Source organism: Phyllobacterium sp. 01N428 (assembly GCF_056399405.1).
Genome location: NZ_JBFTRH010000004.1, coordinates 115,344 through 227,230, shown reverse-complemented (window position 1 = coordinate 227,230; position 111,887 = coordinate 115,344). Strand labels below are relative to the sequence as shown.

General features: G+C 59.5%; 109 protein-coding genes, 1 tRNA gene and 1 riboswitch (2 of these 111 cut by a window edge). Of the genes, 40 read left to right on the top strand and 70 right to left on the bottom strand.

What is annotated here, in order from left to right; translation table 11 throughout:
- Together AC1DNI_RS12915 and AC1DNI_RS12910 are read right to left on the bottom strand one after the other, a co-directional pair.
- Positions 1-377, bottom strand: the 5' portion of a protein-coding gene (locus tag AC1DNI_RS12915) for a CoA pyrophosphatase (RefSeq protein ID WP_113280808.1). Its footprint begins 265 nt before the window's first position; the window shows 377 of its 642 coding nt (coding positions 1-377); it begins with the start codon at positions 375-377; its stop codon lies beyond the left edge, outside the window.
- Positions 374-982: a DUF1285 domain-containing protein gene (locus AC1DNI_RS12910; protein ID WP_477692120.1), complete on the bottom strand. Its 609-nt coding sequence runs from the start codon at positions 980-982 to the stop codon at positions 374-376. The genes AC1DNI_RS12915 and AC1DNI_RS12910 overlap by 4 nt, the downstream gene beginning before the upstream one ends.
- A 152-nt stretch (positions 983-1,134) precedes the next feature.
- Between AC1DNI_RS12910 and AC1DNI_RS12905 the strand changes: the two genes are divergently transcribed.
- The 4 genes from AC1DNI_RS12905 to AC1DNI_RS12890 are packed head-to-tail and all read left to right on the top strand — an operon-like array spanning position 1,135 to position 7,965.
- Complete coding sequence (locus AC1DNI_RS12905; protein ID WP_091944242.1) at positions 1,135-2,142, top strand: AAA family ATPase; 1,008 nt, start codon at positions 1,135-1,137, stop codon at positions 2,140-2,142.
- Positions 2,142-3,059: a DUF58 domain-containing protein gene (locus tag AC1DNI_RS12900; protein WP_027233452.1), complete on the top strand. Its 918-nt coding sequence runs from the start codon at positions 2,142-2,144 to the stop codon at positions 3,057-3,059. The genes AC1DNI_RS12905 and AC1DNI_RS12900 overlap by 1 nt, the downstream gene beginning before the upstream one ends.
- Positions 3,056-5,881, top strand: a complete 2,826-nt coding sequence (locus AC1DNI_RS12895; protein ID WP_477692119.1) for a DUF4159 domain-containing protein — start codon at positions 3,056-3,058, stop codon at positions 5,879-5,881. Before AC1DNI_RS12900 ends, AC1DNI_RS12895 begins: the two co-directional genes overlap by 4 nt.
- Before the next feature lie 8 nt (positions 5,882-5,889).
- The gene (locus tag AC1DNI_RS12890) at positions 5,890-7,965 is read left to right on the top strand and encodes a hypothetical protein (protein ID WP_477692202.1); all 2,076 of its coding nucleotides are present in this window, start codon (positions 5,890-5,892) and stop codon (positions 7,963-7,965) included.
- Positions 7,966-7,967: 2 nt separating this feature from the next.
- On the opposite strand, the gene AC1DNI_RS12885 is transcribed toward AC1DNI_RS12890, so the two are convergent.
- On the bottom strand, positions 7,968-8,480 hold the full coding sequence (locus AC1DNI_RS12885) for a GNAT family N-acetyltransferase (RefSeq protein ID WP_091923855.1): 513 nt from the start codon (positions 8,478-8,480) through the stop codon (positions 7,968-7,970).
- A gap of 287 nt (positions 8,481-8,767) precedes the next feature.
- Here AC1DNI_RS12885 and AC1DNI_RS12880 point away from each other — a divergent pair, with 287 nt between their 5' ends.
- On the top strand, positions 8,768-9,763 hold the full coding sequence (locus tag AC1DNI_RS12880) for a glutathione S-transferase family protein (protein ID WP_477692118.1): 996 nt from the start codon (positions 8,768-8,770) through the stop codon (positions 9,761-9,763).
- 5 nt (positions 9,764-9,768) lie between these two features.
- On the opposite strand, the gene AC1DNI_RS12875 is transcribed toward AC1DNI_RS12880, so the two are convergent.
- Positions 9,769-10,239: an NUDIX domain-containing protein gene (locus AC1DNI_RS12875; RefSeq protein ID WP_477692117.1), complete on the bottom strand. Its 471-nt coding sequence runs from the start codon at positions 10,237-10,239 to the stop codon at positions 9,769-9,771.
- A 117-nt stretch (positions 10,240-10,356) separates the two neighbouring features.
- Between AC1DNI_RS12875 and AC1DNI_RS12870 the strand changes: the two genes are divergently transcribed.
- Complete coding sequence (locus AC1DNI_RS12870) at positions 10,357-11,286, top strand: metallophosphoesterase family protein (RefSeq protein ID WP_477692116.1); 930 nt, start codon at positions 10,357-10,359, stop codon at positions 11,284-11,286.
- 3 nt (positions 11,287-11,289) lie between these two features.
- On the opposite strand, the gene AC1DNI_RS12865 is transcribed toward AC1DNI_RS12870, so the two are convergent.
- The 8 genes from AC1DNI_RS12865 to putA form a co-directional block, all read right to left on the bottom strand.
- Entirely contained in the window at positions 11,290-11,904 is a 615-nt protein-coding gene (locus AC1DNI_RS12865; protein ID WP_477692115.1) for a hypothetical protein, read from the bottom strand.
- A gap of 126 nt (positions 11,905-12,030) precedes the next feature.
- A complete protein-coding gene (leuA, locus tag AC1DNI_RS12860; RefSeq protein ID WP_477692114.1) occupies positions 12,031-13,737 on the bottom strand; it encodes a 2-isopropylmalate synthase in 1,707 nt (568 codons plus the stop codon).
- Positions 13,738-14,039: 302 nt separating this feature from the next.
- On the bottom strand, positions 14,040-14,987 hold the full coding sequence (locus AC1DNI_RS12855) for an alpha/beta hydrolase (RefSeq protein ID WP_477692113.1): 948 nt from the start codon (positions 14,985-14,987) through the stop codon (positions 14,040-14,042).
- Positions 14,988-15,273: 286 nt separating this feature from the next.
- Positions 15,274-15,855, bottom strand: coding sequence for an NUDIX domain-containing protein (locus AC1DNI_RS12850; protein ID WP_477692112.1), 582 nt, complete (start codon positions 15,853-15,855; stop codon positions 15,274-15,276).
- A gap of 29 nt (positions 15,856-15,884) precedes the next feature.
- Positions 15,885-16,793 (bottom strand): cation diffusion facilitator family transporter, encoded by a 909-nt coding sequence (locus AC1DNI_RS12845; RefSeq protein WP_027233464.1) that lies wholly within the window; start codon positions 16,791-16,793, stop codon positions 15,885-15,887.
- Positions 16,794-16,824: 31 nt separating this feature from the next.
- On the bottom strand, positions 16,825-19,008 hold the full coding sequence (locus tag AC1DNI_RS12840; protein ID WP_477692111.1) for an anthranilate synthase: 2,184 nt from the start codon (positions 19,006-19,008) through the stop codon (positions 16,825-16,827).
- A 231-nt stretch (positions 19,009-19,239) separates the two neighbouring features.
- The gene (locus tag AC1DNI_RS12835; protein WP_477692110.1) at positions 19,240-20,919 is read right to left on the bottom strand and encodes a formate--tetrahydrofolate ligase; all 1,680 of its coding nucleotides are present in this window, start codon (positions 20,917-20,919) and stop codon (positions 19,240-19,242) included.
- 98 nt (positions 20,920-21,017) lie between these two features.
- Positions 21,018-24,110 carry a bifunctional proline dehydrogenase/L-glutamate gamma-semialdehyde dehydrogenase PutA gene (gene putA, locus AC1DNI_RS12830; protein WP_477692109.1) on the bottom strand — a complete coding sequence of 1,031 codons (3,093 nt, stop codon included), beginning with the start codon at positions 24,108-24,110 and terminating at the stop codon, positions 21,018-21,020.
- A gap of 109 nt (positions 24,111-24,219) precedes the next feature.
- Here putA and AC1DNI_RS12825 point away from each other — a divergent pair, with 109 nt between their 5' ends.
- Entirely contained in the window at positions 24,220-24,681 is a 462-nt protein-coding gene (locus tag AC1DNI_RS12825) for an Lrp/AsnC ligand binding domain-containing protein (protein ID WP_027233468.1), read from the top strand.
- A 338-nt stretch (positions 24,682-25,019) separates the two neighbouring features.
- Here the strand turns inward: AC1DNI_RS12825 and AC1DNI_RS12820 are convergent, their stop codons facing one another.
- From AC1DNI_RS12820 to AC1DNI_RS12800, 5 genes are all read right to left on the bottom strand, one after another.
- Positions 25,020-26,141: a DUF2333 family protein gene (locus AC1DNI_RS12820; RefSeq protein ID WP_027233469.1), complete on the bottom strand. Its 1,122-nt coding sequence runs from the start codon at positions 26,139-26,141 to the stop codon at positions 25,020-25,022.
- Between the two features lie 146 nt (positions 26,142-26,287).
- Positions 26,288-27,571, bottom strand: coding sequence for a DUF6638 family protein (locus AC1DNI_RS12815; protein WP_477692108.1), 1,284 nt, complete (start codon positions 27,569-27,571; stop codon positions 26,288-26,290).
- A 76-nt stretch (positions 27,572-27,647) separates the two neighbouring features.
- Positions 27,648-29,558 carry an AAA family ATPase gene (locus AC1DNI_RS12810; RefSeq protein WP_477692107.1) on the bottom strand — a complete coding sequence of 637 codons (1,911 nt, stop codon included), beginning with the start codon at positions 29,556-29,558 and terminating at the stop codon, positions 27,648-27,650.
- 47 nt (positions 29,559-29,605) lie between these two features.
- Positions 29,606-30,757: a hypothetical protein gene (locus AC1DNI_RS12805; RefSeq protein ID WP_477692106.1), complete on the bottom strand. Its 1,152-nt coding sequence runs from the start codon at positions 30,755-30,757 to the stop codon at positions 29,606-29,608.
- A 3-nt stretch (positions 30,758-30,760) separates the two neighbouring features.
- Complete coding sequence (locus AC1DNI_RS12800) at positions 30,761-31,849, bottom strand: coiled-coil domain-containing protein (RefSeq protein WP_027233473.1); 1,089 nt, start codon at positions 31,847-31,849, stop codon at positions 30,761-30,763.
- A gap of 184 nt (positions 31,850-32,033) precedes the next feature.
- Between AC1DNI_RS12800 and AC1DNI_RS12795 the strand changes: the two genes are divergently transcribed.
- Positions 32,034-32,417, top strand: a complete 384-nt coding sequence (locus AC1DNI_RS12795) for a winged helix-turn-helix domain-containing protein (RefSeq protein ID WP_153668413.1) — start codon at positions 32,034-32,036, stop codon at positions 32,415-32,417.
- On the opposite strand, the gene modC is transcribed toward AC1DNI_RS12795, so the two are convergent.
- From modC to modA, 3 genes are all read right to left on the bottom strand, one after another.
- Positions 32,411-33,487 (bottom strand): molybdenum ABC transporter ATP-binding protein, encoded by a 1,077-nt coding sequence (gene modC / locus AC1DNI_RS12790; protein ID WP_477692105.1) that lies wholly within the window; start codon positions 33,485-33,487, stop codon positions 32,411-32,413. The two genes, AC1DNI_RS12795 and modC, sit on opposite strands and share 7 nt — an antisense overlap.
- On the bottom strand, positions 33,484-34,185 hold the full coding sequence (gene modB / locus AC1DNI_RS12785; protein WP_091923883.1) for a molybdate ABC transporter permease subunit: 702 nt from the start codon (positions 34,183-34,185) through the stop codon (positions 33,484-33,486). Before modB ends, modC begins: the two co-directional genes overlap by 4 nt.
- A gap of 66 nt (positions 34,186-34,251) precedes the next feature.
- Complete coding sequence (gene modA, locus AC1DNI_RS12780; RefSeq protein WP_477692104.1) at positions 34,252-35,046, bottom strand: molybdate ABC transporter substrate-binding protein; 795 nt, start codon at positions 35,044-35,046, stop codon at positions 34,252-34,254.
- Positions 35,047-35,158: 112 nt separating this feature from the next.
- Here modA and AC1DNI_RS12775 point away from each other — a divergent pair, with 112 nt between their 5' ends.
- Complete coding sequence (locus tag AC1DNI_RS12775) at positions 35,159-36,178, top strand: iron ABC transporter substrate-binding protein (RefSeq protein WP_477692103.1); 1,020 nt, start codon at positions 35,159-35,161, stop codon at positions 36,176-36,178.
- A gap of 9 nt (positions 36,179-36,187) precedes the next feature.
- Positions 36,188-36,712 (top strand): tRNA (N6-threonylcarbamoyladenosine(37)-N6)-methyltransferase TrmO, encoded by a 525-nt coding sequence (gene tsaA, locus AC1DNI_RS12770; protein ID WP_477692102.1) that lies wholly within the window; start codon positions 36,188-36,190, stop codon positions 36,710-36,712.
- Between the two features lie 6 nt (positions 36,713-36,718).
- Here tsaA and AC1DNI_RS12765 read toward each other — a convergent pair whose 3' ends face one another.
- Both AC1DNI_RS12765 and AC1DNI_RS12760 read right to left on the bottom strand, forming a co-directional pair.
- Positions 36,719-36,925, bottom strand: a complete 207-nt coding sequence (locus tag AC1DNI_RS12765; protein WP_477692101.1) for a TOBE domain-containing protein — start codon at positions 36,923-36,925, stop codon at positions 36,719-36,721.
- An 81-nt stretch (positions 36,926-37,006) separates the two neighbouring features.
- Positions 37,007-37,609: a thymidine kinase gene (locus AC1DNI_RS12760; protein WP_153668408.1), complete on the bottom strand. Its 603-nt coding sequence runs from the start codon at positions 37,607-37,609 to the stop codon at positions 37,007-37,009.
- A 189-nt stretch (positions 37,610-37,798) separates the two neighbouring features.
- On the opposite strand from AC1DNI_RS12760, the gene AC1DNI_RS12755 reads away from it, so the two are divergent.
- The 3 genes from AC1DNI_RS12755 to choV all read left to right on the top strand — a co-directional run bounded on the left by AC1DNI_RS12755 (position 37,799) and on the right by choV (position 40,737).
- Entirely contained in the window at positions 37,799-38,740 is a 942-nt protein-coding gene (locus AC1DNI_RS12755) for a choline ABC transporter substrate-binding protein (RefSeq protein ID WP_027233482.1), read from the top strand.
- A gap of 114 nt (positions 38,741-38,854) precedes the next feature.
- Positions 38,855-39,697, top strand: coding sequence for a choline ABC transporter permease subunit (gene choW / locus AC1DNI_RS12750; protein WP_027233483.1), 843 nt, complete (start codon positions 38,855-38,857; stop codon positions 39,695-39,697).
- On the top strand, positions 39,694-40,737 hold the full coding sequence (gene choV / locus AC1DNI_RS12745; RefSeq protein ID WP_091944185.1) for a choline ABC transporter ATP-binding protein: 1,044 nt from the start codon (positions 39,694-39,696) through the stop codon (positions 40,735-40,737). Before choW ends, choV begins: the two co-directional genes overlap by 4 nt.
- Before the next feature lie 3 nt (positions 40,738-40,740).
- Here choV and AC1DNI_RS12740 read toward each other — a convergent pair whose 3' ends face one another.
- The 6 genes from AC1DNI_RS12740 to AC1DNI_RS12715 form a co-directional block, all read right to left on the bottom strand.
- Positions 40,741-41,007, bottom strand: a complete 267-nt coding sequence (locus tag AC1DNI_RS12740; protein ID WP_477692100.1) for a hypothetical protein — start codon at positions 41,005-41,007, stop codon at positions 40,741-40,743.
- A 103-nt stretch (positions 41,008-41,110) separates the two neighbouring features.
- Positions 41,111-41,944: a dipeptide ABC transporter ATP-binding protein gene (locus tag AC1DNI_RS12735; RefSeq protein WP_027233486.1), complete on the bottom strand. Its 834-nt coding sequence runs from the start codon at positions 41,942-41,944 to the stop codon at positions 41,111-41,113.
- Positions 41,941-42,795, bottom strand: a complete 855-nt coding sequence (locus tag AC1DNI_RS12730) for an ABC transporter ATP-binding protein (protein ID WP_051615418.1) — start codon at positions 42,793-42,795, stop codon at positions 41,941-41,943. The genes AC1DNI_RS12735 and AC1DNI_RS12730 overlap by 4 nt, the downstream gene beginning before the upstream one ends.
- Before the next feature lie 2 nt (positions 42,796-42,797).
- A complete protein-coding gene (locus tag AC1DNI_RS12725; RefSeq protein ID WP_477692201.1) occupies positions 42,798-43,658 on the bottom strand; it encodes an ABC transporter permease subunit in 861 nt (286 codons plus the stop codon).
- Between the two features lie 64 nt (positions 43,659-43,722).
- Positions 43,723-44,730, bottom strand: a complete 1,008-nt coding sequence (locus AC1DNI_RS12720) for an ABC transporter permease subunit (RefSeq protein ID WP_027233488.1) — start codon at positions 44,728-44,730, stop codon at positions 43,723-43,725.
- Between the two features lie 53 nt (positions 44,731-44,783).
- Positions 44,784-46,388, bottom strand: coding sequence for an ABC transporter substrate-binding protein (locus AC1DNI_RS12715; protein WP_477692099.1), 1,605 nt, complete (start codon positions 46,386-46,388; stop codon positions 44,784-44,786).
- A 334-nt stretch (positions 46,389-46,722) separates the two neighbouring features.
- On the opposite strand from AC1DNI_RS12715, the gene AC1DNI_RS12710 reads away from it, so the two are divergent.
- Entirely contained in the window at positions 46,723-47,484 is a 762-nt protein-coding gene (locus AC1DNI_RS12710; protein WP_113280829.1) for a 3-hydroxyacyl-CoA dehydrogenase, read from the top strand.
- 170 nt (positions 47,485-47,654) lie between these two features.
- Positions 47,655-48,044, top strand: a complete 390-nt coding sequence (locus AC1DNI_RS12705; RefSeq protein ID WP_091946402.1) for a DUF930 domain-containing protein — start codon at positions 47,655-47,657, stop codon at positions 48,042-48,044.
- A gap of 52 nt (positions 48,045-48,096) precedes the next feature.
- Here the strand turns inward: AC1DNI_RS12705 and AC1DNI_RS12700 are convergent, their stop codons facing one another.
- On the bottom strand, positions 48,097-49,119 hold the full coding sequence (locus tag AC1DNI_RS12700) for a cell wall hydrolase (protein WP_477692098.1): 1,023 nt from the start codon (positions 49,117-49,119) through the stop codon (positions 48,097-48,099).
- Positions 49,120-49,355: 236 nt separating this feature from the next.
- On the opposite strand from AC1DNI_RS12700, the gene AC1DNI_RS12695 reads away from it, so the two are divergent.
- From AC1DNI_RS12695 to AC1DNI_RS12685, 3 genes are all read left to right on the top strand, one after another.
- Complete coding sequence (locus tag AC1DNI_RS12695) at positions 49,356-49,505, top strand: hypothetical protein (protein WP_175499063.1); 150 nt, start codon at positions 49,356-49,358, stop codon at positions 49,503-49,505.
- A 74-nt stretch (positions 49,506-49,579) separates the two neighbouring features.
- Positions 49,580-50,359, top strand: a complete 780-nt coding sequence (locus AC1DNI_RS12690; RefSeq protein ID WP_477692097.1) for a HugZ family pyridoxamine 5'-phosphate oxidase — start codon at positions 49,580-49,582, stop codon at positions 50,357-50,359.
- Positions 50,356-51,180 carry a TrmH family RNA methyltransferase gene (locus AC1DNI_RS12685; RefSeq protein ID WP_477692096.1) on the top strand — a complete coding sequence of 275 codons (825 nt, stop codon included), beginning with the start codon at positions 50,356-50,358 and terminating at the stop codon, positions 51,178-51,180. Before AC1DNI_RS12690 ends, AC1DNI_RS12685 begins: the two co-directional genes overlap by 4 nt.
- On the opposite strand, the gene AC1DNI_RS12680 is transcribed toward AC1DNI_RS12685, so the two are convergent.
- Positions 51,136-52,197 carry a hypothetical protein gene (locus AC1DNI_RS12680; protein ID WP_477692095.1) on the bottom strand — a complete coding sequence of 354 codons (1,062 nt, stop codon included), beginning with the start codon at positions 52,195-52,197 and terminating at the stop codon, positions 51,136-51,138. The genes AC1DNI_RS12685 and AC1DNI_RS12680 overlap by 45 nt on opposite strands.
- A gap of 110 nt (positions 52,198-52,307) precedes the next feature.
- On the bottom strand, positions 52,308-52,865 hold the full coding sequence (locus AC1DNI_RS12675) for a DUF1134 domain-containing protein (protein WP_228019372.1): 558 nt from the start codon (positions 52,863-52,865) through the stop codon (positions 52,308-52,310).
- A 335-nt stretch (positions 52,866-53,200) separates the two neighbouring features.
- On the opposite strand from AC1DNI_RS12675, the gene chpT reads away from it, so the two are divergent.
- From chpT to AC1DNI_RS12660, 3 genes are all read left to right on the top strand, one after another.
- Positions 53,201-53,830, top strand: coding sequence for a histidine phosphotransferase ChpT (gene chpT, locus AC1DNI_RS12670; protein ID WP_477692094.1), 630 nt, complete (start codon positions 53,201-53,203; stop codon positions 53,828-53,830).
- Positions 53,831-53,956: 126 nt separating this feature from the next.
- On the top strand, positions 53,957-54,313 hold the full coding sequence (locus tag AC1DNI_RS12665; RefSeq protein WP_228017854.1) for a response regulator: 357 nt from the start codon (positions 53,957-53,959) through the stop codon (positions 54,311-54,313).
- Positions 54,313-54,906: a YdeI/OmpD-associated family protein gene (locus AC1DNI_RS12660; RefSeq protein ID WP_477692093.1), complete on the top strand. Its 594-nt coding sequence runs from the start codon at positions 54,313-54,315 to the stop codon at positions 54,904-54,906. Before AC1DNI_RS12665 ends, AC1DNI_RS12660 begins: the two co-directional genes overlap by 1 nt.
- A gap of 58 nt (positions 54,907-54,964) precedes the next feature.
- Here AC1DNI_RS12660 and ctrA read toward each other — a convergent pair whose 3' ends face one another.
- Positions 54,965-55,666 carry a response regulator transcription factor CtrA gene (gene ctrA, locus AC1DNI_RS12655; RefSeq protein ID WP_027233501.1) on the bottom strand — a complete coding sequence of 234 codons (702 nt, stop codon included), beginning with the start codon at positions 55,664-55,666 and terminating at the stop codon, positions 54,965-54,967.
- Positions 55,667-56,142: 476 nt separating this feature from the next.
- Between ctrA and AC1DNI_RS12650 the strand changes: the two genes are divergently transcribed.
- Positions 56,143-56,526, top strand: a complete 384-nt coding sequence (locus tag AC1DNI_RS12650) for a flagellar export protein FliJ (RefSeq protein ID WP_477692092.1) — start codon at positions 56,143-56,145, stop codon at positions 56,524-56,526.
- Between the two features lie 12 nt (positions 56,527-56,538).
- Here the strand turns inward: AC1DNI_RS12650 and AC1DNI_RS12645 are convergent, their stop codons facing one another.
- Both AC1DNI_RS12645 and AC1DNI_RS12640 read right to left on the bottom strand, forming a co-directional pair.
- Positions 56,539-56,835 (bottom strand): GNAT family N-acetyltransferase, encoded by a 297-nt coding sequence (locus AC1DNI_RS12645; protein ID WP_477692091.1) that lies wholly within the window; start codon positions 56,833-56,835, stop codon positions 56,539-56,541.
- A gap of 63 nt (positions 56,836-56,898) precedes the next feature.
- On the bottom strand, positions 56,899-59,010 hold the full coding sequence (locus AC1DNI_RS12640; RefSeq protein ID WP_477692090.1) for a carboxy terminal-processing peptidase: 2,112 nt from the start codon (positions 59,008-59,010) through the stop codon (positions 56,899-56,901).
- Positions 59,011-59,295: 285 nt separating this feature from the next.
- On the opposite strand from AC1DNI_RS12640, the gene AC1DNI_RS12635 reads away from it, so the two are divergent.
- Positions 59,296-59,757: a paraquat-inducible protein A gene (locus tag AC1DNI_RS12635; RefSeq protein WP_477692089.1), complete on the top strand. Its 462-nt coding sequence runs from the start codon at positions 59,296-59,298 to the stop codon at positions 59,755-59,757.
- A 69-nt stretch (positions 59,758-59,826) separates the two neighbouring features.
- On the opposite strand, the gene sciP is transcribed toward AC1DNI_RS12635, so the two are convergent.
- On the bottom strand, positions 59,827-60,102 hold the full coding sequence (sciP, locus tag AC1DNI_RS12630; RefSeq protein WP_081816000.1) for a CtrA inhibitor SciP: 276 nt from the start codon (positions 60,100-60,102) through the stop codon (positions 59,827-59,829).
- A gap of 301 nt (positions 60,103-60,403) precedes the next feature.
- Here sciP and mnmA point away from each other — a divergent pair, with 301 nt between their 5' ends.
- Positions 60,404-61,594: a tRNA 2-thiouridine(34) synthase MnmA gene (gene mnmA / locus AC1DNI_RS12625; RefSeq protein ID WP_477692088.1), complete on the top strand. Its 1,191-nt coding sequence runs from the start codon at positions 60,404-60,406 to the stop codon at positions 61,592-61,594.
- Between the two features lie 73 nt (positions 61,595-61,667).
- On the opposite strand, the gene AC1DNI_RS12620 is transcribed toward mnmA, so the two are convergent.
- Positions 61,668-62,789 carry a DegT/DnrJ/EryC1/StrS family aminotransferase gene (locus AC1DNI_RS12620; RefSeq protein ID WP_477692200.1) on the bottom strand — a complete coding sequence of 374 codons (1,122 nt, stop codon included), beginning with the start codon at positions 62,787-62,789 and terminating at the stop codon, positions 61,668-61,670.
- 154 nt (positions 62,790-62,943) lie between these two features.
- Positions 62,944-63,927, bottom strand: coding sequence for a Gfo/Idh/MocA family protein (locus tag AC1DNI_RS12615; RefSeq protein WP_027233509.1), 984 nt, complete (start codon positions 63,925-63,927; stop codon positions 62,944-62,946).
- Positions 63,928-64,489: 562 nt separating this feature from the next.
- On the opposite strand from AC1DNI_RS12615, the gene AC1DNI_RS12610 reads away from it, so the two are divergent.
- Positions 64,490-64,566, top strand: a tRNA-Met gene (locus AC1DNI_RS12610).
- Between the two features lie 143 nt (positions 64,567-64,709).
- Here AC1DNI_RS12610 and AC1DNI_RS12605 read toward each other — a convergent pair.
- Positions 64,710-65,039, bottom strand: coding sequence for a DUF1294 domain-containing protein (locus AC1DNI_RS12605; protein WP_477692087.1), 330 nt, complete (start codon positions 65,037-65,039; stop codon positions 64,710-64,712).
- A gap of 173 nt (positions 65,040-65,212) precedes the next feature.
- Positions 65,213-65,488, bottom strand: coding sequence for a hypothetical protein (locus tag AC1DNI_RS12600; protein ID WP_477692086.1), 276 nt, complete (start codon positions 65,486-65,488; stop codon positions 65,213-65,215).
- Positions 65,489-65,654: 166 nt separating this feature from the next.
- On the opposite strand from AC1DNI_RS12600, the gene AC1DNI_RS12595 reads away from it, so the two are divergent.
- Positions 65,655-66,284: a LysE family translocator gene (locus AC1DNI_RS12595; RefSeq protein WP_477692085.1), complete on the top strand. Its 630-nt coding sequence runs from the start codon at positions 65,655-65,657 to the stop codon at positions 66,282-66,284.
- On the opposite strand, the gene AC1DNI_RS12590 is transcribed toward AC1DNI_RS12595, so the two are convergent.
- Entirely contained in the window at positions 66,281-66,859 is a 579-nt protein-coding gene (locus tag AC1DNI_RS12590; protein ID WP_477692084.1) for an alpha/beta hydrolase, read from the bottom strand. The genes AC1DNI_RS12595 and AC1DNI_RS12590 overlap by 4 nt on opposite strands.
- A 58-nt stretch (positions 66,860-66,917) precedes the next feature.
- Entirely contained in the window at positions 66,918-67,829 is a 912-nt protein-coding gene (locus AC1DNI_RS12585) for a LysR family transcriptional regulator (protein WP_477692083.1), read from the bottom strand.
- Between the two features lie 104 nt (positions 67,830-67,933).
- Between AC1DNI_RS12585 and AC1DNI_RS12580 the strand changes: the two genes are divergently transcribed.
- Together AC1DNI_RS12580 and AC1DNI_RS12575 are read left to right on the top strand one after the other, a co-directional pair.
- Positions 67,934-68,557 (top strand): pyridoxamine 5'-phosphate oxidase family protein, encoded by a 624-nt coding sequence (locus tag AC1DNI_RS12580; protein ID WP_477692082.1) that lies wholly within the window; start codon positions 67,934-67,936, stop codon positions 68,555-68,557.
- 346 nt (positions 68,558-68,903) lie between these two features.
- The gene (locus AC1DNI_RS12575) at positions 68,904-71,291 is read left to right on the top strand and encodes a DNA translocase FtsK (RefSeq protein ID WP_477692199.1); all 2,388 of its coding nucleotides are present in this window, start codon (positions 68,904-68,906) and stop codon (positions 71,289-71,291) included.
- Between the two features lie 64 nt (positions 71,292-71,355).
- Here the strand turns inward: AC1DNI_RS12575 and AC1DNI_RS12570 are convergent, their stop codons facing one another.
- From AC1DNI_RS12570 to AC1DNI_RS12555, 4 genes are all read right to left on the bottom strand, one after another.
- The gene (locus tag AC1DNI_RS12570; RefSeq protein ID WP_477692081.1) at positions 71,356-72,378 is read right to left on the bottom strand and encodes a Tim44 domain-containing protein; all 1,023 of its coding nucleotides are present in this window, start codon (positions 72,376-72,378) and stop codon (positions 71,356-71,358) included.
- A gap of 484 nt (positions 72,379-72,862) precedes the next feature.
- Complete coding sequence (locus AC1DNI_RS12565) at positions 72,863-73,636, bottom strand: molybdopterin-binding protein (protein ID WP_477692080.1); 774 nt, start codon at positions 73,634-73,636, stop codon at positions 72,863-72,865.
- Positions 73,633-74,499 carry a cytochrome b/b6 domain-containing protein gene (locus AC1DNI_RS12560; protein ID WP_477692079.1) on the bottom strand — a complete coding sequence of 289 codons (867 nt, stop codon included), beginning with the start codon at positions 74,497-74,499 and terminating at the stop codon, positions 73,633-73,635. The genes AC1DNI_RS12565 and AC1DNI_RS12560 overlap by 4 nt, the downstream gene beginning before the upstream one ends.
- 70 nt (positions 74,500-74,569) lie before the next feature.
- Complete coding sequence (locus AC1DNI_RS12555) at positions 74,570-74,848, bottom strand: pentapeptide MXKDX repeat protein (RefSeq protein ID WP_153668389.1); 279 nt, start codon at positions 74,846-74,848, stop codon at positions 74,570-74,572.
- Between the two features lie 288 nt (positions 74,849-75,136).
- Here AC1DNI_RS12555 and AC1DNI_RS12550 point away from each other — a divergent pair, with 288 nt between their 5' ends.
- The gene (locus AC1DNI_RS12550; RefSeq protein ID WP_027229583.1) at positions 75,137-75,694 is read left to right on the top strand and encodes a sigma-70 family RNA polymerase sigma factor; all 558 of its coding nucleotides are present in this window, start codon (positions 75,137-75,139) and stop codon (positions 75,692-75,694) included.
- Positions 75,681-76,322 (top strand): NrsF family protein, encoded by a 642-nt coding sequence (locus AC1DNI_RS12545; protein ID WP_477692078.1) that lies wholly within the window; start codon positions 75,681-75,683, stop codon positions 76,320-76,322. Before AC1DNI_RS12550 ends, AC1DNI_RS12545 begins: the two co-directional genes overlap by 14 nt.
- A 24-nt stretch (positions 76,323-76,346) precedes the next feature.
- On the opposite strand, the gene iolB is transcribed toward AC1DNI_RS12545, so the two are convergent.
- The 5 genes from iolB to AC1DNI_RS12520 all read right to left on the bottom strand — a co-directional run bounded on the left by iolB (position 76,347) and on the right by AC1DNI_RS12520 (position 82,179).
- The gene (iolB, locus tag AC1DNI_RS12540; protein WP_477692077.1) at positions 76,347-77,144 is read right to left on the bottom strand and encodes a 5-deoxy-glucuronate isomerase; all 798 of its coding nucleotides are present in this window, start codon (positions 77,142-77,144) and stop codon (positions 76,347-76,349) included.
- A 3-nt stretch (positions 77,145-77,147) separates the two neighbouring features.
- Positions 77,148-77,360: a DUF3329 domain-containing protein gene (locus AC1DNI_RS12535; RefSeq protein ID WP_477692198.1), complete on the bottom strand. Its 213-nt coding sequence runs from the start codon at positions 77,358-77,360 to the stop codon at positions 77,148-77,150.
- Positions 77,360-78,244, bottom strand: coding sequence for a myo-inosose-2 dehydratase (gene iolE / locus AC1DNI_RS12530; RefSeq protein ID WP_153668384.1), 885 nt, complete (start codon positions 78,242-78,244; stop codon positions 77,360-77,362). Before iolE ends, AC1DNI_RS12535 begins: the two co-directional genes overlap by 1 nt.
- Before the next feature lie 105 nt (positions 78,245-78,349).
- Positions 78,350-80,200 (bottom strand): 3D-(3,5/4)-trihydroxycyclohexane-1,2-dione acylhydrolase (decyclizing), encoded by a 1,851-nt coding sequence (iolD, locus tag AC1DNI_RS12525; RefSeq protein WP_477692076.1) that lies wholly within the window; start codon positions 80,198-80,200, stop codon positions 78,350-78,352.
- 50 nt (positions 80,201-80,250) lie between these two features.
- Entirely contained in the window at positions 80,251-82,179 is a 1,929-nt protein-coding gene (locus AC1DNI_RS12520; RefSeq protein WP_477692075.1) for a bifunctional 5-dehydro-2-deoxygluconokinase/5-dehydro-2-deoxyphosphogluconate aldolase, read from the bottom strand.
- Positions 82,180-82,352: 173 nt separating this feature from the next.
- On the opposite strand from AC1DNI_RS12520, the gene AC1DNI_RS12515 reads away from it, so the two are divergent.
- Together AC1DNI_RS12515 and vapC are read left to right on the top strand one after the other, a co-directional pair.
- A complete protein-coding gene (locus AC1DNI_RS12515; RefSeq protein ID WP_228017841.1) occupies positions 82,353-82,565 on the top strand; it encodes a type II toxin-antitoxin system VapB family antitoxin in 213 nt (70 codons plus the stop codon).
- Positions 82,562-82,951: a type II toxin-antitoxin system VapC family toxin gene (vapC, locus tag AC1DNI_RS12510; RefSeq protein ID WP_477692074.1), complete on the top strand. Its 390-nt coding sequence runs from the start codon at positions 82,562-82,564 to the stop codon at positions 82,949-82,951. Before AC1DNI_RS12515 ends, vapC begins: the two co-directional genes overlap by 4 nt.
- 2 nt (positions 82,952-82,953) lie before the next feature.
- Here the strand turns inward: vapC and AC1DNI_RS12505 are convergent, their stop codons facing one another.
- Positions 82,954-83,787, bottom strand: a complete 834-nt coding sequence (locus AC1DNI_RS12505) for a MurR/RpiR family transcriptional regulator (protein WP_477692073.1) — start codon at positions 83,785-83,787, stop codon at positions 82,954-82,956.
- A 133-nt stretch (positions 83,788-83,920) separates the two neighbouring features.
- Between AC1DNI_RS12505 and AC1DNI_RS12500 the strand changes: the two genes are divergently transcribed.
- Complete coding sequence (locus tag AC1DNI_RS12500; RefSeq protein ID WP_477692072.1) at positions 83,921-85,030, top strand: Gfo/Idh/MocA family protein; 1,110 nt, start codon at positions 83,921-83,923, stop codon at positions 85,028-85,030.
- A gap of 68 nt (positions 85,031-85,098) precedes the next feature.
- On the opposite strand, the gene iolG is transcribed toward AC1DNI_RS12500, so the two are convergent.
- From iolG to AC1DNI_RS12470, 6 genes are all read right to left on the bottom strand, one after another.
- Positions 85,099-86,088, bottom strand: a complete 990-nt coding sequence (gene iolG, locus AC1DNI_RS12495) for an inositol 2-dehydrogenase (RefSeq protein WP_477692071.1) — start codon at positions 86,086-86,088, stop codon at positions 85,099-85,101.
- Between the two features lie 183 nt (positions 86,089-86,271).
- On the bottom strand, positions 86,272-87,300 hold the full coding sequence (locus tag AC1DNI_RS12490; RefSeq protein ID WP_027229571.1) for an ABC transporter permease: 1,029 nt from the start codon (positions 87,298-87,300) through the stop codon (positions 86,272-86,274).
- A gap of 22 nt (positions 87,301-87,322) precedes the next feature.
- Positions 87,323-88,864 carry a sugar ABC transporter ATP-binding protein gene (locus AC1DNI_RS12485; RefSeq protein ID WP_477692070.1) on the bottom strand — a complete coding sequence of 514 codons (1,542 nt, stop codon included), beginning with the start codon at positions 88,862-88,864 and terminating at the stop codon, positions 87,323-87,325.
- 86 nt (positions 88,865-88,950) lie between these two features.
- Complete coding sequence (locus tag AC1DNI_RS12480) at positions 88,951-89,880, bottom strand: sugar ABC transporter substrate-binding protein (RefSeq protein ID WP_027229569.1); 930 nt, start codon at positions 89,878-89,880, stop codon at positions 88,951-88,953.
- Positions 89,881-90,408: 528 nt separating this feature from the next.
- Positions 90,409-91,236 carry a TIM barrel protein gene (locus AC1DNI_RS12475; protein WP_477692069.1) on the bottom strand — a complete coding sequence of 276 codons (828 nt, stop codon included), beginning with the start codon at positions 91,234-91,236 and terminating at the stop codon, positions 90,409-90,411.
- A gap of 137 nt (positions 91,237-91,373) precedes the next feature.
- A complete protein-coding gene (locus AC1DNI_RS12470) occupies positions 91,374-92,405 on the bottom strand; it encodes a LacI family DNA-binding transcriptional regulator (RefSeq protein ID WP_477692068.1) in 1,032 nt (343 codons plus the stop codon).
- Positions 92,406-92,557: 152 nt separating this feature from the next.
- Between AC1DNI_RS12470 and AC1DNI_RS12465 the strand changes: the two genes are divergently transcribed.
- From AC1DNI_RS12465 to AC1DNI_RS12450, 4 genes are read left to right on the top strand one after another with little or no spacing between them, the layout of a single operon-like run.
- A complete protein-coding gene (locus AC1DNI_RS12465; RefSeq protein WP_477692067.1) occupies positions 92,558-93,661 on the top strand; it encodes a fatty acid desaturase family protein in 1,104 nt (367 codons plus the stop codon).
- 39 nt (positions 93,662-93,700) lie between these two features.
- Positions 93,701-94,015 (top strand): MocE family 2Fe-2S type ferredoxin, encoded by a 315-nt coding sequence (locus AC1DNI_RS12460; protein WP_091944092.1) that lies wholly within the window; start codon positions 93,701-93,703, stop codon positions 94,013-94,015.
- Between the two features lie 5 nt (positions 94,016-94,020).
- A complete protein-coding gene (locus AC1DNI_RS12455; protein ID WP_477692066.1) occupies positions 94,021-95,253 on the top strand; it encodes an NAD(P)/FAD-dependent oxidoreductase in 1,233 nt (410 codons plus the stop codon).
- 12 nt (positions 95,254-95,265) lie between these two features.
- Positions 95,266-96,063, top strand: a complete 798-nt coding sequence (locus tag AC1DNI_RS12450) for a 3-methyl-2-oxobutanoate hydroxymethyltransferase (protein ID WP_477692065.1) — start codon at positions 95,266-95,268, stop codon at positions 96,061-96,063.
- A 19-nt stretch (positions 96,064-96,082) separates the two neighbouring features.
- Here the strand turns inward: AC1DNI_RS12450 and AC1DNI_RS12445 are convergent, their stop codons facing one another.
- The 13 genes from AC1DNI_RS12445 to AC1DNI_RS12385 form a co-directional block, all read right to left on the bottom strand.
- Positions 96,083-97,174 carry an FAD-binding oxidoreductase gene (locus tag AC1DNI_RS12445; RefSeq protein ID WP_477692064.1) on the bottom strand — a complete coding sequence of 364 codons (1,092 nt, stop codon included), beginning with the start codon at positions 97,172-97,174 and terminating at the stop codon, positions 96,083-96,085.
- Complete coding sequence (locus tag AC1DNI_RS12440) at positions 97,175-98,416, bottom strand: aromatic ring-hydroxylating oxygenase subunit alpha (protein WP_477692063.1); 1,242 nt, start codon at positions 98,414-98,416, stop codon at positions 97,175-97,177.
- 117 nt (positions 98,417-98,533) lie between these two features.
- Positions 98,534-98,732, bottom strand: a riboswitch (cobalamin riboswitch).
- Between the two features lie 132 nt (positions 98,733-98,864).
- Entirely contained in the window at positions 98,865-100,148 is a 1,284-nt protein-coding gene (locus AC1DNI_RS12435) for an L-fuconate dehydratase (protein ID WP_477692062.1), read from the bottom strand.
- Positions 100,149-100,205: 57 nt separating this feature from the next.
- On the bottom strand, positions 100,206-101,051 hold the full coding sequence (locus tag AC1DNI_RS12430; RefSeq protein ID WP_477692061.1) for a fumarylacetoacetate hydrolase family protein: 846 nt from the start codon (positions 101,049-101,051) through the stop codon (positions 100,206-100,208).
- 15 nt (positions 101,052-101,066) lie between these two features.
- Positions 101,067-101,801: an SDR family oxidoreductase gene (locus tag AC1DNI_RS12425; protein ID WP_477692060.1), complete on the bottom strand. Its 735-nt coding sequence runs from the start codon at positions 101,799-101,801 to the stop codon at positions 101,067-101,069.
- Positions 101,802-101,834: 33 nt separating this feature from the next.
- Complete coding sequence (locus AC1DNI_RS12420; RefSeq protein WP_228017826.1) at positions 101,835-102,290, bottom strand: MaoC/PaaZ C-terminal domain-containing protein; 456 nt, start codon at positions 102,288-102,290, stop codon at positions 101,835-101,837.
- Positions 102,291-103,373 (bottom strand): Gfo/Idh/MocA family protein, encoded by a 1,083-nt coding sequence (locus AC1DNI_RS12415; protein WP_477692197.1) that lies wholly within the window; start codon positions 103,371-103,373, stop codon positions 102,291-102,293.
- Between the two features lie 6 nt (positions 103,374-103,379).
- Positions 103,380-103,709 carry an L-rhamnose mutarotase gene (locus AC1DNI_RS12410; protein ID WP_091923977.1) on the bottom strand — a complete coding sequence of 110 codons (330 nt, stop codon included), beginning with the start codon at positions 103,707-103,709 and terminating at the stop codon, positions 103,380-103,382.
- A gap of 2 nt (positions 103,710-103,711) precedes the next feature.
- Entirely contained in the window at positions 103,712-104,824 is a 1,113-nt protein-coding gene (locus tag AC1DNI_RS12405) for a mandelate racemase/muconate lactonizing enzyme family protein (RefSeq protein ID WP_477692059.1), read from the bottom strand.
- Between the two features lie 4 nt (positions 104,825-104,828).
- Complete coding sequence (locus tag AC1DNI_RS12400; RefSeq protein ID WP_027229553.1) at positions 104,829-105,926, bottom strand: ABC transporter ATP-binding protein; 1,098 nt, start codon at positions 105,924-105,926, stop codon at positions 104,829-104,831.
- 5 nt (positions 105,927-105,931) lie between these two features.
- A complete protein-coding gene (locus AC1DNI_RS12395; protein WP_091923981.1) occupies positions 105,932-106,798 on the bottom strand; it encodes a carbohydrate ABC transporter permease in 867 nt (288 codons plus the stop codon).
- A 1-nt stretch (position 106,799) separates the two neighbouring features.
- Positions 106,800-107,696: a carbohydrate ABC transporter permease gene (locus AC1DNI_RS12390; RefSeq protein ID WP_027229551.1), complete on the bottom strand. Its 897-nt coding sequence runs from the start codon at positions 107,694-107,696 to the stop codon at positions 106,800-106,802.
- A 162-nt stretch (positions 107,697-107,858) separates the two neighbouring features.
- Positions 107,859-109,175 carry a type 2 periplasmic-binding domain-containing protein gene (locus tag AC1DNI_RS12385; protein ID WP_091923983.1) on the bottom strand — a complete coding sequence of 439 codons (1,317 nt, stop codon included), beginning with the start codon at positions 109,173-109,175 and terminating at the stop codon, positions 107,859-107,861.
- 171 nt (positions 109,176-109,346) lie between these two features.
- Here AC1DNI_RS12385 and AC1DNI_RS12380 point away from each other — a divergent pair, with 171 nt between their 5' ends.
- From AC1DNI_RS12380 to AC1DNI_RS12370, 3 genes are all read left to right on the top strand, one after another.
- A complete protein-coding gene (locus AC1DNI_RS12380; RefSeq protein ID WP_153668358.1) occupies positions 109,347-110,150 on the top strand; it encodes an IclR family transcriptional regulator in 804 nt (267 codons plus the stop codon).
- An 18-nt stretch (positions 110,151-110,168) separates the two neighbouring features.
- The gene (locus AC1DNI_RS12375; protein WP_477692058.1) at positions 110,169-111,020 is read left to right on the top strand and encodes an amidohydrolase family protein; all 852 of its coding nucleotides are present in this window, start codon (positions 110,169-110,171) and stop codon (positions 111,018-111,020) included.
- Between the two features lie 87 nt (positions 111,021-111,107).
- On the top strand, positions 111,108-111,887 hold the beginning of the coding sequence (locus AC1DNI_RS12370) for a monovalent cation:proton antiporter-2 (CPA2) family protein (protein WP_228017822.1). Its footprint extends 1,053 nt past the window's final position; only the first 780 of its 1,833 coding nucleotides appear in the window; its start codon is at positions 111,108-111,110; its stop codon lies off the right edge, out of view.

The window sequence follows — 111,887 nt, the reverse complement described above, 5'->3', positions numbered from 1 at the left end:
CGCGGCAGGCGGCCGAGCAGTTCGACATGCCGCCCTTCGAGCCCGATTTCCTCATGCGCCTCGCGCAGCGCCGCCTTTTCCGGCTCGTAATCATCTTCGGGATCGATGGCGCCTCCCGGAAACGCCACCTGGCCCGAGTGCTTGCGCAGGCTGGTCGTGCGCAACGTGAGAATGACGCTTGCCTCGTCACCGCGGTCAACGATAGGGACGAGCACCGCCGCATCGCGCAGCGGTTTTGCGGCAATCAGCGCATCGAGGCCCGGATTGAGCCGGTGATCGCCATGGTCGTCGTCGAGCCGCTCATTGCCCTTGAGCGCGACGCGACGTGCGAACGCGCGGGCCGAAAACCCCTCATCGAGCGGGTCGGCTGAGGTCATCGACTTTGCATCTCAAGTTTGCCCGACGGCATGATCGGAAACACAACGCCCCTGGAGCGAACCGCGAACATCGATTTGCCGTCGACAACGATATCTTCGCCATGGTTGACGAGATCGTACATCACGGCACGGGCTAGCAAGGCTTCGAGCCGCCCGCGGACCAGCAAGTATGGCTTCAGCCCGCCATTCTCGGCATCGACCACAAAGCGAAGCGGGTTTTCGGCTCCCGCCTCGGCCACATCGCCGACATTGGTGCGGAAGGTCATGACCTGATCGTCGCCGGAGCCGGAAACATTGAGCTCGACCGCAAGGAAGGGCGCATCCTCGACGCGGATCCCGACCTTTTCCACCGGGGTGACGAGATAGGTCTTTCCGTCGGCATCCTTGCGCAGGACTGTCGAAAACAGGCGCACGAGAGGCTGTCTGCCGATCGGCGTTCCCATGTAGAACCAAGTGCCGTCGGCCTTGATCTCCATATCGAGATCGCCGCAGAACTCAGGATTCCAGCGGTCGACCGGTGGCAGACCCTTGCCCTGCGCTGCGGCCCGCGAGATCAGCGCCTCAAGTCCCGCCGTATCGCGCACACTGGTTTCACGCACTGCCATAGCCCTGACCTTTTTTCTCCACCCGTCACGAAATAGTCACCGTTGGACCGCTTGTCAGCATGTCATAGTGATTTAGAGTCTTTTCACATGTCATAGTGACTTGGAGTGATTTAAGAAAGACTCTGCACATATACCAGCGGCGAGGTAAATCGATGACGATGATTAAACCAGAGGTGGCGTCCGATCCAAAGGCGATGGTCGCCGAGGCCGAGAAAGCGCTGGCCGATATCGCCAAGATCAGGAACGGCATCGGAACGGTCATCTTCGGCCAGGAGAGCGTCGTCGAGCGCACCCTCGTCGCCCTTCTTGCCGGTGGACACGCCCTGCTCGTCGGTGTTCCCGGCCTTGCCAAGACCAAGCTGGTCGAGACACTCGGAACCGTGCTTGGACTGGACGACCGCCGCATCCAGTTCACGCCGGACCTGATGCCGTCCGACATTCTCGGCTCCGAGATCATGGAGCAGGACGACAATGGCAAGCGCTACTTCCGTTATGTCAAAGGTCCGATCTTCGCCCAGCTTCTCATGGCCGACGAAATCAACCGCGCCTCGCCGCGCACCCAGTCGGCGCTGCTCCAAGCCATGCAGGAATATCACGTGACTGTCGCCGGCGAACGGCACGACCTGCCGCGCCCCTTCCACGTGCTCGCGACCCAGAACCCGCTGGAGCAGGAAGGCACCTATCCGCTTCCCGAGGCTCAGCTCGACCGCTTCCTGATGCAGATCGACATTCTTTACCCCGAACTCGACGCGGAGCGCCGCGTGCTGCTTGAGACAACGGGGACCTCCGAAGCTTCCGCGGCTCGGGTGATCGACGCCGAACGTCTTCTCGAGATGCAGCAATTGATCCGCCGCATGCCGGTTCCCGAAGGCGTGGTCGACGCCATTTTGACCCTCGTCCGCTCGGCGCGGCCCGGCGCCGACAACGACATTGCGAGAAAGTTCATCTCCTGGGGACCTGGTCCCCGCGCCAGCCAGGCGCTGATGCTCTGCGCCCGCGCCCGCGCCCTTTATGACGGTCGTCTCGCCCCATCGGTCGATGATATCAAGGCACTCGCCGAACCTGTCCTCCAGCACCGCATGGCCTTGACGTTTGCGGCCCGCGCCGACGGCATGAACGTGCGCGATGTGATCGCGAATGTGACCAAGGTTGCCCTCTGATGGCAGCAATCGGCACGCAAGTCCGGCGAACCGAGACAGGCGACGCGCTTGCGCGCGCCCGCCAACGTGCCGCCTTGCTGCCGGACCTCCTCGTCGAGGTCCATCGCATTTTGAATACGGTGAATACCGGCTGGCACGGTCGTCGCAAGAGCGGCGTTGGTGAGAGCTTCTGGCAATTTCGCCCCTACACCGATGGCGAGGCCGTCTCGCGCATCGATTGGCGCAGGTCCGCCCGCGATGATCGCACCTACATCCGCGACCAGGAGTGGGAGGCGGCCCACACCGTCTGGCTTTGGGCCGATCCTTCGCCATCGATGCTGTTCAAATCCGAACAGGCGCAGGTCTCGAAGGAGTCGCGCGCGCTCGTAATGGTGCTCGCATTGGCGGAATTGCTCTCGCGCAGTGGCGAACGCATTGCCTATCCCGATATTTCCGACCCATCCTCGGCACGCAATGGCGCCGAGCGCCTGGCAACCCTCCTCTCCCACGCCGCCAACTTGCCGGCCAAGCCTGATCTCGACAGGGTGCGCCGTTTCTCGGATGTGGTGCTGGTCAGCGATTTCCTGGAGCCGGTCGAAGAAACGCTCGAAACCCTGCAAAAACTCGCCCATGTCGGCGCGCGTGCGCATCTCATTGAAATCTACGATCCGGCCGAGGAAGACTTTCCCTACAGGCGGCGCACCGAATTTGTCGACCCCGAGACCGGCGCTTCACTCACTTTCGGACGGGCCGAGGATTATGCCAGCGATTATCGCAACCTGTTTTATGCCCGCCGCGAGACCTTGAGCGCCTATTGCAAGCGCATCGGCTGGAGCTACACGGTTAATCGCACTGATCGCCTCGCTTCAGAAGCGCTTGTGACGGTGCATATGAACATGACCGCCAAGATCGGCTATCAGGGTGGAGGCGTCGCATGAATGCGCTTCCCCTCGCCTTTGGCGCTCCGGCGATTCTTGCAGGATTGATCGCCCTTCCGGTCATCTGGTGGCTGCTTCGGGTGACGCCGCCCCGTCCAGTACGCGAAATCTTTCCGCCCTTGCGGATCCTGGCACAGCTTCTCAAAAAGGAAGAGACGCCGAACAAGAGCCCGTGGTGGCTGACCCTGCTGCGGCTACTGCTTGCAACCCTTGTCATCCTCGCCTTGTCGGAGCCGGTGTGGAACCCACGCCCGGAAACGCTGACCGGCAAGGAACCGGTCGCGATCGTCCTCGATAATGGCTGGTCCTCGAATGAGGAATGGCCGGCGCGCAAGGAGACGGCGGAGCGCCTTATCGGCGATGCGGCGAATTCGGGCGCACTGATCTACATTCTCGGAACGGCCGAACGAGCGAACACGGATATCGGACCATTCGACGCGACAACCGCGCTCGAGCGCGTACGCGCCTTGAACGTGCGGCCGATCCCGGTCGATCGTGCGGCCGCTTTCGCCCGGTTGAAAACCGCGCTTGCCGACATTTCGGGAACCCGCATCGCCTATCTCAATGACGGTATCGATACGCCAGCGGCCAATGCTGCGTTGAAATCGCTGCAGGACGCAAAAATCGCATCGATGATCTGGTATCAGCCATCAATCAGCGCCATCTCCGCTATCCGCCAGGCCGAAAACAGTGCCAATGGACTGACGGTTCATGCGGTGCGACCGAGCAATGACCGTGGACAGGGCGCAGTCACCATCGGCGCCTTCGATGAAAAGGGCCGGCGCATCGCCGAGACCGGTCTGGTTTTCTCCGCAGGAGAAGCGACAGGGCAAGCGGTCATCAATGCGCCGTACGAGCTGCGCAACGACTTTCACACGCTGCGCATCGACGGGACGGCGCAAGCCGGCGCGACTTTCCTCATAGACGACAATAACAAGCGCCGCCGCGTTGCGTTGCTTTCCGGATCGGATGCCGATCTGTCGCAGCCCCTGCTTTCTCCGCTCTACTACATTTCAAGGGCGCTTGAGCCCTTTGCCGATCTCCTGCGGCCGCGCAATGCCGAACTCGTGCGCGCCGTTCCGGAATTGCTCGAGCAAAAGCCGTCGGTCGTGATCATGGCGGATATCGGCAAGTTGCCTCCCGAGACCGAGCGCCTGCTTTCCGACTGGGTCAATAACGGCGGCACGCTGATCCGCTTCGCCGGCCCCCGCCTTGCCGGCAGCGACGAAGATCCCCTGCTTCCGGTCACACTGCGCAAGGGCGAGCGCTCGCTTGGCGGCGCCCTCTCCTGGAAAGAGTCACAGCCGGTCGCGGCGTTCCCGGACAACGGTCCCTTTGCCGGTCTTCCGACCCCGCAGGACGTGACGGTAACGCGGCAGGTCCTCGCAGAGCCGTCCTCGGACCTCTATGACAAGAGCTGGGCCAACCTCGCCGACGGAACCCCGCTTGTTACCGGTGAAACGCGCCAGCGTGGCCAACTGGTGCTGTTTCATGTCACGCCCGAGGCGACCTGGTCGAATTTGCCCATCAGCGGCAGCTTCGTCGATATGCTGCACCGCCTCGTTGCCCTTTCGCGCAATGCGGGTCCGGCAGCCAATGGCAACGGCGCCAGCGCGTCCCGTGCCTTGCCGCCTTACCTCATCCTCAATGCCGAGGGCGGGCTCATGCCGCCCACAGGTGACGCAAAGCCATTGATCACCAAGCCAGGTGAAACACCGCAGGTGAGTTTCGACAATCCTCCCGGCTTCTACGGAGTGGAAGACGCGATGTCGGCACTCAACCTTTTCCGGCCCGATGGGGAGATCAAGCCGCTGGCCCGACCCGATATGTCATTCCCGGTAACGACGGCGCGCTATGCGGTCGACGAATCGCTGCCGCTGCGCGGCCCGCTCTTCGCGCTGGCAGCATTGCTGCTGATCGCCGATGCCGTGGCCATCCTCTGGCTCGGAGGCCATCTGCGCCGCCGCTATCGCACGGTGGCTGCCTCGCTCGCGATTCTGCTCTTACCCGTTCTTTTCGCGATCGCACCTTCGCCCGCCCATGCGCAGCAAAACGACAGCAAGCCCGGCGACGAGGCCATCATCGAGGCGGTAAACGCCACCCATCTTGCCTATGTGATCACCGGTGACAGTGCGGTCGACGATATCAGCAGGGCCGGCCTTGCCGGGCTCTCGCGGGCGCTCGCCGACAGCACGGCGCTGGAGCCGGGCGAGCCGGTCGGCGTCAATCCGGCAACTGACGAGCTTGCCTTCTATCCGCTTATCTACTGGCCTGTCGATGCGGCTGCGCGCATGCCATCGCCTGAAGCCATCGCCAAGATCGACGCCTATATGCAGCAGGGTGGAACCGTGCTCTTCGACACGCGCGACCAGGATGCGGCGGCCGTGAGCTTCGAGAATGCGACCACGCCCTCGAACCAGCGATTGCGCGATATCCTTGCCGGCCTCAACATTCCGCCGCTCGAGCCGGTGCCCAGCGATCACGTTTTGACCAAGTCTTTCTATATTCTGCAGGATTTCCCCGGCCGCTACCGCGGCAGCCCGCTTTGGGTGCAGGCGTCTCTTTCCACCGAGGCAAGGTCGGACCGGCCCGTGCGCGCAGGCGACGGCGTGACGCCAATCATGATTACCGGCAATGATCTTGCCGGCGCATGGGCTATCGATGCCAGCGGCTCGCCCATGTTTCCGACCATTCCCAACGATCCGATGCAGCGCACCTATGCCTTCCGCACCGGGATCAACATCGTCATGTACATGCTTACCGGCAACTACAAGTCCGATCAGGTGCATGTGCCGGACCTGCTTGAGCGTCTGGGAAATTAGCCATGTACCTGTCGCTCGATTTCCAGCCGCTGCTTTCGACCACCCTGCTTGCCATTCTGCTTGTGCCATTGCTCGCCTTGACGCTGGCGGGCATCTATTTTCGCCAACGCGGGAGCCTCCTTCGCTTTGTCGCACTGGCCGCCTTCGCCATGGCGCTGCTCAATCCGATCGTCGTCAACGAGCAGCGCGATCCCTTGAAAAGCGTCGTTGCGGTGATCGCCGACCGCAGCCAGAGCCAGGATCTCGGCAACCGCAGCGCGGATACGGACGCCGCGCTCAAGGAGGTGCAGACCGAGCTTGCACGCCTGCCGCAATTCGAGGTTCGCACGGTCGAGACCGGCCGTGCCAGCGAGAATGATGATGCCACCTCCACCCGTTTGTTCGGGGCCTTGAATGGAGCGCTGCGCGATGTGCCGCCTTCGCGCGTTGGCGGAGCGATTATGATCACCGACGGGCAGATCCACGATATTCCGGCCAACCAGGCGGGACTTGGCTTCAATGCTCCCATTCATGGGCTGATCACCGGCGTCCCCAATGAAATCGATCGGCGCATCCAGTTCGTGCGTGCGCCGCGCTTCGGCCTGACTGGAAAGCCGCAGCAGATGACCTACAAGGTCACCGCTTCGGGCGAAGCGCCGGGCGGCAGCGCGCGCGTTCATGTGCGCGTCAATGGCAACGAGTCCGGCAGCGAAGATGCCATCATCGGCGAGGAAATGCCGCTTGAGGTGACGTTGTCGCGCGCCGGGGTCAATATCGTCGAGATTACCGTCGATCCGATTCCAGGCGAGCTTACTGGCGTCAATAACCGTGCCGTCGCCATGGTCGACGGTATTCGCGAAAATCTGCGGGTGCTGTTGATTTCAGGCGAGCCGCACAACGGCGAGCGGACCTGGCGCAACCTCCTGAAGTCGGACGCGTCCGTCGATCTCGTGCACTTCACCATTCTGCGCCCGCCCGAAAAGCAGGATTCGACCCCCCTTCCGGAACTCGCGCTGATCGCCTTTCCGACGCGCGAACTCTTCGTCGACAAAATCGATCAGTTCGATCTGATCATCTTCGATCGCTATCAGCATCGCGATGTGATGTCGCTGCTCTATTACGACTACATAAACGACTATGTGCAAAAGGGCGGAGCCCTGCTTATCGCAGCCGGTCCGGAATTTGCGGGCCAGATGTCGATTGCGAACACGCCGCTTCTTTCGGTGCTTCCGGCCACGCCAACCGGCAATATTGAGGAAAAGGCCTTTTATCCGCGCCTCAGCGACCAGGGTAAACGCCATCCGGTGACGCGCGGGCTTGAAGGCAGTACGCAGGAACCGCCGGCATGGAGCCGATGGTTCCGTGTGATCGATGTCAATCCACCTGAAGGCTCGGTCATCATGAACGCCGGGGACCGGCCGCTGCTTGTTCTCAACCGCATTGGCGATGGCCGGGTCGGCATGTTCCTGTCCGACCAGGGTTGGCTCTGGGCGCGCGGTTTCGAGGGCGGCGGTCCGCATGCCGCGCTCTATCGCCGGATCGCCCATTGGCTGATGAAGGAGCCAGACCTCGAGGAAGAGGCGCTGACGGCAACAGGCAATGGCCGCAATCTCGAAATTCATCGCCAGACGATGCAAAAAACGGCTGAGCCCGCCAATATCATCACGCCGTCGGGCAAGACGCGGTCGGTTCCGCTGACGGAGACCGAGCCCGGCGTCTTTACCGCCTCCGTGCCGACCGATGAGATCGGGCTCTACCAGGTTGCCAATGGCGATCTGACGACGCTCGCCCATGTCGGACCCGTCGATGCGCCGGAGTTCACCGACAATGTTTCGACGCAGGCAAAACTCGATCCGCTTGCCCGCGAAACCGGCGGCGGGACGCGCCGCCTGCGCGCGGCCGCCAATCAGAGCGACATCGAGGTACCGAACATCGTTGCCTCGCGCGGCACGGCAAGCGCCAGCGGCGACAATTGGATCGGCCTGCGCCAGACCAATGAGACGGTGCTGAAGAGCGTCACCCGCCTGCCGCTTTTCTCGGGCTTCCTTGGCCTTGCCGCCATGATGCTTGTGCTTGGCGGCATGTGGTACCGCGAAGGCAGGTAAAGCTACTGGCCTGCCATCGCGGCGTGGATGACCTTGCCTTCCACATCCTGCAAAGCCCTTGGTGCGAGCTCACAAGCGAGGAACCGCGCCGGATCAACCGGCGCCGGCAATACGATCCGGTGGCCTGGTATCTGGCGGAAGCCGAACGGCGCGTAATAGGGCTCGTCACCAACGAGGATGACGAGCTTGTGTCCGGCAACGCGCGCGGCTTCCATGCTGGTGCGCATAAGCGCTGCGCCAATGCCCTGTTTCTTCCATGCCGGCCGCACGGCGAGCGGGCCGAGAAGCATCGCCGGGGTAGTGCCGATACGGATGGGCGTCAGCCGGACCGACGCGACGACGTGTTCGCCGTTGAGCGCTACGAAGGAGAGGTTGCGATCATGCGGTCCGCCCTCGCGAATGCGATAGGCCGCCCGGGCAAACCGCCCCGGCCCGAAAGCTTCCCGGTTGATGTCTTCGATTGCAGCATCGTGCACCGGTTCTTCCGGCGCGTAGGTCACGACATGGTTCAGCATGTTGGATTTCTTTGAAGAGAGTGGTCGTTCGCCTCGGCAAATATCGCCATTGGCCAGCACAGGAGCGTCCGTCGCACGAGGCGCCGGTCCAGGTTTCATCGTCGGATGATCAGAAGTCCTGCCACAAATCTCTCCTTTTTCGTTCGCCTAACATCAATCTGTCGCGACGTAAACCAAAATCTAAACAGACACTGTCGAAGAGTTACGCTCTGTTCACCACCCGGGGGCTGAATTAAAAATCCTGCAGCGCCAGCTATAGGCTCAGTAACCAATGGAGATTCGAAACGATGGGTTTGTTGATCGACGGCGTATGGCAGGACAAGTGGTACGACACCAAGCAGAGCGGCGGGCGCTTTATTCGCACTGAATCGCAATTTCGCAACTGGGTGACAGCCGATGGAAGCGCCGGACCATCCGGCCGCGACGGCTTCAAGGCGGAGCCGGGACGCTACCATCTATATGTATCCTATGCCTGTCCCTGGGCGCATCGCACGCTGATCTTCCGCGCGCTGAAGCAGCTCGAGGATGTCATTTCCGTATCGGTGGTCGACCACTTCATGGGTGCTGAAGGCTGGACATTCCTTGAACGGGATGGCGCGACCGGTGACGAGCTTTTCGGCTACGACTATCTGCATCAGGTCTACACGCGGGCCGATCCCAAATGTTCAGGCCGGGTAACCGTACCGGTGCTTTGGGACAAGAAGCAGAACACGATTGTGTCGAACGAATCCTCGGAGATCATCCGCATGCTGAATTCGGCATTCGATGCCTTCGGTGATCACGCCCTGGATTTCTACCCGGAGGCGTTGCGACAGGAAATCGATGCCGTAAACGCCCTCGTCTATCCCAACATCAACAACGGCGTCTATCGCGCCGGTTTCGCCACCACGCAGGAGGCCTATGAAGAAGCCTTCACCCAGCTTTTCGGCGCGCTCGATCAAATCGAGGCGAAGCTCGCAAAACAGCGCTACCTCACCGGCGACCGCCTGACTGAAGCTGACTGGCGCCTGTTCACGACGCTGCTACGCTTCGATCCGGTCTATGTCGGGCATTTCAAATGCAATCGGCAACGCATCGCGGACTATCCGAACCTGTCGAACTATACGCGCGAGCTTTATCAGGTGCCGGGCGTCGCGCCGACGGTCAATCTCCTGCATATCAAGGCGCATTATTATGGCAGCCACCGGACAATCAATCCAACCGGTATCATCCCTGTCGGCCCGGCGCTCGATTATGGCGCGCCGCACGATCGCGACCGGTTGAAGGCGTCGGCGTCTGACTGAGGCCGCTACCAGGCGGTCGGAATCTCCGCGCCTTCGAATATTTCGGCAAGGCGCTGCCGGGTTGCAGGCGTCGTGTCCTTGGGCAGGTCGTCGAGGCCGAAGAATCGAGCCTCGGCGATCTCGCGGTTGGGCTTGAAGGGCGCTGTCTGACGAAACGACCGGCATATATAAAGCGCAACATGATCGCGTTTCGACGCATGAGCATTGTGATAGATCGCAAAGAGCTCTGGCCTGCCGGTCAGTTCGATGTTGCCTTCTTCCATGAGTTCCTTCGAGAGCGTCTCTTCCATTGTGTGGCCAGTCTCGACCCCGCCGCCCGGAAACTGCCAGCCATGCACATAGGTGTGGCGGATGAGGAAGACCGTACGCGCTTTTTCATCGATGACGACCCCGCGGGCGCCGAGGGTCATCGGGCGCCGCAGCAGGAAATAGGCATGGAGCACACGGTGGCGCCAGGTGGAACGCTTGTCGGTCATTCTTTCCTTCTTCAGGTGGAACAGTCTAACCTCGCGACTGTTTTGTTATCGGGTGCGCCGTTCGCGCGAAACGTTCTACCACTGGATTTAGCCGTCATACTCTCCTAAAGCTGAAAAATGTTCCGTCTTGCCCACATCTCAGACATACATTTATCGCCGCTTCCCGCACCGAACTTGCGGGAACTGATCTCCAAGCGCATCACCGGCTATATTAACTGGCGTTCCAACCGCAAGGAAACGATGACCGGCAGCACGCTCGATACGCTCGTTGCCGATATCAAGGCGCACACGCCCGATCACATTGCGGTGACCGGCGACCTCGTCAATCTGGCGCTCGATGAGGAACTGGAGACGGCAGAACGCTGGCTGCGGACGCTGGGCGACCCGGCCAATGTGTCGGTCGTTCCCGGCAATCACGATGCCTATGTGCCCGGCGCGCTGAAGAAGGCACGGCGCCTTTGGCAGCCGTGGATGCGCGGCGATATCGAAGCCGCCGAAAACAAGCCTGTCGAATTTCCGTATCTTCGCGTACGCGGCGACGTGGCGCTCATTGGCGTCTCCTCAGCCCGCGCGACCGCCCCCTTCATGGCGACGGGCGACATTCGCGAACGCCAGGCGCGCAAGCTCGGCGAGGTTCTCGATGAGACCGGCAAGCGCGGGCTCTTCCGCGTGATCATGATTCATCACCCGCCGGTTCGCGGTGCGGCTCCCTCGCACAAGCGCCTTCTCGGGATCGGTCTCTTTCAGCGAACGGTTGCTGAATACGGCGCTGAACTCGTCCTCCACGGCCATACGCATCTTGCGACGCGCTACACGATCAACGGACCGGACTGGGAAATCCCCGTGGTCTGTGTGCCGGCCGCAAGCCAGGGTTTCGAGCTTGGACAGCACAAACCACCAGCGGGCTTCAATCTTTTCACGATCTCGAAGACCAATGCCGGATGGGAGTGCACCATGGTGGAGCGTGGCATCGTCGACGCGCAAACGACGATCCGTACGATCCGCGAGCACAATCTTAAGGTAGGCAAGGTGCTCGCCGGGATCTGAGGCTCAGTAAGTTGGCTTGATGATGCTCCAGAGGTGGGCAAGCATGCCACTTGCGCCGATTGTCGCGCCGATAGCAAGGCAGACGATCGCGATCAAGAAAACGGTCAACCCGGCAGTCCTCGGCGCGGCGGCAGCCGTTATCTCAACTGGTCGCGGGGTTGCAATTCCGGGGTCGATACCCGATTCCGGCCGCAAAGAAACCCGCTCGCCTTCCATCAGGCGCTGCCGCTCGACGATACGCTCGGCGATATAGGTCGTGACCGCTTCGGAGACGGGCTTCACTTCGGGTGATTCCGCAAGAACGATCCGGCCAAGGCGCGTATCGCGCACGAAACGATAGGTGCGCCGATCGCGCGCCATCATCACATGGGCGGTAGCATCGATCCAGAGCCGCGGCTGCACTCCCCTGGAAATGGCGAAGTCCCACTGCGGATCGTCGGCAGCCACATCAGCGAAGACCGGCTTTAGATCCTCAGCAAGGATTTCGATGCGCGCCAGATCGGCTTCCTTCATGTCGATGACTACATCGCCGCGATCCGCGGCCGCAATCTGAACGCCCCGAATTGCTTCGGCGAGCCGGCGGTCGTCGGGTGTTCTCTTCTCGCGCATTTCATTCATCGGCGTTTTCCGGCAAGGAGGCGATTTTACCAATCCTTAACGACAAGTCGCGGCAATTGCATCAAAAACGTACCCTCGCCGCATCGCGTGCCCAGAAATGGGTGAAGGGCCCGAGGGCCCTTCCATTCATTTGCCGATGATGCGGTTGGCGGCGGAAATGATCCCTTCGAGGGATGCCGTCACGATGTTCTTGTTGATCCCCGCGCCGAAGAGCTTGCCGCCCGGATATTCGATTTCCATGTAGCTGATGGCCGCTGCGTCGGACCCGTGCTGCAGCGAGTGCTCGGAATAATTCACCACCGACAGCTTGATTCCAAGATAGTGGGACAGTGCATCGATAAAGCCATCCACCGGCCCCGTTCCACGCCCCTCGATCCGTTTCGTTTCGCCGCGATCCGTGATTTCGGCGGAAAGAATCCGCATGCCCTTGCGCTCCGTATCGGGATAGGTGTGGTGGTCGACAAACTTCAAACGCGCGGCCGGCTGCTCGACGTAGAGTTCCTGGAAGCGGTCGTAGATCCGCTTCGAGGGCATCTCCTTGCCTTCCTCGTCGGTGATGTGCTGGATGTCCTCGCGGAACTCCACCTGCATGCCGCGCGGCAGATTGAGGCCGTAATCGGCCTGAAGGATATAGGCGATGCCACCCTTGCCCGACTGGGAATTGATGCGGATGATCGCCTCATAGCTGCGACCCACATCCTGCGGATCGATCGGCAGGTAGGGCACCTCCCACAGGGTCTTGTTCGCCTGCTTGATCGCCTTCATGCCCTTGTTGATCGCGTCCTGATGCGATCCCGAGAAAGCCGTGTAGACCAGTTCGCCGACATAGGGGTGACGCTCGGGAATGACGAGCTGGTTGGAATATTCGTAGACTTCCTTCATGCGGTTGATGTCCGAGCAGTCGATCTCCGGGTCGACGCCTTGCGTGAACATGTTCAAGGCCAGCGTGACGATGTCGACATTGCCCGTGCGCTCGCCATTGCCGAAGAGCGTACCTTCGACGCGGTCGGCGCCAGCCATCAGGCCGAGTTCCGTAGCAGCAATGCCCGTGCCGCGGTCATTGTGCGGATGCAGCGAAATGATCAGGTTCTCGCGATTGTCGAGCTGGCGGCACATCCATTCGATCCGGTCGGCATAGATGTTCGGCGTCGACATTTCGACCGTCGAAGGCAGGTTGATGATCAGCTTGTTGTCCGGCGTCGGCCTGACGATCTCGGTCACCGCATTGCATATTTCCAGTGCGACATCGAGTTCGGTCCCGGTGAAGCTCTCCGGCGAATACTCGAAACGGTAGCCGCCACCGGCTTTGGCAGCCATGTCGGTGATCATCTTGGCAGCATCGGTCGCGATCGACTTGATGCCGTGAACATCCTTGTTGAAAACGACCCGGCGCTGCAATTCGCTGGTCGAATTGTAGAAATGGACGATTGGCTTGTGCGCGCCTTCCAGGGATTCAAACGTGCGCGTTATGAGTTCGGGGCGGCACTGGACAAGCACCTGCAGCGATACATCGTCGGAAGCGTTTCCCTCCTCGACACACCAGCGGGCAAAATCAAAGTCGGTCTGGGATGCGGAGGGGAACCCGATTTCGATTTCCTTGAAGCCCATGTCGAGCAAAAGCGCGAACATACGCACCTTGCGATCATGGCCCATGGGATCGACCAGCGCCTGGTTGCCGTCGCGCAGATCGACAGAGCACCAGATCGGCGCCTTTTCGATACGTTTTGACGGCCATTGCCTGTTGGTGAGTTCAACGAACGGATAGGGTTCGTACTTATTGCCGGCATTGGGCATGCCGGCGGTCGGTTTCCTCGGAGCGATCATATCGGTCATTGTGCTTCTCGTTTCCGGCCGGATACGCGATAGTTTCAAGCGATCTCGGCACTTTTTTAAGCGTTACATCGGACTTGTAAAGGGTAAGGAGCAGAAGCCTGGCGGCACTTTCGACCGCCGGACGCTCCTCTCAACGAGCCCGGCGGTCGCCGATAAGGTCGAGGAGAAGCGGAAGGAGGAAGGCGCGATTCGTCAAGCCCGCAAAAGCGGACAAGGCGAAGGACTTGTGGGTCGGGCGCGTTCTCATGGGCCAGACAAATAAACGACTGTCTGGCCAGATGCAAGGATGAGTTTCGGGCAGATCAGTTCTTTTTGAGCTGGGCCGTCATGCCGGACAGCCATTCGCTGACGACCTTGACGTCTTCCTTGCCAAGGCCATGATCCGACTTGATCGAACGGGCTTCGACGCGGGCGCCGTGCGAGCGCAGCATGTCTTCGAGCGCCGGCGCATAAGGCGCATAAAGCTGGTCCGTGGCGCCCGAAACCGTCAGGACGCGGGCATTGGCAAGGTTCGCCTCGGTCGATCCAGTCAGAACCGGCATCGAGCGTAACAGCACGGCCTGCTTGACGAGGTCGGGGTAAAGCATCATCACCGCGTTGACGAGGTTCGCGCCGTTGGAATAGCCGAGGAAGGTCGTGCGCTTCGGATCGATCTTGTATTGCAGCGCCGCCTGCTTGAAGAAATCGGCAAAGGCCTTCGCCTCGGAACGGATATCCTTCTGGTCGAAGCTGATCGGGGTTAGACGGCGATACCATCGGTTGGAACCGTCCTGCACCACACGCCCGCGCACGGCGAGGAGCAAAGCATTTGGGGCGATCTTGGCGCCGAAGGAAACGAGGCTCGTTTCATCCTGTCCAGAACCATGGAGAAGCACAAGCGTATCGCCGTTCGGCGCGTCGGGGCGATAGATGCGGTATTTGAATGGAAGATCGGCGTGAAGCATGCCGTCGCTTTGCGGAATGATTTCACCCTTGATCGCCTTGTTCAAGATCGTGGCCCCACCTGTTGTGAGCGTATTGATCGGCGTCGCCTTGATCTGCATCGCTGGCATAGCCTTGCTTTTTTGCGAGCAGGCATCGGCAGCGGTATTCTTATCGATGTCAGGCGTCGGATCAACCGCGTTCGAACGCACCTCGGCCTTGCCGGATTGCGGTTTCTCACAATCCGCTATCCCGATTGCGTGCGCCGATTGGGCCGCAGCAACAAGTGAAAGGCCTGCGATAAGTGCGTAGAGATACGGTTTACCCATAAGTTAATCCTAAAAGTTAAAGGTTAACCAAGATTGTAAACAGCCGCGGTCGTCCGCTCGGCGCTGCCATGCCTATTGGCGCTCGATTCTCAGAAACTGGAATGATGCGTCCCGCCAATTTATGTCCCCTGATGTACGCCCCCTGCGTCGCATCAAGATGAATTCGCATTGCTGGGCAATCACTCGCCCAAGCACCTGCTCTATGTCAACATAATTGTAACGAAATCATGACGAACTGAAACAGTCCGTTACATTTTGTTGCGGTCGTGCATCGGTTTCCGGCAATTTAGCCGATCAAACCCCTAAGCTTGACATGCTGGAGCAGCATGACGGTCTTGGCATCGACGATCTCATGACGCTCCACCCGAACGAGCGCATCATCGAGCGTCATCTCGAGAACTTCAATGTCCTCCCCTTCGCCCTCGTGCCCGCCGCCATCGGAGATGCGGTCCGAAGCGTCATAGACGGCGACAAAGAAGACCAGCCGCTCGGTAACGCTGCCAGGGCTCATGAACACGTCGAAGACACGCTCGATGTCGCGCAGGCGATAGCCGAGTTCCTCTTCGGTTTCCTTGCGCGCGGTCGTTTCAGCATCATTGTCGTCGAGAAGTCCGGCGCAGGCTTCGATCAGCATCGGATCGGGTCCCGTCACATAGGCTGGCAGGCGAAACTGCCGGGTGAGCAGCACCGTCCCACGCGATGGATCATAGGGCAACACCACCGCGCCATTGCCGCGATCATAGACTTCGCGCTTGTGCTCTTCCACGCGCGCGTCGCGCCGCTCCATGTCGTAGGTATATTTTTTCAGCGTGCCCCAATTATCGGAAAGGAGTTCGACCGACTTCATGCGCACGGGACTGTCGTTCATCGAAACGCTCCTGCAAAGGGATGGAAATATCAGGCAAAGGGAACGGCGGCCGTTCCAATTGGCAGCTTGGCTTCGTCCTCGGGTTCAACATGAATGACGACGCTGGCCTCGGGGATCTGTTCCATAAGGGCATTCTCGATCCGGTCGCAGATCACGTGGGCGTCGCCGACGCTCATCTTGGCATCGACCACGAGATGAAACTCGATGAACGTTACCCGGCCGGCAACGCGGGTCTTCAGGTCGTGTACTTCGAGTGCGCCGCCGGCATTGGCAGAAATGACGTCGCGGATCTGGATCGTCTCTTCGGTCGCAACACCCATATCCATGAGCCCCTGGACCGAATTGCCGATGACATTCCAGCCCTGAAACAAAATATTGACCGCAACGATCACGGCAAGGAGCGGGTCGAGGATCGTCCAGCCGGTGAGAACTGCACCCACCAGGCCAGCGAATACACCGACCGAGGTCACAACGTCGGTCATCAGATGCTTGCCATCGGCAAGGAGCGCCGGCGACTTCGCGATACGTCCGCGATTGATGAGAACGGTCGCCCAGATGGCGTTGATGGCCGACGCACCGCCGTTGATGGCGAGACCGAGCCAGGGCTGGTCGAGCGTCTTCGGCGTCTGCCATGCGAACCAGACCTCGCGCAGGATCAAGAGTGCTGCCACGATGATCAGCGCGCCTTCGAGCACAGCCGAGAAATACTCCGCCTTGTGATGACCGTAAGGGTGATTCCGGTCGGCAGGGATATGGCTGACGCGGATCGCCCACCAGGCAGCCAGGGCCGCAACGACGTTGACGATCGATTCGAGCGCATCGGAGTAAAGCGCAACGGAGCCGGTCACGTGGTAAGCGACATACTTCAACGCCAGCACTGTGCAACCGATGATGATCGACCAGAACGCCAGCCGCTGAACTGTAGTTTCTTGGCTCATGCTCAAGCTGCTCGTTGCTTCGCTGCCCGCATCAGGCAGCGCGTTCCTTGGCGCGTCGCGGCAGATGCGCCACGACATTCTCGATCATGCGCATACCAGCATTGTGGCCGAGTGTCATGATGGATTCGGGATGGAATTGCACCGCTGCAATGGGTTCGCTCTTGTGCTCGAACGCCATGATGACACCATCCTCCGTTTCCGCCGTGACGACGAATTCGTCAGGAAGCCGGACCGGATCGGCAAAGATCGAATGGTAACGGCCGACCGTCACTTCCTTCGGAAGGCCCGAGAACACCTTGCCCGGCTTGGTAATGCGAATGCGCGAGGGCTTGCCATGCATCGGCACGTGCAACTGTCGCAACGTACCGCCATAGGCTTCTGCCAACGCCTGAAGGCCTAGGCAGACGCCGAAAATCGGCAGCTCACGTTTGCGCGCCTTCTTGATCGTCGCCTTGCAGTCGAAATCCTCCGGCGTGCCCGGCCCGGGCGAGAGTACGACGAGATCAGGCTTGATCCGGTCAAAAATCTCATCCGGAACCGGGGTTCGCACCGTGGTCACGGTTGCCCCGGTCTGGCGGAAATAATTCGCCAATGTGTGCACGAAGGAATCCTCGTGATCGACGAGCAGGATCTGCAGGCCCTCGCCCACGCGCGCCACGGCGCGCTCTTCGGCAAGAATGTTGGTCTTGTGCGCATCCCGCACCGCGGCGATCATTGCCGAGGCCTTGAGTTCGGTCTCGGCCTCCTCTTCCTCGGGAATGGAGTCGAAAAGCAGGGTTGCGCCGGCGCGAACCTGCGCAATGCCATCCTTGATGCGAATGGTGCGCAGCGTCAGCCCCGTATTCATATCGCCGTTGAAGCTGACCATGCCGATGGCCCCGCCATACCACGCGCGCGGGCTGCGCTCGTTTTCTTCGATAAAGCGCATTGCCCAGAGTTTCGGCGCTCCGGTAACGGTTACCGCCCAGGCATGCGAGAGGAACCCGTCGAACGCATCCATATCCTCGCGCAGACGACCCTCGATGTGGTCGACCGTGTGAATGAGGCGGGAATACATCTCGATCTGGCGCCGGCCGATGACGCGGACCGACCCCGGCTCGCACACGCGGCTCTTGTCGTTACGGTCGACGTCCGAACACATGGTCAGCTCGGACTCGTCCTTCTTCGAGTTGAGCAACTTGATGATCTGTTCGGAATCGGCAATCGCATCCTCGCCGCGTTTGATTGTGCCCGATATCGGGCATGTCTCGATGCGGCGACCGACGACGCGCACGAACATTTCGGGCGAGGCACCGACCAGGTACTCATTGTCGCCGAGATTAATGTAGAACGAGTAAGGCGACGGGTTGATGGCCTTCAGACGCCGCGAAATGACCGACGGCGAGGTTTCGCAGCGCTCATAGAATGTCTGGCCCGGCACCACCTCGAAAAGGTCGCCGCGCTTGAAGCTCTCCTTGGCCTTTTTTACGAGTTCGGCATAGTCGCCCGGATTGTGATCGCCCCGGCCCGGTATCGTGGCGGTCGGCTTGAACGGCTTTGACTCGGTTTCGCGGGACAAGCCTTCGGTCGAAAGGCCGTCAAAGGCGTAGTCGTAACGGTCGAGCCATGCCTTTGCTGCATGGTGATCGACAACCAGAATCTCGTCCGGAAGATAAAGCACGATGTCGCGCTGGTCGTCAGGCCGTTTCAGCTTGTACTGGACCGGATCGAACTGGAAGGCGAGATCATAGCCGAAAGCGCCGTAAAGCCCGAGGCTTGCGTCGTCCTCGGTGAAGAAGAGGCCGACGATGGCACGCAGCACCGTAAAGACTGACGGAATGCGCGAGCGCTCTTCCTCCGTGAAGTGACGGGTCGGCAGCGCTATCTCAAGCTCTATCTTTGTGGCACTCGTGGCAGCGACCGATACTTCGTCCAGTGCCGCGACGGTCTTGCCGATGGAAACGAGAAGGACCTCGCCGCGTTTGTTCAGCGCCTCGATAGTCATATGCCGGCCATTCGAGGTGATGACAACGGGCGGATCGACGATCGCCGTATCCCAACGTGTATAGCGCCCGGGATACTCGTAATTGGACGAAAAGACCGCGCCGCGGCGCTCGTCCAGAGCATCCACGTAGCTGTCGATGGCGCTGGCGTAGGCCGTGCCGATGCGCTGGCGCGAAATTGTTATGCCGCCTTTGGTGTCGAAGATTTCGACGTCGCCCTCAATTCTATGCATCTTGTTCTCCGTCTCGTTGCATTTGGCCTTGGGGGCTTCTGGCGATAAACAAAAAGGCCGCCCGGAAAACCCGTTGCGGCCCTGTTCCCTTTACGCATGCAAAAGGCTGTGCGGCCGCTAAGAGCGGAGCCACCACCAACCAGTGTTGTTAACGTGCGTATTCATGCGCTGATTGTTAGCGGCAGCCGAGGCTGCTTGCAACTGCAAAAACGCGAGGGCTTTCGCGGATTATCAGAAGAGCCCCTCGATCAATCCGTCTTCATTGAGATGGATACGTTCGGCGGAGGGCGATTTCGGCAATCCCGGCATGGTCATGATCTCACCGCAGATGGCGACGACGAAGCCGGCGCCGGCAGCAAGGCGGACCTCGCGTACATGCACCACGTGATTGACCGGCGCGCCCCTGAGATGGGGATTGGTCGAAAAGGAGTATTGAGTCTTGGCCATGCACACCGGCAGATTGCCATAGCCCGCGTCTTCCCATTGCCGGAGTTGTTCGCGCACGCTCGAATCGGCATCGGCCTCGGCACCCCGGTAAATGCGTTTGACGATGGTTTCGATCTTGTCGAAAAGCGGGAGTTCATCCTCGTAGAGCGGCGAGAACTGCGCCGATCCGCTTTCTGCAAGTGCGACGACCTTGTGCGCGAGTTCCTCGATGCCGGCCGAGCCTTCGGCCCAGTGGCGGCAAAGAACGGCTTCAGCGCCGTGGGCGGCGACGAAGGCCTTCAGCGCATCGATCTCGCCTTGCGTATCGGCGGTGAAATGATTGATGGCGACAACGACGGGCACACCGAATTGCCTGACATTCTCCATATGACGGCCGAGATTGGCACAGCCCGCCTTGACGGCTGAAATGTTTTCCCGGCCGAGATCCTCGCGGGCAATGCCGCCATGCATTTTCATCGCCCGGACGGTTGCGACAATGACGGCGGCAGCAGGTTTCAAGCCGGCCTTGCGGCATTTGATATCGAAGAATTTCTCGGCCCCGAGATCGGCACCAAAACCCGCTTCGGTCACCACATAATCGGCAAGCTTCAAAGCCGTTGTCGTCGCGACCACCGAATTGCAGCCATGAGCGATATTGGCAAAGGGACCGCCATGCACGAAAGCGGGGTTGTTCTCCAGCGTTTGCACGAGGTTCGGCTGCATGGCGTCTTTCAGAAGCACGGCCATGGCCTTGTCCGCCTGGAGATCGCGCGCATAGACCGGCGTCTTGTTGAAGCGATAGCCGATGATGATCTCGCCGAGGCGCTGTTCGAGGTCAGCAAGGTCGGTGGCGAGGCAGAGAATGGCCATGACCTCCGAGGCAACCGTGATATCGAAGCCGGACTCGCGCGGAAACCCGTTGGCGACACCGCCGAGCGACGTCGCAATGTCGCGCAAGGCGCGGTCGTTCATGTCCATCACCCGACGCCAGGTGATGCGGCGAGTATCAAGATTAAGCTCGTTGCCCCAATAAACATGATTATCGATCATCGCCGCGAGGAGGTTATGCGCAGCGGTGATCGCATGGAAATCGCCGGTAAAGTGCAGGTTTATGTCTTCCATCGGAATGACCTGCGCATAGCCGCCGCCAGCCGCACCTCCCTTCGTGCCAAAACAAGGGCCCAGCGACGCTTCGCGGATACAGACGATCGCCTTCTTGCCGACGCGGTTCAAACCGTCGCCGAGCCCGACTGTCGTCGTGGTCTTGCCCTCGCCTGCTGGTGTCGGGCTGACGGCCGTTACAAGAATGAGCTTGCCATTCTTGTCCCCCCGCTTGGAGCGAATGAATTCTGCTGAAAGCTTGGCCTTGTCATAGCCGTAAGGAGCCAGGTGCTCGGGTGGAATGCCGATCTTCGCACCGATCTCCACGACCGGCTTTTTTGCCGCGTGACGGGCAATCTCAATATCGGATTTGACGACAGTCATCGCATTCCCCCCATATTGCTATTCATCAAATAGCATTCCGGGAAGAAAATGGGGATAGGCAGATCGGACTATCCCCATTGGCATCGGCTTTGCGCTGCCTATTCGCCCATGGCGATCAGGCTGGCATTGCCGCCGGCTGCGGCAGTATTGACGGAAACGACCTGCTCAAGCGCAAAACGTGCAAGATAGGCGGGCCCGCCAGCCTTTGGCCCGGTACCGGAGAGACCAGACCCGCCGAAGGGCTGCGTACCGACGACGGCGCCGATCGTGTTGCGATTCACGTAGACGTTGCCGACGTCGAGCCGATCGACGACCTTGTTCACGGTGGACTCGATGCGGGTGTGCAGGCCGAAGGTCAGGCCATAGCCCGTCGATGCAATCTGGTCGAGCACCTTGTCGAGGTCCTTGGCCTTCCAGCGCACGACGTGAAGCACAGGTCCGAAAACCTCGCGCTCCAGCACTTCCGGCCGATCAAGCTCGACAATATGCGGCGCAAAGAACAGCCCGTCATTCGGGGCGTCGCCGGCATAATGCACCTTCTGGCTCTTGCGCATGGCCGCTATGTGATCGCGCAGCATCTTGCGCTGGTCGTCATCGATAATCGGCCCGATATCCGTCGAAGGCAAAGACGGATCGCCAACCGTAAGCTCCTTGGCTGCGCCCTCGATCATCTCAAGCATATTGTCGGCGATGTCCTCCTGGAGATAGAGGATGCGCAGCGCCGAACAACGCTGGCCGGCCGACCGGAAAGCCGACATCACCACATCATCGGTGACCTGCTCCGACAGGGCCGTGGCGTCAACGATCATGGCATTGAGCCCGCCGGTCTCGGCGATGAGCGGAACGATCGGCCCCTTCTTGGCGGCAAGGGCGCGGTTGATAGCCCAGGCCGTATCGGTCGAACCCGTAAACGCAACGCCGGCAATCTCGGCGTGCGAGGTCAAGGCCGCGCCGACCGAGCCATCGCCCGGCATATAGAGCACGGCGTCCTTCGGCACACCGGCTTCGTGCAGGATGCGAACTGCCTCATACGCGATCAGCGGCGTCTGCTCGGCTGGCTTGGCAATGACACAATTGCCCGCGGCCAGCGCTGCGGTTACCTGGCCGAGGAAGATCGCCAGCGGGAAATTCCACGGGCTGATGCAGACGAACGCCCCCCGGCCGCGATGACGAAGCTTGTTGTCTTCGCCGGTCGGTCCCGGCATGACCTTGTCGGCGCCGAATTGCCGGCGCGCTTCGGCGGCATAGTAGCGGCAGAAATCCACTGCCTCGCGAATTTCGGCAATGCCGTCATCGATCGTCTTGCCTGCCTCGCGCGAAAGCAGATCGAGCAGGTGATCCCGGTTGTCCTCAAGCAGGTCGCCGGCCCGCTCCAGCATCTTCGCGCGTGCATCGACACCAACTCGCGACCATGCGGAAAAACCCTTGCGCGCAATCGTAACAGCTTTTCCAGCCTCTTCTGCGGTGGTAAACACGACCGAGCCGACCTTCGCGCCGTTGACCGGCGAGATCACATCCTGCGGCTTGCCCGAAGGCTTCAACCCAGCAATCAGCGGAACGGCGTTTACCGGGCGCGATGCCTTGGCGATCCCGCCGAGAAGCGCCGCAAGTTCCGTGCGCACGCCGAGTTCGACGCCGGCCGAATTGGCGCGCTTGCCATAGATTTTCGGCGGCAACGGAATGTTGGGATGCCGGTAGCCCTTGCCGTCATTGAGCTTTTCGGCGGGACGGACGAGGAGATCGGCAATCGGAATGTCATTGTCGCCCACGACCGAAACGAAGGAAGAGTTGGCACCATTCTCGAGGAGCCGGCGCACAAGATAGGCAAGGAGATCACGATAGCCACCAACCGGCGCGTAGATCCGGCAGGCGATCTTGTCGCCCTTTTCGGTTATCTGCTTATAAAGGCTTTCACCCATTCCGTGCAGGCGCTGGAACTCGAAACCGGTCTTGTCGTCACCGGCCATTTCCAGGATCATCGCGACTGTCAGTGCATTATGGGTAGCAAATTGCGGGAAGAGCCGCGGTCGTGCCGCCAGCATACGCTTGGCGCAGGCAAGATAAGACGCATCTGTCGCCGGCTTGCGCGTAAACACCGGATAGTCGGCGAGCCCACGTTCCTGCGCACGCTTGACCTCCGTATCCCAATAGGCGCCCTTGACCAGGCGCACCATCATCTTGCGGCCGTGCCGGGCCGCGAGGCGATCTACATGCTCGATAACGTCGAGCGCCCGCTTCTGGTAGGCCTGGATGGCGAGCCCGAATCCGTCCCAGCCTGCGAGAGAGGGATCCCCGAAAACCCGGTCGATCACATCGAGCGAAAGTTCGAGCCGGTCAGCTTCTTCGGCGTCGACAGTGAAATTCAGATCGTAGGACTTCGCCTTTTGCGCCAGCGCCAGCAGGTCAGGCACGAGTTCGGCCATGACCTGGTCGTGGTGGGTGGCAAGGTAGCGCGGGTGCAGCGCGGAAAGCTTGACCGAGATGCCCATGCGGTCGGGAAGCTTCTTGTTGCCAGTCGCGCGGCCGATGGCGTCGATCGCATCGGCATATGACTTGAAATAGCCGCGTGCGTCTTTCCGGGTGCGCGCGCCTTCGCCCAGCATGTCGAACGAGTGGCGGTAGCCCTTCGCCTCGTTGGTGCTGGCGCGTTTAAGGGCATCCTTGATGGTCTCGCCGAGAACGAAGTGGTGGCCGAGATAGCGCATCGCCTGCTTGGTTGCGGTACGAACAGTCGGCAGGCCGATGCGCTTGACCAGCGATGAGATGACGCCTTCCGGCGTCTCGCCCGGCTTGATGACCTTGGCGGAGAGACCCAGCGCCCATGCGGAAGCCGAGACAAACCAGGTATCGCCGCTCGGCTCGTGTTCGGACCAATGGCCCTGCTTGAGCTTGTCTTCAATCAGCTTGTCTTGCGTCGCCGCGTCGGGGACCCTCAGCAGCGCTTCGGCGAGCACCATCAATGCCAGCCCCTCGCGGGTCGACAGGCCGTATTCCCGCAGGAAATCCTCGACCCCGCCAATGCCGCGCGCTTCCTTGCGGATGGTGGCGATGTATCTGCTGGCGCGTGCGTCGATACGGCGGTTAACATCCTCCGGCAGCGCAATCGTCTTCAGAAGGCTGGCGACGAGTTCCTGGTCGTCGACCGCGTAGGGCGCGGAAAAATCATTGGTTGTGGGCATTTGAACGGTCATCATGGTCCCCTTATTGATTTTTCCCATATAATCTATTCTACTTGGTCATTCTCACCAATGAGTGACGCATATTTGATGAAAAAGACCAAAAACGAGGTATAATTTAGTGATGAAGAATCTGGATAGCCTGGATCGCAGGATTTTGCGCGAGTTGCAGAAGGACGGCCGCCTTTCCAACACCGAGCTTTCCGAGCGTATCAGCCTTTCGCAAACGGCCACAACCGAACGGGTAAAGCGCCTGACTCGCGATGGCTATATCCTTGGCTATACGGCAAAATTGTCGCCCAAAAAACTTGACCGCGCAATGCTGGTCTTTGTGGAAATCAAGCTCGACCGCACGACGCCGGACGTATTTGCTACCTTTGCCGCCGCCACGCGCCGCAACCCCGATGTAATGGAGTGCCATATGGTCGCCGGCGGCTTCGATTATTTGATCAAGGCCCGCGTCGCCGACATGGAGCACTACCGGCGGTTTCTGTCCGATGCCCTTCTTTCCTTGCCTGGAGTGCGCGAAACGCACACCTACGCCGTTATGGAAGAGGTGAAGGAATCGTCGGCCTTGCCGGTCTGAACCCTCAACCGCATACCTTACGACGCACAACCGTGCATGCGTGGTGACCGCGACCGATTTGCGCCATGACTTGAGCGTTGAAGGCAGAAGCACCCGCGCCGGGCCAGCGGCGTATCGGACAGGATAGGCTTTTCCGACTGCGGCAACAGCCTTGCCATCAAACTTGGAGGTGTATGCTCATGCGGAGTTTGCCGTTTAGCATCACCCTGGTCGTGAAAAGGATCCGGAATCGCTGGCAAGTGACCATCCGGATCCAATTCAACTAACCAGGAAAGAGGGTGGGCGAAAGCTCGCCCTCACTCCAGCATCAAATATAGCAATTTACCAAGCCAAGTCCACTACTGCTGCAGCACCTGCTTTATGTCGATAAGGTTTGAGCGCACCCGCAGGATGTAGAAACCCATCGTCGTCAGATGGTTCGGCAACAGCCAGCCGCCCTCGCTGCCATTGGCGATAATCCACGGCTTGATGTTGAGCGCCGAACGCAATTGTCCGTCCATGCCGTCCCAAAGCGGTGCCAGATGCTTTTCCTGCAGAACCTGGTTGAAGTCGACCTGTGCGGCGTTCATGAGACCGTAATAGGCATAAAGCTGCCCGTACGCGAACCAGAAGCGGTCGTCGGCGCGGAAATCGAACCAGCCGTAGTTATTGTTTTCGGATCTGTCCTTGAGAATGGCGGAAGTTCCGCCGATGTCGTTGGCAATGCGGTCGATGAACTGGATAAGATTGTCGGCGCGCGCATCGAAGATGGCGTTGCAACTCTCAAGCTTGGCGTTGAACGTGCGCAGGTCGCGTACGGCCGAGCGATAATAGCTCGGCGTCGGCGTCTTCGGACCGAATGGATTGAGGCCAAAATACCAGGAATCTTCAGCAAACTGCAGGTTGCCGCGTGCCTTCTGCAGGTCTGCATCGATCTGCGACGTGCCGCGGATACGGCCGAGCGTATCGACGAGTTCGACTGCGGTACGCCGCACCGCATTGTTGATGCCGCGCTGGAACGACGCCTTGTTGTCCATGAAGGGCGTGTCGTCCCAATCCTTGCCGAAAAAGCCGAGCTTATAAAGCAGCATGGATGATATCCATCCATTCTGGTTCACGTTGAAGTCGGTCAGATCGGCCGTTACTTCGACGATTGCCGAACGTGCGCATGTCTTTGCGCCGGTTGCAGCCGCCTGCGCTATCGGCTCGCCCGCGGGAACGTTGCGGCTCTTGAAATCATAGACATTAACGTAGTCGGGATTGAAATTGGTCCAGACCTGCGTGTTGTAGAAGAAATAGCCGTAGAGCCCCAGCCAGACCAGGACCAGAACGCCAAGCACTGCCTTTAGAATGAGGCCGCGCTGGCCATACCATTTGCCGATCCAAATGAAGGGCCAGAGGATAAGACCGATCAGAAAACCGATCCCGCGCCCGATATAATAAAACAAACGGCTGAAAAAATTGATCACGGGCTCGAGCATCCTGTTTCCTCGTTACTGTTCAAGTCCATAGAGCCGTTTGTGCAGCCCCTCAGGCTTCTCACATAGGCGGTTTTGAAGGTGCGGACAATGTTGCGTTGCGAATTAACACCGCTGCCATGAGACGGGTAATCGTCTCATGTACAAAACTACGACAACCCGTACATCTTCTTTCGCAACCCTTCCTTGTCCTTGAGATACTTCGCCTTGAGTATGTCGACGACGTGCTCCTGATAGGCCGGGTTCCACGTTTGGTAGTCGGCATAGAACCCGGGCTTGTTGAAGACATAGCGGGCGAGGAAATCGAAGGGGACGAAATCGCTGATCAACTGATTGACGAGCCAGGCGTCGGCGTGGCGCGGTGCGGCCCGCACGACGAGGAATCGTCGCTTGGGCTCGATCTCCGCCATGTTGAGCTGGCCGGTCTGGCTGATCTCGCGCTTGGCGGCATTGAGGAACGGCCAGGTGCCGTCATGATTGATCGATGCAGCATTGGCGTGGATCCAGGTCTGCAGCCAGATATGGTCGATGTTGCGCAAGTCGCGGTCGGGTTCCAGTGTCTGGATGAGATGGCGAATGACCATCTCACCGCGATTTTCGAGGTATCCGGACTGTTCGATCCAGGATGCGCGCGGTAATTCAAGCCGTGAGGTCGTTGCGAGAAACTGGAAAACCGCTTCGGCATCCCGGATCGAGATATAGTTCACTTGCCAAGGGCGCGAGCGACGAAAGCCGGGGGCTGATGGATCGCCGATGACGGTCGTGGTGTTGTCATCGACGAAGATATATGTGCCGCCGAAATGGCTGGTCCAATAGGCACGGTGGCGGAAGATCACCTTGTCGGGCACGAGCGAGTTCTCGCGTATGTCGCCGGTGACCTTGGCAAGCGCTACCATGCGCGTGATCATGGCATCGTCGCGCCATGCGTCCGGTTCGTTCTGCAGCCGGTCGACGAGCAGCCGCAGTTCCGCTGCCTGGCCCATGACATTTTCGGCCGAAAGCACCCGGAATTCCACCTGATTGATCGAAAGCAAATCCTCGATATCGTTGACCACCGACACCGAGTCTTCGATCTCCCCGTAGATGACGTCCTTGATCGTCAGCGCATTGATGGCGCGGGCATTGTTCGAAAAGAACTCATACATCAACTGCGATGTGTTGGAGAACTGGGTGTGAACCACAGGAAGGTCGGCCTGCGCCGGCGTAAGGATGATGAAGCGGCGATTGACGCCGTTCGGATCGAGATAGGACGGATCCTTCAGTTCAGCGGCAATTTCCGGCGAGAACCCGGTGCGGTCGATATTGAAGGCACTGAGTTGCGTTGCGGCAAAGCCAAAGGCTGCGAGCGCGCGATTGTAGCGTTCGATCAGATGCGGCTGGTCGACGTTGAGCAGGCGGCCATAGATCAGTTCGTTTTCGTAGAGCAGATCCACCGATCACACCCCTCTGCGCTGCCGCGCATCTTCCCCAAAAGTGGGAAGATCGGCCTTGCCTGAAAGCGACACGAGACTAAACATCCCACTGTCCTTTCGCCTTCAAGGTCTCGACTTCGCGCACCGCTCGCTCGCGCAGCCTCGCGTCGCGGACCATTTTTTCCACGGCAGCATCATCGGACTTATCGGCGTAGCGGAACTCGGAATCCGCATAGCGGTTGGTTTCCTGCAGCACCATTTCCATCGTGAACGGCTTGCGCAGTTCCTCGATCATCGCTTTCTTCTCGTCATAACCCTTATGCATGAAGGTCTCGGGCTTCTCGAACCATTCGTCGGGTAGCTCGACATCCATCGCCCGCATCTTGATGGCATCGGTGACATTCTTGATGGCGCGGCCGGTAAAACGTGGTTCGCGCTCCTTGATCATATGGAGGTAGGTGCCGATATCGGCGAGCGTCTCCGGCGCGCCGTTTTCGGCAATGAAGCGGTCATAGACGGTGCGAAGCCCGTCCTCCTGGGGCTCCGAAAGTTGATCATAGGCGGTCTCGACAGCGCGTTCGATCTGTTGTGCCTCGAAGAGCTTGTGGTCGCCGAGCGGAATCTTATGATTCTTGCCGGCGAGCAGCGCAAAAATGTCGATATAGTCGTCGCGGGATTGTGGGCCGTCCACCAGCCACCGGGCACCTGCCCGCTGGCGCAGCGCATCGTCGACATTCTCGGGGTAGTTGGAAAACATACCGAACGCGCAATTGCCCCGCACAACGGTCGAGGCGCCGGAAAATGCCTCCATCAAAACACCGGTGATTTCGTGCTGGCCGGACGAGGCCCGATCATCGGAGGGCTTTGCCGCCACCTGGTCGATATCATCGATCGTCCCGAAGCCGATGACGCGCGGGTTGAGCACGTTGGTGACGAACTGCTTGCAGTTCTGCCCCGACTTGCCCTGATAGGACGAGATCTGGTCGACGCCGAAATTCTCATAATGGAAGGGATAGCCCGCGACCTGGCAGTAATCATTGACGAGTCCGGCGATCATCTGGATGAGCGTCGTCTTGCCCGTGCCGGGCGCGCCGTCGCCGATAAAAGTGAAGAGAAATCCGCCAAGCTCGACAAAGGGATTGAGCTGCCGGTCGAAATCATAGGCCATCAGCATTTTTGACAGTTTCAGCGCCTGGAACTTGGCGATGTGATTACCGACGACTTCATCGGGTTTCTTGAAAGTCATCGTCAGCGGCGTGCGCTTCTTCGATGGCGCAACGTCGAAACCATCCAGCGTGAAATCATCGCTGTCCAGCCGCAAATGTGTGTCTTCGAAATTGCCCAGGCCATCGAAGCGTGCCTTGCGACGCAGCAGCCTTTCGATCGACTGCGCCGCGAACGCCTTGGCTCGCGAGAGCATGGCCTGTTCATCGCTGGCGCCGGAGATCGTCCTGTCGAGCCCGGCAATTACCGATTTCAGCGCATCCTGCGCCGTATCGAAATTGAAATCGGGTTCAGCAATATCGCTGACGGGTTCCGCATCGGATTCGACAAACTGCGCAAGGTAAGCAGACAGTGTAAATGCCGCTACGTAAGCCGCAGCTGACAAAAGTCGCTTGAAGCGGCTCGCATCCTCGCCCTGCAGCGGTGCTGACGCATTGCGGGCACCAAGGCTCTCAAGGTCGCTCTGACGCCCGAAAATATCGGCAACCGCAAGCGCGACGGCGACACCCCGGCGGGCGCGAAACAGCAATGTATGCTGCGCGATCGACAGCATCGGGTCGTCGGGTCGAACGGACTGGATCGACTTTGCCAATTCGACTTCGCGCGTCTTCCGCAGACCGCCAGTCGAAATGGTAGGAACGAAACGTCGGCCGGTTCCGGCGATCTCGGTGCCGGCTTTGCCCTCGCCAGTCTCAAGAGAGACAAAACGCGTCACCATCGCCTGCGCTACCGCCAGATGCCGGGCAATGTCCTGTTCGCTGATGGTCGTCAGACCGATATCCATGGCCGTCTCCTCAAATGCGGCGTCGCCTGCCGGCAAAATCCGGGCATCTAGATGCCGCTTATCACCTGGCCGTTGGACAGGATATGCGTCTGGAACCCCGTGAAGATGCGCGATGCTTCGCCGGACGCATAAAGCGCCTGATATGCTTCGTGCGGCACCAGCGCATGCTGTTCATAATGGCTGACGCCCTGGCGCGTGGCTTCCAGATCGTCGGTATTGATGTGGAATTCCTCGCGCGCAGGCTCCGACGACCAGAGCCCGCGTTTGCCCGGCTTCTCGGCGACCGAAAATACCTCCTGCAATGTCCAGGTGAGAAGCCACGCGTCTTCCGGGCGGCGCACGCTGCCCAGCACGTCGGCAACCTTCTGATTGTGCTCGGTAATACCGGCCGTATAAAACGGGCCGAGCACGAAACGGCGCAACTGCTTGGGATGAAGCTCAGGAAAGTCCTGATCGAGGCTGGTCGCGATCGTCACCGGCGAAAGCGAATAGGCCGAATTCCTGGCCGCGAAATCATCGAAGCGGCGCGCCAGGACCGGATTAAGCAGGCCACCGACCGGAAGCGGAATTTTCACAGCAGGATTGAGCTTGCCGTCCTTTCCGACCAGCGCCTCGACCATATCCTCCGAGGAATCCTCGATCACAGCCATATAGACGAGCGGCAGGTTTGAAGCACCGTCGAAGGCGCCCCAATGCACGACGTAGAACGGGCGCATCGTCTTCGGATTGACGGAAACACGGATGGTTTCCGGCAAAAGGAAGGGTGAGAAAACTTCGCCCTTTTCGACGGTCTCAAGATAAACGCGCTCCGCCATCGAACGCTGCAGGTCATGGGGAAAGTCGCGGCTGCGTAGAATGAAATCGGCCATTTCACCCCGCAGCGCCTCGGCCGGTGGGATTGCCGCAAGCCTTGCCTTGGCATCCTTCTTGTCGTTCTCAAGTTCAAGAACGTTCTGAAACACCGGAAATCCGCTATCGGCGCGCGAAATGCGGAACCGTTCGGCAAAGCCGAGCCGGTTGCGCCAGCAGTCGAACGAGGCGCTCAGCCGCTGCAGGTATTGCGCGACGGTCTGGGCCACCAGGTCATGCTTGTAGAGCGGGGAATCCTGCTGGTTCAAGAATATGCCGAGCCCGTCCAGCGCAGAGCGAATGGCGCCAAAATAGCGCTCGGCCGCCCCGATGTCCGCTTTGTCGTCCATAGACTAGCTCTTCACGTAGTCGGCGGTGTTGTGCTTCTTGAGTACTTCGGAGAACCGGCGCGAGAATGCATCGTCGGCGAGCTTCTTGCGTCGCTGTATATCCTGCGAACTCACCATGTTCTTCTCATGCATTTCGAGAAGGTCGCCAATGTGCTTTTGTGCAGCGGCGCCCACACCGGCCATCGTCTCTTCGGCCGCCGTGTCGACCTTGCTGCCGAGCGTATTGATCTTGTGCGCAACGTCCTGCTGCGCCGCCGTCTTCAACGAATCCTCGAGCGCCTTGTAAAGGACGATGCGCTGTTCGGTATCGATCGACAACTTGTTGATCAGTGTGCTTTGCGCGGCGATCTGATTGTTGAGGGAATCGACGAAGGTCTGGAACATTGAGGTATAGCGCTCCAGTGTCTGGCTTTCGGCGAGCAGTTCCTGCTCCTTCGCCTGACGCTCATTGTACTCGGTCGCAAGCTTTGAGCGCTCGCCTTCGAGCGCGGCCCGTGCGCCCTGATCCGTTGACGCGGCGATGCGGTTTTCGATGTCGAGCAGTTGCGGGTTCAGTTCCTCGATTCGCTTCTGCGTGGCTTCGAGATTGGCGATCGTCGTCTTGCGCCGTTCGATGACCGAGGCGAGGCTTGTCTCCGACGTCTTGTAGCGCTGGTCGAGCACGCCCTTTTGCTCCTTCAGGATACCCACGATGCGATCGGACTTGGCAAGAAGCTCCTGCAGGTTGCCAGCAAGCGACATGTTGCGGACGCGGTCGGAACGCATGCGCTGCATCTTCTGTTTCGAAAACACGCCTATGAATTTTTCCCAGCCGGAATAGCCCTTCATGCTCTCGAATTCGGAGCCGAAGACGTTGGTGGCATCCTCAAGACCGATGATGAGTTCAGCGATATTGCCTTCCATCACCTTCTGCTGCCGCAGCACGTCATCAATGCGGGCATTTTCGATATCGAAGTCTGATGCGCCGATCTTTTCATCTGCCTTGGCGAACTTGTCGAGAACGACGCTCGACTGGTCGATCTTGGTCCGCATGTCATTGACCATGGACCGCGTCTTTTCGATTTCAGCATCGAAATTCTGCAAACTCGCCATTAGAATATTTCCTTTGTTTCCCAATAATAATTTCCGCCTCGAGCAGCGAATATAGACACGCCACACTGTGAATAAAACCCTACCAATGTACGACGACGCACAAGTAATCTATCACACTGGTGTTCTGGCCATGCGCCTTGCTATAGAACGGCGGGCATAGCGGCATGGGCGCGGTAGCAATCACATGGGTTCGACTTCCAAAACGACGCTGAAAACGGTGTTCCGCATCGACTTTCCGAATAAGGACCGGCTCGGTCGCGGGAAGATGCAACTGCTCGAGCGCATTGCCGCCACCGGTTCGATCTCGGCTGCTGGCCGGTCGATGGATATGTCCTACAGGCGGGCCTGGCTGCTGGTCAGTGAAATGAACAAAATGTTCGCGGCCCCGGTTGTCGATTCGCAGCGAGGCGGCAAGCAAGGTGGGGGCGCGGTCGTCACCGCCTTCGGTGAAGAACTCCTCAAGCATTTCCACGCCATGGAGGCGAAAATCGCTGCGGCAATTGCCGAGGACATCGATTGGCTGGACGCCAACCGCAGCAGGACGACGACGTCGCCCGACGATCAGTAGGGCTCCAGCGCCACTGTCTTGATGATGGCGAAGACGGGAAGCCCCAGCTTCAAACCCAATCTCTCGCAGGATAGCTGCGTGATGCGCGCGAGGATCGGCGCACCGTCGCATTCGATGCGGATGTCAGCGGAGCCGGCTGCGTCGAGACTGATCGCCTCGACGGTTCCCTCGATGATGTTCAGCGCACTCAGATGCTCCGGCCGCATGGTCGACAGCATGACATCCTTGGCGAGGATATGAACGCGGACCGATCGGCCTTCGGCAATCTCCGTGCCCGAAACATAGAGGCGGGAAGAGTTGAACCCGATGGTGGCAAGCCGGTGAACAGCGTCGTACGTCACGACCTTGCCCTCGACAACCGCGCCGGCTTCGCGCTTTGAGGCCGCTACCGAGACGGAGGTTGCGTTGAGAACGTCTGTCGCGGCGCCCGCCATGGCGACCTTGCCCTCGCTCAGCAGGATCACCCTGTCGGCAAGGCGCGCGACCTCCGCGACCGAATGGCTGACATAGATGATCGGGATATTCATCTCGTCACGCAGCGCCTCGAGATAGGGCAGGATCTCGGCTTTGCGGGTGTCGTCCAGCGCCGCGAGCGGCTCATCCATCAAGAGCAGGCGCGGCGACGACAAAAGCCCCCTGCCGATGGCAACGCGCTGCTTTTCGCCGCCCGAGAGCTTTCCGGGCCGACGGTCGAGAAGTCCGCCGATGCCAAGGAGGTCGACAATCTTCGCAAGATTGTCCGCCCGATCCTGCTTCGGCGTGAACCAGCGTCCGTAGTTGAGGTTTTGCAGCACCGATAGGTGCGGAAACAGCCTCCCTTCCTGGAACACCGTCGCGAAGCGGCGCTTGTGCTTCGCCACGAAGATGCCGCGCTGCGTATCGAGCAGAACATCGCCATCGAAAACGATCCTGCCCTCCGCGGGACGCGCCAAGCCCGCAATGATCCGGATCACCGAAGTCTTGCCTGACCCCGAACGTCCAAACAGGGCAGTGACGCCGCTTTCCGAAACGAACGCCACGTCGAGATCGAAGGCGCCAAGCCGTTGCTTCGCCTCAAACTGCAGCCTCATTCGAATTCCACCCGACGTCCGACGAGATATGCCATGAATTCCGATGCCATCAGCGCGGCCATCGATATGACGACGGAGATCATCGTCAGCCGGAATGCGGCGGCGTCGCCCCCCGGCACCTGGGTGAACGTATAGATCGCTGCCGAGAGCGTCTGCGTTTCGCCGGGGATATTTGAAACGAAGGTTATCGTCGCGCCGAACTCGCCCATCGCCTTGGCAAAGGAAAGGATCATGCCGGCAATAATTCCCGGCAGGATCAGCGGCAGCGTTACGGTGAGGAACACCCAGGCCGGGCTTGCGCCGAGCGTGGCCGCGGCATCCTCGAGGCGGCGGTCGACCGCCTCGACTGACAGGCGGATGCTGCGCACCATCAAGGGAAACCCCATTACGCCGCAGGCAAGCGCGGCGCCAGTCCAGCGGAAGGAAAGGACGATGCCAAGGTATTCGGCCAGGAATGCGCCGATTGGGCCGCGCCTGCCGAAAAGTATCAGGAGAATGAATCCGGTAACGACCGGTGGTAGGATGAGCGGCAGATGGACGAGGCCGTTGAGGATGGATTTGCCCCAGAATTTTCCGCGGGCGAGCAGGATGCCGACGAAGATGCCGGGAATGAGGCTGGCAAGCATCGCAACTGAAGCAATCCGCAGCGTAAGGTGGACCGCAGTCCACTCTTCATTGCTTAATGCAAACCAGTCCAATGCATGCCCCTCGCCCGTTCAAATTGCAGGACTATCCGAACGCAAGGTCCGGATAGTCCGCGGATGTTATTTCAACACGGTAAATCCTTGCTTTTCAAAGAATGGCGTTGCCTTGTCCGATTTGATGTAGTCGAGCAGCGACGCAGCATCCGGGTTCTTGCTTTCGGCGAGAAGCGCGATCGGGTAGATGATCGGCTTGTGGCTGTCCTCAGGGAACGTGCCGACAATCTTCACTTCCTTGTCGGCGGCTGCATCGGTCTGGTAGACGATGCCGTAAGGCGCCTCGCCGCGCGATACGAGCAGGAGCGCGGCACGCACGCTTTCCGCGCCGGCAACCTTCTTTTCAACCGACGACCACACGCCAAGCGACTCAAGCGCCTCCTTGCCGTATTTGCCGGCCGGGACGGAATCGACCGCCCCCATTGCAAGGCGGCCATCGCCAAGAAGCTTTGCAAGATCAAAGCCTTTCTTGATTTCAACGGGTTCCGCCTTGTCCTTGCCAGCGACGAGGACGATGCGGTTGCCCAGAAGGTTCTTGCGCGTATCCGCCTTGATCAGGTTCTTCTTGGCGACATAATCCATCCAGTCGAGATCGGCCGAAACGAAGATATCGGCCGGCGCGCCGGATTCGATCTGCTTGGCGAGCGCCGAGCTAGCCGCATAGGATATCGCCGTTTCCTTGCCGGACTCTTTCGTCCAGGCGGCGGCGATATCGTCAAGGGCGTTCTTGAGGCTTGCCGCAGCAAAAACCGTGACCTTCTCCTGCGCCTGTGCCGTTGCAACCGGCCCTGCTATGCCAAGCCACGCCGCCGCACATGCGGCCGCTGCCAATTTCAACCATTGCCGACGTTGAATGCCCATTTAACCCTCCAGTTCAGGCGTTCGAGATATTTTTCTGAATATATCGGTGGGCATCATATAGCCAGTGTTATATTTCTTGAAACATATTGCTCGGTGAATGGAGGATCGGCGCATGCAACGGATAGCGTTTTTGGCATTGCTTTTCCTGAGCTTCGCGTTTGCGGCACGGGCAGAAACCTTCACCGACGCAGCGGGTCGAACCGTCGAACTTCCGGCGCGCGTCGAACGCATCATGGCGGCAGGCCCGCCCGCCTCCGTTCTCCTATATGTGCTGGCGCCGCGAAAGCTTGCAGGCTGGGTGCACGCCCCCTCGTCCGCGGAGGGCAAGCTCCTTCTCCCGGATGCACTGAAATTGCCAGAACTGGGGCGGCTGACCGGCAAAGGGAATGCGATCCGCGCCGACATCGTGACGAAGGCCAAGCCGGATTTGATTATCGATGTGGGCGATGTCAGCGAGGAATATGCGGCTCTCGCATCGCGTATCCAGAACGAGACCGGCGTGCCCTATATACTCCTCGACGGAAGCCTCGCGAAGACGCCCGAGGTTTTCGAGACGTTGGGGAAGGTCGTCGGAGAACCGGAACGCGGCACGGAACTTGCGCAATACGCCAGGATGACGCTGGACAAGCTTAACGAGGGTCTCGCCAGGATTCCCGCGGACCACCGTCCCCGGGTCTATTACGGGCGGGGCGCCGATGGAATGCAGACTGGGCTCGCCGGTTCGATCAATCTCGAGCTGCTCGACGCCCTCGGCGCCGTCAATGTTGCGGCCGAAAAGGGGCAAGGCGGATTGGCGAAAGTGACGCCGGACGAGGTCGTCAAATGGAATCCCGACATTATCATTGCAGCGGACCCGAAATTCGCTGCAATGGCGGGATCCGACCCTGCCTGGAGCGGCATCAATGCAGTGAAAAGCGGCCGTGTCCTTGTCCAGCCGGCACTGCCCTTCGGCTGGTTCGACGGGCCGCCGGGCGTCAACCGCCTGATCGGCATAATCTGGCTGGAACAATTGCTCTATCCCGATGTATTCCCGACCGACCTGCGCAAGGAAGCGAAAGCGTTTTACAAGACCTTCTATCAAGTGGATCTCAGCGACGCGCAATTTGACCGATTATTGCAGGAAAAGCCCTAGGAGCGAAAAATGGTACGGGAGAATGAAATTCGCGCCAATGAAGTAGCGGTCCGGGCGCCCGAGCCGGCTGATGCCGCCCTCGCTTTCATCGGCCGGATCTCAACGCCGTGGACTTCTCGCCTCACATGTCCCCGTCAGGGCCGCCACGATGGGCCGCTCTGCACTATCGAAATATTCGAGCCCTGGGCGGCCGGACTTGAAGGCGTTGCAGCGTTCGAGCGGCTCGAAGTCCTCTACTGGCTCGACCGGTCGCGCCGCGATCTCGTCCTGCAGAGCCCTGGCAATAATGGCGTGGTTCACGGCACATTCTCATTGCGCTCGCCAGTCCGGCCGAATCCTATCGGCACGGCCATCGTCAAACTCGAATCTGTAAACGGGTCAATCCTGTCGGTGCGCGGGCTCGATTGCCTCGACGGCACGCCCCTTCTCGATATCAAGCCTGACAGGACGCTGTTCAAGCCGATTGCACCGCCGCAGCCCGGCGATTTCGAAACCGATCCGGCCGCGACGGCAACCTATTGTCAGAAGCGGTAGAGGATTCTAGTCGATTGCGACCATCACGTCGGAGGCCTTGACCACTGCATAGGCGTTGTCGCCGACCTTGAGGCCGAGTTCATCGACAGCCTCATTGGTAATCGAAGCCGTGACGACCGATCCACCAACGTCGATGCGGACATGGGCGGTCGTCGCACCCTTGGTGACGTCAACGACCTTGCCTTTCAGACGGTTGCGTGCGCTGATTTTCATGAGTGTCCTCCGTTATTGTGCCTGCCGCGCTTGCTCAATGTGCGACCATACCTTGCCTTGCCGATACTGGCCATTGAAGACTTATAGAGCCTTGAAATCGCCCGGCGATACGCGCCCCGTCTCTTCCTCCCAATGCTTGCGGCACAGCGAAACATAAAGGGATTTCTCGATCGCCACCTGATCGCCCTCGGTCAGCGCATGACCCTCCGGATCGCGCCGGACGACCATCGTCGCCTTGGCGCCGCAATGGCAGATGGTGCGGATTTCACGCAAGCTGTCGGCGATGGCGAGAAGTTCCGACGAACCCGGAAACAGCTTGCCCTGAAAATCCGTGCGAAGCCCGAAACACATGACCGGAATGTTGAGCCGGTCGGCAACGCGCGCGAGCTGCCATACCTGATCCTTCGTCAGGAATTGCGCTTCATCGACAAATACGCAGCTGATGGCACTAACCTTGTGCGCGACGGCAATTCGTTCGAACAGCCTGTCGTTTTCGCGATAAAGCTCTGCAGCGGCGCTGACGCCGAGGCGCGACGTTATTTTTCCAACGCCGTTTTCGGCATAGTGCGCGGCGGTAAACAGCATCGTGCGCATGCCACGCTCTTGATAATTATAGGAAGCCTGCAGCAGCAGCGTCGATTTGCCGGCATTCATTGCCGAATAGCTGAAATAGAGTTTTGCCATGACCTGCTTTAACCGGAATGAGCGGTGGCATGCACCCCTCACACGAGCTTGTCCGCAACTTTTGTCGGATTTTTAACAACTGTCGCGATTTGACCGGATTTATGCGCGCCTATGCTTGAATGGCCGCCGATTTGGTGCTTGGTTCTTGCAAGTATCAACCGGGAGAAACCCGGAGAGGGAGAACTACCAATGAACGTACTATCCAAACTCACCGTTTCGCTGGCTCTTGTTTTGTCTGCTGGCACCGCGTTTGCCGCCGAGCCCGATTCCTGCAAGGCCGTTCGTTTCGCCGACGTCGGCTGGACCGACATTACCGCAACCACCGCAGCGACGAGCGAAGTGCTCAAGGCGCTTGGTTATTCCACGGACACGAAGGTTCTTTCCGTTCCTGTCACGTACGCCTCGCTCGGCAAGAAGGACATGGACGTCTTTCTCGGCAACTGGATGCCGACAATGGCTGCCGACATCAAGCCATACCTAGAAAACAAGACCGTCGAGGATCTGGGCCCGAACCTCACCGGCGCGAAATATACCCTCGCCGTGCCGCAATATCTCTATGACGAAGGTCTCAAGGATTTCAAGGACATCGCCAAGTTCAAGGACAAGCTGGGCGGCAAGATCTACGGCATCGAACCCGGCAATGACGGCAATCGCCTCATCCTCGGGATGATCTCCAAGGACCAGTTCGGATTGAAGGATTTCGAGCTCGCGGAATCGTCCGAGCAAGGCATGCTGGCGCAGGTTGCCAAGGACACGAAGGGCAAGAAGCCGATCGTCTTCCTTGGCTGGGAACCGCATCCCATGAATACGAACTTCAAGCTCGCCTATCTTTCCGGCGGCGATGACGTGTTCGGCCCGGACTTTGGCGGCGCCGTGGTCCACACCAACGTCCGTGCGGGCTATACGACCGAATGCCCGAATGTTGGCAAGCTGCTGACCAATCTCAAATTCAATCTTGAGATGGAAAACCAGATCATGGGCAAAATCCTCGACGATGGCGAGGATGCACCCAAGGCTGCATCGGAATGGCTGAAGGCCAATCCCGCCGTTCTCGATACCTGGCTGGCTGGCGTTACCACCGTCGACGGCAAGGAAGGTCTGCCCGCCGTCAAGTCGGCTCTGGGACTCTAACAGGCGATCCCGACGGGGGAACGGCTGTAACAACGAAAAGAAGCTAGGCCGCCCGGCATATCCGCCGGACGGCTCCTTTCATCCATTCGTTTCGCGACAGAGGGATACTTCCGCTTGGACTGGTTAACGCAAGACAAGATTCCGGTTGGCAGGACGGCCAAGCAAATCGTCGATTGGCTGACGAACAATTTCGCCTGGTTCTTCGACGGTCTCGCGATCCTCATGCAGGGCTTCATCGACGCGCTCATGTTCGTCTTGAAATATCCGCATCCTCTCATCATGGTCGCGATCTTTTCGGCGATCGCCTATGCGCTGCGCCGCTCCATTGGCGTTACCATCCTCACCGCGCTTGGCTTCCTCTTCATCCTCAACCAGGGCTACTGGCAGGAGACGATGGAGACCCTGACGCTCGTCCTTTCATCCTGCATCCTGTGCATGGGCATCGGCGTGCCGATCGGCATCATCGCCGCCCATCGCCCCAAATTCTATGCGGCGATCCGGCCGATCCTCGACCTCATGCAGACCTTGCCGACCTTCGTCTACCTCATTCCGGCCATCGTCTTCTTCGGCATCGGCATGGTGCCTGGCCTGCTCGCGACCGCCATTTTCGTTCTCCCGGCGCCGATTCGCCTGACCCATCTCGGCGTCTCTTCGACGCCGACGCATCTGATCGAGGCTGGCGAAGCCTTCGGCGCCTCGTCGCGCCAACTCCTGTGGAAGATCGAACTGCCCTATGCCATGCCGCAGATACTGGCCGGCCTCACCCAGACGATCATGCTCTCGTTGTCCATGGTAGTTATCGCCGCGCTCGTCGGCGCCGATGGACTGGGCGTTCCGGTCGTCCGCGCGCTCAACTCGGTCAATACCGCGCTCGGCTTTGAAGCAGGGCTTGTCATCGTGGTCGTCGCCATCGTGCTTGACCGCATCTTCCGTCCCGGCAAGGAGGCAGGGGAATGACCGCGATTACGCTCGACAATGTCTGCATTATCTTCGGCAAGAAGACGGACGGTTCCCTCGCGCTTGCCGATAAGGGCAAGAGCCGTTCGGATATCCAGGCCGAGACCGGCCACGTGCTCGGCGTGCATAATTGCTCGATCACGATCGAGGAAGGTGAGATCGTGGTGCTCATGGGGCTGTCAGGCTCCGGCAAATCCACGCTCCTGCGGGCGATCAACCGCCTGAACCCAATCTCCCGCGGTTCCGTCGTCGTTCACAACAATGGCCGTTCCATCGATGTCGGCAAAGCGGACAAGGGTACGCTGCGGGATCTGCGCAAGCATCTCGTTTCAATGGTGTTCCAGCAATTTGGCCTCCTGCCCTGGCGCACGGTCGAGGAAAATGTCGGTTTCGGCCTGGAACTTTCCGGCGTTCCCAAGGAAGAGCGCGCCAAGGCCGTCCAGCAGCAGCTCGAATTGGTGAACCTCAAGGATTGGGCAAAGCGCAAGGTCGGCGAACTTTCCGGTGGCATGCAGCAGCGCGTCGGCCTCGCCCGTGCCTTCGCCACCGGCGCGCCTATCCTGCTCATGGATGAACCCTTCTCGGCGCTCGACCCGCTGATTCGCACGAGGCTCCAGGATGAGCTTTTGAGCCTGCAGGCGCGCCTGAAGAAGACCATCGTTTTTGTCAGCCACGACCTTGATGAGGCAATGAAAATCGGCAATCGCATTGCCATCATGGAGGGCGGCCGCATCATCCAGTGCGGCACGGCGCAGGACATCCTGCTTAACCCGGCCGATGACTATGTGGCGGATTTTGTCGCCAACATGAACCCGCTTGGGGTGTTGACGGCGGCAGATATCATGGTGCCGCTCGACCGAACCCGGCCGGCCAGCCGGCCTTTTGCCGCAACGGCGCGTCCGGAAACGCCGGTACGTGAAATAATGCAGGCTGTTGCCAAAAACAGCGGCGACGTCGGCGTCGTCGACAAGGGCACCATACTCGGCATGATATCGGCCGACGACATTGTCCGTGGTCTGCTACGACACCAGAAGCATTAGGCTTTACTCGGCCTCGGATTGATCCTCGTCATCGCGGGACTTGCCGGCTGGCTGCCAGGAATGCGGCGAGACCTTTTTTTGCGTGCTGGAATCGGTAAAGATCCACCAACCGGCGTCGGTCTCGTCCCACTGTCCACCCGTCGCCTTCAGCCGCTCGAGCGAGCGATACTGGCCGATCGATTCGTTTTCCTGGCCATCTTCGTCGGTCCAGAAAACCGTGACCTTGCTTCCGTCCTTGGGCGCCGTGGAAATTGGCTGTTTGCCGGCCATGCGTATCGCTCCCTGCTTCATATGCGTTGTTAAGTCACCATGAAGCAGGCATCGAATGCAAGCGCTCACGCGCGTTTTCCGCAATGACCCCATACGCGGGGGATCAGGCGGCAGCTTTCTTCTTCTCGATACGGGCGCGAATGCTTTCGACATCGGCCTTCGGCGTCGCCGCAAACAGCGTCTTCGTGTAGCTGTGCTGCGGATTGGCGAAGACCTCGTCGCGCGTACCGTACTCGACGACCTCGCCGTAATACATCACCATCACCTCGTCGGCGATGTAGCGCACCACCGAAAGGTCGTGGCTGATGAAGACGTAGGTGAGATTGAACTCGTCCTGCAGGTCGGCGAGGAGATTAAGCACCTGCGCCTGCACCGAAAGGTCGAGAGCGGAGACCGGCTCATCGAGGACAAGCAGGCTCGGGCTCAGCATCAGCGCGCGGGCGATGGCAATGCGCTGGCGCTGTCCGCCGGAAAACATGTGCGGATATCGGTTATAGTGCTCGGGGCCAAGACCAACCTTGATCAGCATCTGCATGGCAAGGTCACGACGTTCCGCCGCCGTCTTCTTCGTGTTGAGAAGCAGCGGCTCGCCCAGCACTTCACCGATCTTCTGGCGGGGATTGAGCGAGCCATAGGGGTTCTGGAAAATGATCTGCACCTTGCGGCGCAGTTCGGGCGTCACGGTATCCTTGGCGATATTGATCGGCTTGCCTTCGATCAGGAGTTCGCCCGACGTCTGCGGATCGATCAGCGTCAGGATGCGCCCGAGCGTTGACTTGCCGCAACCGCTCTCGCCCACAATCGCGAGTGTCTTGCCGCGCTCGAGCGTAAAACTGACGCCCTTGACGGCCCGCACGGATTTGTCCTTGCCGAACAGGCCCCCGCCGACGTGATAGTCACGGATGATATTGCGGCCTTCGAGCACGATCTCGCTCATGGTGCCACTCCTGCATTGGCCGCTTCGTTCTTCATGAAATCCGCAACGGTCGACAACCGGTCGCCGGTGGCATTTTCCGGCAGGGCTGAAAGCAACGCGCGCGTATAGGCATTCTTGGGCGATTCGAAGAGCGTCAGCACATCCGCCTCTTCCATCTTGCGCCCCTTATATTGAACGATGACGCGATCGGCGGTTTCCGCGACGACGCCCATGTCGTGGGTGATCATGATGAGGCCCATGCCGTGCTTGGCCTGGAGGCCGACGAGCAGATCGAGAATCTGCTTCTGGATGGTGACATCAAGCGCAGTGGTCGGCTCGTCGGCGATCAGGAGCTTGGGATTGCAGGCGATTGCGATGGCAATCATCACGCGCTGGCACTGTCCACCAGACATCTGGTGCGGGAACGAATTCAGTCGTTCCTCCGGCGTTGGAATGCCGACCTGCTTGAGCAGTTCGATCGCCCGCTGGCGGCGCGCCTTTCCATCCATTTTCATGTGGACGCGCAAGACTTCCTCAAGCTGGAAGCCTACGGTAAAGCACGGATTGAGGCTGGCAACCGGCTCCTGGAAGATCATGGCGACGTCGCGGCCGACGATCTCGCGCCGTTGATTGGACGACATCGCGAGAAGATCGTGTCCGTCGAAGGTCATGCTGTCGGCGGTCACCGTAGCGGTCTTCGGAAGAAGCCCCATGACCGCAAGCATGGCCACCGACTTGCCCGAACCGGATTCACCAACGATCGCGAGGACCTCGCGCGCATTAACATGCAGGTCGATGCCTTGCACCGCCATGAAGAGACCGCTGCTGGTATCGAAGCCGACCGACAGATTCTTGATTTCTAGAAGCGCCATGCTCAGCTCCTCTTCAGTTTCGGATCGAGAGCATCGCGCAGCCCATCGCCAACGAGATTGATGGCAAGGACGGTGATGAGGATGGCAAGGCCGGGGAAGGTGACGACCCACCAGGCCCGCAGGATGAACTCACGCGCTTCAGCAAGCATCGTGCCCCATTCCGGCGTCGGCGGCTGGGCGCCCATGCCGAGAAAGCCGAGGGCGGCCGCTTCGAGGATGGCGTTCGAGAATGAAAGCGTCCCCTGCACGATAAGCGGTGCGAGACAGTTCGGCAGAATGGTCTTGAACATCAGCCGCATATGGCCTGCCCCGGCGAGCTTCGAGGCGACCACATATTCGCGGTTCTTTTCGCTCATGACGGCCGCGCGGGTAAGGCGGGCGAAGTGCGGCTGCAGGACCAGAGCGATTGCGATCATCGCATTGAAGAGCCCAGGCCCAAGGATTGCGACAAGCACCAGGGCGAGGAGCAGCGGCGGGAATGCGAGAATGATATCCATGATGCGCATGATCAGCGCATCGACCCAGCCACGGAAGTAGCCGGCGAGCACGCCAAGGATCACGCCGGTTACCATCGAGATCGTCACGACGATAAGGCCAATGAACAGCGAGAAGCGCGCGCCATAGATGAGGCGCGAGAGCAGGTCACGGCCGACCGCGTCCGTTCCGAGCAGGAACATCGAATTGCCGCCGGTCTGCCAGGATGGCGGCGTCAGCAGCGCTTCGCGGTATTGCTGGTAGGGCGCGTGGGGCGCGAGCACCGGCGCGAAAATGGCTACGAGCATGAGGAACACGAGAACGCCAAAGCCGATCACGGCGCCCTTGTTGACGCTGAAATAGAACCAGAACTCCGAGAGCCGTGCCATCCGCCCCGCGGACTTGGGCGCGGCGAGCGGTACGGGAGGGGAAACTTCGTTAGTCAAGACTTCCTCACTTTACGCGGATGCGCGGATTGACGACTGCATAGAGCAGATCGACAATCAAATTTACGGTCATGACGATGAGCGCGACGAGCATGAGGCCACCTTGCACGACAACATAGTCGCGCTTGGCAATGGCGTCGATCATCCATTTGCCGATGCCCGGCCAGGAGAAGATCGTCTCAGTCAGAATCGCGCCCGCCATCAACAGGCCCATCTGCAAACCGATCGTCGTAATGACGGGGATCATGGCATTGCGCAGGGCGTGAACGCCGATGACCCGGCGGGGTGCGAGACCCTTGGCGCGCGCCGTGCGCACATAGTCTTCGCCCAGCACTTCGAGCATGGCCGAGCGCGTCTGCCGCGCAATGACGGCGAGCGGGATCGTGCCAAGCACGATCGTCGGTAGCACGAGATGCGAGAATGCCGATTTGAAGGCGCCCTTCGGCCCGGAAATCAGGCTGTCGATCAGCATGAAACCAGTGGTGGGTTTGAAGAAATAGATGAGATCCATGCGGCCGGAAACCGGTGTCCAATGCAGGATGCCGGCAAAAAGAATGATCAGCAGGATGCCCCACCAGAAGATCGGCATCGAATAACCGACGAGCGCGATGCCCATGCTGAGCTGGTCGAACACCGAGCCGCGCTTGACGGCGGCAAAAATGCCGGCGGGAATTCCGATGATGGTCGCAAAGAGCATCGCGCAGATGCTGAGCTCGAGCGTCGCCGGAAAGAGCGTCAGGAAGTCGGTGAGGACTGCGCGCTTGCTGGCAATGGATGTTCCAAAATCCCCGTGGAATATGTTCCAGACGAACGAGAAATATTGTTCCCAGATCGGCCTGTTGAAACCGAACTGCTCCATGAGCAGTTGATGGCGCTCGGGCGTCATGCCGCGTTCGCCGGCAAGCGCGATGACCGGATCACCAGGAAGCAGGCGAATGAAGATAAAGGCAATGAAGCTGATGCCGATGAATGTCGGGATCAGCAGCAGCACTCGGGAAGCGATATAACGGAACATGGCAACCTGAAAAAATGCGGTACCGGCCAAAGCCGGTACCGCGAGGAGTTTGATTACTCGGCGATGTCAACGCTTTCGAAATTGTGGACACCGAAAGCGCTCGGCACGTAGCCGGTGACGTTCTTGGTCATTGCCGTCGTAACGAGCGAATGAGCGAGCGTTGCCCACGGAGCTTCGCGCTTGAACACGACCTGCGCCTGTTCGTAGAGCTTGGTGCGCTCGGCAACGTCGGAAACCACAGCGGCCTTGTCGATCAGGTCGGTGAATTCCTTGTTGCACCATGCAGCGCGGTTCGAGCTGCCTACGGCCTGGCAAGAAAGAAGCGTTGCAAGGAAGTTGTCCGGATCACCATTGTCACCGGTCCAGCCGATGATGACGGCACCATCATGCTTCGGATCCGAAGCGCGCTTGAGATATTCCTGCCAATCGTAGCTGACGATCTCGACCTTGACGCCAACCTTGGCAAAGTCCGACTGCAGCAGTTCCGCGGTACGGCGGCCGTTCGGCATGTATGGACGAACAACCGGCATTGCCCAGATCTTCATCGAAAGATCCTTGACGCCAGCCTTTTCGAGAGCTGCCTTTGCCGCTTCAGGATTGTACTCGTCATCCTTGATCGACTTGTCGTAGGACCACATCGTTGGCGGGATCGGGTTGATCGCCGGCGTGCCCTGGCCGAGATAGACGGCATCGACGATAGCCTTCTTGTCGATTGCCATGTTGAGCGCCTTGCGCACTTCCGGCTTGTCGAACGGCGCCTGCGTCGTGTTGTAGGCGAGCGTCGAAACGTTGAGGCCGCTTTCCTGCAGGACGGTGAGGTTCGAGTCGGCCTTCAGGCCCTCGACGTCAGCCGGATCCGGATAGATCGTCAGCTGGCATTCGCCGGCCTTGAGCTTCTGTACGCGAACGGCAGCATCCGGCGTAACAGCGAAGATCAGGTTGTCGAGCTTGACCTTGCCCTTCCAGAATGTCGGATTGGCTTCGTAGCGGATGGCGGTATTGAGCTGATAGTCGACGAACTGGAACGGGCCTGTGCCGACCGGCTGCTCGTTGAACTTCTGCTGGGTGCCGTCAGCCTGCAGCTTGTCGGCATATTCCTTGGAGACGATGGACGAGAAGTCCATGGCAAGGTTGGCGATCATCGGTGCATTCGGCTTGGTCAGCGTGATCTTGACGGCCAGGTCGTCAACCTTCTCAACCGACTTGATCAGCTTGGGGAAGTCCATGCCTTCGAAATATTCATAGGACGCACCGTCGACATATTTCGCCCAGGGGCTGCCTTCCTTCTGACGCTCGAAGGAGAAAACGACGTCGTCGGCATTGAGGTCACGCGTCGGCGTGAAATAGCTCGTGGTCTGGAACTTGACGCCCGGACGCAGCTTGAACGTGTACTGCAGGCCATCGTCGGAGATCGTCCAGCTTTCAGCAAGCGCGGCCTCGACTTCGGACTTGCCCGGCTTGAACTCGACCAGCTTGTTGAAAACGGCCTGTCCCGTAGCGTCGAGCGTCTCGCCGCCGGTATAGAGCGCAGGGTCGAAGCCGCCCGGTGCAGCTTCCGAACAATAGACCAACGTCTTGGCCGAGGCTCCACCTGCCATCAGCCCACCCGTCAGCATTGCGAGCGCGCTCGCCGCAAGGAGTTTCTTGTAGGTATTCATCTTTTCCACCTTCAGAGGTTTTTTGTGTTGCAAGCCCCCATGCCTGCAACGAAAGTCGCATGGAAGCCTTTGCCATGTCGCAATGCAAGCAGATTCATTCGCAGTCAACCCGTCCCGGAAGGCATAATTGTCGATTCTGGGGAAAATCGCCCCATTTAATCAATTAATGGTGAAATCGACTAAAAATCCGTCCACTAACTTTTGGTATGCGGGGTAGCAGCGTTTACCAGTTTGACGCAAACGTGGCGCATTTCACGCCAAGAGGGTACATTTCAGTCTAGTTCAGCACCAAAACACGTGCAAGAACTCATAAGTGCAACAGGAGTGGTGTATTTTGGACGCAAACGGGCAAACAGCAATCGTTACAGGCGCCGGATCGGGGCTCGGGGCAGCCACGGCGCGCGCCCTCGCACAAAAAGGCGCCAGGGTCGCCATCATCGACATCAATCTGGAAGCGGCCGAAAAGGTCGCCGCCGAGATCGGGGGAATTGCCCTTGCCTGCAACGTAGCCAACGCTGCCGAGGGCGAAAAGGCGGTTGCCCGCGTGGCCGATGAACTTGGGACGCCGCGCATTCTCGTCAATTGTGCTGGCATCGCCAATGCCGGCCGTATCGTCGGCCGCGATGGTCCGCACGATCTCGAATTGTATCGCCGCGTCATCGAGGTCAACCTCATCGGTTCGTTTAACATGCTGCGTCTGGTGAGCGACCGCGCTGCAAAGCTTGAACCGCTTGCGACCGGCGAGCGCGGTGTCGTCATTTCAACCGCGTCGGTCGCTGCCTTCGATGGCCAGATCGGACAGGCCGCCTATGCCTCGTCGAAAGCGGGAATTGCCGGCCTTACCCTTCCGGCGGCACGCGAACTTGCACGCTTCGGCATCCGCGTGATGGCGATCGCGCCTGGAATCTTCGGCACGCCCATGCTGCTTGCCATGCCGCAGGAGGTACAGGATTCGCTGGCGGCCTCGATCCCCTTCCCCTCGAGACTGGGCAAACCGGAGGAATATGCCGCCCTCGCGCTGCATATCATTGAAAATCCCATGCTGAACGGCGAAACGATCCGGCTCGACGGTGCCATTCGCATGGCGCCAAAATAGCCGGACGCGACGCCAGAAGATGGATCGGCTTGGCAGGCCGAGGAACGTTTCATAATTTGGTCCCAATCGGCGGAGTATCTAGGGCAATTCTTGTTACTCTAGCGTTTTGACCTTCGGCCGGCCTGTTACCGGTCCCTGCTTCGATATCCTGCAATTTGAAAGCCGAAATGATGAAACGAATTAGCGCCATGCTGTTGCTGCCGCTCGCTTTGGCCGCGCCGGCCCGGGCCATGGATAGCGGTGCAACGGAAGAGTTGCAGCGGCTTGATCCCGAAACCAGGCTGGAACAGCGCTGCGACGTCGAGGCGATGGACCGCATACATAAGGACCCGGCCAAGCTGGTCCCTGACGAACTCGTCGCCTATGCTTTTGAAGAGCCGAAGATCAAGGGCGATAAAATCCGTTCGGCCGGGGCAGCCTTTCGCAGCAAGGGAGAGTGGTATCACCTCTCCTACACCTGCTCGACCTCACCCGATCACATGACGATCCTGACGTTCCAATATGCGATCGGCCAGGTGGTGCCGCACGATCAGTGGGCGCACCACTACCTCGTCCCCTAAAAGTTCGAGGCGCACAAGACGCCTCGATTGATTTCTCTGAAACGAAAATCGGTCAGTTGAACGTCGGTCGATCCTGCGCGAGCAGCATTTGTCCGATGGCATCGACCTTCTTGGCGTTCGGCGCCTCATAGGCGAGCAAGCTCGGATCGGTTGCCGGCGCTGCAACTGGCTGTGCCACGCGAACGGTCGGCTCGCTGGTCCGGTAATCCATCGCCTGCGGCGGCGGATCCATCGGCACGGCAACCTTCGCCGGATTGGCCATGACCGGAGTTATGTCAGCCTGTGCCACGAGGATCGGCTGCTGGTTGGCAGTGACCCGTCCCGCTGTCGCCGTCGAGGTCGTCGTCGCAGCCGCCGGCGCTGCGGCGACCGCAGTCGTCGTTACGCCCGGGACATTGCTCGCGACCATTGTCGGGGCAGTTGCGATCGTCGGTCTGCCGCCCATGCGCAGGCTGGCGATATAGGCATTGGCGATGGCTGCGCTTGCATCCTTGGACGCGATGTCTGCCGTATTATAGCGGTCGCGCTTTTCATAAAACGCGTTGCCACCGGCAACGACCGTATAGTGCATGTTCTTATAGGGGAAGCGAAGACCCGCCGTGTGGAAATACATGGCATTCTTCACCTTGGTATTGCGCTCGCCGCGCAGCACCGCGTCGGCGGCAGCTTGCACATCCGGGAGGGCAACGGACTTCATCGGGCGAGAAAGCACGCCTGGAGCAAACTGCCCCTTCTGTCCGACCACGCCACAAATGGAGTCGCCCCATTTGCCGGAATCGAGGCGGTTCATCACGACCGTGCCAACCGCAACCAGTCCGTCCTGGCTCGAACGGTTGGATTCGAAGAACATCGCCCGCTCAAGACACTCTTTGTCCTTCGGCGTATAGGCGTAGCTTTTGCTGGTGCCCTTATTCGTCAGATTGGCTGAAATTTTCGAGTGCTGTCCGGTCTGCGTGCAGCCACTGACAAGCCCCGCGGCCGCTATGATGCCCGCAATTGAATGGATCTTCCACTTAGCGAAGCCGATCACGAAGCAATTCTCATCGCTGTTGTTCCTGCTGGTGAAGGTGCTCACAGAATGATCTCATTTAGGGCCAAACAATGGCAAAGATGACGTTAACGTTACCATGCCTATTCATCCTTTTGAAATCATGAACTTATTTTATTCACCCGCACAGCAAAAAAATTTCAAAAATGGCAAAATTAAGAATTCGTTTACCGTAATTGCCTTAATGTTTTGGCCAGTAACCACGCTCAAAGGCACGGCCGATGCACAAGCGCTCCCACCGGTATGACACGCGCGAATCACTAATGGAAGCGCTGAAAGAACTTGTGGCGCTGCAGGTTCCGGCGGAGGACGTGGCGCCGGTCCTGTGCACGATCGGCCCGGTTGATCTCGATCTCCTCGATGATTGCATGGATGCGATCGGATTCAATGACAACCAATCAGTCGCCGCCTGAGCCACTGCTACCAAACAGCTTGTTCCCCTGCCCGTCACGCACTATCAATCGGCCAACAGATTGAGAGGTATCCCGTGGCCGAAAAGAAAGACGTCTTGCGTGAAATCGATGAAGGCGCCGTTCGCCTTGCGCGTACATTGCTGCGCACCGCGCGATATGCGGCGCTGGCGACGCTCGAACCTGGCTCCGGCCATCCCATCGCGACGCGGGTAGGCCTTGCCACCGACCACGACGGCACGCCTATCATTCTTGCATCGGCACTGGCCGCGCATACGCCGGCCCTCCTTGCCGATCCCCGCTGTTCGCTGCTGGTAGGAGAGCCTGGAAAGGGCGACCCGCTGGCCCATCCCCGCATGACCGTTACGGCGAAAGCACGCCAGATCGCACGCAACACGCCGGAACATGAACGCATCGAGTGGCGCTATCTTTCGCACCTGCCAAAGGCCAAACTCTATGCAGGCCTTGGCGATTTCAGTTTCTTCCGGCTCGAACCCGACAATGCCCGCCTGAACGCCGGTTTCGGGCGCGCCTATCAGCTGCCGCCAGCCGAATGGCTCAGTCTCAATCCGGCCAATGACGCGCTTGCGGCGGCGGAAAAATCGGCAGTCGAGCACATGAACGAGGATCATGCGGCGGCGATTGCCCTTTATGCCCGGTATTTCGCCAAGGCGGATGACGGCAACTGGCGGATCACCGGCATTGACGCCGACGGCTTCGATATCGCGGATGGCGATGCAGTTGAGCGTGTCTTTTTTGCTTCGCCGCTCACATCGGCTGAGGACATGCACAAGACGCTCGTCCGCATGGCGGGAGAAGCGCGCGCCGGTCTGCAGGCGTCCCAATCTCCGGCATGACAGTGTCGCCCGATCAAAGGCTCATCCGTATCGACGACCCTAACGATGAACGACTTGCGCCCTATCGCGACGTGCGCGAGCGCGATCTCGTCGGCCGCCAGGGTCGATTTATTGCCGAGGGCAAGGTTGTCCTGAACGTTCTGCTGACGAGCCCGCATTTTGCCACCGACTCGCTCCTCGTGCTGGAGAACCGGCTTTCGGGCCTGTCCGAACAGCTGAAACTGTGTCCGCCCGACGTACCGGTCTATTGCGTCAGCCGGGAGACGATGGATGCGATTGCCGGCTTTCCCATGCATCGCGGCGTTCTGGCAATCGGACGGCGCAGCGGACCGCACACCGTCGACACATTGCTTGCCGCCATGCCGGAGCACGGGCTGGCCATTGTCCTGTGCGGGCTTTCAAACCACGACAATATGGGCTCGATCTTCCGCAACGCCGCGGCTTTCGAGGCTGACTGCATTCTCATGGACGAGACGAGTTGCGATCCGCTCTACCGCAAGGCGATCCGCGTTTCTGTTGGCGCGGCGCTCAAGGTTCCATTCGCCCGGGAGGGATCGATCGAGGCCCTTGTCAGTAAACTGCAGAGGGCAGGCTATACCATTTTTGCCTTGAGTCCCTCGGGCAAGACGAGCATCAACGCGGCTGAGCCCGTACAGCGCACCGCACTTCTCCTTGGAACGGAAGGGGAAGGTCTGCCAAAGGTGCTGCTGGACCGCCTTCAAACCGTGCAAATACCCATGTCGAAGAGCTTCGATAGTCTAAACGTTGCAACTGCCTCAGGCATCGCTCTCGCGCGGTTCAGCCGCTTTGGCGGGCTTTGAGGCGGCCTGCAGGGCGCGCACCCGGTCGGCAATGCTGACGATGGCCTCGCCATTTTCATCATAGACCGCCGGCACCTGTCTTTTTGCCTTGGCAAGAATTTCGTTGACGGGAGACTTCTCGCCTTCAAGCTTCGCCACCATCGCCACGACCTGTGCGGCAAGCGTATTCATCTCGTCGCGCATAAGCCGGGTTTCGTCGGCCTGGATCAACGCTTGCTTGCCACGCGGCGTATCGACCACGGAAGTGCCCTGCTTGCGACCGTCAGCGAGGACCTTGCGTAGTCTCTCGTTCAGCCTTTCCATGTCTTTTTCGCGACGGGCGAGTTTCGCCTCTGCGTCGGACAACTTGGTCAAAAGCCCGGTCGCCTGCTTTTCGAACTCGGTACGCTGCGCCGTTTCCTGCTCCAGACTATGTTGCAAAGCCTTGTGCTCGGTCTCGATTTTCCGCCGCTGCTCGTCGCTGTCGCGCTTTTCGCGCCGCGCGTCGTTCAATTCGTCGAGGAGGTTTTCGACGCGCGCGGATTGGGCAGCGAGTTCAATCTGCAGGCTATCGGCATCAATCGAGAGTTTCGAGAGACGCCGGTTCAGCTGCTCAACCTCGGTGGTGCGCTCTTCGAGAGTCTTCGCCGTGCCACTGAGATTTTGTGACGATCGTTCGAGCGTGTCTTCATTAGTACTCAGTGACGTTGAAAGACCGGCAATACTGGTTTCCCGCTCGCCGAGATCCGCCGTGAGCTTGCGAATGAGCCGTTCCTTTTCGCCGATCTCGGTCAGATGCAGCGCCGCCTTGTTGCGCGCGCTTTCGAGTGCAAGTTCGAGCTTGCGCTCCGCCATCGCGTGTTCGGCGCGCAATCCATCCCTTTGCGCCTGAATTTCATTGAGCGTCAGGGGTGTCTCGGCCTCGACATGCTTGCGGGTCAAAAGCATGGCCCTGCGCCAGATTGGCGGCGCGACCAGCAGGACCAGAAGCACGGCACTCAGGAACCCAAGGGCAAAATAGATTACGGACTGGATCAAGATCGGGGTCCTGTTGGCGTTTCTTTAAAGGGAGTCTTAGCAGGGGGGGCGCCGAAAACAAAGACGCGGACCGCATGGGTCCGCGCCGGGCAGACTTGAATCCTGATCTGTCAGAACGGATTCCATGTCGGGGTCTGGGTCAGCTTCAAGTAACCGACATTGACGCCAAGACGCGCGCCGACACCCGTGCGGATCGGAACGAGCAATACCTGATTGCGCTTGAGAACATTGAAGCCCACGCCGGCAAAAAGGTAGGCGGAACCAGCAACCCCAACAAAGCGCCCGTAAAGGTTTTGAACGTCGTCGAGGTTATAAACCAGCATCATCACGCGGGAGCCCTGTCCGCCGAAATCCCAGCCGATCGACGGGCCCTGCCAGTAGGTCTTGTGATCGCCGGCGTTCTTTGTATAGAGCGTGCCCTCCCCGTAGGTCAGGCCGCCGATGAGAGCGCCCGATCCTTCCTCGCCAAGGACATAGCCGTTAGGAAGGCCGTAACTCGCGAACACCTTCTCGACAGCTGTAGCCAATCCACCTGAGGTTGATCCGAAGAACCGCTGACCGGAATTGACGATCTCTTCCATCGTATAGGTTTCTTGCGCGCGGGCCGCCTGGGCCTGGGCAAAAACTAGTGACACGAGTGTCAGGACGAGAAGAAGACCACGGTTCATAGACAAGAGTAGAGACGCCATCGTAATTCCTTTTGGCTGTTCGCTTCTTTGCCTGACGCCTGATACGGGAAATTTGCAGATCTTGCGCCTGCCTAATGATTTGGTGCTCAATTTAAGGCGCTAAACCTTGTATAAAAGTTTATGAATCGATCTTGGCATTTCAATGACTTGCAAAGATCGGCAAAAATGCGCGAAATTCAGCATTCACAGGCTTTCGCCACGAGCTTCTTGCCGATCCGGACGCGTCTATGTATCCAAATAGCGCTGAAATTCGAAGTGATTCGCTTGCCAGTGATTCGCGAAAACCCACTCGACCACCTCCAGGAGAAGCCCTCATGACATTGCCCGTAATTCTCTCGGCAACGGACCTCGGAGCGCTCCTGAGCAGCCGCATCTGCCATGACATCATTTCGCCGGTTGGCGCCATCAACAACGGCCTCGAACTGCTCGAGGAGGGCGGCGCCGACGAGGATGCGATGAACCTCATCAAGTCGAGCGCCCGAAGCGCCTCGGCCCGCCTGCAATTTGCCCGCATTGCCTTCGGCGCGGCAGGATCCGCTGGCGTCCAGATCGATACCGGCGACGCGCAGAACGTCGCCAACGAATATATGAAAGGCGAGAAAGCACAGTTCACCTGGGAAGGCACCCGCGTCCTTCTGCCGAAGAACAAGGTGAAGCTCTTGCTCAACCTCGTCCTGATTGCCAATGCCGCCCTTCCCCGCGGCGGCACGCTCGCAGTCAAGCTTGAGGGCGGGGATACCGAGCCGCGTTTCAGCCTCACTTCGCGGGGGCCGATGCTGCGCGTGCCGCCGAAGTTCCTCGAACTTCACAGCGGCAGGGTACCGGAAGAACCGATCGACGCCCACGCGGTGCAGCCCTATTATACCCTGCTGCTTGCGCAGGAAGCCGGCATGACCATCTCGATCCATGCGACACCGGAAGAGATCGTCTTCGCCGCAACCTGATCGCCGCGCAAAAGTTGCACTAATATTTACCATCAACCTTGGGTATTTGTTCACCCAGGCCAGCTAGTCTTCGTACCCGGAAAGGTATGTTTCTGGCCTGCCGGGGGTATTGTATTGCTGCGTTGCATGATCATTGATGGCTCGCCGGTCGTGCGGAAGGTCGCCCGCCGACTCATCGCGAGCGAAACGACCGTCGTCACGACTGCCGACACCGGCTTCCAGACGGTTGCGGCTTGCAGCGTCGAGATGCCCGATATCATCATTCTCGACAGCGCCATCGCCGACATGCCGGCTGCCGATGTCATCGCACAGGTAAAATCGCTTCCCGGCGGCGCCAACAGCAAGATTTACCTCTGCCTTCCCGAAATCGACCTTGCCAAGATCATGCGCGCCAAGCGCGCTGGTGCTGCCGGCTATCTGCTCAAGCCTTTCAACCGGGCTTCGATCGCCGAAATCCTACCGCAGGTTCCAGTGGCGGGCTGATGCCGAAGAGCGATCTTCCTGTGAGATTCTTTGCGTCGGCAACGGAGCTTGACGCTTTTCTCGCCGCTGAACCGATCACTTCGAAGGGGATTTGGCTAAAGCTTGCGAAGAAGAGTGCCCCGATCAAGGGCGTGTCTCGCGAGGAAGCGATCGAATGTGGGCTCTGCCATGGCTGGATCGACGGCCAGCTCGACAAACTCGACGACCACCACTGGCTTATCCGCTTCACGCCGCGTCGGGCCACCAGCAAGTGGTCAGAGAAAAATCGAGACAAGGCGATCGAACTGATGGCGCAGGGCCGGATGCAACCGGCGGGCCTTGCCGAAGTCGAAAAAGCCAAGGCCGACGGTCGCTGGGATGCCGCCTATGCCCGGCAGAGCACCGCGACAGTTCCGGACGATTTGCAACGGGCCCTGGATGCCAATCCGGAGGCGCTGACGTTCTTCAACCAGCTTGATAGCCACAACCGGTTTGCGATTCTCTACCGCGTCCATGGCGCGAAACAGGCGAAAACACGGGCAGCGCACATAGAGAAATATATCGCCATGCTTGCCCAGGGTGAGACCATTTACCCGCTCAAACGCAAAAGCTGACTCCAAAAGCAAAAGGCTCCGCGCTAACGGAGCCCTTTGAAATTCTTGCACAATGTTATCAGGCGATTTCGCGCAGTTCGGTCGAGTCCGGCTCACGCAGCACATAGCCGCGGCCCCATACGGTTTCGATGTAGTTCACACCGTCGGAAGCCGAGTCGAGCTTCTTGCGCAGCTTGCAGATAAACACGTCGATGATCTTGAGTTCGGGCTCGTCCATGCCGCCATAGAGGTGGTTGAGGAACATTTCCTTGGTCAGCGTCGTGCCCTTGCGCAGCGAGAGCAGTTCCAGCATCTGGTATTCCTTGCCGGTCAGATGCACGCGTTGTCCGCTGACTTCCACCGTCTTGGCATCGAGATTGACGATGAGATCGCCCGTTGTGATGACCGACTGGGCGTGACCCTTGGAGCGGCGAACAATCGCATGGATGCGGGCGACGAGTTCATCTTTGTGGAAGGGCTTCGTCATATAGTCGTCGGCGCCGAAACCGAGACCGCGAACCTTGTCCTCGATGCCGGCCATGCCGGAGAGGATAAGGATCGGGGTCTTCACCTTGGACAGGCGAAGCGTCCTAAGCACTTCGTAGCCGGACATGTCCGGCAGGTTCAGGTCGAGAAGGATGATATCATAGTCGTAGAGCTTGCCGAGATCGACACCCTCCTCGCCCAGATCAGTCGTATAAACATTGAAGCTTTCCGACTTGAGCATCAGTTCGATGCTCTGGGCCGTTGCACTATCATCTTCGATTAAAAGAACCCGCATATCATTCCCCTTTTCCCGCCGCTGAAATGGGTTGCCGTGCAATCCCGAAGCCAGGTCGCGAACAAGCCGTTTCCATAACGTTAAGATTGCCACCGAATGGTTAACAAAATCTGATTCCGCTTTGCAAGTGCCCTCGACTCTTAATTTAGAGATCGCAGGCACCGCATTGATTCATAAGGTCAACTCGCCTGCCAAAAACCATCAGATGGTGCTTCAGGTTCAAAGGCTAAGCGATTCATTCGACTCAATAAAATCTCTGCCTAGAAACTTCAGGATTCGATTTACCGAGCTTTAAGTCTTAAGGCGTATGATTAATGCTGAACGTAAAGGAAAGGTTACCAGACGGGGCCGCCTTTAAGTTTTTGTTTCATTTTCCCGAGGTGATTCGGGTGGAATACCGGCTGGATGGACCGCCGCCTCACATTTGGCGGCATACGCGTACCGGCCGAGAGTATGGCGTTGAGGGGGTAGTGAGCATGAAGTCGCATGAGGGTTTGGTTCGGCTGAAACTCTTTCAGGTCAAGGAAAAGCGCCGCCAGCTCGGTCAACTCGATCTGATGATGGGCGAATTCGAACGCATGGCCGCTGAACTGGACGCCCAGATCCTTTCAGAGGAAAAGAAGGCCGGCATCACCGACACGACGAATTTTGCCTATCCCACATTCGCAAAGGCCGCGCGTCAGCGCCGCGACAATCTTTTCGACTCGATCCGTGACCTGAAGGCGCAAAAGGACGAGGCGGAAGCCGCCCTTGCCGAATCGGAAGCCGAACTTGCCAAGGCCGAGGCGCTTGAGCAGCGTGACGGCAAGCCGCGCGAGGAAGAGATCCCCCTGACCGACAAGCGCGCCATGATTGGCTGACGGACTGCCGCCCTATCGCTGCTGGATTACGTCCGACCATTCGCTGTGGCGCAGCGATTGCGCCCGCATGAACGGGCAAAGCGGAATTATCTTCCAGCCACCCGCCCGCGCATCTTCCACCGCATTCAAGGCGAGCGCCTGGCCGACGCCCTGCCCCCGAAGCGCGTCAGGCACCGCGGTGTGGTCGATGATGATGAGATGCGGGCTGGCGCGTGAGAAGGTCATCTCGGCTACGTGGCCGGATACAACGGCTACGTAGCGACCGCCCTTGCCCGTTTCCTGCTTTTCGATACTGATCTGACCACTCATTGCTACACCATCGTTATTGCGGCGCGCGGTACCCGATGCCGGGTGCCCATCAACTGCCATTGATCAATTGTTTTTCGCCGACGTGACTTTGCCAAGGTCGGACGCATCGCTGAGAATGTGCACCGTCTCGTCGAGAAGCACGTCTTTTGCATCCTTCAGCGCTTTTTCGCTCGCAATATCCGCACTCATGCTGCGCTCGTCGGCCTGCAGACCATCCTCCTGAAATACAAGATCGGTGGTCGACGCCGAGCCCTTGCCATCGGCTGCTTCACGTGCCTTCAGGCGGCCAATCTGGCGATCCCTTTCCGCACGTCGCTCGGTTTCATTGAGGGATATGACCCGCTTGTCACGCAAGTCCTTGAGCTCGTTCACGTCTTCGACGAGTTTCTTGAAATCCCTGTCCTCCTTGGCACGCGCGTCGTGGCGGCTTTGAAGTTCCGGCAGGATCGGCTTGATATCCCCGAGCGGCTTGTACCTGGCTGGTTTGATCTGCAACCATGGCAGCGCGTTGTCGTAACTCGACTCCCCGAGCGTCTCCTCATCCGAAAACCCGGGCAGGATGATATCCGGCGTCACGCCGCGCAGCTGGGTAGTCCCGCCATTGATGCGGAAGAACTGCGCGACCGTCATCTTCAATTCGCCGAATTCCGGCTTCGGGTTGCGCGCTTGCTCGTCGAGATCGACCACAGTTTGCACGGTGCCCTTGCCGAAGCTTGGTTCGCCGATAACGAGCCCTCGGCCATAGTCCTGTATTGCCGCGGCAAAAATCTCCGAAGCCGAGGCCGATCCGCGATTGATAAGGACTGCAAGCGGCCCCGTCCATTTCGCCTGGCCACGATCATTGCCATCGACCTTGATGTCGCCCTCGCCATTGCGCTGTTGCAGGACGGGTCCCTTGCCAACAAACAGGCCGGTCAGTTCGATCGCCTGAGGCAAGGAGCCCCCGCCATTGTTGCGCAAGTCGATAACGACGCCGTCAACTTTTTCGTCTTCGAGTTCCGCCAACAGCTTGGCAACATCGCGGCTTGCGCTGCGATAGTTCTTGTCACCCCGTCGCCGCCCATCGAAGTCGTCATAGAAGGTGGGCAAATCGATCACGCCGATTTTGCGCGTGAGATCACCATCCTTCACAATCCTGATGCTTTTCTTGGCGGCCTGTTTTTCCAGGCTGATGTTATCGCGCACCAGAGTAATGAGCCGGTGCTTACCGTCGGGGCCCGCGTCGGATGGCATGATATCCAGCCGTACGACCGTATCCTTTTCTCCGCGTATGAGCTTTACAACCTCGTTCAATCGAGTGCCGACGACGTCCACCATTGGACCGTCCTTGCCCTGTGCCACCCCGACAATTCTGTCGCCGGCATTAAGCTGGCCTGACAGTTGGGCAGGTCCGCCGGCCACCAGTTCCCGTATGGTCGTATACTCATCGCGCTCCTGAAGAACGGCACCGATGCCGACGAGCGAGAGTTTCATAGAAATGTCGAACTCCGAAGCGGCGGCAACGCCAAAATAGTCCGTATGGGGTTCGACGGCATTGGTATAGGCGGTCATGAACGTCTGAAATACATCGTCGCTCTTGTATTTGTAGGCGCGAGCCTGCGAGTTCTCATAACGCTTGCCGAGCGTCTCGCGTATCTTTGCATCGGACGTACCGGCCAATTTCAGGCGCAGCCAGTCGTTCTTGACGCGCTTGCGCCATATTTCCTGGCTTTCCGCTTCGGTTTTCGGCCAAGGCTCCTTGTCCCGCCGGATCGTGAAGTCTTCTTTTTGGCTGAAATCGAACCCGTCCTTGAGAAGTCCGCGTGCGTAACTCATGCGCTCCACGAAGCGCTGGTCATAAACGTTGAAAATCTCAAACGGGATAGTGAGATCTTCGCCATAGATGGCATCGTCCAGCTTGTCCTTGCTGACCATGAACGTGTCGATATCGGACTGAAGGAAAAAGGATCGGTCCGGGTCCAGCAATTCTATGTAGCGATCGGTGATTTTCGCCGACAAAGCGTCGTCCAGCGGCACTTTCTTGTAGTGATAATAGGTCAATACCTGCGCACTCAAATGCGCAGCCTTGCCTTGATCCTCCTCAGGCGCGAGCACCGGAGGTGAGGCGGTTTCCAACGCCTGAGCAGAGGAAACGACCGTCAGGAAAGCAAGCAACAAGCCAAATCTGGTACGCATAAGGTGCACGAATCCAATGCTCTGTGTGGATTAAACCATCAAATATTACCGCCGGCGGACTGCCGGCCGCATCTAAACTTACTATGGCGATCCATCATGTGAAGCGTCAATCGGTAACAAGTGAATGTGATCCAGTCTGTCTAGTGCAAATCTTGTTTAAATTGAGCCGATCCTGTCATCGAGAAGGGCAAACTCTTGCCGTGGGCGCAAATTGTCTTCGCCGTCCTTGACGGGCGCCATGCATTTCCTTCATGCATGGGCTGTCAGCCTCGGTCGGATATCAGCATGTCGACAAGATTTATCATTCCGATCCTGCTTTTCGTCGCGACATTCACCCTCGCATTGGGGCTGACCATGCCGCTGATGAATGTGAGCAAGCTCTATTTCTTCGACGAAAGCCCGTCGCTTATCGATATCATCGGCTCGCTGTGGCGCAGCGGCGACTGGTTCCTCGCACTCACCGTCCTTCTCTTTTCGGTTGTCCTGCCGGTCGCAAAGCTCGGCGTCGCGCAGATGGCGGCGGCGCAGGTACCGGCCGCGTCCCGGGCCCTTCATCGCTGGGTCGGGCTATTGTCGAAATGGTCGATGCTCGACGTGCTTCTGGTCGCCCTCGTGATTTTCGGCGCCGAGACCAGCGGGCTTGCTACCGCGATCGCACAGCCGGGCCTCTGGTTCTTCACCGCCTCGGCAATACTTTCGGCGGTGGCGGCCCACCTTATCGTTGCCAGGGAAAAGCAGGCAGATTAATCGCGGCACGGCCAAATGGAAAAAGGCTGGTCTTGCGACCAGCCTCTCCCAACTTTCTTGCACCATCATCTAATGACGATATTGCTGTATCCGGGTTGTTCTAAGGCCAGCCAGCCCGTGATCGGAGATCGAGGACTGCCAGGACAGGAACTCCTCCACCGTCAATGTGTAGCGCTGGCATGCTTCCTCAAGACTAAGAAGACCACCGCGCACAGCGGCAACCACCTCAGCCTTGCGGCGAATGACCCAACGCCGCGTATTCGCGGGTGGAAGATCGGCGATGGTCAGTGGACTGCCATCCGGGCCGATAACATATTTTACTCTCGGTCGAACAAGATCGGTCATTGTACTCTCTACACTAAACTTCAAGACCTATCGCAGCAGACATTACAGAGAGGGCTTTAATAATTGCCTAAACGCCGAGTCATTGTCTGGTAACCTCGGTTAATGGAGGCGTAGGGATTTCATTAAACTTTTGTCTAACTGCAAATATTTCACCGGGGACTCATCGGCATTGTTCAGAAAACTTTGAACGATAAAGACTGATCTTGGCGCACTTCCTGTTGGCAGAACCGGTCAATTCACCTATATAGAGCCCGACAATAGCGCTGCGCCTTTATGCCGCTGCCAAGAACCGGATCCGCTTATGACCTTGAATAGCCTCGATCTGCCGGGAAAGCCGGAAGACACCCGTATCGTCGTTGCCATGTCTGGCGGCGTGGATTCTTCTGTCGTCGCGGGCATCCTGAAACGCGAAGGCTATGATGTCGTCGGCGTGACACTGCAGCTCTACGATCATGGCGCCTCGACCCATCGCGCAGGTTCCTGCTGCGCTGGCCAGGACATCGAGGACGCGCGCCGGGTGTCCGAGCTTCTCGGCATCCCGCATTACGTGCTCGATTACGAGGCGCGTTTCCGTGAAGCTGTGATCGATCCGTTCGCTGCAAGCTATGTCAGCGGCGAAACGCCGATCCCTTGCGTTTCCTGCAACCAGACGGTCAAGTTCGCCGACCTGTTGCAGACCGCGCGTGATCTCGGGGCCGATGCCCTGGCGACCGGCCATTATATCCGCAGCCACGCCAATGGCGCCCACCGTGCCCTCTACCGGCCGGTCGATACCGACAAGGACCAGAGCTATTTCCTGTTTGCCACGACGCAGGAACAGATCGACTATCTGCGCTTTCCGCTCGGCGGCATGACCAAGACCGAAACCCGCGCCATCGCCGAGGAGCTCGGCCTCACCGTCGCCAACAAGCAGGATAGCCAGGACATCTGCTTCGTGCCGCAGGGCAAATATTCCGACATCATCTCGAAGCTGAAGCCTGAGGCCGCGAACCCGGGCGATATCGTCCACATTGACGGGCGCGTGCTCGGCCGGCACGAGGGTATCGTCCACTATACGATCGGCCAGCGCCGCGGCATTGGCGTCGCGACGGGCGATCCGCTCTACGTCATCCATCTCGATGCCAAGAATGCGCGCGTCGTCGTCGGCCCACGCGAGGCGCTGGAAACGCACAAGGTGTTTCTGCGCAACATCAACTGGCTCGGCGATGGATCGCTTTCGGCAATTCCCGAGGGCGGTGTCGAAGTCTACGCCAAGGTCCGTTCCACCCGTCCGCCGCGCCCGGCACTCCTGCACCATCGCGACGGCGAGACCTTCGTCGAACTCGTCGATGGCGAAAGCGGCATTGCTCCCGGCCAGGCCTGCGTGCTCTATTCCGACAACAGCAATACGGCCCGTGTCTATGGCGGCGGCTTTATCGGCCGCTCCGAACGTGCTCCAAAGGCCGAAGCCATGTTGAAACGGCTCGCCCAGCAGGGCCACGCCGCCGCGTGAGGCGGTTTGCTTGTCTCATGCCTGATGGCCTCGGGACATAGCCCGAGGAGCCACCCTCCGGAGCGCCCTACTCTCAGGCTTTCTCGTGAAACGCGCGAATGGTACCGATAATACGGTCCTGATCGGCTTCCCTGAGGTAGGGGTGCATCGGCAGGCAGAGGATATTCTTCGGCAAGGTCTCCGATACCGGTAGCCCGCCGGGCGCACGCATATAGTGCTCATAAGCCTTCTGCAGATGCAGAGGCTTCACGTAGTAAATCACCGAAGGAATGCCGTTTGCCTGAAGATGCGCCTTCAAGGCATCGCGCTTGTCCGTCTCGATCGCGTACTGTGCCCAGGCCGAGCGCGAGCCGGCCGGCATGTGCGCAACCTTGACGACGTCCTTCAGGCCATTGGCGTAGCGCTTCGCCACTACCTGACGCGTTTCCATCTCGTCCTCGAGAATGGCGAGCTTTTCGATCAGCACCGCCGCCTGGATCGTGTCGAGGCGCGAATTGAGCCCGATACGGACATTGTCATACTGGGTCTCGCCCTTACCGTGGAACAGCACGGACCGTAAAATCTCGGCGAGCGAAGCGTCATTGGTGAACATCGCCCCGCCATCGCCATAGCATCCGAGCGGCTTGGCCGGGTAGAAGCTCGTTGCCGCGACATCGCCGAACGCGCCGCACATGGCATTGTCACGCTTGCCGCCGATCGACTGCGCCGCGTCTTCGATAACGAAGAGGCCTTCCTTGGCGGCAATGGCGGAAAGCGAGGTGTAATCGGCGGCAAGACCGAAAAGGTCGACCGGAATGATCGCCTTGGGCTCGAGACGCCCTTCGGCGCGCACGGCGGCAATTGCCGCCTGAAGCTGCTCGACATTGATGTTGTAGGTCTCGGGATCGACATCGACGAATACCGGCTCGGCCCCGGCAAGCGCCACGACTTCGGCGGTTGCAGCGAAGGTGAAACTCGGGACGAACACCGCGTGGCCCGGACCGATGCCCTTCGCCATCAGCGGCATCAGCAGCGCATCGGTGCCGTTGGCGCAGGCGATCACATGTTCGACGCCGACATATTCGGCGAGACGCTTTTCGAATTCGGCAACTTCCGGCCCGAGGATGTATTTGCCTTCGCGGATGACCTTGGCGATCGCCGCGTCGAGTTTGCCGCTAATCCGTTCACGCTGTGCGCCGAGATCGATGAACTGCATCATTGCTCCAATATCAAATATGCTCGCGCAATCGCCGCGAGCAACAGTCAAGGCGATTGTTTAGATGGGCAGCCGATGGACTGCCAGACGTCGCCATTCAAAGTTTGTGCGGCCTTGTAACAACGCTTTATGCCGAGTGCAATCTTTGCGCGCGTCAACCGTAGGCTGGTGTATCGCGCTTGGGCTCGGTGTGCGCCACGGTCCCGGCTGTCAGGATGCGCAGCACGCGGATTGCTTCCTCGCCATCGGTGCGCGGTTCTTCACGCGTTTCGATGCACGAAATGAAATTCTGCAGTTCGCGCGTCAGCGGCATGCCCTGCGCGATCTTGACGTAGGTCGGCTCTTCCGTGGTCGACGCCCAGGCACCATTATCCTGCCAGATCGAGTGCTTGTAGACCGCGAGTTTCTTGTCCCATTGCTCCATGTCATCGAAGACGGCCATGGCCTTGGTGCCGACGACGGTCAGGCGACGCTCGCGATAGGGATTGAGGCGCGAAGCAAAGAGATGCCCGCGCACATTATCGGGAAAGCGAAGGTGCAGGTGCGCAAAATCGCTGAGGTGGTCGAGCACCGCGGCGCCCTCGCCGCGCACTTCGATCGGCTCGGTCCCAGTAATCGCCAGGATCATCGACAGATCATGTGGAGCCAGATCCCAGAGCGCATCGTTCTCGGTGTGAAACTTGCCAAGGCCAAGCCGGTGCGAATGGATATATCGTACCTTTCCGAGATGGCCGGCCTTGATCAGGTCGAGCAGCTTTTCGAAAGCCGGATGAAAGCGCAGCACATGGCCGACCATGAAGATGCGGCCATTATCGTGGGCAGCTTTCACCGCAGCTTCGGCGTCGGGCACAGTCAGCGCGATCGGCTTTTCGACGAGCACGTCCTTGCCGTTGCGAACGGCCTTGATTGCAGCCTGCGCATGAAACTGCGGCGGCAGCGCCATGACGATCGCGTCGACGTCGGGATGCGTGTAGATTTCGTCCGCGGCAATGTGCAGGACGCCTTGCTCGGCGGCGAAGCCCGCGGCACGATCGCTGTTCTGGTCCGAGACGGCATAAAGGGCGCCGAGGCTCTTCAGGGTACGGATATGGTTGCTGCCCCAATAGCCGCAACCAAGCACTGCAATCCGTGGAGCCATCTTTTCAGCCTTCTTCATGTCGGCATCCAATATCTGGAGCAAGAAACGATGACAAGACCTCGAACCCGGCAATTCCATGTCGAGGTTTTAAAGCCGGTGCACAATTCCTTGAAATTCGGGCGCGGTGCAACGGCAAGTCGCATCAGGTGCAGTGAGTGGATCGTCGGGACAGGCCCGGTCCTCGGGTCGAAACGCGAGAATGACGGCTACGGTGAATCAGGGTGACGGCACTTGTGGATTAGGGTGCCGGCAGTGGTGGACAAGGAAGACTGCAATGCTGGTGGATGAGGGGCGCGCCTATTGATGCACTGACAAGGAAGAGGTCGCGTTGTCGCCATCCCCGCTATCTTGGGCGGCTATAACGAATGTGAAGACGCGTTTCTTTATTTTCCCACCGTCTCGGTCATCCTTGTACTTTACGGGAGCCATTCGCAACTTGGCCGAGTCATCCACTTGACAGGCAGTTTCTACGCACATATACCCCGCCCGTCCCTGTCGATTGACAGCGCGTTCCCCGGTACAGCTTTAAAGGCAGGCCATTGACGGAACGCTTGGCATATGGGGCGAAGTAGCTCAGTAGGTTAGAGCAGAGGAATCATAATCCTTGTGTCGGGGGTTCGAATCCCTCCTTCGCTACCATAACTTTATCTCGTTAATTCAAGGCGATAGCGGACGTACACGACCCTGAAGTAGGAGCGTCATGTTGCAGTTATGTTGCAGATAATTTCCCTGTATTTTCAAAGGTTGCCGGAAACTACCGGATAATCCTTGCGTTAGTCAGATTAGGTCAGTGCTTCGGCGATACCATTCCATAGGATAGTCCCAAGGATCGCACCGCAGCCTGCCGCATGAAGCACGACAATCAGCCCCAGCCGTGTTCGGAAGGGTTCCTTTTGTGTCTTGTGTCGAAAAGCTCGCTGTCCCGCTACCGCGCCTATCGTGCCGCCCAGCAAGGCAAACGCAAGAAGCGTGCGTTCTGGGATGCGCCGGCCCGCCTGGCGGGCGCAATGCTTATCCCAGCCGAAAAGGAAAAAAGATACGAGGTTGGCGATTAATATGTACGCAAAAACCAAAGGGTACGCCCCCTCTGTCACCCAAGTCTGGCCTTCCATCGGACGACTTCCTCTCATTGCCGGCCGACAGCATAACCATCGCTGCTTAACGTCCTCATTCTGCAATGAGTAGGATTGTTCAGATTCTGAACCATTTCGGGGCCTACGTCTCGGTTGCCGGACATCTGTTCCCACGGGGCGAAGCGGGAAACCCACCCAACCAGTCCATGCTGCTATTTTGACCTGTTATTATCACCCTGCCTTATCGTGTTGAACCGTTGCAGCGTGTTGTAGCGCAAGTTTCTGATTTCAACGACGCCGCCTTCCAGAACGGTGTAGACAACTTCCCCATTCTTGGCTGTCGCGGTTTCGCCGGGCTTGCCCTGGCCTCGTATGATCTTGTTGATGGTTGCAAGCTGCGACGTGCTGTCGTCCTCGGCAAATGCAGCCGGGGAATGCAGACCGATGGTTAAGACCAAGGAAAGAAGAGCCGTTACTAGTCTGATCATGACTATCCTCAGCAAGGTGAGCGCAAAGCAAAGCGTCGCAACTTAACTCAATTTGTGCCTTGATGGCGAACGTCATTCTTGGCCATCCTTGATGACTCTTGCTGCGCTTGCCAGTATTGAATGCTTGGGCCCAGTCAGGGTGAAACCGCGCACCGGAGCATCGAAAATGCCATCGAACGAATTGTTGATCGCGTTCACGATAACGACGGCTATCTTCGCCTATATTCCAGGGCCAGCCATGCTCTACGCCGCCGCCCAGACGATCGCGCGCGGACGCCGTGCGGGCTTGATGGCATCCCTCGGCATTCATCTTGGTTGCTATGTCCATGTCATTGCCGCCGCGGCGGGCCTGTCGATGCTCTTTCACGCCGTGCCAATGCTCTACATGCTGGTGAAGCTTGCCGGCGCTGCCTATCTTGTCTGGCTCGGCATCTCGTTGTTTCGTGCCAGGGTCGAGGATGCCGCGCTGCCCGGGATCGAGGCAAAGTCCGGCCGCCGCGCATTCCTTGAGAGTATCAGCGTCGAAGTGCTCAACCCCAAGACCGCCATTTTCTTCATGGCGTTCCTGCCGCAATTCATTGATGCGTCGGCGGCATTCCCGATCTGGATACAGTTCCTGATCCTCGGAACAATCGTCAACCTGATGTTTTCATCCGCCGACCTCGTCTGCGTCTTTCTCGCTGGGGCAATTGTCACGCGGCTCCGGCGCTCGAGCCAAGCCCGCAGGCTTATGCAGCGGGCCGACGGAGCCCTGCTCGTCGGTCTCGGCACCCATCTCGCCTTGCAGCGCAGCTAGTCTCCTGTCGGCTCCTCACTCCGTCCGGTGACCGCCCGAACATCACGCGCGACCTCGCGCATATCAATGTTGAGCTGGTGGTCCCGGCCTTGGAGCAAGCACATCACCGCGTGCGGCAGAGCTTTCATATAAAGGTCTGCGTGAGCGGCGGGCACCACATCGTCAGCCGTTCCGCGATAAAGACAGATGGGAATGCCGCGCGGAAGGCGATCCGCAAGGTCGTCGCACGCCGCGATGTCATCCTCCGGCCACCCGCCTTCGCCGATGAAAGGCGGTGCGATCAGGAACAGCCCGCCAAAGGCACGTGGTAAGGCCGATTCCGCGAGGACCTGCAGCAGGATTGTGGCGCCGACCGAGTGGCCGACAAGAATTGCACCGTCGTCCAGGCCATCGAACGCGCTGAGCAACGCAGCTTTCCAGGCGCCATACTTCGGATTATCCTCATCGGGCATGCGCGGATAGTGGACCTGATAGGCGGCACCGAGTTCCTGTCGGAGACTCTCCGCAAGCTTGTCGTCCCAGTGATCGTGGGTACCTTCCCCGGCGCCTTGAACGAAGAGGACATCTGTGGCCATTTTCCGATTTTATGCGACCGGACTGATGGGTCAAGACCGCCCCCTGCCCGCAGGCAGCTCAGGTGGCCAGGGACAAAGCCGCCATTCTCTCCCGTAGTAATGGCACGGCAAAATCCACGAATGCGCGGAGTTTCAATGGGGTCCGCCCTTGCGCGACATAGACCGCGCTTACCGGCCATGGCGGCGGTTCAAAGTCTTCAAGCAGGAGGACAAGTTTTCCAGCGGAGACAGCGCCTTCCGCCTGGTAGGAGAGCAATCGCGTAATGCCGAGCTCGGCCGCCGCCGCGTCGGCCGCCGCTTCGGCGGTCGTCACGCTGAGCCGCGATTGCACAGGAACGTCGACCCCGCGCTTTCCCTCGACGAAGGTCCAGATCCTGGGCGAGTTGAATCCCTCGAAGGTGATGCAGTCATGGGTCGCGAGTTCTTCCGGGCGTGCGGGCGTGCCACGTCTTGATAGATAGGCCGGGCTTGCATAGGCCGCCCGTCGGATCATCCCCACCTTCGTCGCCACAAGATTGCTGTCCGGCAGATTGCCGATGCGGATGGCAAGGTCGATGTGATCCTCGATCAGATTGACCTGCCGATCGCTAAGGCTCAACCGCAGATTGATCTGCGGATAGGCCTCGAGGAATTCGGTTACCACCGGCAGCACATGCAAACGGCCGAAAACGATGGGCGCGGTGACGGTCAGGTCGCCCTTTGGCGCTACAAACTCCCCGGCAGCTATCCGCTCCGCTTCTTCGACCTGCTGCAGAATCATTTTGCTCGCCTCAACATAGGCGCGCCCGGCGTCGGTGAGCTCGAACTGCCGGCTCGAGCGTATCAGGAGACGCGTATCGAGGTAGGCCTCGAGTTCGGCCACTTTGCGACTTACCGTTGCAAGCGGTATGTTTAGTCGTCGGGAAGCCGAAGACAGACTGCCCGCGTCCACGGCAGCCAGAAGCACGGCCATTGCATCAAGACGATCCATCAAGCCTTCCATATTTCGGTAGGATAACTCCCGATTTCCCTTTCTACTGCGATTTGATGAAAGAAGCTATATATGCGTCACGTTCAACGCACGAGGTCGCAGTCATGTCGTCCGCCCCTGCCTATTCAAGCGATGTAGCCTTCACGCCGACGGTAAAATCGATCCAGGCGCGCAAGGGTTCGCGCGCCGGTTATGCCAGCATGGAAGAGCGTGGCTCGTGGCGGACGGGGTTCACTCCCGATCTCGTCGCCTTTATCGAGAGCCAGACCAGTGTTTTCCTTGCCACCGCGAATGCGGAAGGCCAGCCGTATATCCAGCATCGCGGCGGCCCGGCTGGGTTCATGCACGTTGTCGATGACCATACGATCGCCTTCGCCGACTTTGCCGGCAATCGGCAATACATCACGCAAGGCAACCTCGCCGACAATTCAAAGGCCTACCTTTTTCTCATCGACTACCGTACGCGCCAGCGCGTGAAGCTTTGGGGCGAGGCCGAGGTGGTCGAAGACGCTGAACTCACCGCAAAGCTCATGCCCGAGAACTATCGGGCCCGCCCGGAACAGGTGATCGTTTTCAAGGTTGCTGCCTGGGATACAAACTGCCCGCAACATATACCGCTGCGGTTCGAGGCTGCGGAGGTCGAAGCGATCGTCGCAGGGCGTGACGCAAGGATCAAGGATCTCGAGGCCGAGGTGGCACGCCTGCGTAAAGCGCAATCCTCGCAGTAAGCCAATCGATTTTCGGCGGGATTTGCAGGCTGTTGCCCTGCTGCCACGCGGGCGAAATAGGCGGTCTGCAACCGGCAAAAGTAGCGAGTTGTTAACCTTGGTTTTCTATTCAAATAGGGAGCCCATCGGGTAACACCACACCATTCCGTTTGCAGGCATCATGCGCATCCCAAGAACAAATTTTCCAATTAAAACAGACGAATATGAGTTCGAGACCGAATTGGAGCGGGTGCCGAATCGCATCCCTCCATATGAGGCACCGGTCGCTGCGCCCGCTCCGGCACCAGCGCCGCTAGGGGCCGCTGAGCCGCCCCGCCGTGCGAGCGCCCAATATGAACCTGTCGACGTGCGCCGCAGCATCACGCCTGCGGCGCCGGCCCGTCCGGTATCAGCGGCCATACGTCCGCAGCGGACAAACCCGATGAACGCTGACGACCCGTCTCTGCCGATTTCCAAACGCATGTTTTCGCTTTCCGAGAATGTCCGGTTTACCCGCACGCCCGACAGCGAACTCCTGAAGGGCAAACTGCCGGAGATCAAGCCGGCGCCTCGGCCGGCCGCGTCCACGGCCAAGCCCACGCCGATCGCTGTGCCGCAAGCACCCGCTGTTCCGCAACCGCCACACGTCGCGGCAGCGCCGCGCCCGGCACCCGCACATATACAGAAGGTACCCGCACCCGTTCGGGCCGCAGAAGTGGGGCAAGCGTCGCTACCGCCGGTAAGCGCCTCGCCCCTCGCCTATGTCTCGGACTTTGCCTTCTTTGATTCGATGGATATTCCCCTCGATACAGCGCCAAAAATTGTCGCGCCGGCCCGGCCGAACCCGAAGCCGGCCTTCAGCCTTGATGAAATCACCGCCCGGTTTCGCATCGTCGAGTGCACGCCGGCAGGTGCCCTGGAGGCCGCGCCGAAGCCTCGGCTTGTGGCACCGCCACTTGATTCCGAGCCGGTTGAAGAAAGGCACATCGAAACGTCCGCGCCGATCGTTGCGGAAGTGGTCGAGGCCGAGATCGTTGTGGAAACCATCGAGCCCATGGTCGTGATCGAAGCCGAGCCGGCCCCGGTCGTCATTGAACCGACCCAAGCGCCGAAGCGTCGCGACATAGTACGCTCCGCACAGCCGCTCGCCCCGCGCCCGTTCGCGCTTGCACCGGCTGCGGACCGTGCAATTGCGGCCACGCATTCGGGCGGATATGAGAAGCCGCCGGTGACGCTGCTCCAGGAGGCGGTGACGCAGGATGCGGTTACGATCTCGCAGGAGACGCTGGAGCAGAATGCCGGTCTCCTCGAAAGCGTGCTTGAGGATTTCGGCGTGCGCGGCGAGATCATCCACGTTCGGCCGGGGCCGGTCGTAACGCTCTACGAATTCGAACCCGCCCCCGGCGTAAAATCCTCCCGCGTCATCAACCTTGCCGACGACATTGCGCGCTCGATGTCGGCGCTCTCGGCCCGCGTGGCGGTCGTCCCGGGCCGCAACGTGATCGGCATCGAATTGCCCAATGCAACGCGCGAGACGGTTTATCTGCGCGAAATGGTTGCCTCGGACAATTTCGACAAGACCAAGTTCAAGCTCGCGCTTTGCCTCGGCAAGACCATCGGCGGCGAGCCTGTGATTGCCGAACTCGCCAAGATGCCGCATCTCCTGGTTGCAGGCACGACAGGCTCCGGCAAATCCGTTGCCATCAACACCATGATCCTCTCGCTCCTCTACCGGCTGACGCCGGACGAGTGCCGGCTGATCATGGTCGATCCGAAAATGCTTGAACTGTCGATTTACGACGGCATTCCCCACCTTCTCACCCCCGTCGTCACCGACCCGAAAAAGGCGGTCATGGCGCTGAAGTGGGCGGTGCGCGAGATGGAAGATCGCTACCGCAAAATGTCGAAGCTCGGCGTGCGCAACATCGACGGTTTCAATACGCGCGTAACCGGCGCGGCGGAAAAGGGCGAGACGGTCACATGCACTGTGCAGACCGGTTTCGACAAGGGCACCGGCGAGCCGATCTACGAACAGGAAGCCATCGATCTGAAGCCGATGCCGTTCATCGTCATCATCGTCGATGAAATGGCCGACCTGATGATGGTCGCCGGCAAGGAGATCGAAGGAGCCATCCAGCGCCTGGCGCAGATGGCGCGCGCCGCCGGCATCCATCTGATCATGGCGACGCAGCGCCCGTCCGTGGACGTCATCACCGGCACCATCAAGGCGAATTTCCCGACCCGCATCTCCTTCCAGGTCACCTCCAAGATCGACAGCCGCACCATCCTTGGCGAACAGGGCGCAGAGCAACTACTCGGCCAGGGCGATATGTTGCACATGATCGGCGGCGGTCGTATCTCCCGCGTCCATGGTCCCTTCGTTTCCGACGAGGAGGTCGAGAAGATCGTGGCGCACTTGAAGGCGCAGGGCCAGCCCGATTATCTCGACACGGTGACGGCGGACGAGAGCGAAGAAGATGAGCCGGAAGCCGAGGACAGCGCCGTGTTCGACAAGAGCGCCATGGCGGCTGAGGATGGCAACGAACTCTACGACCAGGCGGTCAAGGTGATGCTGCGCGACAAGAAGTGTTCTACCTCCTATATCCAGCGCCGCCTCGGCATCGGCTACAACCGCGCGGCATCATTGGTAGAGCGGATGGAAAAGGAAGGTCTGGTCGGGCCAGCCAACCATGTCGGCAAGCGTGAAATCCTGCATGGCCGCAGGGAAAGCGCCGCGATGGACGATGTGGGCTAACGACCCACTTAAACGCAAAAAGGCCCGCGCCGGTGAAGCGCGGGCCTTTCGTTTGTGAAAGATTTCAGGCGGCGTCCTGAATCGCTGAAAGCTTCCAGTCCGCATTGGGCTTGCGCATGAAGGTCCAGACTTCCGTGGTCTGGCTCGGCTCCTTCTCGTCGCCATTGACGATACGGCCGGTTTCGCGGTCGACCATGGAGTCGATGCTCGAATAGCGCATGGCGGTCGTCGCATATTCTGTATCGCCTTCGGCCCAGGCCTCGGCAATATCAGCCTGCAACAGCTTCACGCTGGAAACGCTGTTGCGCAGGCCATCGGTTGCGTTCTGGCCGAGTTCCTCGGCGAGATAGGACATGGCCTCCGGCGTCGTCAGCTTGCGCAACGTGGCGTAATCTTCCTTGCCATAGGCAGTCTGCACTTCCGTCAAAAGCTGCTCGAAACGATCGAGATCATCCTGTTTCAGGCCGATCTCGTCGCCGCCCGAAGAAGCTGCCACCGCCTGATAGCCGCCACCATTACTGTAGTTGGCATTTCCCGCCGCACCTGAACCCGAACCGATCGTCGGGATTCTGAAGGACGCGTTTGAGGGCGCATTGCCTTCGGCGCTGCGGCCGAATGCAGGCCCGCCTGCCGGCGCCATGGTCGTCTGGCGCGAGCGGAAGAAGCGCATCGCCAGCATGACCACGCCGATAAGGAGCCCGATCTGCAGCAACATGCCGAGGAACCCGGCTGCACCGCCGAAGCCGTGGCCAAGCAAGGTGCCGATCAGGCCGCCGACCAGCAGACCGCCGATGAGCGAGCGGCCCATGCCGCCGAAAAGACCCGGACGCTGCTGCTGGCCCAATTGCGGCTGTGCGGCAGATGGCTGCGCCGCATCGGGCCGCGGGCTCATGCTGCGCTCGATAGGCGCTGCCGGAGCCGGAGCCGTGCGCGTCGGCGCGGGCGCCTGGAACGTGCGGGCGCCGCGGCTGCCAAACCCGCCGCCACCACGCCGGGCGTCAGCGTCATGGACAACGCTGAATGACACCGCCATGCCCAGGGCAAGAATAGCGGCAATCCGGCTGAAGCGGTTTAGAACGGGCAGCATGCAACAGTCTCCTCAATATGTTACGAAACATCTGTTGCGCCGCATATGGTGAAAGCCCGCAGGCTTTTGAAGGTTAGGTGCCAAGTTTTTCGCTGGCGTCATGTTGAAAGCGTGGTTCCTTGGGCTCGCGTCCCGAGGATCCACTCTTGCTGAACGAGCGAAGCGGCGCCAGTAAATAGCACCATCCCGGGCATCGTCGTATTCTCGCCACATCAACGGCTAGGCTTGATGCCTGCTGTTGCAGTGGCGCAGCACTTAAGGGGAATGGGTTCTCTTCTACGATCAGCCGACGTTGTGGATCAGGTCTGCAGCGAGACACGAATCTCCAGATGAGGGACCGAACTATTGGTTCATCAATGCGTCGTAATACTCGTGCTCTTGACGTTTTTCGCCTTGCTGGGAGCGCTCGCGCTGTTTTCAGACAATAACGGGTCCCTGCGACAGTCGCCGCAGACGACCGTTGAGTCGCCCCTTTAGGCAGGTCTCAAATACCCGCATACCATTCATAGCCGCGGTCCTCCCAGAAGCCGCCCTTCCCGCCCCAAATACCCCTGAAACTGTCGGTGAGCTCGATGCGCATCACATATTTGGCGTGCTTGTAGCCGAGTTGGCGTTCAACGCGCAGCCGTAGCGGCGCGCCGTGCGCCACTTCGAGTTCCTTGCCGTTCATGGCATAGGCGAGGATCGTCTGCGGGTGCCAGGCATCGACGAGATCGATGCTCTCGTAATATTTGCCGCTGCCATCCAGGGTCTGCTCCAATTCGTCGGCGCAATAGAACACCGCGTACCGCGCGCCTGGAGCAAGCCCCGCCTTTTCGAGTACCAGGCCAAGCGGGACACCTGTCCATTTGCCGATTGCGCTCCAGCCCTCGACGCAATCGTGCCTAGTGATCTGCGTCCGTGACGGCATGGCCTTGAGGTCCGCCAGCGAGAGTTCCAGAGGCCGCTGCACCATTCCGTTCACGACGAGTTTCCAGTCGGCGAAGTTGTTTTCCCTCAGCTGTGCATACTCCTCGCTGCCCGGTTCCGAGGTGCCATTCGGCTTGAACACCGGTGAAAGATCGGCTTCGCTGAATTCGCGCGCCAGGGGCTGGTGGCCCATCAAGAGTCGCTGGGCTCCCATCGTCAGCGATTCTGCCCGTTGCAGGATATCGTTGATGGTTGTGCTCTGAACGAGCGCGTCGCAGCCGGTCAAAAGCCCGGTCGCCGCAACGCTGGAGCCGATGAGGAAGCGGCGGCGGGTAAGGTCGATGCTCATGTCGACTTTTCCTTCTCAGGCTCGACGCGCAGCGCATAATAGCCGGTGATCATCGAGCGCAAATTGTTCCAGACGCCGGAAACCAGCACCATCACGATATGGACGATGACAAAGGCGACGAGGAGCGAGGCGGTAATAAAATGGATGGTCCGCGCCGATTGACGGCCGCCGAAGAGATCGAGCAGCCATGGGAAGATCGCGTTGAACCCCGGCGACATCGTCAGCCCGGTAAGCACCATCAGCGGCAGCAGGACGAAGATCACGCCGACATAGGCAAGCTTTTGCAGGGCGTTGTAGTGGCGGGCCGCTTCGCCTTTCGGAAAGCGCAGCCGCGCATGTTCGGCAACCTCGTGGGCAAGATGGCCCGGCGTCAGTTCGGTTCTGGTCGGAGCGAGGTCGCGGCGAAAATGCCCGGCAATAAGGCCATAGAGGAGATAAACGAAGCCGTTGATGACGAAGAACCAGGCGAAGAAGAAATGCCAGCGCCGGCCGGTCGCAAGGTCCTGATAGCTCGGAATCGTGATCCAGGACGGGAAGGCGCGCGGTGCAAGTTCGCCATCGACCATCGATGCACCGAGGACCCCGGTCGTCGGAAGAGAGATGGAGCCGATACGGGTAACGCCCTTGATCGTATCGCCATCCTCGACCGCGCCGATTGAAATGAACGATGGATCGGGTCTCGCATCGGCGCCGTATTGCCCCCAGTAAAGCGCCGGATGGGCGTTGAAGATTTGCAGGCCGCTCATCAAAAGAAAACTCAGGCAGAGGACGTTGAGCCAATGCGTGATGCGCACGAGCACCGAATGCCGGTAGAAGAGCACCTTGCGCGACTTCGCCGTTTCGGATTGTGCAATGCTTGTCATGGACGGCCTCCAAAGCCGAAGCGGCTGCAATTATGCGTGGCGAACTCACCCGCCACGCACGATCTCCATGTTACTTTTTCTTGGGCGCCATCGTGCCCATGGCATCTGAGGTCCCGCTCTTCTTCATCATCGTATCGGATTTCATTGTATCCTTTTTCATCGCCATCTGGTCGCATTCCTTCATCATGGAATCCTTCTTCATGGCGTCCTTCTCCATGCCCGCATGCTTCATGCAATCGGATTTGGTCATCGGCTTCATTGTCTCCGCGGCCGATGCTGCATTTGCCCCGGCAATGCCGGCGCCAGCAATGAGAGCCGAAACGGCGATGCGGCGAATGAGAGTGTTCATGGGTGTTCTCCTTTGGTTTGAATTAGATACGGTGGGACGCGTCCTTTAGTTTCGGAATACATTCCGCATCCTTGCCTTCCGGTCGTTGCCGGGAATTCTCTGCTCTCGCTGTCACGCCGACTGTACGCCGATCACATGAAGCAGTTCGCGGTGAGGCACGGATCGGTTACAGCATCACGCATTGGTGATCATTCTTTAGTGGAATACGGCGCAAGCCATTGACGTGCCGGCGGCTTGGCTCTCATCTGTAACCTTTTCGCCATGCCTGCGAATAAAGGATGAATGAGAGTGCTTTCGCTCGAAACGCGATTGAAGGAACTCATGCTCGCCAGCCTTGCCGGCGATGCGCGCAGCTATGGAGCCCTTCTCAACGAGGTGGCGAGGCATCTGCGCTTCTATTTTTTGCGGCGGCTGTCCGATGCGCACAAGGGCGATGCCGACGACCTGGTGCAGGAGACGCTGATGGCGCTGCACACGCGGCGGGCAACATATGAGATCGACAGGCCCTTTACGGCCTGGCTGCATGCTATTGCGCGTTACAAGCTGATCGACCATTTCCGGCGCAACCGCATCCGGGCCACTGTGCCCCTCGACGATGTGGAAGACCTGTTTGCGACGGATTTATCTGACGCTGCAAGCGACCGCATGGATGTCGAGCGGCTGCTTGAAGCGGCGCCGGAAAGAACGCGCGATCTGATCCGCCGCACCAGGATCGAAGGACAGTCCATCGCCGAGGTGGCGGAAAGCACTGGCCTTACCGAAACGACGGTCAAGGTCAGCATACACAGAGGAATAAAGGCCATAGCGACGAAGCTCAAAGGGCGGGCTGCCAATGACGACAAATGACCTGATTGCGCGTCTGACAGGCGAGTTGAAGCCGGTGTCACCCATGGCCGTCGTTGGCCGCGTTGCTGCGGGGCTCGGCCTTGGCTCCATCGCCTCGGCGCTTCTCATGTATTTCTGGCTCGGCCTGAGGCCCGACATGGCAACAGCCATGGGCACGACGCCGTTCTGGGTCAAGTTCGCCTATACGCTTGCGCTTGCCGCCGCTGGTGGCTGGGCGGTAAAGCGCATCGCCCATCCGCTCGGCAGCATCCGCGTCAGCCTTGCCTTGATGGCGGTAGCAATCATCGTCATCAGTTTCCTCGCCTTTGCCGAGCTCGCGGCAACGCCCCCAGAACAATATATGGCAATGATGAAGGGCCGTTCGGTCAGTGTGTGCACGTTCAACATCGTCATGCTCTCGCTGCCCCTGCTCATTGCAGCATTCTGGGTGCTGCGCGGCCTTGCTCCAACGCGGCTGACTGTGGCGGGGGCCGCCGCTGGCCTGGCGGCCGGGGCGATCGCCTCATTCGTCTATTCGTTTCATTGCACTGAAAGCGGCATGCCATTCATCGCCATGTGGTACACGCTGGGCGTGCTCGTAACCGCTCTCATCGGGGCGATCGTGGGGCGGTATGTTCTGCGGTGGTGAGTCCCTGGGCGTAGTGTGACGCGCCTAGGCCTTCATCAGCCACTCGTGCTCGGCAGCATTGTGGAACTTCCAGGTGCGCTTCGGCCCCGCCATGACATTGAGGTAGTAAAGGTCGTAGCCATGACAGGCGGCGCAGGGGTGGTAACCCTTCGGCACCATCACCACGTCGCCATCCTCGATCGCCATGGCCTCGTCGAGCGAGCGATCGTCCGTGTACACGCGCTGGAAACCGAAACCCTGCGGCGGGTTGAAGCGATGGTAGTAGGTTTCTTCCAGATAGGATTCGGCCGGCAGATTGTCCTGATCGTGCTTGTGCGGGGGATAGCTTGATGTATGCCCGCCAGGCGTGATGACCTCTACGACCAACAGTGAATCCGCTGGCTCGTTCTCCGGCAGGATGTTGGTGACATAGCGCGTATTGGTGCCCTTGCCCCGCGTTTCCTGGCCGAGATCGTCGGGGGAAATAACCCGCACCGGCAGTCCGCCGCCAAGGCCTGGCGCCGAACACACCGCAAGCTCGACGGACGTCTCGGCGACGACCGACCATTCCGTGCCTTCCGGAAGGTAGACGGACCAGGGCTTGCCATCAAACGGCGACATGCGGGTTCCAAGGATGCCGAGATCTTCGCCATCGACGACCACCCTGCCCTTGCCGGTCACGAAGACGAGGCAAACTTCCGTGTCGCCCGTGGAGCCACTCGCAGATTGGCCCTCGTCCAGTTTGTGCAGGTCGAAGCCGACATAGGTCCAGTCCGCGCTTTCCGGCGTCACATGCGCAACGCGTCCCTTGCCGGGCGCTGCCTTGATGAGCAATTTCGACATGCCCTACTCCTTCTTGTTCTCGGGGTCCGCCTGCTGCTCCGACTCATCGTAGATGATGAAGAATTGCCAGACGCCGTAGCCGGCAAATCCGAGCGCGATGACACCCCAGAACGGCGTGCCGGTGGCGAACTCGAAAATCGCCCAGGCAATACAGAAGGCAACCACGGCAATACGGCGCCACAGCGGACGGAAAAACGGATGGTTCGAGTCCTTGATCAAGCGAGACCTGCTTCCTTGATGAAGCGGCTGAGATTGGCGTATCCAAGCTTCGAATAGACAGCCGGATCGGCCTTCTCCGGATCCTGCTCAGCCTCGACCACAACCCAGCCGCTGTACCCTTTCAGTTCTTTCAGAACCCGAACATAATCGATCATGCCGTCGCCAGGAACCGTGTAAACGCCGGCAAGGACGGAATCGAGAAACGACCAGTCCTCGCGGTTCGAGCGCCACATGACGTCCTCGCGAATATCCTTGCAATGGACATGGCTGATGCGCGCCTTGTAATGGCGTGCAAGCCGCGCCGGATCGGCGCCGCCCCACGTCGCATGGCCGGTGTCGAGAAGAAGATGCACCGGTGCACCGGTGGCTTCCATGAACCGGTCGATCTCGCACTCGGCCTGAACCACTGTGCCCATATGATGATGGTAGACGAGTTGCAGGCCGTAAGTCTGCTGGATCGCCTCGGCAAAGCGCGTGTAGCGCTCGCCAAACACCGTCCAGGAAGCCTTCTGCAGGACGGGGCGCGCCGAGAGCGGCATATCCTTGTTAGAGTGAATGGCATTGGACGTCTCAGCGGCGATCAGCACCGAGCAGCCCATATCCTTGAGCAAGGTCGCATGTGCCTTTGCGGCCTCGAGTTCCGCATCGACATCGCGCAGCAGGAGTTCGGTGGAATACCAGCCGCTGACGAGGCTGTGGCCATAGGATTCGAGAATGGGCCGCAGCCTGTCGGCGGTGCGCGGAAACTTGTTGCCGAGTTCCATGCCGGTGAAGCCGGCCGCCTGCGCCTGCTCGAGGCAGGTCTCCAGCGGTATGTCCCCGCCAATCTCCAGCATATCGTCATTGGACCAGCCGATTGGGTTCGCCCCGATGCGGATCATTCTTTCATTCCTTTGGTTCTGGGTTGATTTAAAATTGTAAATCGGCGCAGTCGCTTCGCTCCGACCCTCCCCACGGGGGGACGGTAAAGGCAGCGACGTGCCTGATCAATCACCAACCCGTTGCAGTTTCTGTTTTGCTTCGTAGTTCCGCCGCGCATCGTTCACCTGGCTGCGCGCACTGACCTCAGGTACGGCGACATCCCACCAGAAACCGCCCTCCTCGGTCGAGATCAGCGGATCGGTGTCGATGACAACCACCGTCGTCCGGTCGTTCTGCCTGGCGCGTGCCAGGGCACTTTCGAGCTCCGCGATGGAGGCGACCTTTTCGGAAATGGCGCCAAGACTGCGCGCGTGAGCGGCAAAGTCGATCTCGGGCAGCACCTCGTGCTTCGTGTCCTTGAGAAGATTGTTGAAGTTCGCGCCGCCGGTGCCCATCTGCAGCCGGTTGATACAGCCATAGCCGCGATTGTCGAGCAGCACGATGTTGATCTTGTGGCCGAGCATGACCGAGGTCGCGATCTCCGAATTCAGCATCAGATACGAGCCGTCACCGATCATCACCACGACCTCGTCGTTGGGCTTCGCCATCTTCGCGCCGAGGCCGCCGGCGATCTCGTAGCCCATGCAGGAAAAGCCATATTCGGCGTGGTAGGAACCGGGAGCGCCCGCCTGCCAGAGTTTGTGCATCTCCCCCGGCAATCCGCCCGCAGCGTGCAAAACGGTCGCCTCCGCGCCCATGGCGCGTTGCACGGCGCCAATCACCTGCGCGTCGGAAGGCAGGGACGCATTGGTCGGTCCCGTCACCTTGGCCGCCGCCCGCTGCCATTCTTCCTTGCCGCCTTTCGCATTGCCGGTCCAGTCTGTCGGGGCGCGGTAATCCTTGAGGGCGGCCGCAAGCTCCTCGAGCCCTTCCCTGGCGTCGGCGACAAGCGGCAGCGCCCGATGTTTTGTCGCGTCGAAGGGCTGGACGTTGAGCCCGATAAAGGTCTTCTCCGCGTTCTGGAACAATGCCCAGGACCCTGTGGTGAAGTCCTGAAGCCGCGTTCCGACGGCGAGAATGACATCCGCCTCCTGCGCGAGCCGGTTAGCCGCCGAGGTGCCCGTCACGCCGACCGCGGCCATGTTGAGAGGATGCACGTCCGGCAAGGAGGACTTGCCACCCTGAGTTTCACAAACGGGTATACCGGCCGCTTCGACGAATGACGCAAGTTCGTTCGATGCCTGCGAATAGATAACCCCGCCGCCCGCGATGACGAGCGGTTTCTTGGCCGATTTCAGCGCGGCAACCGCCGCAGCAAGCTCGTCGCGATCCGGCCGCTGCCGGCGTTGAGTCCAGACGCGTTCCTCGAAAAAGCTTTCTGGATAATCGTATGCCTCGGCCTGCACATCCTGGCACAGTGCAAGCGTCACTGGGCCGCACTCCGCCGGATCGGTCAGGACGGCCATGGTGCGAGCGAGCGCCGGGATGATCTGTTCGGGGCGGGTGATGCGGTCGAAATAGCGTGAGACCGGACGGAAGCAATCATTGGCCGAAACAGTTCCGTCGCCAAAGGACTCGACCTGCTGCAGAACCGGATCGGGCACCCGGTTTGCGAATACGTCGCCTGGCAGCAGCAGGAGCGGCAGGCGATTGACATGCGCCAGTGCCGCCGCAGTGACCATGTTGGTGGCGCCGGGTCCAACCGAACTCGTCACCGCCATCATCCGCTGGCGGAAGCTCGCCTTGGCAAAAGCAATCGCCGCATGCGCCATCGCCTGCTCGTTGTGGGCGCGATAGGTCGGAAGCTCCTCCCTGACCTGATAGAGCGCCTCGCCGAGGCCCGCGACGTTGCCATGGCCGAAAATCGCCCAGACGCCAGCAAAGACCGGCACCTTCTTGCCGTCGACCATCGTCATCTGGCGGCTAAGGAAACGCGTCAGGGCTTGCGCCATGGTCAGGCGTATCGTCTTGGTCATCTCAGTCTCCTCCCGGGAAGTTCGCTATCCCGACGCTGGCAATACTAGTCCTATGCCGCCTGCCGGTCGCGGCTGGCAAGCCAGGCCTTGGTCAATTTTTCGAAACGGCCGGCCATGTCGTCGATCGCAGCCTCGTCCGAGATCCGTCCCGCGAGCCAATTCTCCGCCGCATCCATGAACAATGTCCGCCCGACGGCAAAGCCCTTGACGATCGGGGCACCAGCGGTGGCAACGAAAGCCGCCTCAAGTTCGTCATGTGGCGCTTCAAGTCCGAGGAGCACGACACCACGGCACCACGGATCGTTCTTTTCGATCACGGCTTCGATTTTCTTCCAGGCGCCAGCCGATGCCTGCGGCTCGAGCTTCCACCAGTCCGGCTTTATGCCGAGCGCATAGAGTTCCTCAAGCGCCTGCGGAATAGTGTTGTCATCGACCTCGCCATGCTTGCCGGCGATGATTTCGATCAAGAGTTCGCGGCCGACCTTGCGTGCGGCCTCGAAGAGTGACCGCAGCTTTGCCTGCTGCTCTTCCTTCAGCGCCGCCGGATCATCCGGCCGGTAGAAACACAGGCACTTGATACAATGATCGACCGGCCATTCCGCCAGTTGCGAACCGATGTCCTGTGAAAACTCGAAGCGCAGCGGGCGCGAACCCGGCAGTTCGACGGGACGCCCGAGCCAATCGAAATTGTGGCGGGCGAATTCGAACATTGCCTCGCGGCCGAACTTCTCGTCGATCAGCATGCCATAGCCGCTGCGACCATCTGCAACCTTGGCGGCGGCCTTAACCGCCAGTTCCTTGAAGGCCTCGATTTTATCAGCGCCTGCGCCGAGCTTCTCTGCCAGCGCCTCGAGCTGGACGCGGTGATCGATCGCAAAAGCCATCATTGCCGGAATATCGCGGCGGCGCGTCGTCGCCCAATGGACGTGGTTGATCGCCTCGTCCTTGCGCAGCGCATGGTAGCGGCTGCCATGTTCGAGGAAATATTGCAGTTCCTCGTAAGTCGGAATTTCCGGGGCGCATAGCAGCCTCGACACGGCAAAGGCGCCGCAGGCATTCGCCCAGGTCGCGGCGGTGGCAAGGCTTTCGCCGCCAAGCCAGCCACGCAGGAAACCGGACATGAAGGCATCGCCGGCGCCGAGCACATTAAAGACCTCGATCGGAAAGCCTTTGCCGACGATCCCGTCCTCGAGGTCGTCGGATATGGCGCCTTCATAGACGATACAACCCATGGGACCGCGCTTGAGCACGATGGTCCCGCTGGAAAGGGCGCGGATCGCCTTGAGGGCGCTCAAAAGATCGGCTTCGCCCGAGGCGATCAGCACTTCTTCCTCCGTGCCGACGATGAGGTCGCAATCGGCGAGAACCGTCTTCAGATGGTTAGAGACCTTGTCGGAGGCGATGTAACGGCTATCGCCAGCCCCATGACCCGCAAGGCCCCAGAGATTTGGACGGTAGTCGATATCAAAGACGACCTTGCCGCCGGCTTCCTTGATCAGGCGAATTGCCTTGCGCTGCGCCGCATCCGTGTTGGGCTTGGAAAAGTGCGTACCGGTCACGACCACGGCGCGCGCCGACCGGATGAATTCCGGATCGACATCGCCTTCATCGATGGCCATGTCGGCACAATTCTCGCGATAGAAGATGAGCGGAAAGCTCTTGTCGTTTTCCACCGAGAGGATGACGAGCGCCGAAAGCCGTTCCGGATCGGTGATGACGCCTTGCGTCGCAACGCCTTCGCGCTGCAGTTGCTCACGGATAAAACGCCCCATCTGTTCGTCGCCGACGCGTGTCAAAAGCGCCGAACGCAGCCCGAGCCGCGCCGTGCCGACGGCAATATTGGTGGGACAGCCGCCGACCGACTTGGCGAACGAGGCAATGTCCTCAAGCCGCGAGCCAATCTGCTGGCCGTAAAGGTCAACCGAGGAACGACCGATCGTTATGACATCAAGCAGCTTGCTCGTATCAGCTCCGTCCATGATGCTCCTCCCGATATGCGGATTGTCCCGCTCGCTGAGCCTGGGAATTTTGCCATATGAAATAATAATTCTATCAAATCGTCAATATGGAATGTCTGTTCTTTTTGTGTTTCGCTTTCAACGAGGCGCTTCTATGTGTATGGTGTGCTGACTATATACACATCGGAGCCACCATGCGCACAAATATCGAACTCGATGATGAGCTTGTCGCGAAGGCTATGAAACTGACAGGGCTCTCCACAAAAAAAGCTACGGTCGAGGAAGCCCTTAGGCGGCTCGTGCGGCAGTACGATCTCAAAAGATCGCTCGATGAAATCGTTGGCATCGAATGGGAAGGCGACCTCGACACCATGCGTGACGGCCGCGATCGAGATGATTTCGAATGATCGTGGTGGACAGTTCGGTTTTTATTGCGCACATGCGCAACGAACTCGTTCCCCCGGTACAAAAGCTCCGTTCGATTTCCGATCTCTCCACAATAATCGTCGGGGATATCGTTCTGCTCGAACTGTTGCAGGGCACGCGCACGGAGGCTGCGGCGGCGGCTCTGAAGGCACGCTTACGCAGATTTGAGGTCCGTAACATGTTGTCCACGCGCATCGCCATAGAGGCGGCGCGGAACTATCGGCACTTGCGGCAACGCGGCATCACTATCCGCAAGACCATCGATATGATCATTGCGACTTATTGCATCAATGATGGCCACTACCTCCTGCACCACGATCGGGATTTTGCTCCGATGGCGGAGCATCTGGGACTAAAGGTTCTTTGAACCTAGGTACTTCGGCGCTTCTCCGCGACACTGACAGTCAGCGCCATTGCCAGTGCCATCGTGCCGGAGAGGGAGCGGAAGCCGGAGAAATCGCCCTCTGCCGCCTCGAACCATACGCTCGCAGACTGGGCAAGTGGTGAGAAGGCGCTGTCGGTAATGGCGACAACCGGGACATTTCGGGCCGATAAAGCCGCAGCATGTTCGATCGTGGCAGAAGCATATGGCGAGAAGCTGATGGCAATGGCGGCATCGCGGGGCCCGGCAAAGGAAATGATCTCAGGGTCGATACCGGCGGTCGATTCGATCAGCTGATTGCGAATTTTCAGTTTGCCGAATGCATATGCCATGTAGGCGGTTATCGGATAGGAGCGTCGGCGCGCCAGGAGATAGATCGTCTCGGCACCCGATAAAATGTCGACCGCCCGTTCGAGAACATCCTCTTCCACATTATGGGAAATCGTCTCGATCGAATGCGTCGCCGCCGTAAGGAAGCCATTCAATATCGTGCGGTTTTTCGAAAGCCCGTGCGTGTCACCCCGCAGGGCCGATAGCCGTTCTTCGTACGACGTTTGCCGCTCGCGCAGACGTTCACGAAAAACCGCCTGAAGGCTGGTAAAGCCATCGAAGCCGAGATGCTGGGCAAAGCGGATGAGCGTCGACGGCTGCACGCCCGCTGTCTGGGCGATACTTGCGGCGGTGCCGAAGGCGATCTCATCAGGATTGCTCAATGCGTAAGCCGCAATCTGCGCGAGGCGTTTGGGCAGTACTTCGCGGCGATCGAGGATCATCGTGCGCAGCGCATCGAAATCCCGCGGCAGGGCCGCCTCGTTGTCCATGCTCGCCACCCCTATCCTTTCCCGCAACTGGTGCCCGCCGCGACAAAATATTTATATCGAGACGGATCAGTTATTCCATTTACTCCACTTATAGATTATTTCAATCAGGAACTGCAAGCGATGGGAGAGAGCGATGCTGAGTGTTGGGCTGATCGGAACCGGCTTCATGGGCAAATGCCATGCGCTGGCGTGGAACTCGGTTCGCGCCGTCTTCGGCGATGTGGGGCCGGTGCGGCTTGTGCACCTCGGTGAAGCCAACGCCGAACTTGCAGTGCGCCGCGCTGGCGAATTCGGCTTTCAGAAGGGCTCCGGCGACTGGCGCTCCGTGATCGAGGACCCGGAGGTCAATGTCGTTTCGATTACGACGCCAAATCAGTTTCATCCCGAAATGGCAATCGCCGCGCTGGAAGCCGGCAAGCACGTCTGGTGCGAGAAGCCCATGGCACCGCTTTTCGCCGACGCCGAAGCCATGCTTGCGGCAGCGAAGCGAAGCGGCAAAGTGGCGGCACTCGGGTACAACTACATCCAGGGACCAGCAATCCGCCACATTCGCAGGCTCCTGGCCGAAAGGATCATCGGCGAGGTCAATCATCTGCGCATCGAGATGGACGAAGATTTCATGGCCGACGCCGATGCGCTGTTCAACTGGAAACACGCATCATCATCAGGCTACGGTGCGCTCGATGATTTTGCGGTGCATCCGCTGTCGCTGCTGTTTACGCTGTTCGGCCGCGTGTCGCGCGTAATGTGCGACATGTCCAGGCCCTATCCAACGCGCAAGACGGAGGATGGCAGCGATCGCACCGTCGAGACCTTCGACAGCGCCAGCGTGCTCATGCACATGGAAAACGGCGTCGCCGGAACGTTGCAGGTCAACCGCTCGGCCTGGGGCCGCAAGGGGCGTATCTCACTGCAGATTTTCGGTTCAAAAGGCTCGATTCTGTTCGACCAGGAGCGCGCAAATGAGTTCCAGCTCTATGTGACCTCGGATCGAAAGACTGAACAGGGTTATCGTACAATCCTCACCGCGCCGCATCACGAGCCCTACGACCGCTTTATCCCCGCGCCCGGCCATGGGCTTGGTTTCAACGACCTGAAGATCATCGAGTGCCACGAACTCATCAAGCGCATCAGTGGTGCGCCCGCGCATTTGATCGAATTTGCCGACGGGCTCGAGATCGAGCGGACGGTCCATGCGATGGCCCGTTCCTACCAGGAACAGCGTTGGGTGGACGTGCGGTAGCTGACGAACTTGTTCAATGGGCAACGAAATACCCTCCCCGCGCCGGGGAGGGTTTCACCACGCATAGCTTATACAGTGATGGTTCGACCTTCCTTTACCGAGCGCAGAGCTGCATCTGCAAGCGCCAATGCCTTGAGACCATCGTCGCCGCCTGGCGCGGCCTTTGATCCCTTGGCGATGGCATCAATGAATGCCGCGATCTCATTGGCGTAAGCTTCGGTGTAACGCGTCATGAAGAAGTCGTGCAGCGGCGGGCGGGTATAGCCGCTGCCGTTCGCCACTTCGATCGAGACCGGTCGCTGGTTCTCGGCCGAAACCATGCCCTTCGAGCCATGCACTTCGATGCGCTGATCATAGCCATAGGTGGCACGGCGCGAATTCGAGATCACGCACTGCTTGCCCGAAGCCGTCGATAGAATGACGCTGACGCTGTCATAGTCGCCAAGTTCGCCGATCTTCTTGTCGACGAGCACCGCGGCATGCGCCGTGACGGCGACCGGCTCCTCGCCGAGGAGGAAACGGGCCATATCGAAATCGTGGATCGTCATGTCGCGGAAAATGCCGCCGGAGCGCGTGATATATTCCGCCGGCGGCGCACCCGGATCACGCGAGGTGATCGTGACCATCTCGACATCGCCTATCGCACCATCGTCAATCGCCTTGCGCACCGCCGCAAAGTGCGGATCGAAGCGGCGGTTGAAGCCTACCATCAGCGTTGCGCCGGTTTCCTGAACGACGTTCAGACACTGTCTGACGCGCTCGACGTCGAGGTCGATCGGCTTTTCGCAGAAGATCGCCTTGCCGGCACGCGCAAAGCGCTCGATCAGGTCGGCATGCGTGTCGGTCGGCGTGCATATGATGACCGCGTCGATGTCCGCAGCCTTTTCAATATCGTCGATGCTGCGGATTTCGCAGCCATGTGCCGTGGCAAGGTCCTTGGCAGCCTGTTCGAAAGCATCCGCAACGGCGACGAGCTTCGCCTGCGGGTTTGATGTGACGGCCTTCGCGTGAACCTTGCCGATGCGGCCCGCCCCGAGCAGGCCAAAGCGTACAGTCATTTTCAATACCTCTTTAAAGAAGCCCGGAACAAACCCGGGCGTTGTTATCCGCTCCCTGCCTTGCCCCCCGGGCTGTATACCCGAGGACTCAAAGGACGCAGAGCGCGTATTTGCTTGGATCCTGGGGGGCAAGCCCGATCCTCGGGTCAGGCCCGAGGATCGCAGTTCAACAGTCGTTACCCTTTATACCTTGCGCTTCTTCTGGCGGTACACGTCAACGATAACTGCTGCAACGATAATCACGCCCTTGATGATTTCCTGGTAGTAGGCATCGACCCTGAGGAAGGTGAAGCCGGAAATCATCACCCCGAGGATGATGGCGCCAATGACCGTACCAGTGATGCGGCCGATACCGCCTGTCAGCGATGTGCCCCCGATAACCGCAGCGGCAATTGCGTCAAGTTCATAGGTAACGCCCATGCCGGCCTGTGCAGTCTGGGCACGTGCGGCGGTGACGATGCCGGCAAGCCCTGCCAGAAGACCGGCAATGGCATAGACCTTGATGAGGTGGCTCTCAATATTGATACCGGAAACGCGCGCAGCCTGGGCATTCGCGCCAATCGCATAGGTGAACTTGCCGTAGCGCGTATAGCGCAGCGCAATGTGAAAGACGAGCGCAACGACGAGGAAGACGACGACCGGCCAGATGCTGGTGCCGATGAAATTGAACTGATCGGTCAGCCCTGAAACCGGCGAGCCTTTGGTATACCACTTGGCCACGCCGCGCGCCGACACCATCATGCCGAGCGTCGCGATGAAGGGCGGTATCTTTGTATAGGAGATGAGCCAGCCATTGACGATGCCGGCGAGGAGGCCGATACCGAGGCCAACGCCGATCGGGATAAAAAACGGCAGGTCTGTCAACGCAGGATAGACCGGCCGTGCCCATGTGGAGGATTGGGCAAAACTTGCGGCGATCATCGCCGTCATGCCGACCACGGAGCCGGATGAAAGATCGATGCCGCCGGTAATGATGACCTGGGTAACGCCGACGGCGATAATGCCGATCACCGAAACCTGCAGAATGATGATGCGCAGCCGCTGGACATTCATCAGAAAGCTCTGACCGGCAAAAATCCAGCCCAGAATCTCGAAAATCAGCGCAATACCGATAAGGACGAGGAGGATATTGACCTCAGGCGGCAGCCGCCTGCGGCTTCGCGGCGCTAAAGGCGGTGTCGTTGCCTTGGCGGTTACAGGTTCGCTTGTCATTGTTCGTTCCTCCCCGGCGCGCTCACTTGGAAGCGAGCTCCATCACCTTGACCTGGGTTGCTTCGTCTCGATCGAGAAATCCGGTTACGCGGCCTTCATGCATCACCATGATGCGGTCGCTCATGCCGAGCACTTCCGGCATTTCCGACGAGATCATGATGACGGCGACGCCCTGTTTGGCGAGTTGTGAAACAAGGCGATGGATCTCCGCCTTGGCGCCAACATCGATGCCGCGGGTCGGCTCGTCGAGAATGAGAATTTTCGGGTTCGTCAGGAGCCAGCGGCCGATCAGCACCTTTTGCTGATTGCCGCCTGAAAGGTTTTCGACCTTTTCTTCAAGGCTCGGCGTCTTCACCCGCAGCGTATCGCTCATTGTTTTGCACGCCTTGGAAATCTGCCTTTCCGCAACGAAGCCATATTTGACGAAGCGGTCCTGCAGCACGGCGATCTGCATGTTCTCAAGCACATCGAGAATGAGCAGGCAGCCGGTTTCCTTGCGGTCTTCGGTGATGAACGCCATGCCATGGGCGATCGCCTTATGGGGCGTATCGATCTTTACGTCCTTGCCGTTGATGGCGATGGTGCCTGTCGTCGCCGGCGTCACCCCGAAAACCGTCTCCGCCACATTCGAGCGGCCCGAGCCGACCAGTCCGGCAATGCCGAGGATCTCGCCCGCGCGCACATCGAATGAGATATCGTGGAAGACGTTTTTCAGAGAAAGGTCCTTCACCGAAAGCACCACGTCGCCGATCGGCACCGTCTCCTTCGGAAACATCTGCGTAATTTCGCGTCCGACCATCATCTTGATGATGTCGTCGCGGGTAACGTCCGTCGATGCATGTGTGCCGATGAAGCGACCGTCGCGGAACACCGAAAACTCGTCGGCAATCTCGAAGAGCTCGTTCATCTTGTGGGTGATGTAGACGATGCCGATACCCTGCGACCGCAGATCGCGAATGATTGCAAAAAGATGCTCCACTTCGCGCTCTGTCAGCGCCGAAGTCGGCTCATCCATGATAAGGACGTCGGATTCGTAGGAGACCGCCTTGGCGATTTCGACCATCTGCCGGTTCGCGACGGATAGGTCGCGCACCTGGCTGTCGGGATCAAGGTTGATATTGAGCCGCTGGAACAGCTCGGCGGTCATGTCGTGCATCTTGCCGTGATCAACGAAGCCGAACCCGTTCTTGGGCTCGCGCCGAATCCAGATGTTCTCCGCCACGGTCATGAAGGGCATCAGGTTGAGTTCCTGATGGATCATGGCGATGCCGTTTTCGAGCGCATCGAGCGGCGATTTCAGGCGGATCGGCACCCCTTTGAGGTAGACTTCCCCCTGATCTGGAATATATATTCCAGCAAGTATCTTCATCAGGGTGGATTTGCCGGCGCCGTTTTCGCCCATGAGCGCGTGCACCGTGCCCCGCTTCAACCGGAACTGGACATTGTCCAGCGCGAGGACGCCCGGAAACTCCTTGCGGACGTTTTCCGCATTCAGGAGATATTCGGCCTGCGGTATGGCGCCACTGGCGCGCACCGCCGCCATGGTCGAGGGACTGACTGCCATGATCATCTCCTCCCAGAGAGGCTCCACTATAGACCGGAACGCATGAAAACGATGCGTTCCGGATCGTCAAAAGGCGTTGAACGGCCTTAGTTCGACTTCTGGTACTTGGAGAGGTTCTCCGGCGTTACCAGTTCGAACGGAACGTAGACCTTGGCCTCGACCTTTTCGCCCTTGGCAAGCTTCAGCGCTGCATCGACAGCGCCCTGCCCCTGGCCGGCGGCGTTCTGGAACACCGTTACGTCAAGATCGCCCGCCGCCATGGCGGCAAGCGCATCCTGCGTCGCATCGACACCGCCGATCACGACGGAATCCATCGTGCGGCCGGCAGCCTTCAGGGCCTGGATCGCGCCGATGGCCATTTCGTCATTGTTGGAGATGACCGCATCGAACTTGAGACCGGCGGAAAGCCAGTTCGTCATGAGGTCGGCGCCCTGCGTACGGGACCAGTTAGCAGTCTGTTCTTCAACGATTTTAAGGCCCTTGCACTCATCCGTGGCGATCACATCGTGAATGTCCTTGGTCCGCTGGCGCGCAGCCTGGTTGGAGAGTTCGCCCATCATGACGACGACGTCGCCCTTGCCCTTCAGCAGACGGCAGACTTCCTTGGTTTCGAGTGTTCCGGATTCAACCTCGTTCGACGCCACGAATGCCTGCTTCTCGGGCAGTTCATTGACATTGACGGGTTCGCGGTTGACGTAGACCAGCGGAATGCCGGCGTCGGCAGCGATCTTCGACATGGCGGCGGTCGCGTCCGTATCGACCGGGTTCACAATGATCGCATCGACCTTGGAAGCGATGAAATTCTGGATCTGGCTCTGCTGCTTGGCGACGTCATTCTGGGCGTCTTCAACCTGAAGGGTCACACCATCGAGCGTCTTGGCATAGTCCTGCATGCCATTGCGCAGAACGGTGAGGAAGTTGTCATCGAACAGGGCCATCGAGACGCCGATATTGGCGGCGAAGGCCGAACTGCTCATCAGGGCTGAAACAGCCACGGTCATCAGTAACTTTTTCATTTCATCTCCTCCACAAATGGTGCCCGGCCACACCCGCTATAATCCGGATTGTCCCCACACCTTGATACACGCAGCCAACCTACCCCTGGATGCGAGATTGCGGCGAGGAGAGTGCGCGAAGTTTCGCGCAAACCTGATCCTGAGCCTTATAGAACGGAATATACAGACCGTTACGCTCAGTTTCTGAAATATTTATTCCATTTTATCACGCAAGCGTCAAGCAAGATTCAATTTGAAGCGGCAATAATTGCCGGTCTAATTTTGCACGGCTGTGCAATTGGAAGTGGCTGCTGACGAGTGCTGAAGGCGAGAGGATCGACATCGATAAAGCAGGGAGGAGTCTCACCTGGGTGGCCACTTCGGTTTTCTAGAACCGTATTGAATGAGAAATGGATACAGGGCGCGACAGGCGCGATCGGGGCCGCGCCTCCCATCCGTCTATTGCATCGCACTGCCTTGACTGACCGCTGACGTCCGGGGACCGGACATATGGAGGAGCGTTACATCTGCGCCTGCCGCTGATTCGTTCTAAACCAGTCCGGCCTTGATTCCGTCCATGCTGTCCCGGACTGCCTCGGCCGGGTTTTCGAGTTGCTGAACTTCCTCGGCAAAAGGCTCGAAGGAGAAGGCTCCGTCATATCCTTGATCGATGAGTGCACGCATCTGCTCGACATTGCCGAGCCGATCCTCGGCGTCGACCAGTACCCGATGCGGGTCGCGCATGGCGCTTACCGTGACGTCCGGATCGGTCACCCCGGAAATATGGACGAGGCCGGTCATCGCCGGGAAAAGTTCCGGCTCGCCGGCAAGATGATGGTGGAACGTGTCATGCACGAGCTTGAACCGCTCCTCCCCGCCGACCGCCTGAATGGCCTCGACGGCCTCACGCTTGGAGCGCAGGGAGCAAACCTCGAAGCCGAGCGGCTCGACATAGCCGATCAGGCCACGCTGTTCGAGAATAGGCTTTAGCCCCTTCAGCGCAGAGCGAAGGTTCGCCTGGCGCTCACCATCCCTTTGCCCGGTGCCGTCATTGACCGGAACGAGCACCAGTGCCTTGGCGCCGACGTCCCTTGCATAGTCCGCAAGTTCTATTGCCTCTTTCTCGCGCTCCGGTGTCCAGTCGTTGAAGCGCTGCAGCGCGTTGATTGTTGCGATTCTCACGCCGACCTCATCGGCCAATGCCTTCACTTCGCTCGCGTCCGTGCCGTCCATGATGGCGTTGCCGCCAAGATCATTGCGGATCTCGACATCCTTGAGGCCAAGCGACTTTGCCAGTTCAAAGAATTTGCGCGGCGAAAGCCTGGGAGCGACCATATGATTGAGAGCAAAAACTGGATGCGAAATTGTGTCGGTCATGTGATTTCCTCCCGAAGATCCCAACGTCGCGCAAGGACGTTGCCGTTGGGCGTGAACATCTGTCGTGATCGCCTCGTCGTCAATCACCATGATGAGCGAAAACTATCATTCCTGATAGATTCGGTGGTGACCAGGCGTCAGATATTCTCCGGCAGGTAGATGTCGAACGGCAGGAAGGTCTGGCCCGGTGCATTGGCCGCGCCCCGCTCGATCGCATGGCCCATGAGGTCGACGAGTTCGCGGCATAGCCGCTGCAGCGGCGTGGAGATCGCCATTGTAACGATGTTGTCAGCAAGCGCGGCGCGCGATTCCGGCGTGATCTCATTGACGATCATCACCGGCGGCGGTTTGATGCCCGTTTCCCGCAGCGCGGCGATTGCCCCCTCCATGCCGCCCCCCGCCACATAGCAGCCCGCAAGGTCGGGATGGCGGCGCATCAGGTCGAGCATGGCCTCATGGGTGATCTGCCGGGTTTCCAGATTGACCATCGTATCGAGAACGGTGAATTCCGGCGCCTCTTCGCGGAAAAACGCCCTAAAGCCGATCTCGCGCAGTTCGTGACCGTGATAGCGATGGCTTCCAACGAAGATGACGACCTTTCCGGGCTGGCGCGCCGCCTTGGCAATCATCCACGCCGCAGTCCGTCCGACCTTGCGATTGTTGACACCGATATAGCCTTCGCGCACCCCGGCGGCGAAATCGGAAAGCAGTGAGAAGACCGGAATATCCTTCTGCTTCAATTCCTCGACGGCGGCGGTGATCGCCGGATGATCCGGCGCAACCAGGCCGACCGCCCGGCACCTGCCAGCAAGCGGCCGCAGCTTGGCGACGATATCTTCGGGCGATTGCGAAGCGCAGAATTCAACCTGGGCAATGCCGCGAAAATGCGCGGCTTGAGCAACGGCGCTTTCGATCTCGCGTGCAAAGCCTTGATAGAATTGATGACCCGGCTTGCTGAGCAGGAATCCAACCTTGTATTCCGGGAGTTCCTGACGCATGCGCTGGCGAATAAGACCGGCGGCGTGATAGCCGATCGTGTTGGCCGCCTCATAAACGCGCCGCGCCGTCTCTTCACGCACCGGCAACCGGTTGTTGAGCACCCTGTCGACCGTTGCAACGCTGACACCAGATACCCGCGCAAGATCAGCAACAGTCGGTCGGTTCGCCATGTCTTCTTCGCCTGATAGATTCTATCATCGTTTCCTACCATGACATGAGAGCAAATGATAGAATTTCCTCATCCTCGATTGAGGCGTGGCAGCCAAGCTCATATTATCCGACAGACACGGAATTCCATTGCATCGATCTGGGAGGTCACGCAATGAACACAGCCACCTTCGCGGCGCCGAAGAAAAGGGATTACAGCCTCATCGGCCGGGATTCCCGCCTCGCCGTGGAATCCGGTCTCGCCGCCGCCGAGTGGTATCATACGGACATTCCGCGCAAGCAGATGAAGGAATTGATGAAACGCAGCGATGGCCCCGCCATTCGCGATACGATCATCTGGCTCGGGAGCATGATCGTCCTTGCCGGTCTTGGCATCTACTTCTGGGGCAGTTGGCTTTGCGTGCCCTTCTTCCTCGCCTACGGCGTGCTCTACGGTTCAGCATCGGATAGCCGGTGGCACGAATGCGGGCATGGCACCGCATTCAAGACGCGCTGGATGAACGACGCGGTCTATGAAATCGCCTGTTTCATGATCATGCGCAACCCGATCACCTGGCGCTGGAGCCACACGCGCCATCACACGGACACCGTTATTGTCGGCCGTGATCCCGAGATCGCCGTCATGCGCCCGCCCGACCTCTTGCGCCTCGTCCTCAACTTCTTCGGCATTCTCGACGCCTGGCACGCGATGACCGATCTTGTCCGCAATGCGTCCGGCATTGTCAGCGCCGAGGAAAAGACCTTCATTCCCGAACAGGAACAGCCCAAGGTCATCCTTGTCGCGCGGATCTGGGCGGCGATCTATCTCGCGACCATTGCGCTTTCCATCTATATGGGCTCGATCCTGCCGCTGATGATTATAGGCCTGCCCCGCCTTTACGGCGCCTGGCACCATGTCATGACCGGACTTCTGCAGCATGGCGGCCTTGCCGACAATGTCATCGACCACAGGCTGAACAGCCGCACGGTTTATATGAATCCCGTCAGCCGCTTCATCTACTGGAACATGAACTATCACGTCGAGCATCACATGTTCCCGATGGTGCCCTACCATGCGCTGCCGCAGCTCCACGCCATGACCAAGCATGACCTGCCCGCGCCGAACCCATCCATTCTCAGCGGCTACCGCGAAATGATCCCCGCCTTCATTCGCCAATTGCGCAACGAGGACTACTTCCTGAAGCGTGAACTGCCGGCAACGGCAAAGCCCTACCGCGAGGCGTTTCACAACGAAGCTTTGGCGTCCGCGGCGGAATAGTCGGGTCTGTATCCAGGACAATATTCGGGAGGAATGAATATGAGCAATTGGGTTGAGGCCTGCACCTCCGACGATATCGACGAGGAGGACGTCATGCGCTTTGATCACGACGGGCGCACCTTTGCGATCTATCGCAGCCCCGAGGACGAGTTCTTCGCCACCGACGGCTTGTGTACGCATGAGCATATCCATCTTGCCGACGGCCTGGTCATGGATGAGATCATCGAATGCCCGAAGCACAACGGCCGATTCAACTACAAGACCGGCCAGGCCAAAGGCGCGCCGGTCTGCGTCAATCTCAGGACATATCCGGTCAAGGTCGAGTCCGGCAAAGTCCTCATTCAGCTCGGGTGACCGTCATGGAACACGGCATGGTCATCATCGGCGCTGGCGAATGCGGGGTGCGCGCGGCATTCGCCCTGCGTGAAAACGGCTATGGAGGGACGATCGCGTTGATCGGCACCGAACCCCACCTTCCATATGAACGTCCGCCCCTTTCGAAAGAGGCGATGGTCTCGGACGATCATCCTTTACCGAGAACCATCGCCAGTATCGAACAGTTCGCTGAGCAGCGGATCGACTTCATCGGCAATTCAACTGCTGCGTCAATCGACCGGCCCGCGAAGTCGGTCGTCCTTCACGACGACCGAAAAATTCCATACCAGCGGCTGTTGATTGCGACAGGCGCGCTGCCGCGCGCCCTGCCGCTGGCCGCAGGCAGCAAGTATTGCGTGACCTTGCGCAGCTATGACGACGCGCTGCGCATCCGTGCGCGCTTCGGTCCAGCGGCACGCATTGCTATCATCGGCGGTGGGTTCATTGGCCTCGAACTTGCCGCAAGCGCACGCAAGCGCGGCGCGGCGGTGACGGTCATCGAGGCGCAGCCGCGTATCCTGATGCGGGGCGTGCCGCAAGAGATCGCCGAGGTCATCGCCGCCCGCCATCGCCATGAAGGCGTCAGTCTGCGCTGCGGAACAGGCATCGCATCGATCACCGACACGGACGACAGCGTCGACATCACCCTTGCTGACGGCACGGAAATCGCCGCCGATCTTGCGGTGATCGGGATTGGCGCCGTCCCTGTTACGGACCTGGCTGAAGCGACCGGTCTCGAAACTGCCAACGGCATTATCGTTAACGATTGGCTGCAGACAAGCGACATGGACATATTTGCTGCCGGGGATTGCTGCGCCTTTCCACTCGCGATCTATGGCGGACGACGCGTGCGCCTGGAGGCTTGGCGCAATGCGCAGGAACAAGGTTCCCTCGCCGCACGCAACATGCTCGGCGGCCGGGAGCCGCACGAATCGGTGCCGTGGTTCTGGTCCGATCAATACGAACTCGGCTTGCAGGTTGCGGGACTTGCCGACGAAGCGACGCAGACAATCCGCCGTGACCTTGGCGACGACGCCTTCATCCTCTTTCATCTTGCCGCCGATGGCCGGCTTGTCGCGGCAAGCGGCATCGGACCCGGTAATGCTGTCGCCAAAGATATTCGCCTCGCCGAGATGTTGATCCAACGCGGCGCGCGGCCGGTTCCAGCGCAGCTTCAATCGAGTCATATCAAACTCAAATCGCTGCTCGCGGCCTAAGGCGGACAAACCATGCGAAACCTGCGCCCCACCGTCGCGGACATTCTCGCACTTAAGGGCCGCCGCCAGCTAACCATGCTGCGGGTCGAAACGCTGGAGGAGGCCGAGGCCGCCGAGCGCGCCCGCGTCGACATGCTTTCGGTACCCCCGGCGCTGCTTACGCCCGAATTTCGCGACGCCGCGCCCTCTGCCTTTACTGTGCCGGGGCTCGAATACGGCGATTTCGTCACCGCGGAAGATTACCTGCGGGGCGCGTTCATGGCACGCAAGGCAGGCGCCGACGCTGTCTATTGCGCCGCAAGTCTTGCCACGGTGCGCCGGCTTCGCGACGAGGGAATCCCCGTATGCGGACATGTGGGCCTTATCCCCTCCAAGGCGACCTGGACGGGCGGATTCAGGGCGGTAGGCAAGACCGCGACAAGCGCGCTCGAAATCTGGCGGCAGACCAGGGCGCTTGAAGAGGCAGGCGCCTTCGCCGCCGAGATCGAGGTCGTGCCGGTTGAAGTCGCCTCCGCCATCAGCGAGCGAACATCGCTTTTCATGATCTCGATGGGCGCGGGCGCGGGCTGCGATGCGCAGTATCTTTTCGCAGCCGACGTGCTCGGTTCAAATCGCGGCCATTATCCGCGCCACGCCAAAGTCTATCGCAACTTCACGGCTGAACTCGACCGCCTGCAGCAGGAAAGGATCGCGGCCTTTTCCGAGTTCGTCGCCGACGTCAATGCCAGGACATATCCGGGACCCGAACATGTCGTCGGCATGCCGCACGATGAACTGAACAGGTTCTTGCGCGAACTGCCCTCTCTCTGATCTACGGTCGCCGTTTGCCTTAAGCCTCGACTTCGACATTGCCGAGCGGCTTGGAGCAGCAGGCGAGGATATAGCCCTCGTCGATTTCCTCATCGAGGATGCCGCCATTGTGGTCCATGTCGACGTTGCCGGCGAGCTTCATAACTTTGCACGTGCCGCAAAGACCCGACTCGCAGGCGGCGGCAATGCGGATTCCAGCACCGCGCGCCGCCTTGAGGATTGTTTCGCCGGCCGCGCATGGCACTTCCATGCCGGACATCGAGAAGGTCACCGTCGCGCTCGCGGCGGCCGGCTCCGTGGAGACCCCGTCGAGCATCGGCAGAACAGGCTCGGGCGCCGGGCCGAAGCTTTCCTGATGGTAGTGGGCCATGTCGAATCCGGACGCTTCGAGCATATTGCGCACATCACGCATGAAGCTTTCCGGACCGCAGCAGAAAATGGTCCTGTCCTTGAAGTCCGGGGCGAGCAGCGGCAGCTTCGGCGTTTCGAGCCTGCCGCGTATGCCGGTCCAGACCTGCCCCATCTCGTGCTCCTTGATGAGGAAGGTCAATTTCAGGTTCGGCATGCAGCTCGTCAGATATTCGAGTTCCTTGCGGAAAATGATATCGCTCGGCCGCCGCGCGCAGGTAACGAAATTGATATCGCTCTGCGGCGCGCAATCATGCATCCAGCGCGTCATCGACATCATGGGCGTGATGCCTGAGCCGGCTGATATGAAGAGATACTTGCTGCCGGGATGCTTGCGCATCGAAAAGTCGCCGAGCGGGCCAAATGCCTTGAGGCGCACGCCCGGCATGAGATGATCGAGCATCCAGCGCGTGCCGATGCTGCCTTCCTGCGCCTTAACCGTCACGGCGACGGTGAAGGGTCGGGAGGGGCTCGATGATAATGTAAAGGTACGCAAAACCGCTTCCGGTTGCACGGGCAGCTCGAAGGTCATGAACTGGCCAGGCTCATAACGAAACCAGTTATGATTATCCGAGCGGAAGGTGAAGGTCTTCACATTGGGCGCTTCCTCGACGATCGAAAGACATTCGAGAAGATGCAGCCGGTCGTTCCACGGCTGCATCTGGTCGAGGTGCGGAAAATTCTGGGAAACGCCAATGTTCATTCAAGCAACCCTGCTGAGTTTCGTATCGCCGGAAAGCCGCGCTTCCATGGCATTGCTGTACCATTCGAGGAATTGAAGGACGCCGCCTTCATGCTCGACCGAATAGGGACCGGGTTCATAGGCCGGCGAGCGAATGCCGAACGCGTTTTCCTCGACGATGCGACGGTCCTGATCGTTGGTTTCCAGCCAGACATGCGTCAGCTCTTCGAGATTATAGTCGACACCCTCAACCGCATCCTTATGAACCAGCCACTTGGTCGTGACTTGCGTCTCGTTCGGACCGAGTGGCAAGACACGGAAAGAAATCGCGTGGTCACCAAGAATATGATTCCAAGTCGTTGGATAATGGTAGAGCAGGAGCGAACCTATGCTCCTGGCGTTGACGTCGTCGCTGAGCTGACGGCCGACCGCCCGCTTGCCCGATAGAGTATAGCTCTCGGCATTGTTGATGAGCGGAACACGGGTCGCCCGATATTGCCCATCATCAGCGATGCGGAATACGCTTGGCAGACCGGCAGCCTCGCACTTGTCCCAGTGCGATACCATTTCCGGATCTTCCTTCGAACCCTGAATTCCGGTGGCGCTCGGCGCTTCCGGGAAGGTCTTGCAAAGCTCGGGATGGTTGCCGGCGCAATGGTAGCACTCGCGGTTGTTCTCCCAGACGAGCTTCCAGTTGCCTTTTTCGACGATCGAACTCTGGAAGGCGACCTTGGTCTCCGTCAACCGGTGTGGCGAAAGATACGGCTCGAGCAGGGTGCGTGTCGGGGTGAAATCGGGCGCGATCTGCGCCAGGCAGATGAAGATGTAGCCGCTGACGCTCTCGCAATGCACCGTTTTCAGACTGAACTGGCTCGCGTCGAAATCGTCACCCATCTGGCGGGCAAAAAGCAGACGTCCGTCGAGCTCATACGTCCACTGGTGATAGGGGCAGACGAGTTTTGCCGAGCTCCCCTTCTCACCCGCGCAGATGCGCGAACCGCGATGGCGGCAGGAATTGTGGAAGGCGCGAATCTGTCCCTGGCGGTCGCGAACGATGACGACCGGGTAGTCGCCGACCTGCACGGTGAAATAATTGCCGGGTTTGGCGACTTCGCAATCATGGCCGATGAACAGCCAGTCGCGATAATAGATCGTCTCCATGTCGAGACGGTAATAGTCTGGGTCCGAGTAGAAAGCCTGTTCCAGTCCGTAGCCCGGTTTCCGGTTTCTGAGATTCCGGAGAAGTTCATTGCGAATGTCCATGTCGCGTCCTCGCCTTAAGCCTGCAAAGAACTGACTGGTGGTGACGGAGAAGAACGTCCGTACAGCCAACCTTTGTCGGCCGCACAAAGCCATGCTCCTTGATCGCCCACCGCGATCAGTCGGTTTTCCCTCAAGGCTGGTTTCCGGGCTCTGGAGTTGCCTTTTCAGACTTCACGGCGCCTTCCCGGGGTGCACTCCCAGTGGCTGTTTTGCCGCGTTTTACTCCACTACCGTTGCGGGGGCAGCGCCGGGTTTTAACCGGCTTCCCAATTCTCCGCCTTCCCTAGAAAGCGGCACCTCAAGTGATCACGATAAAAGCATCGGGCTTTGGAAAAGGATAGGTGCGGAAACGACATCCCATTTACGAACGGCGACACGCAGCATTTCGGTCAAATGGTGCGCCGCACCCTTGACCCCGGGCGCTGTCGATTTGTGGCACTGACGCCGATCATACCATCGGGCGATGCAGATATTGCCTGATCGATTCCGGCTTAATCTCGATCGAGAATCCCGGGATCGAAGGGGGCATATAGGCGGCATTGCGAATATCGCAGGGATCGACGAAATGCTCATGCAGATGATCGACATATTCGATCACCCGCCCCTCCTTGGTGCCCGATACTGCGATGTAGTCGATCATCGACAAATGCTGCACATATTCGCAGAGGCCGACACCGCCCGCATGCGGCCAGACCGGCAGATTGTATTTCGCCGCGATCAACAGCACCGCCAGCACCTCGTTGAGCCCGCCCATGCGGCAGGAATCGATCTGGACCACATCGATGGCACCTTCAGCGATGAACTGCTTGAACATGATTCGGTTCTGGCACATCTCGCCGGTCGCCACCTTGACCGGCTTGATTGCCTGGCGAATCTTGCGATGCCCGGCAACATCATCCGGGCTCGTCGGTTCCTCGATGAAGAACGGCTTGACGAAGGCGAGCTTCTTCACCCAGTCGATGGCCTCGTTGACCTCCCAGACCTGGTTGGCATCGATCATCAGGATACGGTCTGGACCGATCACCTCGCGGGCGATCGTCAGCCGGCGGATGTCATCCTCGAGATCGCGCCCGACCTTCATCTTGACGTGGTTGAATCCGGCATCGACGGCCTCCTGGCAAAGCCGGCGCAGCTTTTCATCGGAATAGCCGAGCCAACCGGCGGAGGTCGTATAGCAAGGATAGCCTTCGGCCTTGAGGGCAGCAATGCGTTCGGCCTTGCCGGCATCGGCTTTCCGCAGAATGTCGAGTGCCTCATCGCGGGTCAGCACATCGGTCAGGTAGCGGAAATCGACAATGTTGACGATTTCCTCCGGCGTCATCTCGCCGACCAGCTGCCAGACTGGTTTGCCGGCTTCCTTAGCCAGCAAGTCCCAGACGGCGTTGACGACGGCGCCGGTGGCAAGATGCATTGCGCCCTTGTCCGGCCCGATCCAGCGCAATTGGCTGTCGCCGGTGATGAAATGCCAGAAGCGTCCCGGATTTTCCTTCACCCAGTCGAGTTCAAGTCCGATGACCAGATGCTTCATCGCTTCGATGGCGAGGCAGCAAATCTCGTTGCCACGCCCGATGGTGAATGTGAGGCCGTGCCCGGCAAGACCATCCTTATCCGTATCAAGAACGACATAGGCCGCCGAATAATCCGGATCCGGGTTCATCGCGTCGGAACCGTCGAGGCCCTGCGATGTAGGGAAACGGATGTCGAAAACCCGAAGATCGGTGATGCGGGTCATGTCTTGCTCCTGAATTGCCCAGTAATCTCGTGTTCAATTTTGGTTTATCGCAAATGATCAGGTATCGGCGCGCGCCACCTGCTTCTGGTTGCCAAGGCCCTCAATTCCAAGCTCGATGACATCGCCCGCCTTGAGATAGCGCGGCGGCTTCATGCCCATTCCGACGCCGGGCGGCGTGCCGGTCGAAATGATGTCGCCGGGCTGCAGGCTCATGAACTGGCTGAGATAGGAAACGAGGAAGCCAACGCCGTAAACCATGGTCTTTGTCGAGCCGTTCTGCATCGTCTCGCCATTGACGGTGAGCCACATCTTGAGATTTTGCGGGTCGGCGATCTCGTCCTTCGTCACCAGCCACGGGCCGGTCGGCCCGAACGTGTCGCAGCTCTTGCCCTTGGTCCATTGCCCGGCACGCTCGATCTGGAACGCGCGCTCGCTGACGTCATGAACGGTGCAGTAGCCGGCGACGTAGTCGAGCGCGTCGGCTTCGCTGACATATTTTGCGGTACGGCCGATGACGACGCCGAGTTCCACTTCCCAGTCGGTCTTTTCCGAACCGCGCGGTATGAGCAGGTCGTCATTCGGCCCGACAATGGCGGAGGTCGCCTTCATGAAGATCACGGGTTCCGGTGGCACGGCCATCCCGGATTCTGCAGCGTGGTCGGCATAGTTGAGGCCGATGCAGATGAACTTTCCGGTACCGGCAACGCAGGGACCGAGACGCGGGGTGCCCTCGACGAGCGGAAGGCCATCCACATCGAGATCGGCCAGCTTTGCCAGCGCTGCCGGATCAAGTACGGCGCCCGAAAGGTCGCTGACTTTTTCCGAGAGATCGCGAATCCGGCCTTGATTGTCGAGTATGCCGGGCTTTTCCTGTCCCGGGGCGCCATAGCGTAGAAATTTCATCATTTATTCCTTTGGTTAGACCGTCCAGCCGCCATCGATATTGTAGGCTTGGCCGGTCGTGTAGGTCGCGCCGGCGAGATAGACGGCAAGATCGGCAATCTCTTCCGGCAAGCCGAGGCGTCCCATGGGCTGGCGAGCGATGAATGCCGCACGCGTCGTCGCATAGTCGCCCCCGGCGCGCATGCGCTGCTCCAGCGACGGGCTTTCGACCGTGCCGGGGCATATCGCGTTGCAGCGAATACCTTGCGTGATGTAGTCGGCGGCCACCGCCTTGGTCAGACCGAGCACCGCAGCCTTGGTCACGCCGTAGGCGAAACGGTTCGGCACGCCCTTCACGCTGCTTGCAACGGAAGACATGTTGACGATCGCGCCATCCTTGCGCTCGATCATTCCCGGCAGCACCGCCCTGATCGTGCGGATCATCGCGCGAACGTTGAGATCGAGGGCAAAGTCGAGATCGGCATCCGGCATTTCGAGGATAGAGCCGCCGTGCACGAAACCGGCGCAATTGAACAAGACGTCGATCGCCCCGATCTCGCCGATCACCCGGTTGACCTCGTCGGTCTTAAGCACATCGAGCTTGCGCGGATGGATACTGTCTTCCTTGGGCAAGGCATCGAGAAGTTGCTCGTTGATATCCGTCGCATGGACGATTGCGCCTTCGCGGGCGAATGCGAGCACGGATGCCCGCCCGATGCCCTGCCCTGCCGCCGTGATGAGAACGCGCTTGCCCGCAAGCTTGCCTGTCATTTCAAACCTCCATTTCGACACATATCGTGCCTGTCATGCACCCGATGCCCTGCGCTCGGCAATCAGGATGTGATCTGCGGCGAGAACCACCTCGTCACGCTGGTTCAGAACTTCGCAGCGCTCGACCACGCGGCCGCTGCCGGTGCGCTTTGGATCATCTTCCTTGGCGCTGATGGTCACGCGGGTCCGAATCGTATCGCCGATGAACACCGGGCGCACAAAGCGCAGCCGGTCGTAGCCATAGGAAAAAGCCACGGGATTGATCAGGCTCGCCGTGAGCCCGACGCCGATCGAAAAGATCATCGTGCCATGCGCCACGCGCTGGCCGAACGGCGTCGTCCTGGCAAATTCCGCGTCCATGTGGTGCGGGAAGAAATCGCCGGTATGGCCGGCATGCACCACGAAATCGGTCTCGGTTATCGTCCTCCCGGAGGTGACGCGTACATGGCCGAGTTCATAATCTTCGAAATAGATTGCCTGTTCGGCCATTCACGCCTCCGCCAGTTTCGCCAGCGGCGTTGCCGGCATTGCGCTCGATTCATAAGCCGCCTCGACCAGCGCCATCGTCTGCCAGCCATCTTCGACCGAACTGACCAAGGTCTCGTCTTCCCCGCTCGCGAAACGCTGCAGATTGGCCATGCGCCCAATGAAGGCATCCGGGAACCAGGCCCCTTTCAGGGGAACGTCGATCCAGTCCGAGCCGCCGCCCTTCGGGTAGATCATCAGCACGTCCGGCTCGCCGCGCGGATAGTCGAGATTGACCCCGAGCTTCACATAGGCAGCGCCTTCAGTGCCGCAGATACGGAACTCGCAGGCCTGGAACTTGCGGCCGAATTTGTGGTCGTGGTTGATGGAGAGCGCACAGCGCACTCGATCGCCGTAATCGAGAATGGCGCTCGTCCGCGTCTGCGCGACCTTGTGGTTCGGATGTCCCAGGGTTTTGGCATGAACGCCCAGCGGATTGCCGAGAATCTGGCGGATGAGATCGATATAGTGGATCGAATGCATGGCGATTTCGACCCGGGGCAGGCCAGCGAGGAACGGCCAGAGCGACCACGGCGTGTCAAGCGCCAGCCAGGCATCGAAATCGATGACGTCGCCAAGCCAACCTTGCGCGATCACATCTTTCAGGGCGAGCATCATCGGCGCAAAGCGCAGCTGGAAGTTGACGGCGGCCGTAATATTGCGCTTGCGGCAAATCTCGACGATCTCGGAGGCTTCTCCAAGGTCGCTGCCCATAGGCTTCTGGATCAGCGCGAACGATCCCTGCGGCAGCGCCCGCAACACATCCGCATGGCGCGAAGGCGGCGTCGCCAGATCGAAGATCGCATCCTTCACCGCAGCGGCTTCCGCCAGCGACGCGTAAGCGGTCACGCCCCACTGATCGGCCAGCTTGCGCGCCTTGTCGAGGTCGGGGTCAAACAGTCCGGCAATCGGAAAGCCGCCCTTCCGATAGGCGGGGTAGTGCGCATCGCCGACGATGCTGCCGGCGCCGAAGGTCACGATGGGCCTTGGCTTTTCAGGCAATGGCCAACTCTGCTGCAGGGCCGTGGGGTCAAAACGCATCACTATTCCTCATCAGTCGAGATGGAACACTTCTTCCATCGTCGCCCACCACTCGCCTTCGGCTCGGGTTTCGAGCGGAATCTGGCATGGCATGCACTCGGCCCACCATTCCTGATTCCTCGGGTCCGCCGCCATCTTCGCCATATCGGCGGCAAAATCCGTTCCGTGATATTCGAAGGTGCCGAACAGGACGTTTTCCGGCTCGCGCAGAAAGATTGTGTAGTTGCGGATATTGCAGCTCGAAATAAGCGCGAGAATCTCAGGCCAGACAGCAGCATGCAGGCGCTTGTATTCGGCGACCTTATCCGGGTTGAGCCCGATCATCATGCCCATGCGCTGCATCGTCAGACCCTTATCTCGGTGGTAAATTCCTCGACGCTCCGGCCTTTGACCGCATCCCAGTCCCAATCGATGCCGATGCCGGGTTCGGAGGGCGCCACAGCTTGGCCGTTCTCGATCTGCATCTGCGTATGCGTGAGATCATCGAGTTGCGGGATGTATTCGACATATTTGCCATTCTGGACGGCGCAGGTAAGGCTCACATGCAGTTCCATGAGGAAGTGCGGGCAGACCGGCATGTCGAAGGCTTCCGCCGTGTGCGCGACCTTCAGCCATGGCGTGATACCGCCGATACGACCGACATCCACCTGCACGATCGAGCAGGCACGCTTCTGCATATATTCGCGGAAGTGGCGGATCGAATAGAGCGATTCGCCGACCGCGACCGGTATTGCCGTGGCGGATGAAAGGCGCACATGCCCATCGATGTCATCCGCCGGCAGCGGCTCTTCCAGCCAGGCAAGATCGACATCGCGCAGCACATGCGAACGACGAATGGCCTCGTCGAGGGCAAAGCCCTGGTTGGCATCCGTCATGATTTCGAAGCCGGGACCGACAGCATCGCGCACGGCGGAAAGCCGGTCGAGATCCTCCGAGCCATGCGGCCGGCCAATCTTGACCTTGGCGCCGCGGAACCCCTTGGCCTGCGCCTGCAGCGCATCGTCAACCAGCGCCTGCTTTTCAATGTGCAGCCAACCACCCTCGGTTGTATAGAGGGGACAGCGATCCTTGGCGCCGCCTGCAAGTTTCCATAGTGGCAGGCCCTGCTTCTTCGCCCGCAAATCCCAGAGCGCCGTATCGACGGCGGCCAGCGCTATCGCCGTGATTGCACCAATGGTCGTCGCGTGCGTTGCGAATTCGAGATCACGCCAGATGGCTTCGATCTGGTCGGCATCCTTGCCGAGTATGCGCGGAACAAGGTGATCGGAAAGGAGCCGCATGACCGAGGAGCCGCCTGTGCCGATCGTATAGCTGTAGCCGGTGCCGGTTGCGCCATCGCTGTCGGTGATGGTGACGATAGGCGTTTCCTGGCTGACGAAACTCTGGATGGCGTCTGTCCGCAGGACTTTCGGCGGCAGATCCACCATGCGCAGTTCTACGCGTTCAATCTTTGCCATCGTATCAGCTCCGCAAGGTTTTGCCGGTTTCGGGCGAGAAGAGATGCGCCTGCGACAGGTCGAAACTGAACTTTACCACCTCGCCGCCGGCAATGGCGCGAGGATTGAGCATGCGCGAAACCCATTCGCGCTCTGCCATGGTGACAAAGAGCAGCGTTTCATTGCCGAGCGGCTCGGTGATCGACACCGGCAATTCGAGTTCGTGAACATCGGTGGCTTCACCGGAATTGAGGCCGTGCCCCGTCGGGTAGATATCATCAGGACGCAGGCCGAAAATCACCTTGTCGCCGGCCGCGACCTTGTTGCGGAACTCTGCCGGTAGCGGCAGGCTCTGGCCGCCCTCGAAAATGAGCTTTCCGTCCGCGACGCTGGCTTCGTTGAGGTTCATCGGCGGCGAACCGATGAAGCCGGCGACAAAGCGCGTGGCCGGACGCTTGAACACCTCGTCGGGCGTTCCGACCTGTTCGATATAGCCGTCGCGCATGATGACGATGCGATCCGAAAGCGTCATCGCCTCGACCTGATCGTGCGTCACATAGATCATGGTGGATTGAACCTTGTTGTGCAGGCGCTTGATCTCGGTTCGCACCTGTGTGCGCAGCTTGGCATCGAGATTGGAGAGCGGTTCGTCGAAGAGGAAGACATCGGGCTGGCGCACGATGGCCCGCCCCATCGCGACACGCTGGCGCTGGCCGCCGGAAAGTTGCGACGGCCGGCGGTCCATATATTTGCCGAGATCGAGAATCTGTGCCGCTTCGTTGACGCGGGCGTCGATCTCGCTCTGTGCAACTTTGCCGATCTTCAGCGAAAAGCCCATATTCTCCCGCACGGTCATATGCGGGTAGAGCGCGTAGGATTGAAACACCATCGAAATATTGCGGGCGCGCGGCGGCAGATCGTTGACGGGCTTGCCGCCGATCTCGATCACGCCGTCGCTGATATCCTCGAGGCCTGCGATCATCCGCAGCGTCGTCGACTTGCCGCAGCCGGAAGGACCGACAAGCGCGATAAACTCGCGATCCTTGACCTCAAGATCGATGCCATGCACGACGTCGACATTGCCGTAGCGCTTGACCAGCTTTTTGAGTGTGACGGGAGCCATGCGAACTAACCTTTCACCGCGCCGAACGTCAGTCCGGATACGAGATGCTTTTGAATGATGAACGTCAGGGTGAGCGCCGGAATGATCATGACGACGGCGAGCGCGCACATGCCGCGCCAGTCGATGGTAAATTCCGACGTATAATCGAGAAGGCCGACGGGCAGCGTCTTCGAATTAACCGAGCGGGTGATCTGCGAGGCAAGCGCATACTCGTTCCACGAGGTGAGGAATGCGAAGATGCCGGCGGAGGCAATACCGGGCCCGGCGAGCGGAAATTCCACCTGCCAGAATGCCTGCCAGCGCGTGCAGCCGTCGATCTGCGCGGCCTCCGCAAGGTCCTTCGGCACCTGGCGGAAGAAGCCGTCGATGAGCCAGATCGTAAATGGCACATTCAGCGCCACATAAACCAGGATCATCGCAAAGTGCGTATCGATGATGCCGAGGCGCGCGAAGATCATGAACAGGGGCAGCGACAGCGCAATGCCGGGCACCGCACGCGTCAGCATGAAGCCGAGGAAGATACCGGACTTGCCCTTGAACTTGTAGCGGGCAAAGGCGTAGCCGCCGGCGGTGCCGACGACCAGCGCAATGATCGTCGACGTAATCGAGATGATCAGCGAATTGCGGAAATAGTCGATGACTGGAATGCCGCCCTGCCCGGCCCCACCGAACATGGCGCGATAGGCATCGAATGACAGTTCCTGCGGAATCCAGACCGGTGGTTTCGCCATGATCTCGACAGTGGGACGCAGCGAACTCAGGACGATCCAGAGGCCCGGCAGGCAGATCACCAGCATCGCCAGGAAAAGGCCGACGAGGTGGGCGAACTTCAGCGCGCGGCGCTTGAATCTATGGGATGTATTCAGATCCATCTTACCACTCCGCTCCAATCTGCTGGCGCGCAGCCGCAAGTTTCCTGAAGAAATAGACCGTGAAAAGGATCGACAGCAGGATCGAGATATAGGCCATGGCATTGGCAAACCCCATGCGGCCATCGCTATAGGCGGTGCGCCCGATGAGGGTCCACAGGAGTTCGGTGCGCTTGGCCGGCCCGCCATCGGTCATTATCTTGACGATGTCATAGGCGCGCGCAACGTCGAGCGAGCGGATCGTCATGGCGATGAACGCGAACGGCATCAGGTACGGCCATGTGACGAAACGGAATGTCTGCCAGGGCGTGCAGCCGTCGACCCGGGCCGCTTCGATCGGCTCCTGCGGCATGGCGAGGAGTCCGGCGAGGATCAGGATGGCGAAGACCGAGGTCGACGACCAGATCTCGGCGACGATGATCGAGAACAGGGCAAGGTTGCCGTCGATCAACCACGGTATGGCATTGGTGGCAAGACCGAGCGATTGCAGGGCGTTGTTGATGAAGCCCACATTGTCATTGAAGAGGAACTTGAACTGGAAGCCGACAAGCACTGGCGAGAACATCATCGGGAACATCATCAGTGTGCGCAGGAGCCGCTGACCGTGCGTTGCCTTGTTGACGAGCATGGCAAGTCCGAGGCCGAGCATCATTTCCGCGTTGAGCGCAATCGTCAAAAGCAGAACGGTGCGTCCGAACGCCGTCCAGAATTCATAGCTGGTGAGGGCCGTGACGTAGTTCCGGAATCCGATGAGAACCCAGATCGTCTCGGGCTTGGTCAGACGGAACGGCGTAAAACTCGAATAAAGCGAGAAAAGCAGCGGCAGGACGATCACGGCGGCAAGAACAATGATCGCGGGCAGTAGCAAGAGTGTCGGCGCTGATAGTTTGAGAGATTTCATCGGATGCCTTGTTCTGACGTCACCTGGAAAGCGAGCCAGCGCAATAATCACTGACCTTAAAGGTAAAACTTCCAGCTCAGGGCAAGGTCATTGCCCCGCGCCGGATGAATTGGACGATCGGGACAACACCGCGTGCGGCACCGTCCCGAAATTGAAATCAGATCAGAGCTTGCCGGCGTCCTTCAGGATGTCGGTTGCCTTCTGGGCTGCGGTATCAAGCGCTTCCTTTGACGTCTTGTCGCCAAGGATCGCCGCCTGCAGTTCCGGATAGACCGCGTTGGAAATTTCGATCCATTCGGCAAGTGGCGGAACCGGGAAAGCGCTCTTTGCCTCTTCCTGGAACGCATTCAGCACTTCCGACTTGTACGGATCGGATTTCGACTGCTCGATATCCCATTCCCACACCTTGGTGCGCGTCGGCAGCGGGCCATTCTTGGCTTCGAGCTTCTGGCTGTCTTCGTTGGTCAGCCACCAGACCAGGGAAGCAGCGGCATCCTTGTGGGCGCAGTTTTCCGTGACCGAGAAGCCGTGATGGCCCGACCAGCCGGTGCGCTTGCCGGAAGAACCCTTAGGCGCCACCTTGATGCCGACATTGCCCGCGACCTTCGACGACTTCGGGTCGTTGAAGAAGCTGGCCCAGCCCGGCCAATCGAGGTTGATGGCGATCGAACCTGAAGCGAAGCCCTGGCCGAGATCATCCCACAGATAGTTGGTCGTGCCAGCAGGCACAGCCTTTGCCTTGTAGAGGTTGACGAACCAGTCGAGCGCCTTGACGCCGGCTTCCGAATTGAATGCCGGCTTGCCTTGCGCGTCGATATATTCGCCGCCTTCGGCAATGACCATTTCATAGAAGCGGCCGTTGATCGCCTCTTCCTTGCCAGCGAACTGCGTACCGTAGAAGTCCGGCGCCTTGGTGAAGAACTGCGCCTGATCCGAAACCTGCTGCCAGGTATCCGGCGGCGTCAGGTCGTATCCGTACTTTTCCTTGAACGCCTTCTTGTTGGCCTCGTCCTCGTAAAGGCTCTTCTGGTAATAGAGCGCCGATACGTCGAACTGTGCGCGCGGAAGCATGACGAGCTTGCCGTCAAGCGTCGAGGCCTTGATGTTGTTGGGGACGAATTCCGCGATTTCTTCCGCCGGAAGCAGCTTGTTCAGGTCGGTATAGATGCCTGGATACTGCGGCGCGAACGACGAGTGGTTCGATCCAACGCACCAGTTCAGGCTGCCCGAGGCGATATCCGACTTGATCTCCTTGTCGAGCTCGAAGTGGTTCTTCTTCGACAGGATGTTGACCTTGGCGCCCGTCAGCTTTTCCCACTCGCCGATACGCTCGTAGAGAGGCTCGTACTGCTGACCGCCGATAAGCTTGGCGTCGATCGTCACGCCGTCGAATTTTCCAGGCAAGTCTGCCGCAACGGCTCCCTGCGCTGCCAACAACGCGATAGCCCCAGCTGAAACGCTGGCCAAAAGATACTTCATCGAAATTCCTCCCAAAGCGGGACCGCTCCCCGGCTCCCGCACAGTTAAACACCCATATATGGGCGCTTCATTCATATACAAACATTAATTAGGCTCTATCGTCAAGCAAGGAATTCGCTTTCCTACGAATATCCTCTTCGTATATGCATACTCTCAATGGGGAGATTTTTCATGACGGACGAAGACGACAGCGACCGGTATCGGGCGCCTGCGCTCGACAAGGGGCTAGATATTCTCGAACTGCTTTCTGGGATTGATGGGGGGCTCACCCAGGCGGAAATTGCCAAGTTTCTCGGGCGAAGCCCCAATGAATTTTATCGTATGCTCGACCGGCTGGTGCGGCGCGGCTACGTTACACGGCTGGAGGGCGACCGCTACTCGCTGACCCTTAAACTCTTCGGCCTTGCGCAACTCCATGCGCCGGTACGTCGCCTAGTATCCTATGCGACACCCTTGATGCGCGACCTTGCCGTCAACTCAAAGCAGGCCAACCAGCTCAGCGTCTTCGATCGTGGCGCGGCGGTGGTCATCGCCCAGCAGGAAGCCCCGGACTACTGGGGCATCTCGATCCGCGTCGGCTCGCATATCAGCCTGTTCAACACCGGATCCGGCCACGTGCTTCTTGCCTTCAGGTCCGATGATGAGCGCGCCCTGATGATTGCAGAATACGAGAAACACGCGGACGATATTGCCCAGCCTGCCGACTTTCTCGAACGCCTCAACCAGATTCGCGAGCGTGGTTATGAGGTCATGCCGAGCGCTCAGACCGCGGGGGTCTACAACGTTTCGGCGCCGGTACTTGGGCCGGACGGGCGCGCAATTGCCGCCCTGACCTGTCCCTATATTCAGCTCCTGAACATTGCGAACGCTCCGGCCATCGACGATGCCCGCAAGATGCTGGTGGCGACGGCCCAGAAATTATCGGCACTCGCCGGGGCCGACGTCATTCATTCAAGCGTGCCCCGGCACGCCTGACCGAAGGAGGAAATCCCCATGTCAGTCATGCCCTTGATCGATACCCACCTTCATATTATCGATCAGTCTGCCCTCTCTTATCCCTGGCTTGCCGGCGCAGAAGCCCTCAACCGCGACTTCAGCTACGAGGAATATGCCTCGCAGGCGCGCCGCGCCGGTATTGCACAGGCGCTGCACATGGAAGTGGACGTCGCCGCGCACGAGATCGAGACGGAAACGGCCTACATTGCGAGCCTTGCCCGCCGTAAGGACAGCCTTATTGCCGGAGCCATATCCTCCTGCCGTCCGGAAGACGGGGATTTTCCGGCCTTCCTCGAACGTCAGGTTGCCAACCCCCTGGTGAAAGGTTTTCGCCGCGTGCTCCACGTGATGCCAGACGCGCTTTCGGAAAGCCCGACGTTTCGCAACAATATCAAGAGCCTCGGCAAAACGCGGCTGACTTTCGACCTCTGTGTCCTGCCGCGTCAGATCGACAAGGCGATCGCGCTCGTCGACCTTGCGCCGGATGTCACCTTTATCCTCGATCACTGCGGCGTGCCGGATATCAAGGGCGAAAAGTTCGACGAATGGAGCGGAAAGGTTGCCGAGATCGCCAAGCGCAGCAACGTCATCGCCAAGATATCGGGGGTGGTTGCCTATGCGGACCCGGACGATTGGCAAGTGGATACGCTCAAGCCCTATGTTCATCACGTGATCGACAGTTTCGGTTTTGACCGACTCGTCTGGGGCAGCGATTGGCCCGTTTGCACGCTTGGCGGCGGGCTTGCTACCTGGGTCGCGGCAACCCATGCGCTCGTTTCCGGCTGCAGCAACGAGGAGCGGGGCAAGCTTTTCTCGCAGAACGCCACCCGCATCTGGAATCTCGGCTGAAGCTGCCATCGGTTCAAATAGGCTTGCCTGCTGCCGCCTGCCGCTTTACCCATGGTAAAATCAGCGGCACAAATGGCAGGGGCGACAATGGCGGTAGAGACAAGCGGACCGGATCTTTTAAGCGTCGTGGTCCTGCTCGGTGCGGGCGTCGTCGCCGTGCCCTTGTTCAAGCGCCTCGGCCTTGGCTCCATCCTCGGTTATCTGGCAGCCGGGGTCGTCATCGGCCCTTTCGGCCTTAAGTTCTTTTCCGATCCCGAAACGATCCTGCATGTGGCGGAACTCGGCGTCGTGATGTTTCTTTTCATCATTGGCCTTGAGATGCAGCCTTCCCGGCTATGGGGGTTGCGCAAGGACATCTTCGGACTTGGCGCGCTTCAGGTCGGTGTCTGCGCCCTCCTTCTGACCGGCGTCGGCATCGCCACCGGCTTTCCTGTGGCGCATTCCTTCGTCGCCGGCGCCGGCTTCGTTCTGACGTCGACCGCCATTGTCATGCAACTTCTCGAGGAGCGCGGCGAGACGGCGACGCCCCAGGGCCAGCGCATGGTGTCGATCCTTCTTCTTGAAGATCTGGCCATCGTCCCCTTGCTCGCGATCGTCGCTTTTCTCGCCCCGATGAGCGTGGAAGCCGCAGGCGGCATGCACTGGGTTCCGATCGGCATAGGGATCGGGGCCATTGTCGGGCTCGTTCTTGCCGGCAAATACCTGCTCAATCCGCTTTTCGGATTTCTTGCGCAATCGCGCGCCCGCGAGGTCATGACGGCGGCGGCGCTGCTCGTCGTCCTTGGATCGGCGTTGCTGATGCAGGTGAGCGGGCTCTCCATGGCCATGGGCGCGTTCCTTGCCGGCGTGCTCCTTTCCGAATCGACG

Bases quoted from the DNA above. Each gene is read 5' to 3' on its own strand.
- AC1DNI_RS12795 (WP_153668413.1), top strand. From the start codon at position 32,034: ATGGGTTCGACTTCCAAAACGACGCTGAAAACGGTGTTCCGCATCGAC.
- AC1DNI_RS12640 (WP_477692090.1), bottom strand. From the start codon at position 59,010: ATGCGTACCAGATTTGGCTTGTTGCTTGCTTTCCTGACGGTCGTTTCC.
- AC1DNI_RS12430 (WP_477692061.1), bottom strand. From the start codon at position 101,051: ATGAAATTTCTACGCTATGGCGCCCCGGGACAGGAAAAGCCCGGCATA.
- choV (WP_091944185.1), top strand. From the start codon at position 39,694: ATGACCGCGATTACGCTCGACAATGTCTGCATTATCTTCGGCAAGAAG.
- AC1DNI_RS12380 (WP_153668358.1), top strand. From the start codon at position 109,347: ATGACGGACGAAGACGACAGCGACCGGTATCGGGCGCCTGCGCTCGAC.
- AC1DNI_RS12375 (WP_477692058.1), top strand. From the start codon at position 110,169: ATGTCAGTCATGCCCTTGATCGATACCCACCTTCATATTATCGATCAG.
- AC1DNI_RS12570 (WP_477692081.1), bottom strand. From the start codon at position 72,378: ATGCTGCCCGTTCTAAACCGCTTCAGCCGGATTGCCGCTATTCTTGCC.
- AC1DNI_RS12910 (WP_477692120.1), bottom strand. From the start codon at position 982: ATGGCAGTGCGTGAAACCAGTGTGCGCGATACGGCGGGACTTGAGGCG.
- AC1DNI_RS12585 (WP_477692083.1), bottom strand. From the start codon at position 67,829: ATGGATCGTCTTGATGCAATGGCCGTGCTTCTGGCTGCCGTGGACGCG.
- AC1DNI_RS12730 (WP_051615418.1), bottom strand. From the start codon at position 42,795: ATGGCGCTTCTAGAAATCAAGAATCTGTCGGTCGGCTTCGATACCAGC.
- AC1DNI_RS12580 (WP_477692082.1), top strand. From the start codon at position 67,934: ATGTCGTCCGCCCCTGCCTATTCAAGCGATGTAGCCTTCACGCCGACG.
- putA (WP_477692109.1), bottom strand. From the start codon at position 24,110: ATGACCGTTCAAATGCCCACAACCAATGATTTTTCCGCGCCCTACGCG.
- AC1DNI_RS12385 (WP_091923983.1), bottom strand. From the start codon at position 109,175: ATGAAGTATCTTTTGGCCAGCGTTTCAGCTGGGGCTATCGCGTTGTTG.
- AC1DNI_RS12455 (WP_477692066.1), top strand. From the start codon at position 94,021: ATGGAACACGGCATGGTCATCATCGGCGCTGGCGAATGCGGGGTGCGC.
- AC1DNI_RS12450 (WP_477692065.1), top strand. From the start codon at position 95,266: ATGCGAAACCTGCGCCCCACCGTCGCGGACATTCTCGCACTTAAGGGC.
- AC1DNI_RS12875 (WP_477692117.1), bottom strand. From the start codon at position 10,239: ATGACCGACAAGCGTTCCACCTGGCGCCACCGTGTGCTCCATGCCTAT.
- AC1DNI_RS12675 (WP_228019372.1), bottom strand. From the start codon at position 52,865: ATGAACCGTGGTCTTCTTCTCGTCCTGACACTCGTGTCACTAGTTTTT.
- mnmA (WP_477692088.1), top strand. From the start codon at position 60,404: ATGACCTTGAATAGCCTCGATCTGCCGGGAAAGCCGGAAGACACCCGT.
- AC1DNI_RS12405 (WP_477692059.1), bottom strand. From the start codon at position 104,824: ATGGCAAAGATTGAACGCGTAGAACTGCGCATGGTGGATCTGCCGCCG.
- modA (WP_477692104.1), bottom strand. From the start codon at position 35,046: ATGGGCATTCAACGTCGGCAATGGTTGAAATTGGCAGCGGCCGCATGT.
- AC1DNI_RS12715 (WP_477692099.1), bottom strand. From the start codon at position 46,388: ATGAATACCTACAAGAAACTCCTTGCGGCGAGCGCGCTCGCAATGCTG.
- iolB (WP_477692077.1), bottom strand. From the start codon at position 77,144: ATGTCGAAATTGCTCATCAAGGCAGCGCCCGGCAAGGGACGCGTTGCG.
- AC1DNI_RS12500 (WP_477692072.1), top strand. From the start codon at position 83,921: ATGCTGAGTGTTGGGCTGATCGGAACCGGCTTCATGGGCAAATGCCAT.
- AC1DNI_RS12905 (WP_091944242.1), top strand. From the start codon at position 1,135: ATGACGATGATTAAACCAGAGGTGGCGTCCGATCCAAAGGCGATGGTC.
- AC1DNI_RS12850 (WP_477692112.1), bottom strand. From the start codon at position 15,855: ATGAACGACAGTCCCGTGCGCATGAAGTCGGTCGAACTCCTTTCCGAT.
- AC1DNI_RS12520 (WP_477692075.1), bottom strand. From the start codon at position 82,179: ATGGACGGAGCTGATACGAGCAAGCTGCTTGATGTCATAACGATCGGT.
- AC1DNI_RS12515 (WP_228017841.1), top strand. From the start codon at position 82,353: ATGCGCACAAATATCGAACTCGATGATGAGCTTGTCGCGAAGGCTATG.
- sciP (WP_081816000.1), bottom strand. From the start codon at position 60,102: ATGACCGATCTTGTTCGACCGAGAGTAAAATATGTTATCGGCCCGGAT.
- AC1DNI_RS12635 (WP_477692089.1), top strand. From the start codon at position 59,296: ATGTCGACAAGATTTATCATTCCGATCCTGCTTTTCGTCGCGACATTC.
- AC1DNI_RS12720 (WP_027233488.1), bottom strand. From the start codon at position 44,730: ATGTTCCGTTATATCGCTTCCCGAGTGCTGCTGCTGATCCCGACATTC.
- iolG (WP_477692071.1), bottom strand. From the start codon at position 86,088: ATGACTGTACGCTTTGGCCTGCTCGGGGCGGGCCGCATCGGCAAGGTT.
- AC1DNI_RS12560 (WP_477692079.1), bottom strand. From the start codon at position 74,499: ATGACAAGCATTGCACAATCCGAAACGGCGAAGTCGCGCAAGGTGCTC.
- iolD (WP_477692076.1), bottom strand. From the start codon at position 80,200: ATGACCAAGACGATACGCCTGACCATGGCGCAAGCCCTGACGCGTTTC.
- AC1DNI_RS12820 (WP_027233469.1), bottom strand. From the start codon at position 26,141: ATGCTCGAGCCCGTGATCAATTTTTTCAGCCGTTTGTTTTATTATATC.
- AC1DNI_RS12410 (WP_091923977.1), bottom strand. From the start codon at position 103,709: ATGCAGCGCATGGGCATGATGATCGGGCTCAACCCGGATAAGGTCGCC.
- AC1DNI_RS12840 (WP_477692111.1), bottom strand. From the start codon at position 19,008: ATGCATAGAATTGAGGGCGACGTCGAAATCTTCGACACCAAAGGCGGC.
- AC1DNI_RS12460 (WP_091944092.1), top strand. From the start codon at position 93,701: ATGAGCAATTGGGTTGAGGCCTGCACCTCCGACGATATCGACGAGGAG.
- AC1DNI_RS12760 (WP_153668408.1), bottom strand. From the start codon at position 37,609: ATGGCAAAACTCTATTTCAGCTATTCGGCAATGAATGCCGGCAAATCG.
- AC1DNI_RS12545 (WP_477692078.1), top strand. From the start codon at position 75,681: ATGACGACAAATGACCTGATTGCGCGTCTGACAGGCGAGTTGAAGCCG.
- AC1DNI_RS12445 (WP_477692064.1), bottom strand. From the start codon at position 97,174: ATGAACATTGGCGTTTCCCAGAATTTTCCGCACCTCGACCAGATGCAG.
- AC1DNI_RS12735 (WP_027233486.1), bottom strand. From the start codon at position 41,944: ATGAGCGAGATCGTGCTCGAAGGCCGCAATATCATCCGTGACTATCAC.
- AC1DNI_RS12865 (WP_477692115.1), bottom strand. From the start codon at position 11,904: ATGAATGAAATGCGCGAGAAGAGAACACCCGACGACCGCCGGCTCGCC.
- AC1DNI_RS12470 (WP_477692068.1), bottom strand. From the start codon at position 92,405: ATGGCGAACCGACCGACTGTTGCTGATCTTGCGCGGGTATCTGGTGTC.
- AC1DNI_RS12895 (WP_477692119.1), top strand. From the start codon at position 3,056: ATGAATGCGCTTCCCCTCGCCTTTGGCGCTCCGGCGATTCTTGCAGGA.
- AC1DNI_RS12475 (WP_477692069.1), bottom strand. From the start codon at position 91,236: ATGACCGACACAATTTCGCATCCAGTTTTTGCTCTCAATCATATGGTC.
- AC1DNI_RS12645 (WP_477692091.1), bottom strand. From the start codon at position 56,835: ATGAGTGGTCAGATCAGTATCGAAAAGCAGGAAACGGGCAAGGGCGGT.
- AC1DNI_RS12480 (WP_027229569.1), bottom strand. From the start codon at position 89,880: ATGAAAAAGTTACTGATGACCGTGGCTGTTTCAGCCCTGATGAGCAGT.
- AC1DNI_RS12835 (WP_477692110.1), bottom strand. From the start codon at position 20,919: ATGACTGTCGTCAAATCCGATATTGAGATTGCCCGTCACGCGGCAAAA.
- modC (WP_477692105.1), bottom strand. From the start codon at position 33,487: ATGAGGCTGCAGTTTGAGGCGAAGCAACGGCTTGGCGCCTTCGATCTC.
- AC1DNI_RS12870 (WP_477692116.1), top strand. From the start codon at position 10,357: ATGTTCCGTCTTGCCCACATCTCAGACATACATTTATCGCCGCTTCCC.
- AC1DNI_RS12665 (WP_228017854.1), top strand. From the start codon at position 53,957: ATGATCATTGATGGCTCGCCGGTCGTGCGGAAGGTCGCCCGCCGACTC.
- AC1DNI_RS12825 (WP_027233468.1), top strand. From the start codon at position 24,220: ATGAAGAATCTGGATAGCCTGGATCGCAGGATTTTGCGCGAGTTGCAG.
- AC1DNI_RS12740 (WP_477692100.1), bottom strand. From the start codon at position 41,007: ATGGCCGGCAAACAGCCAATTTCCACGGCGCCCAAGGACGGAAGCAAG.
- AC1DNI_RS12880 (WP_477692118.1), top strand. From the start codon at position 8,768: ATGGGTTTGTTGATCGACGGCGTATGGCAGGACAAGTGGTACGACACC.
- AC1DNI_RS12435 (WP_477692062.1), bottom strand. From the start codon at position 100,148: ATGACCCGCATCACCGATCTTCGGGTTTTCGACATCCGTTTCCCTACA.
- AC1DNI_RS12465 (WP_477692067.1), top strand. From the start codon at position 92,558: ATGAACACAGCCACCTTCGCGGCGCCGAAGAAAAGGGATTACAGCCTC.
- AC1DNI_RS12765 (WP_477692101.1), bottom strand. From the start codon at position 36,925: ATGAAAATCAGCGCACGCAACCGTCTGAAAGGCAAGGTCGTTGACGTC.
- AC1DNI_RS12705 (WP_091946402.1), top strand. From the start codon at position 47,655: ATGAAACGAATTAGCGCCATGCTGTTGCTGCCGCTCGCTTTGGCCGCG.
- AC1DNI_RS12565 (WP_477692080.1), bottom strand. From the start codon at position 73,636: ATGAGCATCGACCTTACCCGCCGCCGCTTCCTCATCGGCTCCAGCGTT.
- AC1DNI_RS12620 (WP_477692200.1), bottom strand. From the start codon at position 62,789: ATGCAGTTCATCGATCTCGGCGCACAGCGTGAACGGATTAGCGGCAAA.
- vapC (WP_477692074.1), top strand. From the start codon at position 82,562: ATGATCGTGGTGGACAGTTCGGTTTTTATTGCGCACATGCGCAACGAA.
- tsaA (WP_477692102.1), top strand. From the start codon at position 36,188: ATGGTACGGGAGAATGAAATTCGCGCCAATGAAGTAGCGGTCCGGGCG.
- AC1DNI_RS12755 (WP_027233482.1), top strand. From the start codon at position 37,799: ATGAACGTACTATCCAAACTCACCGTTTCGCTGGCTCTTGTTTTGTCT.
- AC1DNI_RS12855 (WP_477692113.1), bottom strand. From the start codon at position 14,987: ATGGGTAAACCGTATCTCTACGCACTTATCGCAGGCCTTTCACTTGTT.
- AC1DNI_RS12595 (WP_477692085.1), top strand. From the start codon at position 65,655: ATGCCATCGAACGAATTGTTGATCGCGTTCACGATAACGACGGCTATC.
- AC1DNI_RS12425 (WP_477692060.1), bottom strand. From the start codon at position 101,801: ATGACAGGCAAGCTTGCGGGCAAGCGCGTTCTCATCACGGCGGCAGGG.
- AC1DNI_RS12845 (WP_027233464.1), bottom strand. From the start codon at position 16,793: ATGAGCCAAGAAACTACAGTTCAGCGGCTGGCGTTCTGGTCGATCATC.
- AC1DNI_RS12660 (WP_477692093.1), top strand. From the start codon at position 54,313: ATGCCGAAGAGCGATCTTCCTGTGAGATTCTTTGCGTCGGCAACGGAG.
- AC1DNI_RS12800 (WP_027233473.1), bottom strand. From the start codon at position 31,849: ATGGCGAGTTTGCAGAATTTCGATGCTGAAATCGAAAAGACGCGGTCC.
- AC1DNI_RS12420 (WP_228017826.1), bottom strand. From the start codon at position 102,290: ATGGCCGAACAGGCAATCTATTTCGAAGATTATGAACTCGGCCATGTA.
- AC1DNI_RS12900 (WP_027233452.1), top strand. From the start codon at position 2,142: ATGGCAGCAATCGGCACGCAAGTCCGGCGAACCGAGACAGGCGACGCG.
- AC1DNI_RS12555 (WP_153668389.1), bottom strand. From the start codon at position 74,848: ATGAACACTCTCATTCGCCGCATCGCCGTTTCGGCTCTCATTGCTGGC.
- leuA (WP_477692114.1), bottom strand. From the start codon at position 13,737: ATGACCGATATGATCGCTCCGAGGAAACCGACCGCCGGCATGCCCAAT.
- AC1DNI_RS12685 (WP_477692096.1), top strand. From the start codon at position 50,356: ATGACAGTGTCGCCCGATCAAAGGCTCATCCGTATCGACGACCCTAAC.
- AC1DNI_RS12485 (WP_477692070.1), bottom strand. From the start codon at position 88,864: ATGGCAGTCAGTCCCTCGACCATGGCGGCGGTGCGCGCCAGTGGCGCC.
- AC1DNI_RS12695 (WP_175499063.1), top strand. From the start codon at position 49,356: ATGGAAGCGCTGAAAGAACTTGTGGCGCTGCAGGTTCCGGCGGAGGAC.
- AC1DNI_RS12490 (WP_027229571.1), bottom strand. From the start codon at position 87,300: ATGACAAGCGAACCTGTAACCGCCAAGGCAACGACACCGCCTTTAGCG.
- AC1DNI_RS12810 (WP_477692107.1), bottom strand. From the start codon at position 29,558: ATGGATATCGGTCTGACGACCATCAGCGAACAGGACATTGCCCGGCAT.
- chpT (WP_477692094.1), top strand. From the start codon at position 53,201: ATGACATTGCCCGTAATTCTCTCGGCAACGGACCTCGGAGCGCTCCTG.
- AC1DNI_RS12805 (WP_477692106.1), bottom strand. From the start codon at position 30,757: ATGGACGACAAAGCGGACATCGGGGCGGCCGAGCGCTATTTTGGCGCC.
- AC1DNI_RS12505 (WP_477692073.1), bottom strand. From the start codon at position 83,787: ATGGACAACGAGGCGGCCCTGCCGCGGGATTTCGATGCGCTGCGCACG.
- AC1DNI_RS12400 (WP_027229553.1), bottom strand. From the start codon at position 105,926: ATGGCTCCCGTCACACTCAAAAAGCTGGTCAAGCGCTACGGCAATGTC.
- AC1DNI_RS12440 (WP_477692063.1), bottom strand. From the start codon at position 98,416: ATGGACATTCGCAATGAACTTCTCCGGAATCTCAGAAACCGGAAACCG.
- AC1DNI_RS12885 (WP_091923855.1), bottom strand. From the start codon at position 8,480: ATGCTGAACCATGTCGTGACCTACGCGCCGGAAGAACCGGTGCACGAT.
- AC1DNI_RS12590 (WP_477692084.1), bottom strand. From the start codon at position 66,859: ATGGCCACAGATGTCCTCTTCGTTCAAGGCGCCGGGGAAGGTACCCAC.
- AC1DNI_RS12605 (WP_477692087.1), bottom strand. From the start codon at position 65,039: ATGGAAGGCCAGACTTGGGTGACAGAGGGGGCGTACCCTTTGGTTTTT.
- AC1DNI_RS12650 (WP_477692092.1), top strand. From the start codon at position 56,143: ATGAAGTCGCATGAGGGTTTGGTTCGGCTGAAACTCTTTCAGGTCAAG.
- AC1DNI_RS12390 (WP_027229551.1), bottom strand. From the start codon at position 107,696: ATGAAATCTCTCAAACTATCAGCGCCGACACTCTTGCTACTGCCCGCG.
- AC1DNI_RS12395 (WP_091923981.1), bottom strand. From the start codon at position 106,798: ATGGATCTGAATACATCCCATAGATTCAAGCGCCGCGCGCTGAAGTTC.
- AC1DNI_RS12775 (WP_477692103.1), top strand. From the start codon at position 35,159: ATGCAACGGATAGCGTTTTTGGCATTGCTTTTCCTGAGCTTCGCGTTT.
- iolE (WP_153668384.1), bottom strand. From the start codon at position 78,244: ATGATCCGCATCGGGGCGAACCCAATCGGCTGGTCCAATGACGATATG.
- AC1DNI_RS12725 (WP_477692201.1), bottom strand. From the start codon at position 43,658: ATGGCACGGCTCTCGGAGTTCTGGTTCTATTTCAGCGTCAACAAGGGC.
- AC1DNI_RS12600 (WP_477692086.1), bottom strand. From the start codon at position 65,488: ATGATCAGACTAGTAACGGCTCTTCTTTCCTTGGTCTTAACCATCGGT.
- AC1DNI_RS12615 (WP_027233509.1), bottom strand. From the start codon at position 63,927: ATGGCTCCACGGATTGCAGTGCTTGGTTGCGGCTATTGGGGCAGCAAC.
- ctrA (WP_027233501.1), bottom strand. From the start codon at position 55,666: ATGCGGGTTCTTTTAATCGAAGATGATAGTGCAACGGCCCAGAGCATC.